76 protein-coding genes and 1 tRNA gene are annotated in these 82,248 nt (G+C 57.0%); 38 read left to right on the forward strand and 39 right to left on the reverse strand.

Annotation, left to right across the window (positions count from 1 at the left end):
- Positions 1-397: 397 nt before the first annotated feature.
- Positions 398-2,599, reverse strand: a complete 2,202-nt coding sequence (gene katG, locus AC2FGB_RS17955) for a catalase/peroxidase HPI (RefSeq protein ID WP_281973959.1) — start codon at positions 2,597-2,599, stop codon at positions 398-400.
- A gap of 428 nt (positions 2,600-3,027) precedes the next feature.
- Here katG and AC2FGB_RS17960 point away from each other — a divergent pair, with 428 nt between their 5' ends.
- The gene (locus tag AC2FGB_RS17960; protein ID WP_496694589.1) at positions 3,028-4,647 is read left to right on the forward strand and encodes a GMC family oxidoreductase; all 1,620 of its coding nucleotides are present in this window, start codon (positions 3,028-3,030) and stop codon (positions 4,645-4,647) included.
- Between the two features lie 4 nt (positions 4,648-4,651).
- On the opposite strand, the gene AC2FGB_RS17965 is transcribed toward AC2FGB_RS17960, so the two are convergent.
- A complete protein-coding gene (locus tag AC2FGB_RS17965; RefSeq protein WP_496694588.1) occupies positions 4,652-5,497 on the reverse strand; it encodes an SDR family oxidoreductase in 846 nt (281 codons plus the stop codon).
- A gap of 89 nt (positions 5,498-5,586) precedes the next feature.
- Between AC2FGB_RS17965 and AC2FGB_RS17970 the strand changes: the two genes are divergently transcribed.
- A complete protein-coding gene (locus tag AC2FGB_RS17970) occupies positions 5,587-6,219 on the forward strand; it encodes a class I SAM-dependent DNA methyltransferase (protein ID WP_281996129.1) in 633 nt (210 codons plus the stop codon).
- Positions 6,220-6,225: 6 nt separating this feature from the next.
- Here AC2FGB_RS17970 and AC2FGB_RS17975 read toward each other — a convergent pair whose 3' ends face one another.
- From AC2FGB_RS17975 to AC2FGB_RS17985, 3 genes are read right to left on the reverse strand one after another with little or no spacing between them, the layout of a single operon-like run.
- Positions 6,226-7,005 (reverse strand): carnitinyl-CoA dehydratase, encoded by a 780-nt coding sequence (locus AC2FGB_RS17975; RefSeq protein WP_281973956.1) that lies wholly within the window; start codon positions 7,003-7,005, stop codon positions 6,226-6,228.
- Complete coding sequence (locus AC2FGB_RS17980; protein ID WP_496694587.1) at positions 7,002-9,020, reverse strand: acetate--CoA ligase family protein; 2,019 nt, start codon at positions 9,018-9,020, stop codon at positions 7,002-7,004. Before AC2FGB_RS17980 ends, AC2FGB_RS17975 begins: the two co-directional genes overlap by 4 nt.
- The gene (locus AC2FGB_RS17985; RefSeq protein ID WP_496690501.1) at positions 9,017-10,177 is read right to left on the reverse strand and encodes an acyl-CoA dehydrogenase family protein; all 1,161 of its coding nucleotides are present in this window, start codon (positions 10,175-10,177) and stop codon (positions 9,017-9,019) included. The genes AC2FGB_RS17980 and AC2FGB_RS17985 overlap by 4 nt, the downstream gene beginning before the upstream one ends.
- A gap of 77 nt (positions 10,178-10,254) precedes the next feature.
- On the opposite strand from AC2FGB_RS17985, the gene AC2FGB_RS17990 reads away from it, so the two are divergent.
- Positions 10,255-11,196, forward strand: coding sequence for a GlxA family transcriptional regulator (locus AC2FGB_RS17990; protein ID WP_496690502.1), 942 nt, complete (start codon positions 10,255-10,257; stop codon positions 11,194-11,196).
- Here AC2FGB_RS17990 and AC2FGB_RS17995 read toward each other — a convergent pair.
- The gene (locus AC2FGB_RS17995; protein ID WP_271952593.1) at positions 11,193-12,182 is read right to left on the reverse strand and encodes a sterol desaturase family protein; all 990 of its coding nucleotides are present in this window, start codon (positions 12,180-12,182) and stop codon (positions 11,193-11,195) included. The genes AC2FGB_RS17990 and AC2FGB_RS17995 overlap by 4 nt on opposite strands.
- A 12-nt stretch (positions 12,183-12,194) precedes the next feature.
- On the reverse strand, positions 12,195-12,950 hold the full coding sequence (locus tag AC2FGB_RS18000) for a class II aldolase and adducin N-terminal domain-containing protein (protein ID WP_271952596.1): 756 nt from the start codon (positions 12,948-12,950) through the stop codon (positions 12,195-12,197).
- 116 nt (positions 12,951-13,066) lie between these two features.
- Between AC2FGB_RS18000 and AC2FGB_RS18005 the strand changes: the two genes are divergently transcribed.
- The 4 genes from AC2FGB_RS18005 to AC2FGB_RS18020 all read left to right on the forward strand — a co-directional run bounded on the left by AC2FGB_RS18005 (position 13,067) and on the right by AC2FGB_RS18020 (position 17,766).
- Positions 13,067-13,942, forward strand: a complete 876-nt coding sequence (locus AC2FGB_RS18005) for a LysR family transcriptional regulator (RefSeq protein WP_271952598.1) — start codon at positions 13,067-13,069, stop codon at positions 13,940-13,942.
- 143 nt (positions 13,943-14,085) lie between these two features.
- The gene (gene ade / locus AC2FGB_RS18010; protein WP_496694586.1) at positions 14,086-15,888 is read left to right on the forward strand and encodes an adenine deaminase; all 1,803 of its coding nucleotides are present in this window, start codon (positions 14,086-14,088) and stop codon (positions 15,886-15,888) included.
- Positions 15,885-17,348, forward strand: coding sequence for an AMP nucleosidase (locus AC2FGB_RS18015; protein WP_496679274.1), 1,464 nt, complete (start codon positions 15,885-15,887; stop codon positions 17,346-17,348). Before ade ends, AC2FGB_RS18015 begins: the two co-directional genes overlap by 4 nt.
- Before the next feature lie 130 nt (positions 17,349-17,478).
- The gene (locus AC2FGB_RS18020) at positions 17,479-17,766 is read left to right on the forward strand and encodes an HU family DNA-binding protein (RefSeq protein ID WP_142637567.1); all 288 of its coding nucleotides are present in this window, start codon (positions 17,479-17,481) and stop codon (positions 17,764-17,766) included.
- Positions 17,767-18,258: 492 nt separating this feature from the next.
- On the opposite strand, the gene AC2FGB_RS18025 is transcribed toward AC2FGB_RS18020, so the two are convergent.
- The gene (locus tag AC2FGB_RS18025; protein ID WP_496694585.1) at positions 18,259-19,353 is read right to left on the reverse strand and encodes a tyrosine-type recombinase/integrase; all 1,095 of its coding nucleotides are present in this window, start codon (positions 19,351-19,353) and stop codon (positions 18,259-18,261) included.
- A 365-nt stretch (positions 19,354-19,718) separates the two neighbouring features.
- Between AC2FGB_RS18025 and AC2FGB_RS18030 the strand changes: the two genes are divergently transcribed.
- From AC2FGB_RS18030 to AC2FGB_RS18045, 4 genes are all read left to right on the forward strand, one after another.
- Positions 19,719-20,141, forward strand: a complete 423-nt coding sequence (locus AC2FGB_RS18030; RefSeq protein ID WP_191287347.1) for a helix-turn-helix domain-containing protein — start codon at positions 19,719-19,721, stop codon at positions 20,139-20,141.
- A 4-nt stretch (positions 20,142-20,145) separates the two neighbouring features.
- A complete protein-coding gene (locus AC2FGB_RS18035; RefSeq protein WP_496694584.1) occupies positions 20,146-20,442 on the forward strand; it encodes a hypothetical protein in 297 nt (98 codons plus the stop codon).
- Complete coding sequence (locus AC2FGB_RS18040; protein WP_496694583.1) at positions 20,402-21,346, forward strand: HNH endonuclease; 945 nt, start codon at positions 20,402-20,404, stop codon at positions 21,344-21,346. The genes AC2FGB_RS18035 and AC2FGB_RS18040 overlap by 41 nt, the downstream gene beginning before the upstream one ends.
- Positions 21,347-21,435: 89 nt before the next feature.
- The gene (locus AC2FGB_RS18045; protein WP_496694582.1) at positions 21,436-22,326 is read left to right on the forward strand and encodes a serine hydrolase domain-containing protein; all 891 of its coding nucleotides are present in this window, start codon (positions 21,436-21,438) and stop codon (positions 22,324-22,326) included.
- Positions 22,327-22,489: 163 nt separating this feature from the next.
- Here the strand turns inward: AC2FGB_RS18045 and AC2FGB_RS18050 are convergent, their stop codons facing one another.
- The 5 genes from AC2FGB_RS18050 to AC2FGB_RS18070 form a co-directional block, all read right to left on the reverse strand.
- Positions 22,490-24,043: a relaxase family protein gene (locus AC2FGB_RS18050; RefSeq protein ID WP_496694581.1), complete on the reverse strand. Its 1,554-nt coding sequence runs from the start codon at positions 24,041-24,043 to the stop codon at positions 22,490-22,492.
- On the reverse strand, positions 24,040-24,513 hold the full coding sequence (locus AC2FGB_RS18055; RefSeq protein ID WP_496694580.1) for a plasmid mobilization protein: 474 nt from the start codon (positions 24,511-24,513) through the stop codon (positions 24,040-24,042). The genes AC2FGB_RS18050 and AC2FGB_RS18055 overlap by 4 nt, the downstream gene beginning before the upstream one ends.
- The gene (locus tag AC2FGB_RS18060; RefSeq protein WP_496694579.1) at positions 24,510-25,052 is read right to left on the reverse strand and encodes a hypothetical protein; all 543 of its coding nucleotides are present in this window, start codon (positions 25,050-25,052) and stop codon (positions 24,510-24,512) included. The genes AC2FGB_RS18055 and AC2FGB_RS18060 overlap by 4 nt, the downstream gene beginning before the upstream one ends.
- Before the next feature lie 51 nt (positions 25,053-25,103).
- Positions 25,104-25,367: a hypothetical protein gene (locus tag AC2FGB_RS18065; protein ID WP_496694578.1), complete on the reverse strand. Its 264-nt coding sequence runs from the start codon at positions 25,365-25,367 to the stop codon at positions 25,104-25,106.
- Positions 25,368-25,522: 155 nt separating this feature from the next.
- A tRNA-Arg gene (locus tag AC2FGB_RS18070) sits at positions 25,523-25,599 on the reverse strand.
- A 115-nt stretch (positions 25,600-25,714) separates the two neighbouring features.
- Between AC2FGB_RS18070 and AC2FGB_RS18075 the strand changes: the two genes are divergently transcribed.
- Both AC2FGB_RS18075 and AC2FGB_RS18080 read left to right on the forward strand, forming a co-directional pair.
- The gene (locus AC2FGB_RS18075; RefSeq protein ID WP_496690504.1) at positions 25,715-26,740 is read left to right on the forward strand and encodes a LacI family DNA-binding transcriptional regulator; all 1,026 of its coding nucleotides are present in this window, start codon (positions 25,715-25,717) and stop codon (positions 26,738-26,740) included.
- Between the two features lie 3 nt (positions 26,741-26,743).
- The gene (locus tag AC2FGB_RS18080; RefSeq protein WP_496694577.1) at positions 26,744-27,958 is read left to right on the forward strand and encodes a winged helix-turn-helix domain-containing protein; all 1,215 of its coding nucleotides are present in this window, start codon (positions 26,744-26,746) and stop codon (positions 27,956-27,958) included.
- Here the strand turns inward: AC2FGB_RS18080 and AC2FGB_RS18085 are convergent.
- Complete coding sequence (locus tag AC2FGB_RS18085) at positions 27,951-28,649, reverse strand: fumarylacetoacetate hydrolase family protein (protein ID WP_496693083.1); 699 nt, start codon at positions 28,647-28,649, stop codon at positions 27,951-27,953. The genes AC2FGB_RS18080 and AC2FGB_RS18085 overlap by 8 nt on opposite strands.
- Before the next feature lie 616 nt (positions 28,650-29,265).
- Positions 29,266-29,718: a homoprotocatechuate degradation operon regulator HpaR gene (gene hpaR, locus AC2FGB_RS18090; protein ID WP_281973862.1), complete on the reverse strand. Its 453-nt coding sequence runs from the start codon at positions 29,716-29,718 to the stop codon at positions 29,266-29,268.
- A 228-nt stretch (positions 29,719-29,946) separates the two neighbouring features.
- Here hpaR and AC2FGB_RS18095 point away from each other — a divergent pair, with 228 nt between their 5' ends.
- Together AC2FGB_RS18095 and AC2FGB_RS18100 are read left to right on the forward strand one after the other, a co-directional pair.
- Positions 29,947-31,359 (forward strand): pyridoxal phosphate-dependent decarboxylase family protein, encoded by a 1,413-nt coding sequence (locus tag AC2FGB_RS18095; RefSeq protein WP_496694576.1) that lies wholly within the window; start codon positions 29,947-29,949, stop codon positions 31,357-31,359.
- 9 nt (positions 31,360-31,368) lie between these two features.
- On the forward strand, positions 31,369-32,136 hold the full coding sequence (locus AC2FGB_RS18100) for an HpcH/HpaI aldolase family protein (protein WP_281973863.1): 768 nt from the start codon (positions 31,369-31,371) through the stop codon (positions 32,134-32,136).
- Here the strand turns inward: AC2FGB_RS18100 and AC2FGB_RS18105 are convergent.
- Positions 32,133-33,275 (reverse strand): DUF3095 domain-containing protein, encoded by a 1,143-nt coding sequence (locus AC2FGB_RS18105; RefSeq protein ID WP_496694575.1) that lies wholly within the window; start codon positions 33,273-33,275, stop codon positions 32,133-32,135. The two genes, AC2FGB_RS18100 and AC2FGB_RS18105, sit on opposite strands and share 4 nt — an antisense overlap.
- A gap of 141 nt (positions 33,276-33,416) precedes the next feature.
- On the opposite strand from AC2FGB_RS18105, the gene AC2FGB_RS18110 reads away from it, so the two are divergent.
- From AC2FGB_RS18110 to AC2FGB_RS18120, 3 genes are all read left to right on the forward strand, one after another.
- A complete protein-coding gene (locus AC2FGB_RS18110; RefSeq protein ID WP_496694574.1) occupies positions 33,417-34,589 on the forward strand; it encodes an MFS transporter in 1,173 nt (390 codons plus the stop codon).
- Between the two features lie 23 nt (positions 34,590-34,612).
- Positions 34,613-35,647: a glycosyltransferase family 4 protein gene (locus AC2FGB_RS18115; protein ID WP_496694573.1), complete on the forward strand. Its 1,035-nt coding sequence runs from the start codon at positions 34,613-34,615 to the stop codon at positions 35,645-35,647.
- A gap of 111 nt (positions 35,648-35,758) precedes the next feature.
- Positions 35,759-36,781, forward strand: a complete 1,023-nt coding sequence (locus AC2FGB_RS18120; RefSeq protein WP_496694572.1) for an aspartate-semialdehyde dehydrogenase — start codon at positions 35,759-35,761, stop codon at positions 36,779-36,781.
- A 400-nt stretch (positions 36,782-37,181) separates the two neighbouring features.
- Here AC2FGB_RS18120 and cls read toward each other — a convergent pair whose 3' ends face one another.
- Entirely contained in the window at positions 37,182-38,591 is a 1,410-nt protein-coding gene (cls, locus tag AC2FGB_RS18125; protein WP_496694571.1) for a cardiolipin synthase, read from the reverse strand.
- 356 nt (positions 38,592-38,947) lie between these two features.
- Between cls and AC2FGB_RS18130 the strand changes: the two genes are divergently transcribed.
- On the forward strand, positions 38,948-39,778 hold the full coding sequence (locus tag AC2FGB_RS18130; protein WP_496694570.1) for a YihY/virulence factor BrkB family protein: 831 nt from the start codon (positions 38,948-38,950) through the stop codon (positions 39,776-39,778).
- Positions 39,779-39,878: 100 nt separating this feature from the next.
- On the opposite strand, the gene AC2FGB_RS18135 is transcribed toward AC2FGB_RS18130, so the two are convergent.
- Positions 39,879-40,877, reverse strand: a complete 999-nt coding sequence (locus AC2FGB_RS18135; RefSeq protein WP_496694569.1) for an AraC family transcriptional regulator — start codon at positions 40,875-40,877, stop codon at positions 39,879-39,881.
- A 303-nt stretch (positions 40,878-41,180) separates the two neighbouring features.
- On the opposite strand from AC2FGB_RS18135, the gene AC2FGB_RS18140 reads away from it, so the two are divergent.
- From AC2FGB_RS18140 to AC2FGB_RS18180, 9 genes are all read left to right on the forward strand, one after another.
- Positions 41,181-42,770, forward strand: coding sequence for an arylsulfatase (locus AC2FGB_RS18140; protein WP_496694568.1), 1,590 nt, complete (start codon positions 41,181-41,183; stop codon positions 42,768-42,770).
- 134 nt (positions 42,771-42,904) lie between these two features.
- Positions 42,905-43,408, forward strand: coding sequence for a DUF1269 domain-containing protein (locus AC2FGB_RS18145; protein WP_413845006.1), 504 nt, complete (start codon positions 42,905-42,907; stop codon positions 43,406-43,408).
- A 90-nt stretch (positions 43,409-43,498) separates the two neighbouring features.
- The gene (locus tag AC2FGB_RS18150; protein WP_496694567.1) at positions 43,499-43,909 is read left to right on the forward strand and encodes a PRC-barrel domain-containing protein; all 411 of its coding nucleotides are present in this window, start codon (positions 43,499-43,501) and stop codon (positions 43,907-43,909) included.
- Between the two features lie 158 nt (positions 43,910-44,067).
- Positions 44,068-44,634: an HdeD family acid-resistance protein gene (locus tag AC2FGB_RS18155; RefSeq protein WP_496791794.1), complete on the forward strand. Its 567-nt coding sequence runs from the start codon at positions 44,068-44,070 to the stop codon at positions 44,632-44,634.
- 173 nt (positions 44,635-44,807) lie between these two features.
- Complete coding sequence (locus tag AC2FGB_RS18160) at positions 44,808-46,409, forward strand: alkaline phosphatase family protein (protein WP_496694565.1); 1,602 nt, start codon at positions 44,808-44,810, stop codon at positions 46,407-46,409.
- 49 nt (positions 46,410-46,458) lie between these two features.
- Positions 46,459-47,259 (forward strand): hypothetical protein, encoded by an 801-nt coding sequence (locus AC2FGB_RS18165; RefSeq protein WP_496694564.1) that lies wholly within the window; start codon positions 46,459-46,461, stop codon positions 47,257-47,259.
- A gap of 39 nt (positions 47,260-47,298) precedes the next feature.
- Entirely contained in the window at positions 47,299-48,159 is an 861-nt protein-coding gene (locus tag AC2FGB_RS18170; RefSeq protein WP_348297273.1) for a DUF1269 domain-containing protein, read from the forward strand.
- A 269-nt stretch (positions 48,160-48,428) separates the two neighbouring features.
- A complete protein-coding gene (locus AC2FGB_RS18175) occupies positions 48,429-48,728 on the forward strand; it encodes a hypothetical protein (RefSeq protein ID WP_496694563.1) in 300 nt (99 codons plus the stop codon).
- A gap of 10 nt (positions 48,729-48,738) precedes the next feature.
- The gene (locus AC2FGB_RS18180) at positions 48,739-49,194 is read left to right on the forward strand and encodes a hypothetical protein (RefSeq protein WP_159089327.1); all 456 of its coding nucleotides are present in this window, start codon (positions 48,739-48,741) and stop codon (positions 49,192-49,194) included.
- A 60-nt stretch (positions 49,195-49,254) separates the two neighbouring features.
- Here the strand turns inward: AC2FGB_RS18180 and AC2FGB_RS18185 are convergent, their stop codons facing one another.
- The gene (locus AC2FGB_RS18185; protein ID WP_496694562.1) at positions 49,255-50,541 is read right to left on the reverse strand and encodes an AI-2E family transporter; all 1,287 of its coding nucleotides are present in this window, start codon (positions 50,539-50,541) and stop codon (positions 49,255-49,257) included.
- Between the two features lie 362 nt (positions 50,542-50,903).
- On the opposite strand from AC2FGB_RS18185, the gene AC2FGB_RS18190 reads away from it, so the two are divergent.
- Positions 50,904-51,137: a hypothetical protein gene (locus AC2FGB_RS18190; protein WP_496694561.1), complete on the forward strand. Its 234-nt coding sequence runs from the start codon at positions 50,904-50,906 to the stop codon at positions 51,135-51,137.
- Between the two features lie 55 nt (positions 51,138-51,192).
- On the opposite strand, the gene AC2FGB_RS18195 is transcribed toward AC2FGB_RS18190, so the two are convergent.
- The 3 genes from AC2FGB_RS18195 to AC2FGB_RS18205 form a co-directional block, all read right to left on the reverse strand.
- Positions 51,193-52,341, reverse strand: a complete 1,149-nt coding sequence (locus AC2FGB_RS18195; protein ID WP_496694560.1) for a mechanosensitive ion channel family protein — start codon at positions 52,339-52,341, stop codon at positions 51,193-51,195.
- Positions 52,342-52,638: 297 nt separating this feature from the next.
- On the reverse strand, positions 52,639-53,175 hold the full coding sequence (locus AC2FGB_RS18200) for an SRPBCC family protein (RefSeq protein WP_496690513.1): 537 nt from the start codon (positions 53,173-53,175) through the stop codon (positions 52,639-52,641).
- Between the two features lie 104 nt (positions 53,176-53,279).
- Positions 53,280-53,930: a carbonic anhydrase gene (locus AC2FGB_RS18205; protein WP_142637545.1), complete on the reverse strand. Its 651-nt coding sequence runs from the start codon at positions 53,928-53,930 to the stop codon at positions 53,280-53,282.
- A gap of 144 nt (positions 53,931-54,074) precedes the next feature.
- Between AC2FGB_RS18205 and AC2FGB_RS18210 the strand changes: the two genes are divergently transcribed.
- The 3 genes from AC2FGB_RS18210 (at position 54,075) to AC2FGB_RS18220 (ending at position 56,644) form a co-directional block, all read left to right on the forward strand.
- Entirely contained in the window at positions 54,075-54,464 is a 390-nt protein-coding gene (locus AC2FGB_RS18210; protein ID WP_496690522.1) for a hypothetical protein, read from the forward strand.
- A gap of 63 nt (positions 54,465-54,527) precedes the next feature.
- Positions 54,528-55,910: a leucyl aminopeptidase family protein gene (locus AC2FGB_RS18215; protein ID WP_496694559.1), complete on the forward strand. Its 1,383-nt coding sequence runs from the start codon at positions 54,528-54,530 to the stop codon at positions 55,908-55,910.
- Entirely contained in the window at positions 55,907-56,644 is a 738-nt protein-coding gene (locus AC2FGB_RS18220; protein ID WP_281996106.1) for a C40 family peptidase, read from the forward strand. Before AC2FGB_RS18215 ends, AC2FGB_RS18220 begins: the two co-directional genes overlap by 4 nt.
- On the opposite strand, the gene AC2FGB_RS18225 is transcribed toward AC2FGB_RS18220, so the two are convergent.
- The 10 genes from AC2FGB_RS18225 to AC2FGB_RS18270 form a co-directional block, all read right to left on the reverse strand.
- Complete coding sequence (locus AC2FGB_RS18225) at positions 56,641-56,991, reverse strand: DUF2794 domain-containing protein (protein WP_271950694.1); 351 nt, start codon at positions 56,989-56,991, stop codon at positions 56,641-56,643. The two genes, AC2FGB_RS18220 and AC2FGB_RS18225, sit on opposite strands and share 4 nt — an antisense overlap.
- 71 nt (positions 56,992-57,062) lie before the next feature.
- The gene (locus AC2FGB_RS18230; protein ID WP_281996107.1) at positions 57,063-58,730 is read right to left on the reverse strand and encodes an ABC transporter permease; all 1,668 of its coding nucleotides are present in this window, start codon (positions 58,728-58,730) and stop codon (positions 57,063-57,065) included.
- Between the two features lie 119 nt (positions 58,731-58,849).
- Entirely contained in the window at positions 58,850-60,070 is a 1,221-nt protein-coding gene (locus tag AC2FGB_RS18235) for a phenylacetate--CoA ligase family protein (protein WP_496690515.1), read from the reverse strand.
- Positions 60,071-60,089: 19 nt separating this feature from the next.
- A complete protein-coding gene (locus AC2FGB_RS18240; RefSeq protein ID WP_496690516.1) occupies positions 60,090-60,923 on the reverse strand; it encodes an ABC transporter ATP-binding protein in 834 nt (277 codons plus the stop codon).
- 108 nt (positions 60,924-61,031) lie between these two features.
- Positions 61,032-62,315, reverse strand: a complete 1,284-nt coding sequence (locus AC2FGB_RS18245) for an ABC transporter substrate-binding protein (protein WP_496694558.1) — start codon at positions 62,313-62,315, stop codon at positions 61,032-61,034.
- A gap of 73 nt (positions 62,316-62,388) precedes the next feature.
- The gene (locus tag AC2FGB_RS18250) at positions 62,389-63,465 is read right to left on the reverse strand and encodes a branched-chain amino acid ABC transporter permease (protein WP_142637529.1); all 1,077 of its coding nucleotides are present in this window, start codon (positions 63,463-63,465) and stop codon (positions 62,389-62,391) included.
- Between the two features lie 3 nt (positions 63,466-63,468).
- Entirely contained in the window at positions 63,469-63,726 is a 258-nt protein-coding gene (locus AC2FGB_RS18255; protein WP_271950685.1) for a hypothetical protein, read from the reverse strand.
- A 2-nt stretch (positions 63,727-63,728) separates the two neighbouring features.
- Positions 63,729-64,715, reverse strand: a complete 987-nt coding sequence (locus AC2FGB_RS18260) for a branched-chain amino acid ABC transporter permease (RefSeq protein WP_142637525.1) — start codon at positions 64,713-64,715, stop codon at positions 63,729-63,731.
- A 77-nt stretch (positions 64,716-64,792) separates the two neighbouring features.
- Positions 64,793-65,611, reverse strand: coding sequence for an ABC transporter ATP-binding protein (locus AC2FGB_RS18265; RefSeq protein ID WP_496690517.1), 819 nt, complete (start codon positions 65,609-65,611; stop codon positions 64,793-64,795).
- Between the two features lie 78 nt (positions 65,612-65,689).
- Positions 65,690-67,633: an AMP-binding protein gene (locus tag AC2FGB_RS18270; RefSeq protein ID WP_496679343.1), complete on the reverse strand. Its 1,944-nt coding sequence runs from the start codon at positions 67,631-67,633 to the stop codon at positions 65,690-65,692.
- Positions 67,634-68,208: 575 nt separating this feature from the next.
- Here AC2FGB_RS18270 and nadA point away from each other — a divergent pair.
- From nadA to nadC, 3 genes are read left to right on the forward strand one after another with little or no spacing between them, the layout of a single operon-like run.
- Positions 68,209-69,261: a quinolinate synthase NadA gene (gene nadA, locus AC2FGB_RS18275; protein WP_496690518.1), complete on the forward strand. Its 1,053-nt coding sequence runs from the start codon at positions 68,209-68,211 to the stop codon at positions 69,259-69,261.
- 6 nt (positions 69,262-69,267) lie between these two features.
- Positions 69,268-70,836, forward strand: a complete 1,569-nt coding sequence (locus AC2FGB_RS18280; RefSeq protein WP_142637517.1) for an L-aspartate oxidase — start codon at positions 69,268-69,270, stop codon at positions 70,834-70,836.
- A complete protein-coding gene (gene nadC, locus AC2FGB_RS18285) occupies positions 70,833-71,687 on the forward strand; it encodes a carboxylating nicotinate-nucleotide diphosphorylase (protein WP_142637514.1) in 855 nt (284 codons plus the stop codon). The genes AC2FGB_RS18280 and nadC overlap by 4 nt, the downstream gene beginning before the upstream one ends.
- A 41-nt stretch (positions 71,688-71,728) precedes the next feature.
- On the opposite strand, the gene AC2FGB_RS18290 is transcribed toward nadC, so the two are convergent.
- From AC2FGB_RS18290 to AC2FGB_RS18310, 5 genes are all read right to left on the reverse strand, one after another.
- A complete protein-coding gene (locus AC2FGB_RS18290; protein WP_496694557.1) occupies positions 71,729-72,703 on the reverse strand; it encodes a hypothetical protein in 975 nt (324 codons plus the stop codon).
- A 91-nt stretch (positions 72,704-72,794) separates the two neighbouring features.
- The gene (locus AC2FGB_RS18295) at positions 72,795-73,247 is read right to left on the reverse strand and encodes an SRPBCC family protein (RefSeq protein ID WP_496694556.1); all 453 of its coding nucleotides are present in this window, start codon (positions 73,245-73,247) and stop codon (positions 72,795-72,797) included.
- A gap of 144 nt (positions 73,248-73,391) precedes the next feature.
- Complete coding sequence (locus AC2FGB_RS18300; RefSeq protein ID WP_142637508.1) at positions 73,392-74,930, reverse strand: tripartite tricarboxylate transporter permease; 1,539 nt, start codon at positions 74,928-74,930, stop codon at positions 73,392-73,394.
- A 10-nt stretch (positions 74,931-74,940) separates the two neighbouring features.
- Entirely contained in the window at positions 74,941-75,372 is a 432-nt protein-coding gene (locus tag AC2FGB_RS18305) for a tripartite tricarboxylate transporter TctB family protein (RefSeq protein ID WP_142637505.1), read from the reverse strand.
- A gap of 86 nt (positions 75,373-75,458) precedes the next feature.
- Positions 75,459-76,427 carry a Bug family tripartite tricarboxylate transporter substrate binding protein gene (locus AC2FGB_RS18310; RefSeq protein WP_142637503.1) on the reverse strand — a complete coding sequence of 323 codons (969 nt, stop codon included), beginning with the start codon at positions 76,425-76,427 and terminating at the stop codon, positions 75,459-75,461.
- A 147-nt stretch (positions 76,428-76,574) separates the two neighbouring features.
- On the opposite strand from AC2FGB_RS18310, the gene AC2FGB_RS18315 reads away from it, so the two are divergent.
- The 3 genes from AC2FGB_RS18315 to AC2FGB_RS18325 are packed head-to-tail and all read left to right on the forward strand — an operon-like array spanning position 76,575 to position 79,667.
- Entirely contained in the window at positions 76,575-77,246 is a 672-nt protein-coding gene (locus tag AC2FGB_RS18315; protein ID WP_282022417.1) for a response regulator transcription factor, read from the forward strand.
- Positions 77,239-78,636 (forward strand): sensor histidine kinase, encoded by a 1,398-nt coding sequence (locus AC2FGB_RS18320; protein ID WP_496694555.1) that lies wholly within the window; start codon positions 77,239-77,241, stop codon positions 78,634-78,636. The genes AC2FGB_RS18315 and AC2FGB_RS18320 overlap by 8 nt, the downstream gene beginning before the upstream one ends.
- Positions 78,633-79,667, forward strand: coding sequence for an ABC transporter substrate-binding protein (locus AC2FGB_RS18325; protein WP_281973878.1), 1,035 nt, complete (start codon positions 78,633-78,635; stop codon positions 79,665-79,667). The genes AC2FGB_RS18320 and AC2FGB_RS18325 overlap by 4 nt, the downstream gene beginning before the upstream one ends.
- On the opposite strand, the gene AC2FGB_RS18330 is transcribed toward AC2FGB_RS18325, so the two are convergent.
- Together AC2FGB_RS18330 and AC2FGB_RS18335 are read right to left on the reverse strand one after the other, a co-directional pair.
- The gene (locus AC2FGB_RS18330) at positions 79,664-81,160 is read right to left on the reverse strand and encodes a heme biosynthesis protein HemY (protein WP_496694554.1); all 1,497 of its coding nucleotides are present in this window, start codon (positions 81,158-81,160) and stop codon (positions 79,664-79,666) included. The genes AC2FGB_RS18325 and AC2FGB_RS18330 overlap by 4 nt on opposite strands.
- A gap of 10 nt (positions 81,161-81,170) precedes the next feature.
- The coding region (locus AC2FGB_RS18335) for a COG4223 family protein (RefSeq protein WP_496690521.1) at positions 81,171-82,248 on the reverse strand (1,078 nt) is incomplete at its 5' end.

Consider the following 82,248-nt stretch of genomic DNA (forward strand, 5'->3'; position numbering starts at 1 on the left):
CAATAACATCAGCGCGCCCGCCTAAATCATTCCCTAAGATGCCCACCGTCTCTCCGATGCGTCCGGCCGTCTCTCCAACCCGTCCCACCGTCTCTCCAGTGTGTCACAAGCGCCTCAGCAGCGCCGGTGAAGGGGTATTTACGGATTAGGTCTGGGACCTGCAACCCCCAATCTGAAAAAACTTTGCATTTCTTAACAGAAACTTCTCTATGTTAATAAAAACAAAATGTTAGCTTAATAATTCTCTCTTCCGAGTCGGTAACGGACCGCATGTAACAACGGAAAGAACAGCCCCTGGGCGGAATCGTACCCATTGCTGGGTATGCGCCCGGAACCGGGGCAAGGAAACGCCGCCCGAGTCTCCTCGGACGGCGCAAATTCTGCGAAGGTCACAGGCTTACTTCAGATCGAACCTGTCTGCATTCATGACCTTGTTCCAGGCCGAGACGAAGTCGCAGACAAATTTGCCTTCTGCGCCTGCCTGACCGTAGACCTCGACCAGAGCCCGCAGCTGCGAGTTGGAGCCGAAGACCAGATCGATGCGGGTACCGGTCCACTTGACCTCACCGCTGGCGCGGTCCCGACCTTCATAGACGCCTTTGCCCGCGGGTTTCCATTCGGTGCCCATGTCCAGCAGGTTGGTGAAGAAGTCGGTGCTGAGCGTGCCGACGCGGTCGGTCAACACACCATGCTTGGTGTCACCAAAATTGGCGCCGATCACGCGCAGACCGCCAACCAGCGCGGTCATTTCAGGCGCCGACAGCGTCAGCAGCTGGGCTTTGTCGACCAGAAGCTCTTCGGGCGAAACCGAATAATCCGTCTTCTGATAGTTGCGGAAGCCGTCGGCCTCGGGCTCGAGCACGGCAAAGCTGTCCACATCGGTTTGATCTTGCGTCGCATCGGTACGGCCCGGGGTGAACGGAACCTCAACCTCCTGACCGCCGGCCTTGGCGGCCTGTTCGACACCCACATTACCGGCCAGAACGATCACGTCGGCCAGAGACACTTTCTTGCCCCCGGATTGTGCGCCGTTGAACACCGCCTGAACGCCCTCAAGCGCGGTCAGTGCCTTGGCCAGCTTCATCGGTTCGTTCGCGTCCCAGTCTTTCTGCGGAGCAAGACGGATACGTGCGCCATTGGCACCGCCGCGCTTGTCCGAGCCGCGGAAGGTCGAGGCCGAAGCCCATGCGGTCGAAACCAGCTCGGACACCGAGAGGCCAGTGGCCGCGATCTTAGCCTTCAGCTCGGCCACATCCGCGTCACCGATCAGCTCGTGATCCACGGCGGGGACATTGTCTTGCCACAGCAGTTCCTCGGCCGGAGATTCCTCGCCGATGTAATTCGAACGCGGGCCCATGTCGCGGTGGGTCAGTTTGAACCATGCACGGGCGAAAGCGTCAGCGAATTCTTCCGGGTTCTCGTGAAAACGCTTTGAGATCGGACCATAGATCGGGTCCATGCGCATCGCCATGTCGGCGGTGGTCATCATGGTTTTGACCTTCTTCGACGCGTCATGCGCCGCCGGGGCCATGTCTTCTTCTTTGACATTCACCGGTTCCCAAATCCACGCGCCCGAGGGGCTTTTGGTCAGGTTCCAGTCATATCCGAACAGCAGGTCGAAATAGCCGTTATCCCATTGGATCGGATTTGCGGTCCAGGCGCCTTCGATCCCTGATGTCGTGGTATCGTCACCCTTGCCGGACCCAAACTTGTTGATCCAACCAAAGCCCATCTCTTCGATCGGGGCGGCTTCGGGTTCGGGGCCGACCAGATCGGGATCGCCCGCGCCATGCGCCTTGCCGAAGGTGTGACCACCAGCAACCAGAGCAACGGTTTCCTCGTCATTCATCGCCATCCGGCCAAAGGTGTCGCGGATGTCACGACCCGAAGCCAGAACGTTGGGCTCTCCGTCCGGACCTTCAGGGTTTACATAGATCAGGCCCATCTGCACTGCGGCCAGAGGGTTTTCCAGATCGCGCTCACCGGAATACCGGCTCTGCGGATTGTCGGTCGGGGCCAGCCATTCTGTCTCGGTTCCCCAATAGATGTCTTCTTCGGGGGCCCAGATATCGGCACGGCCGCCGGCAAAACCAAAGGTTTTGCCACCCATGGATTCGATGGCACAGTTACCTGCCAGGATCATCAGGTCAGCCCAGGAAATCTGGTTTCCGTATTTTTGCTTGATCGGCCACAGCAGACGACGCGCCTTGTCGAGGTTACCGTTGTCCGGCCAACTGTTGAGCGGCGCAAAACGCTGGTTCCCGGTCGAGGCCCCGCCACGGCCATCTGCCGTCCGGTAGGTGCCTGCACTATGCCAGGCCATCCGAATGAACAGACCACCATAATGGCCATAATCCGCCGGCCACCACTCCTGTGAATCGGTCATCAGCGCATATAGGTCTTCTTTCAGCGCCTTCATATCCAGCTTTTTGAACTCTTCAGCATAGTCGAAATCCGAACCCAGAGGATTCGAAGCTGCTCCGTGCTGGTGCAGGATCGACAGGTTTAGCTGGTTCGGCCACCAATCCCGGTTGGAACGGGTTCCAGCGCCGTGCATCACAGGGCATCCGCCTGCTTTGGGGTTATCACTTCCGTCCATATCGGTCTCCAATCCTAGCTAATATCCGGCGATCTTGCGCAGTGAAATTCGTGGTAATCAAGAACACAGATTCAAGACACGTCTTCCCCATCCAAATACGCTGAGCATCTGGCAAGGGTATCGGTATTCCTGAAGTCCTGACCTAGTCAGAAATAGCAAATTGCATTCATGCATAAAAGTTTTGTTTAATGATGAAAACCATAGGAAATAATTATGAAGAGAACATCCCCGGATCCCGCGCAATCGGAGCAATTTTCAAATCCCTGAATAACCTTGGGTCACATATAGACCACAGCCCTTGTTTTTCATCCGTATGCGACCACTGTCTTTATGAACGACACGAGCGCGGGTTCTTTTGTTCGGATCCGCGCCTAATACAGATTGACCGGCGTATTTGACTGCCGGTTCCGAAAATTTTTGGAGTCTGAATGCAATTTGATTATGTAATTGTCGGCGCAGGATCCGCCGGTTCGGTTCTTGCCGGTCGTCTGAGCGAAGATCCCGGAATACGTGTCTGCCTTCTTGAAGCCGGAAACGGCGGCAACGGCATGCTTACCAGATTGCCCGCGGCAACAGTGGCCTCGCTGCCGGGGCGACCGAAAATCAACAACTGGGCATTTGAAACCGTGGCCCAACCGGGGCTGAACGGCCGCAAAGGATATCAGCCGCGCGGCAAAACGGTGGGCGGGTCCAGCGCGATTAACGCAATGTTGTACGTCCGGGGTCAGCGTCAGGACTATGATGGCTGGGCTGAACTGGGCTGTGCCGGTTGGGACTGGGACAGCGTCCTTCCCTATTTCAAGATGTCCGAACATAACGAAGATGGTGCCGACGACCATCACGGCGACAGCGGCCCTCTGCACGTGTCAAACCAGAAACAGCCGCGCCCGATCACGCTTGCCTTTATCGAGGCCGCCGAACAGATGCAGCACCGCCGAAGCCAGGACTTCAACCGGGGCGATAACGAGGGCGTTGGTCTGTATCAGGTCACACAGTTTCACGACCCGTCGAAGAATGGCGAGCGATGCTCGGCAGCGGCGGCCTATGTCTTTCCGGTCATGGACCGCCCGAACCTGACGGTCATTACCGACGCCCATGCCAAAAAGCTGACCTTTGAAGGAAAGCGGGCCACCGGCGTGGTGTACAGGAAAAAGGCCAAAGGTGCGGATATCACTGTCTCCGCCAGGCGCGAGGTTCTGGTTTGCGCCGGTGCACTTCAAACTCCGCAGTTGTTGCAGCTATCCGGGATTGGTGCCGCTGATGATCTGGTCAAACATGGGATCGAGGTGCGGCACGACCTGCCGGGCGTTGGCAAGAACCTGCAGGACCATCTGGATTTCACGCTGCTCTATAAAACCCGGGACACCAACACATTCGGCATCGGTGTCGCTGCCGCATTGAATTTGGCAGGGCATATTTGGCGCTGGCGTAAGACCGGTAAGTCGATGGCGGCCACGCCATTTGCCGAGGGCGCCGCGTTTCTGAAAACCTCCCCGGCTTTGGATCGCCCCGACATCCAGCTGCACTTTGTCATTTCCTTGGCCGATGATCATGCAAGGAAGCTGCATTATGGCTATGGGTTCGGCTGCCATGTGTGCAAATTGCGCCCCGAAAGCCGTGGCACGGTCGGGCTGCACAGCGCCGATCCCTTTGCCGCTCCGGCCATTGATCCGGCTTACCTGTCCGATGACCGCGATCTGGACACGCTGATCAAGGGCGCGCGTATAACCAAAGACATTCTGCACGCGCCGGCCTTCAGTAGATTCCGGCACAAAGCGATGTACGGCATAGATGACGCTCAAACCGATGCGGATTGGGAGCACCATATTCGCGCTCGCGCAGATACGATCTATCACCCGGTCGGAACCTGCAAAATGGGTGTGGATGCGATGGCCGTGGTTGACCCCGAACTGCGTGTGCGCGGGATCGAGGGGCTGCGCGTGGTCGATGCATCGGTCATGCCTACTCTGGTTTCGGGAAACACCAACGCCCCAACCATCATGATCGCCGAGAAAGCCGCGGACCTGATCAAAGCCACCGCCCGATAAGGGCTCAGCCGTCCTTCATCAGGGCCTGCAGTCCAGCGCGGTAATCCGGATACAAAAGCCGGATACCCAGTTCATCCTTGATCCGGTCATTCCTGACCCGCTTGTTTTCATTATAGAAACTTCGGGCCATCGGGGACATATCGGCCTGGTCGAACGGAACCGCAGCGGGCAGAGGCAGGCCTTGCAGTTCAGCCGCATAGGCGATGACATCCTGTGGCGGCACCGGCTCATCGTCACAGACATTGTAAATCGCACCTGGGTTCGGCGATGCCATCGACGCCGCAAGCACCTGCGCGATGTCCGCCACATGGATGCGCGAGAACACCTGCCCCGGTTTGATTATGCGGCGCATTCCCACCCGTTTAAGTTTGGAAAATGGGCCGCGCCCGGGGCCATATATCCCGGCAAGGCGAAAGATGTGGACGGGCAGGCCCGGAATGTCTTGCCATTGTGTCTCGGCCCGGACGCGCCACCTGCCGCGCTCGGCCATTGGTGAAGGAAGGGTCGCCTCGTCCACCCAACCGCCTTTGTGGTCCCCATAGACTGCGGTTGTGGAAAGGTATCCGACCCAATCGAACTGACCTGCGCGTTCAGCGATTTCGTCGCCAAGCGCCGCCAGCACCGGATCTCCGCCCGCATTCGGCGCGGTCGAAATCAACAGATGTGTTACCCCGTCCAAATCAACCGTCTGACCGGGCCAGATCACCGGTTCGGCACCGGATGCGCGGACCGCACCCGATTGCGCCGGATCGCGCGTAGTTCCGAATACGCGCCAACCCGCCGGTTCAAGATGCCGCGACAGGGCCTGCGCCGAATATCCGTGACCGAATGAAAAGAGTGTCTTAACCATATCCTTCTTGATGATCGCCAATGGTCCAAGATGCAAGCACCCGCCACTGGATACTTGATTCGAATCCCCACATACGCCTTTCATGAGTCATGCGTACAAAATCGCCCGACCTGCATGCAGCTTATGCGCTAGACAGCCCCGAGGACCACAAACGGCTTTATGCCGAATGGGCTGGCGACTATGATGACGGTTTTGCGGCGCGCGAGGACTATCAGTTGCATATCCACACCGCCCGCGCCTTTGTCAGCGCCGGGGGACAGGGTCCGGTTTTGGATGTCGGTGCAGGCACCGGGCTTTGCGGTGCGGTACTGGCCGGGTTGGGCGTTGGCCCAATCGACGCCACCGATATCAGCGCCGAGATGCTGGATCAGGCCCTGCGCAAAGACATCTACCGCGACGCGATTGAGGCTGACCTGAACCAGGGCATCCCGGTGCCGCGCGACAGCTATTCGGGCATTGTGTCCTCGGGCACATTTACCCATGGCCATCTCGGCCCCGAGGCCCTGCCCGCGCTGTTGAACGTGGCCCGGACAGGCGCGCAATTCGCTCTGTCGATTAACGCGAAACACTACGAATCTCTGGGATTTGCTGACGCACTGCACCAGCTTGCCCATGGGCAGATACAAAACCTGTCCCTGCCCGAAGTTCGAATCTACGGCGACCTGGCTGCCGGGCCCAACCGGGACGATACCGCCCTTATCGCAATGTTCGAGAAGATCTGAACCCGCTCAGCGCCCTTTCCAGACCGGGTCGCGTTTCTCGGCAAAGGCGCGCGCGCCTTCGAGGTTGTCTTCAGAACCATATAGAATGTCCACCGTCGGCAACTGCCGCCCGGTGATCCGGTTCATGGCATCCTGAAACTTGGAATCTTCGGCGTCGCGCACGATCTCTTTGATCGCCGCGTAAACCAGCGGGGGGCCGCTGGCCAGTAAACGGGCCAGTTCCCATGCCCGGTCTAAAAGCTGATCACCTGGGACGATCTCGTTGATCAGGCCCCACCCTTTTGCCTCAACCGGATCGAACCAGCGGCCAGTCAGCAGCAGTTCCATCGCGATATGGTAGGGGATGCGTTTTGGCAGCTTTACACTGGCCGCATCGGCCACGGTGCCCGACCGGATTTCGGGCAGGGCAAAGCTGGCATGCTCTGCAGCGATGATCATATCCGCACTCAGCGCCAGTTCCAGCCCGCCACCACAGGCAATCCCGTTCACCGCGGCGATGACAGGCTTGTTCATATCCCGTAATTCCTGCAGCCCGCCAAAACCGCCGACTCCATAATCTCCGTCCACGGCGTCTCCGTCCGCGGCGGCCTTCAGGTCCCACCCCGGGCAAAAGAACTTTTCGCCACCACCGGTCAGGATGGCCACGCGCAACTCAGGATCATCGCGGAATTCGCGGAACACTTCACCCATGATCCGGCTGGTGGCCAGATCAATGGCATTTGCCTTGGGTCGGTCCAGAGTGACCTGCAGAATCGCGCCATCGCGCTTGGTTTTAACCGGGTTCATATACGTGCCTTTCGGATCAGAGCATCCACGGCCACAGCGCCATCGGGATTGCAGATGAGTGGATTGATTTCAACTTCGCTGACATGGGCTGCATTGGCAATAACATAGGCTTGCACAGCCTCGGCTGCATTCAGGATCGCCTCTGTATCCGCCGCCGGTTTACCGCGATACCCCGCAAGCAACGGCGCACAGTTCAGCTTGCCCAGCGCCTGACGGACCACGTCCCGGGATGACGGGATCAGCACTGAAACACTGTCGCGCAGAATTTCGGTCAGCACGCCTCCAGCCCCTAGCGTCAGAACATAGCCATGGGCCGGATCACGGGTGACGCCGATCAATAACTCGGCAACACCGCCTTGGGCCATCTCTTCGATCAGAACTTCGTCGGTTCCAAGCTCGGTCGCAACCGCGCTCAGATCGTCCAAGCCGACGCCAAGGCGCACCGCACCGTGTTCGGATTTATGCGCAAGCCCGACGCCCTTGACCGCGAATGGAGCGGTCAGATTCGATGCAGCATGCGCAGCCTTGTCCGGACGCGTCACTACGGATCGAGGAATCCGCAGACCATGATCTGCCAGCGCCCGTTTGGCCTCTGCTTCGGTCAAGACATGGTCTGCCTCAGCCTGCGAGGGCAACAGTACCGGATCAGCCGGTGCCGCAACGGGCCGCGCGGCGGCCTCAACCGCAGCCAAGGCTTCATGCAGACCGGCAAAGGGCACCACACCGCCGTCCAGCAGGCGCTGCGCCACTTCCTCTTGCAAAAGTTCTGGTAGGGTCGCGGCAACGGCAAAAGGTCGCCCGGTTTGGGCGGCGCAGTTCAACGCCGCTTGGGTGGCACATTCCCAATCCGATGCGTCGGTGTGAGGATAGTCGACAATCGCAATGGTAATGGCCTGTTCCGGCCCGGTCATCGCCGACCACGCGCGGGTCATCGCTTCGGTATCGCGCCATATATAGGTGTGGTAGTCCAGCGGGTTCGCCAACGCCACCATGGGCCCCAAAGCTGCGCGCAGGTCAGCTTGCTGTACCTTGGTCAATGGCGGGAAATGCAGATCGCGTCCCTCGGACATATCTGCGGCTAGGCTGGCCTCGCCGCCCGAGCAGCTGATGGTACCCAACCCGCTGCCGCGCAATCGCCCCGTAACATGCAACAGCTTGAGACATTCCAAAAAGCTGGGAATGTCGTCCAACCGTGCGATTCCCAACCGGTCCAAAAAAGCCTGCGCGCCCGCATCACCACCTGCCAAAGACGCCGTATGGGATATCGTTGCCGCCTGCGCATGGGACGAGCGGCCCATTTTCAAAGCAACGACCGATACGCCCCGTCTGCGTGCCTTGTCGGCCAAAGCCTCCCATTTTCGCAGATCGCCAAACCCTTCGATATGAACACCGATAGCAGTGATCCGGTCGTCGTCCAGAAGTGTTGAGGCAACGTCAGCCTGATGTGTCTGCGCCTGATTCCCGCAGGTCAGCATGAACGCCAGGGGCAGGGCCCGGCGTTGCATGGTCATGTTGATTGCAATATTCGAACTTTGCGTCAGGATCGCTACGCCTCGTTCCACCGGTTGCATCCCATGCTGATCCGGCCAGACTGCGACTTGATCCAGCCCGTTGACGAAACCATAGCAGTTGGGACCCAGAACAGGCATTTCGCCGGCGGCCGCAATCAACTGGTCCTGCAGATCGGCGCCCAGATCATCCTCGGCTCGCGCCTCGGTGAACCCCGACGCGAAACAAACCGCGCCCCCTGCCCCGATCGCTGCCAGCGCCTGAACCGCCTCGATTGTTGCATGACGATTGATGCCCACAAAGGCCACATCCGGGGCCGAGGGCAGATCTTCGAGCCGTGCAAACACCCTCTCTCCGGCGACCTCGGCGGCTTTGGGATGGACCGGCCAGATATCGCCCTGAAACCCGAACTTGCGCGCCTGTTGAATGACTGACGCGCACCAAGCCCCACCACCGATCACGGCAATGGAGCTGGGGTTCAACGCCCGTGCCAGCGCCGTTGTCATGCGCCAAGTGCCCGCAACAGCTCACGACTGATGATGTGACGCTGAATCTCGCTAGTACCGTCCCAGATGCGTTCGACGCGCGCATCGCGCCAGAACCGTTCCAGCGGGTAATCGTCCATCAGCCCCATGCCACCATGCACCTGAATCGCGGCGTCAGTCACCCGTGCCAGCATTTCGGACGCATAGAGCTTGGCCGAGGCAATCTCGCGGTTTGCAGGCAGCCCTTTGTCCAGCCGGTCGGCCGCTGCCAGCGTCAACAGGTCAGCGGCATCGATTTCGGTGATCATATCGGCGATCTGGAATGACACGCCCTGGAACTTGCCGATTTTCTGACCGAATTGTTCACGCGTGGCTGCATAGTCCAGCGCATAGTCAAAGGCGCGACGTGCGCGTCCGACCGACATGGTCGCCACGGTGATGCGGGTGGCATATAGCCAGGTATTCATCACCTCGAACCCGCCATCGACCTCGCCCAACACCTGACTGTCGGGCAGGCGACAATCGTCAAAATCCAGGACCATGTTCTTATAGCCCCGGTGGCTGACCGATTTATACCCGTCCCGGATGGTGAATCCCGGCGTGCCGCGATCCACAAGAAAGGCTGTGATCCGTTTCTTTGGACCTTTTGGCGTCTGATCTTCACCCGTCGCGATGAAAACGATGATGAAATCGGCATGCTCCGCGCCCGAGATGAAATGTTTGGTCCCGTTGACGACCCAATCTCCGCCGTCTCGAACTGCGGCACATTTCATACCACGCACATCCGAACCTGCACCTGGTTCGGTCATCGCCAGTGCATCCATCCTTTCGCCCCGAACTGCGGGCATCAGATAGCGTTCGACTTGCTCGCCCTCGCAGGCCATCAGGATGTTTTGCGGACGGCCAAAGAAGTGGTTCAAGGCCATCGATCCCCGGCCCAGTTCGCGCTCGACCAGTGCAAATTCCCGATGGTTCAGCCCGGCACATCCGACGCTTTCGGGAAAATTGCAGGCATAGAAACCCAATTCAATTGTCTTGCGCTTGATCTCATCCGCTATTTCCTGCGGAACCTCGCCGGTACGTTCAACCAGCTCTTCATGTGGATAGATCTCTTTCTCGACGAAACTGCGAACAGTCGCGGCGATCATCTCTTGCTCGTCGGTCAGGCCATATTGCATCTGCGGTCTCCACATCTGGGGCTTGCGATATCGTGGCCCGGGTTGCAAAGTTCATCGTGCAGAAATAGACGTTAACCATGCGAAGATGGACAAAATCGCCTGCCGCGATGCAGCAATTCGGGGTTCTGCTTTTTGATGGGTTTTCAAACCATTGCCTTGCCAACACGGTCGAACCCCTGCGCGCGGCCAATTCGCTGGCTGGAAGAAAACTGTATGACTGGGAATTCCTGTCGCTGACAGAAGGGCCGGTCACATCATCCTCGGGGTTGCAGGTTACGCCGCACGCAAGACTGCAATCTGCCCGCGGCGGTACATTGATGGTGATGCCATCATATGGGTTTCGCGCGCATGGCGGCTGGCCGACGCTGACCGGATTGCGATCCGCCGCAAATCGCTATGACGTTCTGGCTGGGCTGGACACCGGAAGCTGGCTGCTGGCGCTGGCCGGACTGCTGGACGGGTATCGCGCCACCATCCATTGGGAAGAGCTGACCGGCTTTACCGAGCGGTTCCCCGAGATCGACGCCCGGCGCGAGCGGTATGTCTTAGACCGGAATCGCATTACCTGTTCCGGCGCCATGGCAGCTTTCGATCTTGTGTTGCATCTGATCGGTCATGACCACGGGCAGGCACTGGCACTGGAAGTCGCGCAGTTGTTCATGACCCGTGATTCCGCTCGGTCGCATTCCGGAGGGGCTGGGGCGACTACCGGCTATGTAAACAAGGCTCTGGCGCTGATGCAGGAGAATCTTGAAACTCCGCTGCCCATTACGGATATCGCCCGACAGGTCGGACGCTCGCACAAGGCATTGTCCACAAGGATGCAATCCGAACTGGGTGCGGGTCCGGCCCAGGTCTATCGCCGCTTGCGCCTGAATTTAGCGCGGAAGCTGGTGGCAGAAACCGACCTGACTGTCAGCGAGATCGCCCTGCGGGCCGGATACGATGATCCCAGCGCCCTGACCCGCGCCTTCCGAGCCGAATTCGGGATCACCCCCCGTGCCCTACGGGTCGGCTAAGTATACATCTGCTTTTTATAAGCCCGCGTGCGCGTCGTCGCCTCGGCTGAGCCGTCATGATAGGTGCCAAACCACTTGTCGAACGGGATCTCTGAGGTGCCATAGTTGCACTCGAAATACCGGTGATGCAGCTGGTGGAAAAAATCGCCTGCGCGGGCGGCCTCGGTCTCCCCGGCTTTCAGCTTTTCGAACCCGGAATGGGACAGAACCGGGCTGACCTGCTGGAAATAGGCGTGGAATAACAAATGTATCGGGTGCGACGGCACGATCAGGTGGATGAAATAGGTGGTGAAGTACAACAGGTTCTCAAACCAGTGATTTGATATCCCCGACCACGGCCCGATATTGACGTTGCGGTGATGCACCGCGTGGACATGTTTATACAGCTTGGGGTGATGTTCCAGCCGATGCACCCAATAGAAATGCAGCCCCGACCACATGGGGATTAGCGACATCCAGATCACAAACCAGACCGGTGCGGCGGACCATGTGACCGTGGGGACATAGCCATTTGCCATCGCCCAATAGATCCCCCATTGGTAAATCGTGGCGACACTCATGGCGCTGCCCAGGGTCCACCAGATATTGTCCCAGACCTGATTGCGAAAGGTGAAGGTCCCGTTGTCCCGGGTCAGATCCCGGCGGTCGAACTTCTTGTACATGCCCTGCCCTTTGCGCATGTACAGCCACCAATGCAGCCCGCCCGCGACCAGAATCTGAGGCACCATGTTCAGCAACCAGATTCGGAACATCCAGCCGGGCTGGAAGGTCTTCATCGTCTCTAAACCCGGGAAAAACAGCACATAGGCCACCACCGCAAGCCCCAGGCACAGGGTCAGGGCAGTGACCTGAAGCCATGCACCACCATACCATTTCAACACTGCAGACAGGCGGGGCGGCCAGTTAAACAGCGGGTTCAAAGCCACAGGCCCATCGGGGTGGTAATTCCAGCGGGCGGCCTCGGGATTTTGGTCAGTGTCCGGCATCACGGTCTCTCGTCAGCTTGCGTAATCTGAGCCTTCGGCATCCAACAGGGCCTTAATCTCACGCAAATGTGCCTCGGCCTGATCGGGATATTCTTCCAGTTCCTGAGCTGTCTTTTCCGCAATCTCGTCTGACAAAACGCGCAGGGGTTGGCCCGTCTGTAAGGCACGGATATACGTTTCAGCAGCGCGTTCGAAATAGTAGAGTCTATTAAAGGCATCTGCCGGGTTACTGCCCAAAATCAAAACCCCATGATTACCCATGATCATGACTTTCTTTTTTGGGTCTGCCAGCATGGTCGCGCAACGTTCCCCCTCGCTTTCGAAAGCAAGTCCACCAAATTCGTGATCGACCACATAACGGTTGTAGAACGTAGTGGTGTTCTGATCGATCGGCGGCAATGTGCTGTCGGCCAACGAGGCCAGAACCGTGGCAAAGATGGAATGCACATGCATTACACAGCGGGCATGAGGACAGTGCCGGTGAATCGAACCATGCAGGCCCCAGGCAGTTGGGTCCGGTGCGCCGGGTTGGGTCATGACATCAGCGTCTTTGGCATCCAGAAAAAGCAGGTTCGATGCTTTGACTCGTGCAAAATGCATCTGATTGGCGTTCATCAAGAATTGCGTGCCGTCCTGATTCACCGCCAAGCTAAAATGGTTTGCAACCCCTTCGTGCATATTCAGACGTTCAGCCCATCGAAATGTGGCCGCCAGATCCACACGCTCAGGCCAATGGTCAATATTGGGGCGCAAGCTGGCAACGCTCATTTCCGTCTCCTGTCAGCGGATTGCTTGATTGGAAAATCGTGCCCGCAGTAGAAAAAATTGACCAACGAAAAAATCGCGCCTATTTCATAAGCTGAACTAATGGCCAGGTTATGCCCATGCAAAAACAGCTGCCCCCGTTGGGTTGGCTTCGGACTTTCGAGGCCGCGGCCCGCCACCTGTCCTTTACCGCTGCAGCGCGCGACCTGAACATGACACAAAGTGCAGTCAGCCAGCAAATCAAGTCGCTTGAGGCCTATCTTGGCCAACCGCTTTTCCTGCGCCGTCCCCGCGCACTTGAACTGACCGGGGCCGGGATCAGCTATCTCCCTGTCGTGCGTGAGGCATTTCGCACATTACTGCGCGGAACGCGGGCCGTGACCGGGGCCCAGCAGAACGCGGTGCAGGTACAATGCAACATCACTTTTGCGGTCAACTGGCTGGCCCCCCGCCTTCCAATGTTTCAGGCCGAACACCCGTCTGTACAGCTGAACATATTCACCGAGTTGTGGGAGCCCCGGGAAATGGCGGAGGGGGCTGCGGTAGAAATTCGATTTTCGCTCAGACCTTCGGACACGGTGCGAACCGAACTGCTGCGATCCGATCATTATTATCCGGTTTGCGCGCCGGGCTATGAGGTGTCACTGGATACACTACAGCGAACCCCTTTGTATGACTGCTCAAACCTGCTGTCGAATTGGCAGAATTGGATCGAAGATCAGGGTCTAATTTGGGAAAATCCTCCAATCACATATTCCACCACCTATCTGGTCAGCCTGTCGGTTGCGATGGCCGGGGGTGGCTTGTGCCTGACACATGACACAATCGCGCGCGACTTGATTGATGAAGGTCGATTGGTTGCACCATTCGAATATCGCGCAGTTGTGCCAGAGGCCTATTACCTGTTGCTGTCGCCTCAGGCAGAAGAGTCACCTGGAGCGATTGCCTTTGCCGAATGGGTCCGGCGCGAGATTGCGAAAACGTTCTCTGGCTAGGCTGTGGCTCTCCTGCCTAACATAGCGGCTCTTACGGGACCTTCACGGAGCTAGGCACAACAGCGCTGACGCGCTGCATGACGGAATCATGATAACTGCCGAGCAGGGGTTGCACCTTTCCGTGCGTTCGGGAAAGTTGGGCCATGGAATTCACACCTTTCCCAAGCTGGCCCGATACCGCCCCCCGTCTGATCGCTGTCGCCGCAGGGCGTCAAGCCGCTGACCTTGTTGTCCGTAGCGGGATCTGGGTTAACGTGCACAGCCGCGAAGCCCTGCCCGATCATGACATCGCGATTGTCGATGGACGTATCGCCTATGTTGGCCCTGATGCTTCGCACTGCGTCGGCCCGAACACCCGGATCATCGAGGCAGAGGGGCGGTATATGCTGCCCGGCCTGTGCGACGGGCATATGCATATCGAATCAGGAATGCTGACCCCGGCCGAATTTGCGGGGGCCGTTATCCCTCATGGCACGACAAGCATGTTCACTGACCCGCACGAAATAGCCAACGTCCTGGGGCTGGACGGCGTTCGTATGATGCATGACGAGGCGCTGATGCAGCCCGTTAACATTTTCACCCAGATGCCCTCTTGCGCGCCATCGGCGCCGGGGCTTGAGACCACCGGTTATGAGATCACCGCCGAGGACGTTGCCGAAGCAATGAGCTGGCCGGGCATCATCGGGCTGGGTGAGATGATGAATTTCCCTGGGGTGATCAATGGTGATCCCGTGATGCTGGCCGAGATTGCCGCGACCCAACGGGCAGGGAAAACCGTTGGCGGGCACTATGCTTCGCCTGATTTAGGGCCTGATTTCGCAGCTTATGTCGCAGGCGGCCCTGCCGACGACCACGAAGGCACCTGCGAGGCCGATGCCATCGCGCGGGTGCGTCAAGGGATGCGGTCGATGATGCGATTGGGATCGGCCTGGTATGACGTGGAAACTCAGATCACCGCCATCACCGAGAAAGGGCTGGATCCGCGCAACTTCATCCTGTGCACGGATGATTGCCATTCTGGTACCCTGGTCAATGAAGGGCATATGAACCGCGTGGTGCGCCATGCGATTGCCTGCGGCTGTGATCCGTTGATCGCGTTGCAGATGGCGACCATCAACACAGCCACGCATTTCGGGTTGGAGCGCGATATCGGCTCGATCACGCCCGGGCGCCGGGCGGATATCATCCTCAGCTCGGACCTGAAGGACCTGCCCATCGAGCTTGTCATAGCGCGCGGCCAAATCGTGGCAGAGGACGGCAAGATAACTGTGGACTGCCCGCATCTGAATTGGCCTGCAGCCGCTCGAAACACCGTGCATCTGGGCCATGCCCTGACCAGCGCGGATTTTCAGATCGAGGCCCCCAAGGGGGCGAACCGCGTTCAGGCCAATGTGATTGGTGTGGTCGAAAACCAAGCCCCGACCAAAGCGTTAAAGGCCGAACTGCCTATCATTGGCGGCCTGGTTGAAGCCGAGGGTGAGGTCTGCCAGATTGCGCTTGTCGAACGCCACCGCGCAACGGGCGGGGTCACAAATGCCTTTGTCTCGGGGTTTGGATATCAGGGGCGCATGGCAATGGCTTCGACCGTGGCCCATGACAGTCACCATATGATTGTTGTTGGGACCGACCGCGAACAGATGGCCCTTGCCGCAAATCGGCTGGCCGAGATCGGCGGTGGCATCACCATTTTCCGAGACGGTGAGGAACTGGCGCTGGTGGAACTGCCCATCGCTGGACTGATGTCTGATAGCCCGGCAGCCGAAGTAGCCGCCAAGGCCGAACAAATGGTTCGGGCCATGCAGGCCTGTGGCTGTAAACTGAACAACGCCTATATGCAGCACTCATTGCTGGCTCTGGTGGTGATCCCTGAATTGCGGATCTCGGATGTCGGGCTGGTGGATGTGCGCAAATTTGAAAAGATCGATCTTTTGGAACCCCTTGCATGACAATAATACGAGCACCTAAGGCCCCCGCGCCCGAGAACTTCACCGATCCCGCAGCCGCGGTCGCAAGGTTGGAAGAACTGTACGAGCAAGCCACCAGCTTCCTGTGCGAGAACTTTGCCAATGTGATCGAGCACGGAGCACCAACTGAACGCTTCAGAGCCTATTACCCGGAAATTCGCATCAAAACCTCCTCCTATGCGCGGGTCGACAGCCGGCTAAGTTTTGGTCACGTCTCGGAACCGGGCATCCACTCGACCACTGTAACGCGGCCAGATCTGTTCCGGTCCTATTTGACCCAACAGATTGCCCTATTGATCAGAAACCATGACCAGCCGGTCACGATCGGGGCTTCGGACACACCCATTCCGGTTCATTTCGCCGTGGCCAACAATCCTGATCTGATCGTTCCGCATCAGGGCGCCGCCGGATTTACCCTGCGCGATGTATTCGACGTACCAGACCTGACAACCACCCATGACGACATCGTCAATGGCGTCCATGACCACGAGGAAGAAGATGGCCCGCTGTCTTTGTTTACTGCGCAAAGGGTCGACTATTCACTGGCCCGGCTGGCGCATTACACTGCGACTGATCCCAGTCATTTCCAGAACCATGTGCTGTTCACCAACTATCAGTTCTACGTCTCGGAATTCGAAAACTATGCACGCGCGCAGCTGGCCGAACCAGACAGTGGCTATACCAGCTTTGTCTCGACCGGAAATGTCGAGATCACCACCGAAGGCGGAGTGCTGGAACAACCCCTGAAGCTGCCGCAGATGCCGACCTATCACCTAAAGCGGGCGGATGGATCGGGTATCACGCTGGTCAATATCGGCGTCGGTCCGTCGAACGCCAAAACCGCGACCGATCATATCGCCGTGCTACGCCCGCATGCCTGGCTGATGGTTGGCCACTGCGCCGGGCTGCGCAACACACAGGCATTGGGCGATTTTGTTCTGGCCCATGCCTATCTGCGCGAAGACAAGGTTCTGGATGATGACCTGCCGGTCTGGGTGCCGATTCCGCCTTTGGCCGAGGTTCAGGTTGCGCTGGAACAGGCTGTAGCCGAGGTCACCGAGCTGGAAGGTTATGAGCTGAAACGGGTCATGCGCACAGGCACCGTTGCTTCGGTCGATAACCGCAACTGGGAACTGCGCGACCAGTCCGGCCCGGTACAGCGGCTCAGCCAATCACGGGCAATCGCGCTGGATATGGAAAGCGCGACCATTGCCGCCAACGGCTATCGGTTCCGTGTTCCCTATGGCACGTTGCTCTGTGTTTCAGACAAGCCGCTGCACGGCGAATTAAAGCTTCCTGGCATGGCCTCTGCCTTCTATACCACACAGGTTAGCCGCCATCTCGCGATCGGAATTCGTGCGATGGAGCACCTGAGGGGCATGCCGCTAGAGCGCCTGCACAGCCGGAAATTGCGTTCCTTTGATGAAACGGCCTTTCTCTGAAGCAAAAAAGCAACGAATTCCCCCTATTTTTAGGGTTTTCGACGCTACTATTCGTTGTGTTCACCTACAATATCCCGTTACAGTTACGCGGTGAGGCCCTATTTATCGGGCACGTTAAGGAGACCAAGAAATGGCAAAGCCTATGACAAAGACTCAGCTGGTTGCTGCTCTCGCTGAGGAAATGGGAACCGACAAGAAAGCTGCGAACACTGCGCTGGAGGCCATGACCGGCCTTATCACCCGCGAAGTGTCGGCGGGCGGCGCGGTGACCCTGCCTGGTGTCGGCAAAATCTACTGTCGCGAGCGCCCCGAGCGCATGGTGCGTAACCCTGCCACCGGCGAGCAGTTCAAGAAAGAAGCCGACAAAGTGGTCAAAATGACCATTGCGAAGGCGCTGAAGGACAGCGTGAACGGCTGATCCAGCTTTCACTGCAAAACGATCAAGGGCCGCCGCTTGGGGGCCCTTTTTCTTTTACCCCCCTATTGAAGCCAGTTTTTTGTAAGGCTTTGGGAGGCCGGCCGTGGTCAGCCTGGTGTTATGCAATCTGAGATCAGCGAAGAATAAATCTAGCGCCGCGCTCATTAGCTGGGTGCGCAACAGGACCGGTGGCCTAAGCTGGCGAATGCCACAAATTCGCGAGGCTGGCCCCGTCACAGAACAAGAACGGACAATATCCGGTCGACTTTCGGACCAGTAATTTGTTTTGCCGCACTCGCCCCAAAAAGAAATTCATTCTCGGCGATGGATATTTTGATTGGCTCATCCGAACCAATTTTTAGTCATGTGTCACCTTTCGAAGCGAGTGAACTGTCTAAAGTATTGAAAATAAATGATTTCATTAGATATCTTGGCGACCCCGGCAGGATTCGAACCTGCAACCTGCCCCTTAGGAGGGATGCGTTCATAGCGCTATTCCTTTTGTAATTTCTTGCTGTTGGGTGTTTGTACGGTGCCATCTTGTACGTGGTTTGTACGAAAACGGGCTCTGATGTCGGCCTCATCGGTCTCCGCGTGGGCATAGATCCGCATGGGCAAATTGGGGTCTGACCAACGACCAGCCTTGGCTGCGGTGACCGGGTCGACGCCTTGACGAACGACTAACTCAGTGAAGAACCCATGCCGCCCAGCAGGGTGCGCTGACAGGTAAGGAATACCCGCGCGTTTGCAGATCGTCTTCCAGCGCGTGTTGTAGCCTGTCGAGCTGCCGTAGCCGAAAACACGGGCTTTCATCAGCTTGCCGGTCTTGCGGTTCTTGGGCCGTTTGGCTGGCAGTGCGAGAAGCTCGTCCATCATCTGAGGCGAGACGGTGATCCAACTTTCCGGATGTCCCTTCTGCGCCTTTACCCGAACTTTGTTTTCGTGCGGTCGAAGGTCATCCGGCTCCAGTGATACAGCCTGATCAATCCGCGCAGCCGTTTCAAACATGAAACGGACCAGAGCGGCGTTATACGGATCAGCTGCACGGCAAAATGCCTCGATCCATTCCTTGTCAGCCGGGGTGCGCTCGACACGACTAAGCTTCCCGCGTCGCTTGTCCTGAGCGATGCGTTCGAACTTGTCGTACGGCTTCACGCGGATCAGAGGAGTGCCCTCTAGCTCATGCGCGTTGTTGATCACAGCACTCGCGGGCGTCACGATTTCGCGCCACCAGGTATCAGTCGACGCTTTGGGCTTCAGCTTCGGCCCCAGGCTCTTCAATAGCGCGCCAGAAATCGCGCCTAGCGACAGGTCACCGATCGCTTCGACAATCGGGATCAACTGCTTCGCCGCTTTTGGGGACGCATTGTAGAGCATGATTGCATCAGAGAACGTCTTGCTCGGTTCGTCGCCCACGACATAGCGACGGATCTGACGTTCGGTCTCATGGTTTATCCAGTCCCGTGCGCCCTCTTCTGTAGATGCCTTAGTGCTTCGCCGGTATGGGCCGGCGATTGGCCTGCCGTTGTATTCAATCCACCCCTTGGCCCAGTAGACACGGCCCCTCTTGTAAATTTGGAGCGGCATGACTGGCCTCCTTCAAAAATCGTATCAATCTGCGCGGGCGTGATCAGCATGGTCCGCCCAAGGCGATAAAATGCGCCGGTCTCATTGGCGCGTTCGCGCAGAGTGCGTTCTGAAATATCGATCCCCATCCCGGCCATGACTTCGACCCATTGCGCGGGCGTTTTCCCAAGCCCCAGGATCTGAGAGCTGTCTGAATAGTTGGTCTCTGCCATTTCAGTTGTCCTTGTCCGCTTAAGTGGAATCGGCGACACGTATGGAATCGCTTGTTCTGCACCTTCTGACGTGGTCAGATGGGATTAACTGGAATTTTATGTCATTTTGTGCAGTTTCGCGCAATTTGACATTCACGTCAATGGGAACCTTGCATGGCGCGGGATTTGAAGGCTGTCTTCTCGGCAATGGGTGCGCGACTTGCGATCGCGCGCAACGAAGTCGGCTTGACGCAAACCGCCATGGCGGACGCGATCGGCGTCTCACACCGCGCCTATCACAGCTACGAAAAAGGCCAGCGCGGCCTTCCCGTTGAGGCCTTGGTCGCGATTGCCGACAAGTTCGATGTAGACGCAGCATGGATCCTATTGGGCACAAAGTCTGTAAGAGCGGCTCATGACTTTGAGGCGCTAAAGAGGATCGAGATTTCGCTCGATCAACACCTCACTGACGAAAACATCAAAATTAAGAGCGAAAAACGCGGAGCAATCGTGGCTCGCTGGTATCAGTCACACGTCGAAGGCCGTGAAGTCAGTGACGACGACGTTCACACGTGGATTGAATTGGTAAGGGAGTAATCTGGTGAACAAGGCAAGCAAACGCTGGGACATGTTGCGACATTCAGTCTTGGAGCGCACTCGCCGTGAGGTGATCGAACCCTTTGGGCCACTTTACCTGATCTTCCTTGGAACCAGTGTGTTCTACCTGATTGGCTTGGGTCGATTATCACTGGCACAACAGACCGCCGAATATTCAGTTTTGGCCACCATCATGATTTTCGCAATCGCTGCGGCTGGTTTGGCGCTTCCATTTTTGACAGGCGCGGTGCTGACCCTACGTGCGGCCGATCGAAAACTGGAACACCTTCAACGCGGCTGATCGGATGGCCTTTGGTATTTTCATCCATCGCAGCGACTCGATTTACGACGACATTCCGTCGGAGCGGTATCAGTTCCCCAAGCAATACCTTTCACGCGCCCAACAGTGCGAAGGGGATTGGATCGTCTACCTGGAGCCAAGCAAGGTCAAAGAGACCAAAGGTTACTTCGCGGTCGCCAAGGTCCAAGAGATCATTCCGGATCCTAGGAAGCAGGACATGTTCTTGGCGGTGATCGAGCCTGGAACGTATCTTGATTTCGGCGACCCTGTTTCATTCCGGGACGAGAATTCAATCATCGAAAAAGGGTTGTTGAACGATCAAGGCAAGATATCCGGACGCGCGCAAGCCGCAGTAAGAACCCTTTCAGCTGAAGACTTTGCCCGAATAGTCGAACGTGGCCTTGGACGAGATGAGGACATCCTGCCTCGCGTGGGCGACACGATGCAGATGCCAGGGTTTCAAGATGCTCAAACACATTTCCAGCACATGCCCGCTCGAGAACGCGTCAGCCAGCTGACCAATCGCGCGGTTCGCGACCGCAATTTTAGAAAGAACGTCCTGCGCGCCTACGGCGAACGGTGTGCCATTACGGGCTTGCGTCTCATCAATGGCGGTGGCCGCGCCGAGGTGGAAGCCGCTCATATCAGACCGGTCGAACACGACGGCCCTGACATCGTGAGCAATGGGCTCGCCCTGTCCGGAACCGCGCATTGGATGTTTGATCGCGGCCTCGTTGGGTTAGCAGACGACCTAACTATTCTGGTTTCCCGTCAAAGTAACGATATCGAAGCCGTGACATCGATGATCAACTTGTCCGGCAAGATCTTGGTGCCGGACCGCCTCGCCAACCGGCCGAGGACTGAGTTTGTAGCCTGGCACAGAGAGAATTGTTTCAAGCATTAATACTCAGTGCGGACATTGGCGTAGAACGCAGCGTACTGCCGGAAAGAGCCCAAATTGACACCGGCAAAGCAATGCCAGACATATGCAAAATGACCGTTCAAACAGTTCACTCTTATTGGATAACAGCGTCTGGCCGAGAAGGATTCTCTGGTTCGGTTGAGGCTTGCTTTCCCTATTGGAGCTTCACCAAAACTGTAATTTCAATCTGTGCTTTGAAACTAGTTGAACGCGGGAAACTCGACCTGGACGCCACGCTGAAGGGCGAACGTTACACCCTTCGCCAACTTCTAAAGCACACCTCTGGTCTCCCAGATTACGGGCAGTTTTCTGAATATCACTCAGCCGTTGCGGCCAAGGAAACACCTTGGACACGCAACAAACTACTTGATGTGGCGCTTGCAAAAGGAATGTTGTTTGAGCCGGTACAAGGTTGGTCTTATTCCAACATAGGCTACATGTTTGTAGTCGAGCTAATCGAAGCGACGCTGGATACGCCGCTTCGTGAGGTTATTGCCGATATGGTGTGCAAGCCGTTGGGCCTGAACAGTATTGAGCTTGCAGAAACATGCGGGCAATTTCGGAGGGTACATTGGGAGGCCGCGACTGACTACGACCCAAAGTGGGTCTACCATGGGTGTTTGATCGGAAACGCGCCAGATGCCGCGCGGCTGCTGCACGCGCTTATGACTGGTCATCTGTTGCAGCCAGCGACCATGCGCCAAATGTTAGATGCAAAAATCCTTGGCGGCGCTATTCCCAACCGTCCATGGACAGAATGTGGATATGCTCTTGGCCTGATGTATGGTGCTTTGAAAAGTGTGGGTAGAGCGGTTGGGCATTCCGGTGGTGGACCGTTTTGCGTAAACGCAGTCTATCATTTTTCTGACGTTAATGATCCAATCACTGTGGCCTCGTTTACAGATGGGACCGCTGAGGGTGTTGCCGAGTTTGCAGCGGAGAGGCTAGCCGAAGTTCAATGACTGCTTCGTCCGCAACACGGTCGTACAACCCCGAGGGCCTGAATGGCTGGTTTTCCCGCATGTGCATCCATGGAGTACATTGCAGGCATGTCGCTGAATGCTGCAGAACGCGTTTAGGAATGCCGCTACAGATCTCCTAAACGCGCTAACACTTGCAGTAAGATTAAAGCGAGTGACCGCTACGGTGATTAATGCGGGCATCTAGCTCTCGTTCAGCCGCTTCTCGGCGTCTTTCGCTAGTTTCCAGCTGGTCTGTAATCCCACCTGAAGCGTGTCGTAATTCTGCTCCTCGCGCAGCAAGTCGGCCAATGTGGTGACGGACGTGAGATGTGATTTCATCAATAGCGCCACGCAATGCGCCAATCCATTCACCTTGCTTTCGATCCTGCTGGTCGAGCGTTTCTCCAAGGCGTGCAATTCCTTGGCTGAGCTCTCGCAGGCCGTCACCAACCGTTCGACGGATGTGAGCAATTCGCGTTCCAATGCTGTCAGGGTCTTTGTCATCTAAGGTTCCTTGATCTTGATGCAGATGATCGGCGTCCCCGCGATCGTGCAGGTTTTTAAATCGGTCCGGCTCTGGTCCAGCGCCACCCATGTCTGCCCGGCCTGCTCGATCCGTGTCAGGCCAAGTTCCGTCATCTCCGAATGCGAGATCAAACCCGTCCAAAACCAACTCGTGATCAGTACCGTCACGATCCAGACTGAGGCCATCGCCACGATCACCCAGGGGGAGATCGTCAACCAGCGGCGGATCGTCTCGCTCCGCCTCTCCAACTCGCTCTTGCTGTCGCTGAGAAAGAACCTGATATCGGTCTCGATTGTATGCAGCGCGCTGGTCGCAATGCTGCTGAAATCGCTCCTGAAGCTCTCCAGCTGAGACTCCATCAAGGCGGCGTGGTCGCGCCGGATCGTCTCCAGGTCCGCGTTCAATTTCTCGGCGAGGCGATTCGGCTTGCCAGTCGTCATGGAAAATCTCTCCTTTCAAACGCCAGCGCTCACCGGTGTCGGGGTCTTTGGCGGTGATGTAGTTTTTGCTGGTGCGGGGGATCTCGAAGCCCGCATCGGCCAAAGCATCGATCATGCTGGCGCGATCCGTGATAATGCCGACGCTGATCTGATCGAGGATCCAATCGTGCAGCGCTTCGCGACCCTGCGCGCGCGTCGGTGCTTCACTCGTTGCCCTCACTTCGCGGGCGCGTTCTGGGTCCAAAGGGTCTGCCCAACCGAGCCTCTTGTTCAAAAGATCGCGCAGGCTGGAAAATGCGTTCTCATGCCCTGGCGGCGCGATGTTCAGTGCCTTGCCGGTGCTGAGCTCAAGGCGTGGCGTGCAGAAGTGCAGCTCGATGTTGCCTTCATGCGAGTGGCGCACCCAAAGGCAATCATATTGATCCCTGTCCAGTCCAGCAAAGGCCAGAGCCTCAAATAGCTCAATGGCCTCTTGCTGGGCGTCGGGACTGGGATCATCGCTATCGGCAAAGCTGATCACGCCTGCCGTGTAGCTCCACCTGTTGGGGCTCGCGTCGATCAGGTCGCGGGTTTGGTCGGGGTTGCCGTGCAGCACCTCGGGCAGCGGGTCGCGGAGCTTGGTTTGCGGCTGGCCGTTGTCGTCGCGGATCAGATTGCGGTTCTCGTCATAGGCCAGAACTTCACGCGCTGTCAGGTAGTCTACGGGGGCCGCACCGCCGCCTGTGCCGGTAGAGAAGAATGAGATGATCATACGCAGTTACCGCCTGTGTGTGCCGCCACGATCTGCGCCAACTGCCGTTCGATGGCCACCAGCTGCGTCGCGACCTTAAGCGTGTCGATCTGGCTCGCGCGACCAGATTTGACCGCGCCGTTGATCCAGCGTGACAGTTGATTGAGGTTGCCGCCGACACGGGCAATCGCAAAGGTCAACTTCGGATCAACGCGAGGGACGAGCTTGCGACGACGTGCCTCGACCAGCCCCAAGGCCTCTCGCATCAGCGTGGCATTGGGCAGGCCAGCGGCGCGCGATTTGGCCACAAGCGCTGCCTTTTCCGACGGGGTGCATCGAAAGATCACGCTCTCGGAAAGGCCCTCTTTGACGTTGCTTGCGCGCGTCTGGTTGGGGTTTGAAGGGGAGGCTTGCCGCCCCTCACAAGTCCCGCCGATGTAATCGGTGGGTAACCTTGCTCTCTGCTCTTTGTGGGGATCGGTCGCACTCATGCTCTGAGCCCCGCCGCTTCGATTTCAGCAGGGCTGACAAGCTTTGCAGCCAGCAAGGCTGTCACTTGGCCGGGTGTGATGTGGCGGCACAGTGGATGGCGGTCCGTGACCCAGTCGGCCAAGCCTTTCAGCAATTCCACCTCTTTTGCCTTGCCCGCTTCCCGCGCCTCCTCAACGTCGTGAAGGTATTTCAACCAACGGCCAGTGCTGAACCAATTGTCGGAGAAGCACACCTTGGATCGAGTGAATCCTTCGCTCTCGCTCGCATATGCCCGCACGGCGTCCTCGAGGTCTTTCGCGTCCACACCGTCGGCCAGGGCTTGGCGGATCTGCGAAAGGCAAACCGCTTTGCCGCGAATGCGATCCTCCGGATAGGCCGACAAAATCCTTTCAGAAACCTCATCCTCAACCGCCGCCTTCGCGTGCGAAGGATTTGGTTTTTGATATGGTTTATATCTGTTCTCATAGGATTTGCCCTCTGGGGCAGATGGCTTGCCCTCAGGGGCAAATGCATCAATTTCCCTTTCGGTCGGATCCATTTGCCCATTTGGGAAAATGGAGTTGCCTAGGGCATACCAGCAGGTCCGATCTTAACGATCATCGCTGAAATTGCCCTTGATTAGCAGCTCTGCGCTGACCAGCTTTTCGAGCGCTGTTCGGATCTGCTTTTCGCTCAGATAGGGGAACAACTCACCAAAGGCCGAGATCGAATTGTAAGTCCAATACCGCCCGTCTCGAAGGTTGCGGCGATTGGCTTGGTTCTTCTCGATCCAGAAGGTGATGTTTTGGAAAATCACCGCTGCATTGAGACCCACACGCCCGGCGATTTCGGGATCAAAGCTATGGCGGCTCATGATTGGCCACCGAAATACGCACAAACGCGCGAATTTTGTACAGGTTTTGTACGAGATTTCGGTCGTTTTCGGAGAATTCGGCAGAAAACGAAACGGGCGTTTCTGCAAGCTTCTGCAGAACCCCTTGCAAATAAGCCATATTTTTCAGGTGTTTTTGGCGACCCCGGCAGGATTCGAACCTGCAACCTGCCCCTTAGGAGGGGGCTGCTCTATCCAGTTGAGCCACGGGGCCACGCAAAACTCTCTGTAGCGTGGTTTTTTCGGGTTGTCATCGGCTTTGAAGGGCAGTTGTAAAATGCGTCCTGTTCACGCTACCATCGGACAAAACAACAACGCAGGTGCACCCCGTGACCACAGAAAACAAACGCCCACTCACCCTTCGTGATGTTTCTGAAGCGTCCGGAGTGTCTGAGATGACGGTCAGCCGGGTTCTGCGCAATCGGGGTGACGTGTCGGATGCGACCCGCACACGCGTTCTGGCCGCAGCAAAAGAACTGGGATACGTGCCGAACAAAATCGCTGGTGCGCTTGCCTCAAGCCGGGTGAACCTTGTGGCGGTGATCATCCCGTCGCTGTCGAACATGGTGTTCCCCGAGGTGCTGACCGGGATCAATCAGATTCTTGAGGATACCGAGCTACAGCCAGTGGTCGGCGTCACCGATTATTTGCCCGAAAAAGAGGAAAAAGTCCTGTACGAGATGCTCTCGTGGCGGCCCTCGGGCGTGATCATCGCCGGATTGGAACATACCGATGCCGCACGCGCCATGCTGGATTCGGCGGGGATTCCGGTGGTCGAGATCATGGACACCGATGGTAAGCCGGTGGACGCGATGGTCGGGATTTCCCATCGCCGCGCTGGGCGTGAGATGGCACAGGCGATCCTGAAAGCGGGCTATGAACATATCGGCTTTATGGGCACCAAAATGCCCCTGGATCACCGCGCCCGGAAACGGTTCGAAGGCTTTACCGAAGTGCTGGGCAAGCATGGGATCGAGATCGAAGACCGCGAGTTTTATTCCGGGGGCTCGGCCTTGGCCAAAGGCCGCGAGATGACTCAAGCCATGTTGGAACGCTCACCGGATCTGGATTTCCTGTATTATTCCAACGACATGATTGGTGCTGGCGGGTTGCTGTATCTGTTGGACCAGGGGATAGACATTCCAGGCCAGATCGGTTTGGCAGGGTTCAACAATGTCGAACTGTTACAGGGTCTGCCGCGCAAGCTGGCCACAATGGATGCATGTCGACACGAGATTGGGCGCAAGGCAGCCGAGATAATCGCCGTTCAGCTTTCCGATCCCGCTTCCGAGGTCGAAAACCGCATAACTCTGACCCCCAAGATCAGTTATGGCGATACGCTGAAACGCCGCTGACCCATGGCGATGCAAAGGCTGAACAATCGGGCGGCCCGCGCCCTGTTCATGGACCGGCACGCGCTGGCAGAACAGCCGTCCGGGGCTGCGAAAGGGCCTGACCTGCTTGAATTGATCAGGCGTCTGGGATTTGTTCAGCTGGACAGTATCAACACGGTCGCCCGCGCCCATGACATGATCCTGTTTTCGCGCAGGCCCGCCTATCGCGCCAAAAACCTCAAGCATGTCTACGAACGTGACCGTGGGCTGTTCGAACATTGGACCCATGATGCCGCAGTCATTCCGATGGAGTTCTACCCCCATTGGCATCTACGGTTTCAGCGCGACGCTGACCTGCTGAAATCGCGCTGGAAAAACTGGCGTCGCGATGGGTTCGAGCAGCAATTTGAAACCGTATTGCAGCATATACGCAATCATGGGCCAGTTTCCTCGTCGGATGTGGGAAAAGACGAAAAGAAAGGCTCCGGTGGCTGGTGGGATTGGCACCCGTCGAAAACCGCGCTTGAATTCCTCTGGCGCTCGGGCGCGCTGACCGTGATCGGCAGGCAGGGGTTCCAGAAACGCTATGACCTGACCGAGCGGGTGATCGAGACGCATCTTTGCCTCGGCAACATGCAGTGTGACGCCGAACAGACCGTGGATTGGTTGTGCCATGCGGCACTTGACCGGCTGGGGTTTGCGACCTCGGGCGAATTGGCGGCGTTTTGGGATACGGTCAGCAGCGCAGAAGCCCGAGACTGGTGCAAAACCGCCTTGACCGAAGGCCATGTCGAAGAAATCGAGATCGAATGTGCCAATGGTCAGGTCAGGAAACTGTTTGCACGCCCGGGTGTTGCTGAACAAGCCGCGCAGATCCCCCCAGCACCGGGTCGGATCAGAGTGCTCAGTCCGTTTGACCCGATGCTGCGGGACCGTGACCGCGCGCAGCGGCTGTTTGGGTTTCACTACCGGATCGAGGTTTTTGTTCCTGCCCCTAAACGCACCTATGGCTATTATGTTTTCCCGCTTCTCGAAGGCGACCGGCTGATTGGCCGGATCGACATGAAGGCCCATCGCGATCAGTCGGTGCTGCGGGTCAGCGCCCTGTGGCCAGAACGTACAGTACGGTGGTCAGATGCCCGCATGCGCCGCCTACAGGCCGAACTGGACCGGGTTCGTCGCTTTGCCGGGTTGGATGACATAGAATTTGCCGAGAATTGGCAAAAAGACCCTATTTAGGGTCTGATATACTCAATTTGACCGGCTGCAACCCGTCAATCTCACCCTCGAGTGAATCTCCGGGCTGAACCGGTCCTACACCAGCCGGCGTTCCGGTCAGGATCAAATCCCCTGGTCGCAGATGATAATAGCCGGACAAGTGACTTATGATCTCGTCAATCGACCAGATCAGCTCATCCAAGGTTGCGTCCTGCCGGGTTTCGCCATTAACGCGCAAAATGATGCGTTTTTGCGGGTCGGGTTGCCAATCGCTCACGCGGGTCAGAGGGGCAAATACGGCTGCATTCTCGAAATCTTTTCCAAGATCCCAAGGGCGCTGTTTGTTGCGCTCGCGAATTTGCAGATCACGTCGGGTCATGTCCAAGGCGCAGCCAAAGCCAAACACCGCTTCCTGCACCTGAGAAGTATCAGCCTGAAAAACCGGCTTTCCGATTGCAACAGCCAGCTCCATCTCATGGTGGAAATTTTCGGTCCCCGGAGGATAAGCCGTCGTCACCCCAGACAGGACCGCGTTTGCAGCGGCCTTGGTGAAATAGAAAGGGGCCTCACGGTCGACCTCATGTCCCATTTCAGCCGCATGTGCGGCATAGTTCCTGCCCACACAAAAGATTCGCCCAACCGGGTATGTGTCGTCCTCGCCGGTAACCGGCAAAGCGATCGGATCAGGAATAGAGAACAGGCTACCCATCATCATGCCGCCATAACACAGGTTAGTTAAAGTGGATATTAAAGGGCATAAACCAGAGCAAGTCGCAATCCTTGGAAACCCGCACGCCGGTTTTTGCCGACAATTCGGGGATGATTCGGCACAGGCTTGCCCAAATCGAACCGGTAAGCCTGCGCGTGTTTCAAAATTCGCAGACATGGCTACTTATGGCGCTGGGCTTACTTTCAACATGCGACTGAAAACACTGCGACAGCTCATTCAGATTTTAGCCGTCAAACCTTGGAAAACTGCTGTATCGCGCTAGCTTATTGCTAACAGAAAGCGTTCAGCACTGAGACGTCACCACTCACAAAGGCGGCGGACCACCAATCCTCCGCCTTCTTGCGAAGACACCCGCGTGGACGGCAGAAATCGCTGAAATCCGGGTGCGAGTATTCAGAGGACCACGGCCAAACACCCATCCCCCTGGGTAAGTTTGCGCCTGAGAAACCCCGATTTTCGGGGTCTGATGTTCTCTGAAACGTTGCCGGATCGTTTGAACACCCCTCGTATCCGGCTGTAGGCCAGGCACATGGTCCACTCGGGCCTGGCCACTCCGCCAGAGAGGTCACAAAGGCCCTCTGGCGGGGCCCACACACTGTTAGTCCCGAGAATCTGATTGTAATTTCAACTCGTGCAGATCGTTGAGAAGATCCAGCAACGCCTCATGCCGCTCTGGTCCCAGCGTGTTGCGGATTTCTTCAGCCAAAAGCAACGTATAGTCGATGTTATCCCGGATAATCCCTGCCCCTTTGACCGTGATCTCAACAATCTGCCTGCGCTTGTCGACCGGATGGCTTTTCCGCACGACAAGGCCCTTGGCCTCAAGCTTTTGCAGAATGCGGGTCAGGCTGGGCAAAAGCAGACAGGCACGGTCAGCAATATGCGTGGGCTCTTGAGGGCCTTCCTCTTCCAGCACCCGCAGAACTCGCCATTGCTGTTCGGTTACGCCCGCTTCGACAAGCATTCTACGGATAGGCCCCATAACCCGTTCCCTCGCGCGCAGCAGCGCAATAGGCAAAGACCGGGACGTCAATGGAATTTCATGAGCCATGTTAAATTCTGGCCGAATTCGGTTCATTCTTCAACTGACCTTTCCGTGTTTGGAATTCTAGGCATTTATCGCTTATTAGAGCCTAAATTATTCCATTTCTCTCTGCGGAAACATGTTCAGATAAATCTCAGACCACTGGATTCCTGCAAAGGGCGTTGACGTTTCAACCCGGATATTCATCACTGGCACAGGATCGAAAGCGGTGTTCAGAGAAGATTGGAAGATAAAATGAACTGGGATGAATTCTCGGATTGGGGCGCCAAGATTGCTGAGTGGGCACAGGATTACCATCTGACTGTCGGCGACAATCCGGTTCGGGCCAGAACGGAACCCGGTGATATTCTTAACGCCTTACCCGCGCGCCCTCCCGAGCGCTCCCAGGCGATGGAGGAAATCTTTCACGATTTCGAACAGATCGTGATGCCTGGGATTACCCATTGGCAACATCCTCGCTTTTTTGCCTATTTTAATGCAAACGCCTCGGCCCCGTCGGTTCTGGCCGAGTTTCTAACCAGCGCCATCGCTCCGCAATGCATGTTGTGGCAGACATCCCCCGCCGCGACCGAGATGGAGACGCGGATGATGGATTGGTTGCGGCAGGCCCTGGATCTGCCCACGGGCTTTGCAGGTGTCATTCAGGATTCCGCCTCGTCCGCGACCCTGGCCGCTGTGCTGACCATGCGGGAAAAGGCGCTGAATTGGCAGGGCAACCAACATGGGTTGTTCGGACAGAAACCGCTGCGCGTATATTGCTCGGCCGAAGTCCATACCTCTGTTGATCGCGCCATATGGGTTGCGGGGATCGGGCAGGAAAATCTGGTGCGGGTGCCCATACAAGGCGACTGGCGCGGGATGGACCCACAGGCGCTGGAAGCAGCAATTCAAGCCGATTTAGACTCTGGTTATCAGCCAACCGGCGTGATCCTCTGCGTCGGCGGCACCGGAACCGGCGCGGCCGATCCGGTAGAGGAATGTCTGAAGATTGCGCAAAAATACGGGCTATATTCGCATGTCGATGCAGCTTGGGCTGGCTCGGCCATGATATGCCCCGAATACCGCCATTACTGGGAAGGAATCGAGCATGCCGACAGCATCGTGTTCAACCCGCATAAATGGCTGGGCGTTCAGTTCGATTGCTGCGCCCATTTTCTGAAGGACCCCGATGATCTGGTACGGACACTCGCGATCAGCCCGGAATTCCTGAAGACCCACGGCAAGGACGGGATCATAAATTATTCTGAATGGTCGGTACCGCTGGGCCGCAGGTTCCGAGCCCTGAAACTGTGGTTCGTCATCCGCGCCTATGGTCTGGAAGGGCTACGTGAAAGGTTGCGCAATCATATAACATGGTCAGTGGCTCTGCATGACCGGCTGAAAGCGGAATCCGATTTCGAAATCACCACTAACCCTATGTGGTCATTGTGGACATTCCGCTATGCCCCCCCTGGATCAACCGATCTGGACGATCTGAACCTACGGCTGGTCAATGCGATCAATGATGATGGTCGCATTTACTTGACTCAAACCCGCGTTGATGGCGACTTGGTGATCCGCTTTCAGGCCGGTCAGTTTGAAACCACGCAGGCAGACGTCCAAATGGCATTTGACGTGATCACTGAAATCGCCCGCTCGCTAAACTAGAGGTTCCACATGTCCGCACCCGTCAACACGTTCAAACAAGCCCTGAAAAACGGCGACCATCTGATTGGGTGTTGGTCCAGCTTTGCTGAGGCGGTAACAGCCGAGATCATGGGCACTGCCGGATTCGACTGGCTGGTGATCGACGGTGAGCACGCGCCGAATGATATCCGGTCCATCCGGGATCAGCTGATCGCGCTGGCCGCCAGTCCGACACATCCCGTCGTGCGAATCCCGGTGGGCGACACCGCATTGATCAAGATGGTGCTGGACGCAGGTGCTCAGACAATCCTGGTACCGATGGTGGAAAGTGCTGAACAGGCGCGCGATCTGGTACGTGCCTGCCACTATCCACCCCAAGGTGTGCGAGGCGTCGGCGCGATGGCCTCACGCGCAACGCAATACGGAACGGTTCAGGACTACATTCAGACCGCAGACGATCAGATATGTCTGCTGTTACAGGTGGAAAACCGCGCCGGTATCGCCGCATTGGATGCCATTGCACAGGTAGAAGGCGTGGATGGCGTGTTTATCGGTCCGTCTGACCTGTCCACTGACATGGGTTTTCAGGGAAACAGCGCCGCGCCCGAGGTCCAGGCGGTGATCGCCGACGCGATGAAGCGCATCGTTGCAGCAGGCAAAGCCCCGGGCATTCTTGGTGTCACGGATGAGGCATCGCAGGCCTATAAGGACATGGGCGCCCAGTTCCAGGCGGTGGGGATCGACGTGATGCTGCTGACACAGGCGGCGCGTGCCCTGGCCGCAAGGTGGAAGGCCTAAGCCCGCATCGCCGAGGCCGCCTGAGCATACCCGCCCGAGGCACCATCGACGAAATGTACGTGATCGTCACGGGTGGCCGAGGGGACAAAGCAGGTCATCATCGCCTCGTCCTGTGCATGCAAGCCATAGTGGATGCTGCCCTGTTTCCGAGCCTGTTCAAGAACGGTCTGAATTTGCTTCAAGGTTGCCGGGTCACAATCCAGCGTCATTTTAAGACCGTCATCGAATTTGCGGAAATCCGCATTGCGACTGACCGTGCGCTTGTAGTGATCAGGCTCGAAATTACCCAATCGCTTTCCAGATTTGAACAGCAGTGCGATCATCAAATTCTGCGCCAACAGCTTGAGTTTCTGTACCAACAGATTGCGACCCGCACGGGAAACATGGGCGTCCAGCGCCAAACCAGGCGGAGGCCAGCGGATCGGAGGGCCGCTTTCCGGCATCGGGTGGCCGGACCGGTCCAATCCTTCAGCGGCCACTAGAACAGCCCGTGACAGGTCGGCGAAATCGGTCTCGGTTGCGCGGGCAGTTGGCTGCACCACCACCGAGACAATCTGACCATTCTGCGCCTTGCTGTTGGACCAGCGGCAGGACAGCCCGGTCAAATCCGGCAGCGCACCGGGGGCTGCGTACGGAACCTCAAACCGGCCTGCTTTCATCTCGGCCTCGGCCCAGGCCAGACCACCGCCCGAGAACATCGCATAATCCACCCCCTCGGATGGCGCGTAACGCGCAACCCGAAGATCCTTGCCCGCCTGCCGGATTTCGGCGACGGGCACAACGGCCCCGCGCAACGCGATCGAAAACTCTTCTTCTGCCCAGCGCCGCAAATCGGCCAGAACGCTACGTGCTGCCTCTGCCGCGCTTGCCGGTACGGCGAATCCAGCACCATCACCCCCAAAGACATAGGGAAATTCTTGCCCGCGAAGCGCATTGATCATGGCCGAGATCACCGCGGCCCCAACCATGTTCACGGCCTTGTATCGTCCCCGCTCTATCTGACCGGTGGAATCCACGACATCTGCGACACCAAGAACCCATTCCGTCGGCACCGCGGTAAAGCGTTCAGGATCGGTCAGATTGTTAAAGTCCCGCAACAGCGGAAGGCTGTCATAAAATGCGGCCTGTGCATCTTTCATTGGTTCCTCGACAATATGAATAGACCTTCAGATAGCCCAAATTTGTTCGATGTCCGCTGAAAACATCATAGCACACGCGCTTGTACATATCACGGGGACATGCCAAGCATTTGCTGGCGGGTTGGGCGAAAGAGGCGTCTCATGAAAACCGGACTGGTGGTTCTGTGTCTGGGCTATGTGCTCAGCCAATTTTTTCGTGCCTTTCTTGCCGTGCTCAGCGTCGATCTGGGGCGTGACATCGGGGCAAGGCCCGAAGATCTGGCCTTTGCTTCGGGGCTTTGGTTTCTGGTCTTTGCCGCCATGCAACTGCCAGTGGGTTGGGCGCTGGACCGGATCGGGCCGCGTTTGACGGCTGCGGTTTTGTTGCTGGCAGGCGGCGCGGGCGGCGCTACGTTGTTTGCAGTGGCCAGCACCCCGTTTCATATCGCTATCGCGATGGGGCTGATCGGAGTCGGGTGCTCGCCCGTTCTGATGGCATCCTATTACATCTTTGCCCGCGAATACCCGCCCGCCCGCTTTGCCACGCTAGCAGCCATCATGCTGGGCGTTGGGTCGGTCGGCAATCTTGTGGCCTCCTACCCCACAGCACTTGCGGTCGAACTGATGGGCTGGCGCGCCACAATGGCCACACTGGCCATCGTTTCGGCCATTATCGCAGCGGGCATCTGGATCAGCGTTCACGACCCCAAACCGGTTGAGACCGAGCATCGCGGGTCAGTGCTGGACCTGCTGAAAGAACCTGCCCTGTGGGCCATCCTGCCGCTGATGCTGGTGGCCTACGCCCCCGCGGCTGCGACACGAGGCCTGTGGGCAGGTCCATATCTGAACGACGTTTTCGCCCTCAGCACTACGCAGATCGGAACCGCGACGCTGGTCATGGGGGCGGCTATGATTGCCGGCACCTTTGCCTATGGGCCACTGGACCGGCTGCTGGGAACACGGAAATGGGTGATCTTTGGCGGCAATGCCTTGGGCGCGGCGGCGCTGGGGCTGTTGTGCCTGTGGATCGACATGGCGGTCTGGGTGTCAGTAAGTCTGATGGCGGTGATCGGTTTCATGGGCGCCAGCTTTCCGGTCATCATGGCCCATGGCCGCGCCTTCGTGCCGCCGCATCTGGTCGGGCGTGGCATGACCCTGTTGAATCTGTTCGGCATCGGCGGAGTGGGACTGGCGCAATTTGTCACCGGCCGCGTCCATGCCGCGACAGTGGACATCAGTCCAACCGCGCCCTACACAGCGATATTCGGCTTTTTTGCAGTCACGCTTGCCATTGGATGCGTGATTTACCTATTCAGCCGCGACAGCGTTGACTGACGCTGGAACCATCGGGAGAGCCCATGTCCGACCCTGTTGTCATCGCACCCAACCTCAAACGCAGGCTGTCCGGCGTGACCGCGACGATTGCGCGGCTGGTGCCTTTGCAGGTGCAATGGATCGACATCGCCGCCACCGGACCGGGCCTTCCAGCCGACCTGCCCCATATCTCGCTGGGCCGCCTGCCCTTTCTGTCGCGCAAGACCACGCGCGTCTGGCATGCGCGCCGCAATACCGAGATGCTGTTGGGCCTGTTCCTGCGCAATGTCTTTCGTCTGCGCCTGAAACTGCTATTCACCAGCGCCTCGCAGCGGTCGCATACGGGCTATACCAAATGGCTGATCGACCAGATGGACGCGGTGGTTGCCACCTCGCGCAAAACCGCCGGATATCTTGAGCGGGACGCGCAGGTCATCATGCATGGCATCAACCTGCAGAATTTCACCCCGCCCGCGGACAAAGCCGCCCTGCGGGGCAAACTTGGCCTGCCCGGTGGTCTGCTGCTTGGGTGTTATGGCCGTATCCGGCACCAGAAAGGCACCGATGCTTTCGTCGATGCGATGATCGACCTTTGTGGCCGTTTCGAAGACGTCCATGGCATCGTCATGGGCCGCGCGACCGAAAAACACACCGGCTTTCTGGCCGAGTTGAAAGACAAGGTCGCCAAGGCGGGCCTGTCTGACCGCATCCTATTCAAACCCGAGGTCACTGTGGATCAGATCGCCGAGTGGTACCAGGTGCTGGACTTGTTCATCGCGCCGCAACGCTGGGAAGGCTTTGGCCTGACCCCGCTCGAGGCGATGGCCTGCGGCGTGCCTGTGGTGGCAACCGATGTCGGTGCCTTTGCAGAGATCGTGACCGACCCCTCACTGGGCCATGTGGTCGAACCGGGGAACATTCCCGCCCTGGCTGGTGCCGCCGCTGAAATGCTGTCGAACCCCGAGTCGCTGGCGCTATCCGGCAGCGCCGCCCGCGTCCATGTGGAACAGAATTTCGACATCTACGGCGAGGCAAAGACCTTGGTGGCGCTCTATGAACGGCTTCTAACCGACGCCTGAGGCGATGCACCGCGTCAAATCGGTGTCATTGGGGGAAATATCCCGCGAAACCTCTTTTTTCTTTGCTGCAACGCGGCTATGAACGCGCGTCCTTAACTTTGGAGACATGAAATGGGCTATCGCGTCGTAGTCGTCGGCGCCACAGGTAATGTGGGCCGCGAAATGCTGAACATTCTGGCAGAACGCCAGTTCCCCAACGATGAACTTGCCGTGCTGGCAAGCCGTCGGTCGCTGGGAACCGAAGTAAGCTTTGGCGACAAGACACTCACGACCAAAGACCTGGACACGTTTGATTTCACCGGCTGGGACATGGCGCTGTTTGCCGTGGGATCCGAGGCGACCAAGGTCTACGCCCCCAAGGCGGCGGCGGCTGGCTGCGTGGTGATCGACAACTCGTCCCTGTATCGCTATGACCCTGCAATTCCGCTGATCGTGCCGGAATGTAACCCCGAGGCGATCCACGACTATAAGAACAAGAACATCATCGCCAACCCCAACTGCTCGACCGCGCAGATGGTTGTCGCGCTGAAACCGCTGCATGATCGCGCCAAGATCAAGCGCGTCGTCGTTTCGACCTATCAGTCGGTTTCCGGCGCGGGCAAAGAAGGGATGGATGAGCTGTGGGATCAGACCAAAGCCATCTACAACCCCACCACCGAAGTTCCGCCGAACAAGTTCCAGAAGCAGATCGCCTTCAACGTCATTCCGCAGATCGACGTCTTCATGGAAGACGGCTCGACTAAAGAAGAGTGGAAGATGGTTGTCGAAACCAAGAAGATCGTCGATCCCTCGATCAAGGTTACAGCCACTTGCGTCCGCGTTCCGGTCTTTGTCGGCCATTCAGAGGCCGTGAATATCGAGTTCGAGGAATTCTTGGACGAAGACGAAGCCCGTGACATCCTGCGCGAAGCACCAGGTATCATGGTGATCGATAAGCGCGAACCGGGCGGCTACGTCTCGCCGATCGAATGCGCAGGTGATTTCGCCACCTTCATCAGCCGCATCCGTCAGGATTCAACCATCGAGAATGGCCTGAACCTGTGGTGCGTCAGTGACAACCTGCGCAAGGGCGCAGCGCTGAACGCGGTACAAATCGCCGAATTGCTGGGCCGTGAGGTCCTGAAGAAGGGGTGAGCGATACGCACAACCCTTAGCATTGATTAAGTAAACCCCGCTGCATGGTCAGCGGGGGGTTTTTTTATTGAACGTCGGCAAGGCGGACAAAGCCGTCGATAACGGCACCACAGCATTGGACCTCCAATCGCGTGACCAATTTGGGAACAGAGCGAACATCGTTTTAATCGCTGAAGCGGTTTTCAACCATTGGATCAATCTAGCTGTGTCATTGGTGTTCGCATATGGGGTGCGAACTTGCTCTTTAAGCAGAGTGCAATTGGGTTGCCTGCAAAACAATTCCTCCACGTCCAACCCGAAATTGGCGGGCTAGATAGGGCCCCACTGAAAGTTTGATCCCAGGTGCTCCAAGTGAAAATGCTTGGCCCGAAGCCTCGACCTCAAGAATAGATCGCCAAAGCTACAGAACAGGCGCGAAAAGCCGGGCAATCGGGGCGCCAACACGGATGCCCAGGGGCTGTTCGGGAAGGGTCTTGTCCAACATCCAAGCTCGATGAAAGTCATTCTCGAGCATAGCAGCAGTTGCGGCTGCAGGACGGGCATCAAAGAAAGTCGCCATTGCCTCAAAATTCAATCGAAACGACCTATTGTCGAGGTTTGTCGTGCCAATTGCGGCAAAGCTGTCATCCACCAAAACCACTTTCTGATGCATGAACCCTGGTTTGTAACGCCAGACCTGTACTCCCGCCTCACGTATCTCATCAAAATAGGCAAACGCCGCGAGCCAGGGGATCTTGTGGTCTATTACCTCGGGCACAAGAATGCGCACATCAACGCCGCGCAGTGCCGCATGCTTCAATGCCGTCAGAACGTCTGTGTCCGGCACGAAGTATGGAGATGCAATCCACACTCTCTTCCTCGCCGCAGCGACGGCTGAGAAGAAGAAGAGTGCACCAGTTTCCATTTCGTCACCCGGGCCCGTTGCAACGATCATTGCCGTCATATCTTCGGGTGCATGTGGGGCTTCCCAATTGAGATCGCCAATAAGCACCTCATTGGTAGCCCAGTGCCAGTCTTCGCCAAAGACCAGTTGAAGTTGAGACACGATCGGGCCTTCCAACTGGGCGTGAGTATCGCGCCAATCGCCAAATTTTGGGTTAAGCCCCATGTATTCGTCGCCGACATTCAGGCCGCCGGTGAATCCGATTTTCCCATCAACAATAACGGTCTTTCGATGATTGCGCAGATTGATATGAAACCGGTTCTTTGGGCCTCGTGTTTCTTTCGGATCCACGACTTGGACACCAGCTTCAAGCAGGCTTTGATAGTAAGCTTTGGGCAGTTTGGCGCTGCCGACAGCATCAAACATAAGCCGGACGGTGACGCCACGCGCCGCAGCAGCAATCAAGTGTTCTTGTAGGGCCTGTCCCAGTGCGTCATCATTAATGATATAGAACTGAACGAGGACATAGGTTTCAGCAGCGTCAATGGCAGAGAATATTGCGTCAAACGTGGCTTTTCCATCAATAAGCAATGTCATGTTGTTGCCGCGGGCTGCGGGCATTTCTGATATTTTTTCAAAGGGTTGAACTGAAATTTCAGGCGCAACCACGGGCGCATTGGCCACTTGGTAAGTCCTGAGACCTTCTATGACTTCTTCGCTATCGCGCCGGGCTATCAGATAGTTTTTGAATTTGTGGTGTCCCAAAAACAGGTACAACGGCACGCCCAGATATGGCGCAGTGATCAAGAACACGACCCATCCAACAGCGCCTTGGGACGTTCGGGCGGAAGAAACGGCGCGCCAAGCGAACCAGAAGGCAACAATTTCCAGGGAAATCAGCGCCAGTATTAAGATATTTGAGCCCATCGAGATCCCCAATTGTCGGTCATTCTAGCGGTTTTTGCTAACGGTTCCGGTTGGATCTTCGACCATTTGCACGGACTAATTGACAACAGATGATGTCCATCTGCAAGGTAATCCCCTGAATATGGCAGTGCCGTAGCCCGATGGTAATGCAATCATTCTTTGATCTTTGGCGGCAGACCCGCCCTTGGTGCACTGTGTTGTAGGGTCATTGGTTCAACATGAAATTGGACTCCTGAGCAGCTTTTAAAATCCGAATACTGGCCAGGCGCGGAGAGACGCGAGGAAGGCGCCTGTTTCAAACTGGACTTTCGGCGTACTAGTCGAAGCCCAAAGTTTAAATTGAGAGGACCCGTGACATGACGGTACGGCAAGCGGCAAGGGCACTCTGGGCGGCTTTGGTCCGGTTCGATGCAAAGAACGGCTGGTCCAGAAGCAGTCACATTGCCATGTCCATGATGCTGGCCCTCTTTCCGTTTACAATCTTTGCACTGTCGTTGACTCAAGCCGTGTCGGCAGAGTTTTCGACGCTGGATATCGTTGAGTTCATCTATGGGACATGGCCCGACAGCATCGCTGAGCCCATCGTCAAAGAGGTGCGGGCCGTTTTGCAAGACAGTAGCGTCAAAGCGATGACCATCGGCGGCTTGTTGGCGGTTTTCTTTGCGTCCAATGGCGTTGATGCGGTGCGCCAAGCCCTCACGGATGCGTATCGCGACCACGATCCGCGTCCCCTTTGGAAATCGCGTGCGTTGAGTGTCGTATTCGTTCTGAGCGGCTCGGCGATTTTGACCGTGGCCGCGGTTTTGACCTTTGCGGTGCCGTTGTATGTCGACACCGTTTACAGAGGCGACGAAGGCGAAGGGGCCTACGATATTTTGCGGCTAGGTGTCTCTTTTGGCTTGCTGATTTTTTCGGTCGTTGCCTGCCATTTGTGGCTTCCAGGCCGCCATCACACATTGTCGCAGGTTTATCCTGGCGTTGTCTTGACGGTTGCGCTCTGGATTTCTGCCGGAAAGATATTTGCGATGTATGTCACCAATTTTTCGTCGTACAGCATCACGTATGCCGGCTTGGCCGGGGTAATGTCAGCCCTTGTATTTATGAATCTAATGGCGGTGATCTTTGTGATCGGAGCCGAGTTTAATGGCCGACTTATTGCAATTAAACAGTCCGACGCAGAGGCGTGAGAGGGCGAGGAAAACGTAGTGGGTTTCGGCGGATGGATCCTGTTCATCATGAACTGACATCGCAGGTGCGAACGAACGTCGAAGCTTGGGGAGCGCTGTTTTAGGAAAGAACTTTGCTTTTTGCATATGTCGAAGGCGCACAGCCTTCCCAGCCAACGAACGCTTCCGAAAAACTCTGTCGATGCTCGAAACCAATTGCATATGCCGTATCATCAATGCTGGCCCCAGAGGTGAGCAGGCGACAGGCTTCTTTGTGGCGTTCGATCTTTTGGATATCCCTAAACGCGGTACCTTCATCTTTTAATTGAATCTGAAGAGTCCGAGGGCCTACTCCAAGTACCTGTGCGGTGTCAGACAGCGACCATGGCGCAATGCCAAATGACGCCTTGATCAAACCGGCGACTAGGTCTGCCCTGTTCACTTGAGGTGCTTGCATAAGTTTCTTGCCACGCAGATAGCGCGAAAGGATATCCGCTCGAACGCTGTCTGAACGGTGCATTTTCGCCCGAAGCAAGTCTTGGTGGAATTCGATATAGCCCTGATTTGAGTCTCTGACTGACTCAACTGCTGAATTATTCTGAAAATGCTCCGAAGAGGCGCCGGGATAAGCCACGGTGATCTGCGGATCGACTTCGCCGAGGGCCATCAGGACAACTTTTGTAAGCAGCCCTATTGTATACTGGATGTCCTGCTTGCCATCATGAGAATTCAACAACGTAAAGTACCAGATACGGCATTTCCCACGATACGTTCTGATCACGAGTTCGGAGTTGTTTTGAAAATAGCGAAGCGCCGTCGTAGCGGTTTGCAAGGCCTCCCAAAGCGTATCCGACGAGACGATTGCTCTGCCAAAAACGCCCAGTTCGCCCACATCCTGTTCAAGGCTGACGTGGAGAAAAAAGTCATTGTCTTCCGCCGAGCGAATAACGTCACTGATGCCTTTCAGATATTCATCCGCTCCGATGATCTGTTCCGCATCCGTAGGCAAACCGAGTGATCGAAGTGTCCGTTCGAAGCGTCGCGGGTCTCCGGCAAGAATTGCTGCTGGCCCGTGAAACGCACCTGCTCTGATGGCAAAATCGTTGGTTTCTTCTGACATGCAAAGCCTCATTCAGCTGTTTGGTTCACACCTTGCTCTTAGAATGCTCCAATTTGTCAAGGTCTTGGCAATGGTGTCTCGAAACCGACGGTTCGTTCGTCAGCCCTCACTCAAGGCATGAACAAAGCGACGCAAATGTTTCAAGAGGCAGTGTTCGAATATTTGTTTGTTAGATTCGCATTTGCCGACAAAGCGAAGTTTTCCATCACTTAAGTTCCACATGGTTCTTGGAGCAGATCAACTCAAATGTCGCGAAGTTTGGGTGTGAATGGCGCGGAACATCGAGACCATTTTGGAGGAAACATGCGACCTATTCTTTATTCGACAAAGACGGCGGTGACGGCGGTAATGTCAGCTGTCGCGCTCTTTGCTGCGGGCCCAGCGTTCGCTCAAGACAAGCCAAACATCCTAGTAATCTGGGGTGATGACATCGGTGTCCACAATATCAGCGCCTACAACCATGGGATCATGGGCTACAAGACTCCGAACATCGACCGCATAGCAAATGAAGGCGCGATGTTCACAGATGCGTATGCTCAACAGTCTTGCACCGCCGGGCGCGCCGCCTTCATGACCGGCCAACATCCATTTCGCACTGGGCTATTGACGATCGGCATGCCCGGATCCGAGCACGGGATTCCAGATTGGACACCCACAATTGGCGATGTGATGAAAGAGCATGGCTACATGACCGCTCAGCATGGCAAGAACCACTTTGGTGATCAGGATCGTCACTTGCCAACAAATCACGGTTTCGACGAGTTCTTTGGCAATCTGTACCACCTGAACGCCGAGGAAGAGCCGGAAAGCTATTACTATCCCAAGGACCCGGCCTTCAGAGAGACATTTGGTCCACGTGGTGTAATCAGGTCGTCTGCTGACGGTCAGATCGAAGACACAGGCCCGATGACGCGCAAGCGCATGGAGACCGCCGATGACGAGTTCCTCGCGGCTTCTGTTGACTTCATTAAGCGTGCAAATGATCAGGAAAAGCCGTTTTTCCTGTGGCATAACTCGACACGGATGCATGTCTGGACTCATTTGAGAGATGAAGCCGTTGGGCGCACGGGCATTGGCCTCTACCCAGATGGCATGGCTGAGCATGACGATCAGGTGGGTGTGCTGCTCGACCTGCTTGATGAGCTTGGTATCGCGGACAACACGATAATCATGTACTCGACCGACAACGGGGCCGAGACGATTTCTTGGCCCGATGGCGGTACGACCCCATTCCACGGTGAAAAGGGAACAACTTGGGAAGGTGGATTCCGCGTCCCGCTTATCGTGAAGTGGCCCGGCCTGATCGAGCCCGGAGAGAAGTTTAACGAGATTGTCAGCCATGAAGACTGGATGCCGACCTTTGCCACAGCGATTGGAGAGACCACGCTGGTTGAGGACCTCAAAGAGGGAAAAACGTTCAACGGCAAAGACTTCCGCGTCCATTTGGATGGACATGATCTGACCGAATACCTGTCCGGCGAAACAGACGAGAGCCCACGTGACTCGATCTTCTATTTTGATCAGGGCGCAAATCTGAACGCCGTCCGTGTTCAGGACTTCAAGGCGCACTTTGCAACACTTGAAGGCGGAATCAACACCGCTGTTCGGCAGGTCCCTGCTTGGCCTCTCGTGGTTAATCTCAAGGCCGACCCGTACGAAAAGGCCGTTCATGAATCCGAGATGTATCTGCGTTGGTATGCCGAGAACACGATGTGGATCTTCGTCCCAATTCAAGCGAAAATCAAAGAGTTCCTACTTTCGCTCAAGGGCTACCCATTCCAGCAAGGTTCAAGCTTGTCGGCAGCCGGGATCAACTATGACTTCCTGACCAAAGTGCAGGCACTTCAACGTCTGGAAAACCTGGAAACCATCATGCCCGGTGCTCGGCAATAACGCGGTCAAACATTGAGCCGCTGGGAGCTTTGCTCGTGAAGATGAACTTTTCCCAGCGCTCACACAACTTGGAGCCGCGTGCCTGGCATGCGGCTTCGGGAAGCGAAACTTAACTCAATCTGAGGAATGAACTTATGAGCGATTTAGTAGTCATCGTATTTGAAGGTCGTCACACAGCAGACGAAGCGCTTTTGCGCCTTCAAAAAATGAGCATGAACTGGGAAGTTGACCTAGACGAAGTGGTCGTGATGACCCGTGACAAAAATGGGGTAGTACGGACCCGCAACTCCGATACTCTGACAGCGGCAGGCTTTCTAGGCGGCACATCGCTAGGGGCTTTGACCGGGACTTTGATCGGCGCAATGGCCGGGAACCCGGCAGCAGGTTTTGTTGCGGGGTCAGCCGTGGGTGCCGGTTCTGGAGCACTGGCGGGAATGCTGGATCAGGCAGACGAAGAAGACGCGCTAGCGGCCCGGGTTGGTGCAAAGATGGGGCCAGACTCTTCGGCACTGGCTGTGATCGGCTGGTCCAACCGTCCCACGAAGTTGTTGAGCGAACTGGAAGGCATGAAGGGCGAGGTCATCGAGACGTCCCTGTCCATCAGCGATGAAAAAGAGCTTCGCGCAGCCCTGTCTTGAAACTGACCAAGTTGATTTGAGCGGCCGGCGGCCTCAGCATCTGGCCGCCGGAAAATCAAAGTTCAACAAGTCGAGAACGGAAAAAATGAAATGAAAGAGCTTCTGACAACCGCGGCGATCGTGTGTGCATTCGCATTTGGAACGCCAATGCCTGCATCCGCACAGTCCGCACCCCATGTGGCTGGCGGAGTAGTTGTTGAGTACAACAATCTGGATATCGCTGTGGTGGCTTCCGGCTGGAGTGTGGTCGAGCTTTTGCGCGGCAATGTTTACAATACTGGCGGTGATTTTGTGGGCTACGTTCATGATGCGCTTGTTTTGCCGGACGGTGATACGACCTTTGTGATCGTCAATGTCGCCGGCTTCCTCAACATTGGTGAAAAGTTGATTGCTTTGCCTGCGGGCGCTTTCGAGATCAACGCTGATGGCGATCTGCTGTTGCCCAACGCGACCAAAGATAATCTGAAAAGCCTACCACGATTTTACTACGCACGAAACTAGGGCCTCAGACCGCTGTTGCTTTTACAGCATTGACGCCCGGCATGTCTGACCATGCTGGGCGATTGGTTGGAAATTGGGCCCAAATCGCCTTCGGACCAAGAAAAAAACTCCGCTTATTGTTCAAAACCAAACGCACGGAAATCAAAGGGACCAAGAGAATGAGTGATATAAAGGCTAGCGCATCCGGAGATGTACAAAAAAACTGGGGTTGGTTTCTTGCTTTGGGCATTCTGATGATAATCGGTGGGGTAAGTGCAGTCTTCGCTCCTTTCCTAGTCTCTGTGATTGTTGAACAGATCGTAGGCATCTCTTTTGTTGCAGGTGGAGGCTTGATGCTGGTCCAAGTGTTTAGCACTAAAGACGGATGGAATGCCCGGTTGATCTATCTGATACTGGGGCTGTTCACTACAATGGCAGGTGCATTGCTTTTGTTCCGACCGCTTGAAGGCCTTGTGGCTTTGACGTTGATTTTGATTGCTGGCGTTTTCGTCAGCGGATTGATCCGTATCGCAATGGGTATCGCGGCACGCCCGGAAACTGGATCTAGTTGGGTGATATTCGGCGGTATACTGTCTGTTATAGTTTCTGGCTATCTCATGATGAACTATCCCGAAATCAGTGTTGCTCTGATTGGATTAATGGCCGGATTTTCATTGATTGGTGAGGGCGCCGGATACGTCCGATTTGCCTACGGTCTCAAGAATAATACGACGATCGCAACGTAAGCGCTGGTGCGGCAGCTCAAACTCTTTTGAATCGCGCTCAAAAGCGCGGCTGTTTTATCTTGGGGGGAAGTATGATCGGCATCTTTTCGAAACTAGCTGTAAGCAGCACGATCGCCGTTGGAATTGTGTTCTCGTTTGCGGTGGCGGCAACTGCGAGAGAAAAACCCCAATTGGTGCTCCAAATAACGGTGGACCAGTTGCGCGGTGATCTGATTGACAGATATCGGACACATGTTGGCGAAGGCGGGTTTCGATATCTGATGCAAAACGGGGTCATTTTTTCAAATGCCCATCATCGCCATGCTAACACCGAAACCATTGTCGGTCATACAACATTGTCCACTGGTACGGACCCTGCAATCCACGGCATGGTTGCCAACCTGTGGTTCGATCGAAAAACAGGCACCCCGTTCTACAATGTTCAAGACATCGAGTATCCACTTGTAGGGGCAGCAGGGATCGATCCATCTAATGAGATTGACCCGACGCAACGCGCTGCGACAACTGACGGGCGGTCTCCGCGCAATATCATCAGTTCAACGATATCAGACGAAATTGCCATTCATTTTGGTCCGGCTTCTAAAATCTTTGGCGTCTCGGTCAAGGATCGCGGTTCCATTGCAATGGCGGGCCACGCGGGGCAGGCTTATTGGTTTTCGAAAGCCGAAGGCAGATTTGTCACCAGCACGTTTTATCGCGACGACTATCCGGCTTGGATCGCGGACTGGGAGGCGCAAGGCAAAGTGGCGTCCTACGCAAATCAGGACTGGACCCTGTTGCGGGATCGTGAGCTTTACGCTTTTGCAGATCGCGACGATCAAGCATGGGAAACCGAATTGCCGGGCTTTGGTCGCACATTTCCCCACAACTGGGGCCCTGACGATAACAAGTATTTCACTACATTCCTAACTCTCAGCCCAGCAGGGGACGAGATCACGGTCAACTTCGCAAAAACGCTGATGGATGCCGAACAGATCGGAACAGACAGTGTGACGGACTATTTGTCGATCAGTCTTTCCTCGACGGACTATGTTGGTCATGTTTTTGGTCCTTCCAGTCTGGAAGCGGAGGACAACTTTGCCCGTCTGGACCGAAGCATTTCCGATCTGTTGGCGCATGTGGATAGCACAATTGGGCTGGACAAAACTCTGATTGTCTTGTCGGCGGATCACGGCGCACCCGAACACCCAGAATATCTCGCGACCGTCGGTATCGAGGCCGGGTTGTTTGACTTTCAGCGTGTGGACACCGAGCCGGGGTTTGTACGCTTGCAGCTGGATTTCGGAGCTTCCCGCGATCTCATCCAGAATTTTTCAAATCCCTATCTTTATCTGAATCAGGAATTGATTGGCCAAAGGGGGCTTGATCCAACTGCCGTTGAACTGGCGATTGCCGAGGAGCTTCAGAAGTTACCCGGAATTGCCTATGCGGTCGGCAGCTCCGCTTTGCGCAGCGGATCCGTCCCACGCGCCAAGATCACAGAAGCTGTTTTGGCGAACTTTCACCCTGACAGGTCCGGTGACATCTATGTAGTGTTTGAACCACATTGGTTTGTCGCCGATTTCGACGGATTAACGGTTGCGTCGGCACATGGCTCACCTTGGGCCTATGACACCCACGTCCCCCTGATATTTTCCGGCCCAGGCATTACGCCGGGGACAATTGTACGCCGCGTCGAGACGGTTGATGTCGCGCCAACGCTGGCGGCTTATCTAGGCACCAAACCGCCTTCGGGGACCACCGGCGTGCCACTGCCCGAGGTGATGCCACAATGATTGGAATACTCGGATGACAATAGATTCTCGTTCCCTTTGGAGACTGACCATGAAGATGTTCCATATTTTGACCTTGGTTTGTGCAGTGTCTGTATGCCTGTTCGACACGCGGGCCCAAGCACAATCAGATGCCGCTTCAGATGCAGCTCAGGCGAACAACCCACTGGCCGACATAACGGCTTTCAACATTCAGAACTACTACATCCACGAATTGACCGGACCTGGCGATTTTGATGCAAACCAGTTTGTCCTGAGATACGCCAAGCCAGTCCAAATTGGTAACAGCAACTGGCTGATCCGAGCGTCGCTCCCCTTCAATAGTTTCCCGGTTGGTGATGCAGGTTCGACGGAAAGCGGGATCGGTGACTTTGATATATTTGCAGCATATCAGATCGACACCGGCGACCCGGCTGTTAGCTTTGCCATCGGTCCTCAGATCGTTGCTCCTACCGCGACCGATGATCGCCTTGGGTCCGATCAGTGGCAGCTCGGTTTCGCCAATGTGTACTTCAACGCCCGTTCGGCAAAGACGCAATATGGCTACCTTTTGACATGGCGTGGAGGTGTCGGCGACACAAACGGTCGGGAGCGCGTGAGCCTTGGCGCATTTCAGCCCTTCGTTTTTTACCAGCTTGGCGGCGGCTGGTACACGGGCGGAGCGCCTATCTGGACCTACAACTTCAGGAATAATGACTATTCAGTCCCACTGGGCATTCGCCTGGGCAAAGTCTTCAAGAAGAAAAAGACAGTATACAATGTGTTCGTCGAACCACAGTGGTCGGTTCACGATAGCGGTACTGGGCTGCCGAAACAGCAAATCTACTTTGCCGTCAACATGCAGTTCAAATGACACCTAACCCTCAATCAGAAATCTAAATGGAGTACCAAGATGGATAAGTTTGTAGCGGTTGTTTTTGACACCGAAGAAGCCGCGTTTAAAGGCGCACAAGCGATGCGAGATCTTCATCAAAACGGAGAGCTGGCTGTGTTTGCTGCTGGTGTGATTACAAAAGATGCGGACGGTGAAGTTGAGCTGAAATCTAGCGTCGACGAAGGCCCAATCGGGACAGCATTTGGATTGTTGTTGGGAGCGATGGTCGGAGTTTTGGCTGGTCCGGTTGCAGTTGCATCGGGCGCCGCATTGGCCGGTTCTGCGGCCGCAGCATCAGCCGCTGCGAGTGGCATGGCTGTTGGCAGCGTGACAGGTGGACTCTTTGGTGCCTACCGAGACCTTTGGGTTTCTGGGATGGACTCCGTCATGCTGGACAATATCAGCACAGAGCTTCTGCCCGGAAAGTCCTGCGTTGTCGCTTCAGTCGACGAAGTTTGGACAACGCCGATGGACACAAAGATGGGCGACCTTGGCGGAACTGTTTTCCGGAAACTACGGGCTGATGCAGTGGACGACGAAATGACCGCCGAAATGGATGCACTGGATCGCGAATGGGACGCGATGGAGGAAGAGTGGCAGGCCGCAAGTGACGAAAGAAAAGCTGCTTTCAAAGAAAAGATGGACGGCATTAAGTCTAAAATGAAAGAAAGTGGTGAAAAGATCGACACTCGCATGGAAGAGCTCGATCAGGAGTTTGAAGCCCGGCTTGAAGCCATAGAAGAGCAGATTGAACGAGCCTCTGATACAACGAAGGCCAAGTTTGAAAAACGCAAAGCTGAGATCAAGGCAGATTGGCAAGAGCGCAAAAACAAACTCGCAGCCTCTTTGCGCAAGGCAGCGGCCAAGATTGAGGCCTGATTGCTCGAATGAACACAGCTTGTACGGGCGAACGCTGTCGCCTGTACAAGCTGCATTTTGGATTCTGGCCCAGTCCACCAATCCACCAGAACACAGCATCTAAGCCGGGCCTCGGTTTTGGATGCTTGACGTAGCGCAGTGTGCCTCGGATTGTGGTTACTAGGTGCTGACAGCCAGTGTTGTCGCAACTGGCGATTTGATCTTCAAGTTTGGTCGGCGCCGATAAGAAACGCAGAAAAGTTTGAAATTCATCGTGGGAGTTCTTCGTCATGGCAACCAAAGTGGAGTTGGAAGCGGAGCTTGAGCGCCTGCGCGCACAAAACGAAACGTTACGTTCGGAGACCAGCGAGTCACCCACGATAGATGTGGCGGATGATCCTCCAGGCGAAACAGATGCGATGAACGGTCTGAAACAGCTTCTGGACGAGCACGGCATCGATGGTGAAAATATAGATGCCTTGCGCACGCAGTTGACGGATGAATTCACAAAGCTTCAAAAGGAGTATCCAATAGCGGTCCTCCTGAGCATCTTCGTCCTTGGGTTTGTTGCTGGCCGGACGTTTAAGTAGGATAGAATGCATGAATAGAATTAGCCGAAACCTAACCACAATCTATCGCACAGAACGGCTGATAACACGCCGTCGTATCGCCGTGGTCCAACAACAAACAGTTTTGATGGCGCTTGCTGGATTGGCGGCACTGGCTGGACTTATCTTATTGAATATCACGTTCTACTTTGTCCTTACCAAGTGGCTTTCCCCAGCAGTTGCTGCTGGCACGCTTGCTTTCGTCAATCTTGCACTCGCCGGGTTGCTTGCATCAGTGGCCGGACGCATGAGTGTGGATGACGAGATCGCGCCAGCGGTCGAAGTGCGGGATATGGCGATAACCGATCTCGAAGCAGAACTCGAAGGAATGACACTGGAAGCACGCCAGACGGTCAACGCGATCAAGGGACTGGGCGCCAACCCGCTTGGTTCTGTTGCAACGCTTTTGGTGCCAGTTTTGACAGCTGCCCTAAAGAAGAAGGGCTGACACTGGAAAGCTGTTAAACTGCCGAATGTCCGAAATCGGTCTTCTCATCCCAAGACCAAATTAGCGCGTATCTGGTTTGGGATTTGCGCTGCTTGTCGGTTCAGGTTTGCGTTGTCTGGCCTCTTTTCGCTCGAGCAACTCTTGCTTCATCAACGCAAGTTCTTCCTCTGTTTCAGAGTGAGGCTGTTTCGGAGCAGATACAGTTTTGTCGCTTTTGCGACTGGACGGTTTTGCCGCAAAACGTGGATCCTCATCGACGTCGACAACTTGTTCCTTTGGCAACACACCGTCGCTTGAAAGTAGTCTCGCAAAGGGCTGCAGTCCCGGAATTTCGGAACAGACAATCATAATAACGACTGTCAGTGGTACGGCAATGAATGCTCCAATTCCGCCCCACATCAGGCTCCAGAAGGTAAGCGCGACCATGACTACAAAAGTGCTCAAGTTAAGGGATTTACCCTGCAGCTTTGGCTGCACAATGTTTCCAATGATGGCGTCACCGCCACCATATACCGCGACAACGGTTAAAGCCGGTACGATAGACTCAAACTGAAGAAGAGCCACAGCCGTTGGGAATAGTACGGCGAGGAATGAACCGATGCTGGGAATAAAGTTCAGGAAGAAAACCAAAAGAGCCAATGGAAGCGCGAAATCGACTCCCAAAACCGTCATTACGATGAAGGCCAGTGTGCCGCTCATTGCGCTGGTGGTTGCATTGATCCACATATACTGCCGGACGCCGGTTGAAATCGACCTGAGGATATTTTCAACCTGTCTGGCACTCTCCGGCGTCGCACACAGCCTTGGCAGTTTTTTAGCGAATGCGCCTCGTTCACCCAACATGAACGCGACGTAGAGCAGGATCAGCCCAATATTCCCGATTACGCCAGCAGTTGACGCGGCAAATCCCGCCAGCCAACTTTCGATGTCGATTGACAGAATGGATTTTTCGATGGCAGCGGCTCGTTCCGCTCCGACGAAGGCGTCGAATTGCGTCTCCAGTGCCCCCAGGCGCTCAGTATATCTGGGCCCGGCATCCGCAACTGCTGCGGCTTGGTTTGACAGAACGTACCCAAAACCAACGAGTAAAATGAACAACCCCGCCGTCACGCCGATATACGCCGCCCAACGTGGAATATCCTGCCCGAGGATTTTTGCAGAATTCAAACGTTCGATCAGTGCGATGTTGAGGATAAAAAGCAATGTGGCCAAAGCGAGTGGGATCAGGAAATCACGGCCAAACCAAAGCAATCCAACTATGATGGGAAGTGAGACGATGGTCAAAAACCATGTAGGAACAACCGAAGTGATTGCAGCATCTTTGGTGGTATTTTTTTCGTTGGTCATCCGATATGCCTCGCCGTCTTCTGAAGTCGTTGCCGTATCGTTTGATCGGTAATTACGCCTGATCACACTGTACAACTCATGGCTCAAGGGACCAACGAAAAAGCCCACCTCTGCCCCTCATTCCGCCAATAAGGGGGCGTATCGTTTGAATTTGGTCGTCGCTCACATGGTCGCCGATGCGAGGTCGAACATAATGCAGTGAAAACAGTGGAGGTCGGTTGCCGCGGCGAAGCCAAAATTACCCGAAGTGATGCATGCAACTGCAAGCTTACATTGCCGCAAGGAGAGGCCCCAGTCGTTTGACTTCAATAGGTTTTGCAGACACCGTCGCACATTGATTTGAAAAATGCAGGGACAGACCAATGATCGACGTAACCGAGATTATGAAAGAGCTTAAACAACGCCGCGATGAGCTCAAATTGCAGCTTCACCTCGCTTCGAAAGAAGCCGAAGACGAATGGGAGGAGCTTCAGGTCGAATGGGACAAATTTCTATCCCGGCCAGAGTTTGATAAGTCAGCAGAAGAAGTGGGTGAATCTGCCCGCCAGTTGGGGTTAAAAATGAAAGCAGCATACGACAAAATGAAAACAACCTAGGTTAAAGCCTGCTTTTCTGATTGGTTTTGCAAATCGTCAACGAAAGGCGCCAGCGCTAGGAATTGGGACTAAATGCGTTGTCCTGCAGCCCTTGGCTTTCCGTGCTGGCGTCTATTTTCAATGTTTGCGTTGGATACGCCAGCGTCGTGCCTGCGTTGCGCGTAATGCTTAGGATCGCCAAAGTTAAGCGTTCGGTGATTTGAAGATACTCTTGATAGTCAGGTCCCCGGGTCCACACGTAAATTAGGATATCGACAGAACTCGCCCCGAAATCGCTGACATAAATATGCTTGGGTGCAGCATCCCCAAGTTCAAAGTCCCCGGATGTCTGGTGATGATGTCGTATCCCATCCCGCACGGCCTCGATCTGCGATTGGGTCGCAGACAGCATAAGAGGCACTTTCAGCATGATGCGTCTGTGTTTGCGAGCTGAATAGTTCAGAACGACTGAGTTCGACAAATCAGAATTGGGAATGTGCCGCGGGATTTGGTCGAAGCCAACAACCATTGTCGAGCGCAAATCAATCCTTTTGACAGTGCCGACAAACTGCCCCTCTACCTGAATTGCATCGCCGGTCTCAAAACGTTTCTCGCTGATATTCGTCATGCCCGCGACAAGGTTTCGGAGCAAATCCTGCGTTGCAATCGCAAGCCCGGCGCCCAGAACGCCGACCCCGGTCAGGGCTCCGGTGATATCTATTTGCCAGACCTTCAAAAGCGAAGTCAGACCAAACAATAGAACAGAAAACTGCGTTACTCTTTCGATCCAATCCGTTTCGCTGCTAACCAGGCTGGACGTATCGTTGCGCAAGAGTGAGGCAAAAGGGCCGCTGAGGCGGTACCAAGCGCCAAATATTGCAACAATGGCAACTGAACTCAAAACTCGGCTCAAAAAGAGCCCCGATCCATCATCGGGGAGCAAAAAGCTGACGGCGACATAGATCGCCAGAGTGACGAACAATATCTCGGTGGCCGTTTTTAAGTGCGCCTCGACTTCTGCTGAAAGATCTACGGCAAACCTAGCCAAAAGCGCTCTAAAACACATCAGACCAAACGCAGACAACTGTTTGCGTATCAGGAACACCAGCACAATGCCGATTAGCGCCCAAACCACTGAATTCGTGTCTACATCTCCCAGAGACTGCTGAGCAGAAACGATCGTCTTCTGAACGTACGATAGAACAGGACCTGCTTCCGTCTCCACTCCTCAACTCTCCCGATTTGGAATTCGAACGAAGAATGCTCTTTTTTATGACCGGTGGCTAGAGTTCTGAGCTGAATACATCGCAAAAGGTGAAATTATATAAGGACTTGGCGGAGCACCGACGCCTCTGGCAAAGGTCACGTACGATACGTTGTCGTGACCAAAGATGCAAAAGTCTGCATGACGAACTACGTCACTTTCGAAGCCGAAACATGACGTATTTTGTTTGAAGTCACCGACCAAATTTCCGCTTTGGGCTCAAAGCCGCCATCCGAATACACCTCGGGGTCCTCTAAATCACCCCTGCCCCTCGACCAGCGTTTTCAGATTATCCAACCCGCGCTGGTAATCTCCGCCAACCCATTTATCCATCATCAGCCCCATCCAGCGGGACATGGGATTCATACCCAATTCGGATTCAAACCCCCAGGTCACTTTGGTGCCGCTGCCCTCCGGCTGCAGTTCAAACATGGCAATGGCAGTGCCCATTGGACCAAAATCCAAGGCGGTTCTGACCATCTGGTTTTCAACGCTTTCGGTGATCTCTTGCGAACCGGTGCCGACCTGCCGGTGATCCGACGACCAGTTCAGCACATTCCCGACCCCAGAATCAGGCCCGCCATAGGTCAGCTTCGTCTCGGCATCACGAGATAACCATGGCGACCATTTCTCGGTCTCCTGCATGGAGTTGACATAAGGAAAGATGACCTCGGGCGGCGCATCAATCGTGATGCTACGCGAAACTTCTGCTTTGCCTGGCAATATAAAGGACACCCCTACCAGAACCAGAATCAAGACTAGCAAAGTGACAAGAACACGTTTGATCAATCGCATGGAATGCTCCGAATCCCTAAAATGACATCCCAAACTTATCAAAAAAACAGCGCGGAATCAGTAGTCTGATCCGCGCTGCCTGAAATCGTCGAAAATCCGCCGGGTCAGACGACCACGAATTTCTTTTCGCCGGGATCATAACACTGAAGGCCACCTTCACCGATATCTGTCCACAAACCGTGCAGGCTGAGCGAGCCGCTCTCTACCGCCGCGGAGATGAAGGGGAAGGTCATCAGGTTTTCGAGCGAAGCAACAACCGCCTGCCGTTCGAACTGGCGTGCTTGGTCGGTGCTGTCTTCGATATCGGCAACCAGATCATATTTTGGTTTGAGGATATCCATCCAGCGACCAACAAAGCTTTCTTTGGCTTCCAGTAGTGGTGCCTGGCCCTTGCACATGTCGATACAGCCCTGCACACCACCGCATTGGGAATGGCCCAGCACGATCAGATGCGCCACTTTCAGCGCGGTCACCGCGTATTCGATGGCAGCACTGGTGCCGTGATGATCACCGTCGGGCGCATAAGGCGGAACCAGGTTTGCAATGTTGCGGTGAATAAAGAACTCACCCTGATCCGCCCCAAAAATCGAGGTGACATGAACCCGGCTGTCGCAACAGGAAATCACCATGGCCCGCGGACGCTGTCCTTCGGTGGCCAGGCGGCGATACCAGACCTGGTTTTCCGAATATGTGGTGGCTTTCCAGCCATGATACCGATTGACCAGATAGTTTGGCAAAGGTTTGGCGAATTCCATTCTTGTGTCCCTGTTCATGTCTCGGTGGACTGCTGTAACCTGAATTCGAAGAAAATTCGAGCCATTATCCTGCCCCATGGCAAGGTTTTGCAAAGGAATTGCGCACCACATTCGGGCTATGCCGTGGGGGCGTATAGGATTGGGGTGAATGTGGTGGAAAAGATCGTCACGCTTGAACACAAAGAAACAGTGCGGCTGGATTCGGATCGTCTGAATGGGCTGTATCGACAACTGGGTGAGAAAAACGCGTTGGACGTGCTGTGTCGCACGGTCGAGGAATTGGCGGTGCGCCTGTCGAATTGCGAGCGGTTCTGGAGACAGCGTGACTGGGCCGGGCTGCGCAAATGTGCGCGATCCATTGTGGCCATTGCCGAACAGATCGGAATGATGGCGCTGGCCTGTGTGGCGAATGATGTGGCGCAGAATGTGGACGCGGGCGACTCGGTCGCCGCCGGGGCCACCCTGTCGCGGTTGATCAGAGTGGGTGAGAAATCGCTGACTGTGATCTGGGATCAGCAAGATCTTTCGGTCTGACAGGGCTTGCGGACGGTCCATGGACGGCTAGGTTGGGCATAAGCCGCAACAGTCGAGATTTTCATGACCCTGTCCTTCGCATCACCATCGGATCCATCTGTTCCCCTTCACGTCATTGCGCAGCCAGATCTGGACGACTGGCTGGAGGGCCAGCCCGAAGCCGTGACGACCTGGGCCAAGATCAGTGGATTTACCGGTGCACTGGGTCAGGTTTTGCTGATTCCGGGCGCTGACGGTGCGGTACAGTCTGCTTTGGCGGGGTATGGCACAACCACAGGCCGGGCCCGCAAGCGGTTTCCGCTGGCCGCCGCCGCCGAGGCCCTGCCCGAAGGCACATATCACATCGCATCGGGCATAGACCAAGCGGATCTCGAAACCGAATGCCTGGGGTGGTTGCTGACCGGCTATGCCTTTGACCGCTATGCCAGCCAATCCCCGGCCAAGGCCCGATTGGTTGCACCCGATGGTATCGACGCAGCCCGGCTTGAAATTCTGGCCGGGGCCGAGGCCTTGACCCGCGATCTGGTCAATACACCGGCCTCTGATATGGGGCCGGAACAGCTTCATAGCGCAGCCGAAGCCCTGGCACAGGAATTCGGCGCCTCTTTCGAGGTTGTTCTGGGCGACGCCCTGCTAGAGCAGAACTTCCCCATGATCCACACGGTTGGCCGCGCCGCCGCACAAGCGCCCCGTCTGATCGAGATGAACTGGGGCGTGACAGGCCCAAAGCTGACCCTTGTCGGTAAGGGCGTCTGCTTTGACACTGGAGGGCTAAACCTGAAACCCGGCGCCTCGATGGGGCTGATGAAGAAAGATATGGGCGGGGCCGCAAATGTATTGGGGCTGGCCCGGATGATCATGGCCCTAGAGCTGCCCGTGCAGCTGCGCGTGCTGATCCCGGCAGTAGAGAATTCCGTTGCGGGCAACGCCTTCCGGCCCGGCGACATCCTGACCTCGCGCAAGGGGCTGACCGTTGAGATCAACAATACCGATGCCGAAGGGCGCTTGGTTCTGGCCGATGCATTGGCGCTGGCGGATGAGGGCGAACCGGATCTGGTGATCTCGATGGCGACGCTGACCGGGGCGGCACGTGTGGCAGTGGGCGCCGATCTGGCGCCGTTCTATACCGACAACGATGCCGCGGCTGATGCCTTGACCCACGCTGCAGGCAGAGCAGCCGATCCTGTTTGGCGTATGCCATTCCATAACCCCTATGAGGGTCTGATTGAACCCGGCATTGCCGACCTGGATAACGCACCAGCGGGTGGTTTTGCAGGCTCGATTACTGCCGCCTTGTTCTTGCGCAGATTTGTTGGTGACAGTCCCTATATGCATTTCGACATCTTCTCTTGGCAACGCAGCAAAGAACCCGGACGCGGCAAGGGCGGATTCGGTCAGGGGCCCCGCGCCCTGCTGACTGCCCTGCCTGAAATTTTGGGCCTTTGACCCGGCACCGCATCATACAACCGGTCATCGACCTGTTGCGCGCCCCGGACGGGCCGCGAGATCGCCAGCTTTTGTATGGGGATGGTGTTTGCACGCATGAAGAGAACAAGGGCTGGAGCCGGATCACCTCGGACAAGGACGGCTATGCGGGCTGGGTCCGGTCAGACTGTCTGGCTCCCGAATTGCCTGCCACCCATTGGATCACCGCGCCCTCAACCCATGCTTATGAGCAGCCCGCGATGAAATCCCGGGACCGAACCTCGTTAAGCTTTGGCAGCAAGGTTCAGGCCCTGTCCGAACAGAATGGATTTCTTGAGACGGAACTAGGCTTTATCCCGGCCATACACGCCAAACAGATCAACGTCACCCTGACCGATCCGGTCGCCGTGGCCGAGCTGTTTCTGGGAACGCCCTATCTTTGGGGCGGCAACAGCCGGTTCGGACTTGATTGTTCAGGTCTGGTTCAGGCCGGAATGCTGGCTTGTGGGCTGCCCTGCCCCGGTGATAGTGGCGACCAGGAGCGTGATCTGGGTCAGGCGCTGACCCCTGGCACACCCGCTCAGCGCGGTGATCTGCTGTTCTGGAAAGGGCATGTGGCCTGGGTCTACGGCGACAATATGCTGCTGCACGCAAATGCGTTCCACATGGACGTGACCTTTGAGCCGATGGATGTTGCAATCACGCGCATTCTGGAACAGGGCGATGGGCCCGTGACCGCCCATAAAAGGCTCTAATCCAAGTCGACCGACCGTATCAGCTTGCGTTCCAATACCCGCAGAACCGTGCGCAGATCATGACCGCGTTTCAGGATGCGACCATCCATACCGACCACCGAATACATCCCTTGTCGTGCCCGCAGACGCGGGTCCTTTTCAACCCGATAGATCGGATGTTCTGCTGTGCGCCTGAAAATGGAAAACACCGCCATATCACACAGGTTCGAAATCCCGTAGTCGCGCCATTCTCCGGCGGCGACCATCCGGCCATAGACAGAAAGGATTTGGGACATCTCGTGCCGATCGAACGCGACGGGCATCTGGGTCGAGTTTGCAGAATACCGGCTGGGAGGCTGCATGTTCATGGTTCAAGCCTTGCCGGAAAACGCGTTCGAATCAAGCCCATCCGCAAATAGGTGTGGTTTTTTGGTCAAGTCTAACGCTGTCGCCCGACTTGCCGACAGATCAGGATCACCGGCAGCAACCCCACTGCCAATATGACCAGCGAGGGCACAGCAGCGCCCTCTAACCGCTCGTCTGATGCCAGCCTATAGGCCTGCACCGCCAGCGTATCGAAATTGAAAGGCCGCATGATCAGGGTCGCGGGAAGCTCTTTCATCACGTCCACAAAGACGATCAACAAAGCTGTCAGCAAGGAGGGTGTCAGAATCGGCAAATGCACCCGGCGCAACGTCCCTAGCGGCGTCTGCCCCAAAGACCGCGAGGCCGCATCCATATTGGCATGCACCGTGCTCTGCCCTCCCTCATATGCGCTGAGCGCGGCGGCCAGAAACCGCACCATATAAGCGGCTACCAACAGCCAGATCGAACCGGTAACAAGCAACCCGGTCGACAGGTCGAAATTCTGCCGCATCCATGCATCCAGTGCGTTATCGAAACTGGCAAAAGGCACCATCAGCCCGACGGCGATCACACCGCCTGGAACCGCATAGCCCAGCCGCGCCATGTACCCGGCACCAGAGGACACCCTCCCCGGCCGCAATCGCTGGAAGAACCCAACGCTGATGGCCGCAAAGACCGTAACAAACGCCGCCACACCGGCCAGCGTCAGCGAATTCTGAATGAACCCGAGATAGCGCCGTGACAGAAGGTTCTGTTCGGACTCCATCCCCATCTGAACCAGAATGAACACCGGCAACAGAAATCCGAACAGCACCGGTATGGCACACAGGGCAAAAGCCGCGCCCGCTTGCCAGCCCTTCAGCCGGGCGGATGGTAGCGAGGCGTGGCTTTTGCCTGCCTGATAGTATTTGGCCTTCCCGCGCTGCATCCGTTCTGCCACGGCCATGACCAGCGCAAAGCCCAGAAGGCAGAGCGCCAGCTGCGCCGCACCCACCCGATCACCGATCGAAAACCAACTGGTATAGATACCCGTGGCAAATGTCTGCACCCCGAAATAGGCCACGGTGCCGAAATCGGCGATGGTTTCCATGATGGCAAGCAGCACGCCACCCGCAATCGCGGGACGCGCCATTGGCAGCGACACGTGCCAAAAGGCCAGCCACGGACTTTTGCCCAACGCGCGCGCTGCCAGAAAGGCCGTTGCACTCTGCTGCAGAAAAGCGGCCCGGGCCAACAGGTAGACGTAAGGATACAAGACCAAGATCAACATCACCGCCGCACCCTCGGTCGACCGAATCTCGGGGAACCAATAGTCGCGCGGGCCCCAGCCCGTTACCTGACGCAGGGTGGTCTGGACAATTCCCGGGTGATCAAGAATGAATGTATAGGCATAGGCCAGCACATAGGCCGGAAAGGCCAGCGGCAGCACCAACGCAATTTCCAGAATGCGCACGCCAGGGAACCGCGTCATCGTCACGAGCCAAGCTGCGCCCACGCCGATGGAAAACGTGCCCGTGGCCACCAGCACGACCAGTATCAGCGTCGTCATAGCATAGCCGGGCAGAACAGTTTCCAGGAGATGCGAAACCGTATCCGTGCCGCCTGTCGTAGCGGCCAGAACAACCGCAAGCATCGGCAACAGACAGGCTGCCGCCACAAGGCAGGCCACTACGCCGACGAGGCGTGTACCTACAGCGCCGCGGTTGCGCCGTCCGTGCTCAGAGATTTCGATATCGGCCATGATCCCGGCTTTAACTGGCTAAGGCGCAGAGTCCGTCTTTAATCGACCAAAACGCTCGGAAACACCAGTGGGCAGCGAAACAAATCTGCGACACATACTGCCGCAGAGTTGCACAGCCTTCATTCGTAGACGCGCTGATCCTCGATCACCAAACCATCTTTCGGCAGCGATCCCGGCGCCACGACTTCGATCGCGCCTTTCAGCTTCAGCACCTCGACGACGGATTTCGCATAAACCAAGTCATTTCCGCCGGCGCTTTCGATCTGAACCGTCATCGTGTCCATCTCACCCTGGCGGGCGGCAATGACGCGCGCCTTGACGATTTCATCATGCTTGTCGACCAGCGCCGCGACCTGTTCAGGGCGCACGAACATACCCTTGATCTTGGTTGTCTGATCCGCGCGTCCCATCCAGCCCTTGATGCGCATGTTGGTACGACCGCAAGGTGACTGACCAGGTTGAACCGCCGACAGGTCACCGGTGGCAAACCGGATCAGCGGATAATCGGGGTTCAGTGAGGTCACGACAACCTCACCCACTTCACCCGGCGCGACCGGGTTTCCGGTTCCGGGGGTGACGATCTCGACGATGACATGCTCATCAATGATCATCCCGTCCATCGCCGGGCTTTCATAAGCGATGCTGCCCAGATCGGCAGTGGCATAGCATTGCAGACAGGCGATACCGCGATTGGCGTACTCCTGACGCAAAGACGGGAACAAAGCACCGCCGCCAACAACGGCAGTCACGAAATCCAGTGCCACGCCCATCTCATCGGCCTTGTCCAAAATGACCTTGAGGTAATCCGGTGTGCCCGCATAAGCAGTGCAGCCGACATCGCGCGCGGCGGTTACCTGCAGTTCGGTTTGGCCGGTGCCGGCAGGCAGCACAGCAGCCCCCACCGCCCGCGCGCCACTTTCAAAGATCATGCCCGCCGGGGTCAGGTGATAGCCAAAGCAGTTCTGAACGATGTCTCCGGGCCCGACACCTGCTGCGTGCAGGAACCGCCCCATCCGCCACCAGTCGTGATCGGTGCTGCCGGGCTCATAGATCGGGCCGGGCGACTGGAAAACATGATGGAAATGCCGGGCCGGTTTGACGGTAAACCCGCCAAAGGGCGGGCGCGACGCCTGCGCCTTAGCCATATCGGACTTGCGCAGAACTGGCAGCTTCACAAGGTCGTCCAGCGACTTTACAGCTGCCGTATCAACATCCGCCATATGCGCTGCAAACCCCGGAGCCGAGTTCGCGCGCGCGATCTGTACCTGCAACGCCTCAGACTGTTCAGAGGCGCGCTGGTCGGCCGAGCGGGTTTCTAGCGCATCGTAGAATTTCGTCATCGCCAAACCCTCCATCCGCCTACAGCCACCTCTTGCGGCGGCGGTATGAGCGCACATCGCGGAAGCTTTTGCGGCCGTCATCCGACATGCCCAGATAGAATTCCTTAACATCGGGGTTTTCGCGCAGCTCGGCAGCTGGACCATCCATCACCACGCGGCCGGATTCAAGAATATAGCCGTAATGTGCGAACCTGAGCGCCACATTGGTGTTCTGCTCGGCCAGCAGAAACGAGACACCCTCTTTTTCGTTCAGATCTTGGACGATGCTGAAAATCTCTTCGACAAGCTGCGGGGCCAGTCCCATGGACGGCTCATCCAGCAGGATCGTCTCGGGCCGCGACATCAGCGCCCGACCCATCGCAACCATCTGTTGCTCTCCGCCCGACGTGTAACCCGCCTGGCTGCGGCGGCGTTCCTTCAGACGTGGGAAATAGGTGTAAACAAGGTCCAGATCCTGTTGGATCGCGGCCTTACCATCTTTGCGGGTATAGGCGCCGGTCAGCAGGTTTTCCTCGACCGTCAAATGTTCGAAACAATGGCGACCCTCCATCACCTGGATGACGCCTTTTTGCACCAGATCGGCAGGCTCACTTTCATGCACGCTGGTCCCGCGATACTTGATTGATCCCTTGGTGACTTCGCCCCGTTCCGAATGCAGCAGGTTCGACACAGCCTTGAGTGTGGTGGTCTTGCCTGCCCCGTTGCCGCCCAGCAGGGCCGTAATGCCCCCTTTGGGCACCGTTAGGCTGACGCCTTTCAGCACAAGGATCACATGATTGTAGATCACCTCGATATTGTTGACCTCAAGCAGGGTTTCCTCCTGCACGTCAGTGGTTTGTGCCGCATCCAGCATCAGCGCGTGTCCTCATGCCTGTCCCGAGAGGGACCGTTGGGATAGAGCGGCGGCTACCCGCCGCTCTGGTCAGTTTCGCGGCCCCGGATCAAGACCGGGGCCAGCCACTTATTCACACCCAGGTGTGATGTTGTTTTCCGCTGCATAGGCTGCAGAATCTTCTTCGATCAACGTGTTGATCACATCTGCATCGGTCGGCTGGAAGTCCTGAACCGGGTTCCAGGTTCCGGCCGCAGCATCCCACTGCACAACGCCGACAAGGCCGGGTCCGCCGTGATTTTCGCACGAGACCGAGAATTCAGGCCCGAAACCGGTCATGCCCAGCGCTTCCATCTTGGCGTTGGTCATTTCCAGCGCCTCCATACCATCGCGCATCATGGATGCATCGATATCAGCGGTATTGTGGATTCCCTGTGCAGTCTTCACAGCTTCAGCGGCCAGCATGGCGGCATAGAGACCGCGGTTATACTGAACCGAGCCAAGCTGATCGCCCGCACCCGCCGCTTTGCCTGCATCCACCACGTATTTCTGCAGATCTTCATAGACCGGATAGTCCATGCCCAGCCCGGTAAAGGTCAGTGCCTTATAGCCGTTTGCCTTGTCGCCCGCGGGCTGCACGTCAAATTCAGCGCCAGACCACCAGACACCGATGAAGTTTTCCATCGGGAAGCGGATGTTCGCAGCTTCCTGCACCGCGACCTGGTTCATCACGCCCCAGCCCCACATGATTACATAATCAGGCTTTTCGCGGCGAATTTGCAGCCACTGCGATTTCTGTTCCTGACCGGGGTGGTCAACAGGCAGCAGCGTCAGGACGTACCCGTGCTTTTCAGCCAGGGTCTCCAGCGTGCGGATCGGTTCCTTGCCATAGGCCGAGTTGTGATAGACCAGTGCGATTTTCTTACCGTTCAGGTCACCATCGTTTTCGCTCAGCAGATAGTTGATCGCGCCCGACGCTCCGTTCCAGTAGTTGGCCGGATAGTTGAACACGTGGCTGAATACCTTGCCGTTCGCAGCAGAGGTCCGGCCATAGCCCATCGTGTGCAGCGGAATGCCATCTGCGGTCACTTTTGGGATCAGCTGGTATGTAATGCCGGTCGACAATGGCTGATATACCAAGGCGCCTTCGCCCTTTGTGGATTCATAGCATTCCACGCCTTTTTCGGTGTTATAGCCGGTTTCGCATTCGATCACATTGGCTGAAACACCTCCGATGCCGCCATCACGCTCGTTGAGCAGTGTGAAATAATCGGCATAGCCGTCAGCAAACGGGATACCGCCTGCCGCATATGGTCCCGTCCGATAGCTGAGCGACGGGAACACAAGGTCGGCCATGGCCGGACCTGCGGCCATCATGGCGCCCAGCGCCAGGGTTGCCAGTTTCGTCTTCATCGGGTGTCTCCTCCCTTGATTGGTCCGATGTTGAATTCGGGCTTTGCACCCGTCTTGTCTTTGGGCCTGCCCGTCAGTGCGGAAACGGCCAGAGTCTGAGTTTCTCTTTCGCCACACGCCAAAGCTGCGCCAGTCCATGCGGTTCCAGAATCAAGAACATGATGATGAGTGCGCCGACGATCACCAGATTGAGATGCGCAACGATATCAGTGGGCCAGCCCAGTAGATCGACACCGACCACCTTCAAAACAACCGGCAGCAATACCAAGAATGCTGCCCCGGCGAAGGAGCCGAAGATAGACCCTAATCCGCCGATAATGACCATGAATAGGACCAGGAACGATTTCTGGATGCCAAAGACTTCGCCAACCTCAACCGCGCCCAGATAGACCGCAAAGAATAGCGCCCCCGCGATACCCACAAAAAATGAGCTGACAGCAAAGGCGGTCAGTTTTGCCTTGAGCGGGTTTACCCCGATGATCTCGGCCGCGATATCCATGTCGCGGATTGCCATCCATGTCCTGCCAGTCGTTCCCCGAGTCAGGTTCCGTGCAATGATGGCGCAGAAGGTCAGGAAGATCAGGCAGAACAGATAGGTTGCCCAGGCCGGAGCATTCGGGCCTGTGATGATGATGCCGAACACATCCCGCTCGGGCGCGTTGATCTGCCCAGATGCCGAGTAGTTGTAGAACCACGGCACACGGTTGAACAGCCACACCAGAAAGAACTGCGCCGCAAGCGTGGCCACGGCCAAATAGAACCCTTTGATCCGAAGCGAAGGCAATCCGAACAGAACACCGACAATGGCGGTGATCCCGCCCGCAAGGATGACATGGATGAACATGCTGACTTCGGGAAAGGCCGTCATCAGCTTGTAGCAGGCATAGGCCCCCACAGCCATGAACCCACCGGTACCCAGCGACACCTGCCCGCAATAGCCAACCAATACATTCAAACCGATGGCGGCGATCGCATAGATCAGAAACGGAAGCAGCAGCGCGTTCGCCCAGTAGTCATTGATGATGAATGGAATGATCCCAAATGCCACTGCCAGCACCACATAGTACCGATACCGGTCAAATTTGATCGGAAAGGTCTGGCTGTCTTCCACGTAAGAGGTTTTGAAATCTCCGGCTTCGCGATAAAACATGTCTTACTTTCCCCATTCTTCCTGCGCCCGGTCGCGGGCAGCAGTGTTCAGTTGGCTGGAGCCTTTGGCATATCCGCTCGCCTCTGAGGCGCGCACAAGTTTCATGTAGGCCATGACACCCGTGACCAACCCGGCAAAAGCCAGGATCGCGGCGATCGTCAGTTGGCTGTCGGTCAGATCGTCCGAGGTCAGGGCGATATACCCAAACGCCCAGAACCCGGCCCATGCGATCACGTTGAGAATGGCGATGAGCTTGGTCATGACTACACCCTTTCGATGATCTTCTCGCCGAACAGGCCCTGCGGCCGGAACACAAGGAAGATCAGCGCAAGCACGTAGGCAAACCAGTTCTCGGTCGCACCGCCAACCATCGGGCCAATGGCGAACTCGAACAGTTTCTCACCCACACCGATGATCAACCCTCCGACGATGGCTCCGGGGATCGAGGTAAACCCGCCCAGCATCAGCACCGGCAACGCTTTGAGCGCGATCAGCGACAGTGAGAACTGCACGCCAGACTTGGTGCCCCACATGATGCCCGCGACCAGCGCTACAAACCCGGCCACAGACCAGACCATGATCCAGATGAAGTTCAACGAAATCCCCACCGACAGCGCCGCCTGATGGTCATCCGCCACAGCGCGCATCGCCCGGCCCTGCTTGGTATATTGGCTGAACACAACCAGCGCCGCCACCAGCAGCGCCGCAATTACCGTTGCCACAATGTCCAGATTGTCGATGAAGAACCCATAGCCGAAGACGTTAAAGGTCGCCTCATCGAGCCAGAGGTTGATGCCCTGCGGCAGGCCTACATCCAGCGTCTTGATCTCGGACCCCCACATCAGGTCGGCCACGCCCTCAAGGAAATAGGCCAGCCCGATGGTGGCCATGAACAGGATGATCGGCTCTTGGCCAACCAGATGGCGCATCACGAACCGCTGCACCGCCCAAGCCAGCAGAACCATCACCGCCATAGTCAGAATAATCGCCAGCAGCGCAGGGACACTCCAGCCAAAGTAATGGATATGCGTCCCGAAAGTCGCATTGATCAGATGTGCAAACGGCACCTGCCCGTTCATGATCCCGACCAGAGTCATCGCGGCAAACAGGGCCATAACCCCTTGCGCATAATTGAAAATCCCTGACGCCTTGTAGATCAGCACAAAGCCCAGCGCGACCAGCGCATAGAGCACCCCGGCCATAAGACCGTTGAGGATGACTTCCATCGCAAATACGAGTTGTTCAGGCATCCTATGTCCTCCGAACAGATTTCATCTGGCGCGTCATCCCGGAAAATTCGTCGAATTTTCTCAGCCCGTTCCGTAGATCAGTCATGGCTCACCCCCAGATAGGCATCGATGACTTCCTGATTGTTGCGCACCTCATCAGGCGTGCCGTCGCCGATCTTCTTGCCGTAATCCATCACGACCACCCGATCGCTCAGATCCATCACCACGCCCATGTCATGTTCGATCAGGGCGATGGTGGTGCCGAATTCATCATTCACGTCGAGGATAAAGCGGCTCATGTCTTCTTTCTCTTCAACATTCATCCCGGCCATCGGCTCATCCAGCAGCAACAGCTTGGGTTCAGCGGCCAGCGCCCGGGCCAGTTCGACCCGCTTTTTCAAGCCGTAGGGCAGGCGTGAAACGGGCGTCTTGCGGATATGCTGGATTTCGAGAAAGTCGATGATCCGTTCGACTGCCTCTCGGTTTTCGGTCTCTTCGGCCTCGGCCTTACCCTTCCACCAAGCCTGCTGCAGGATATTTGTCTTCATATAGTTCAGGCGCCCGGTCATGACGTTGTCTAAAACGCTCATCCCTTCGAACAGGGCGATGTTCTGGAATGTTCGCGCAATCCCCTGCCGCGCAACCTCATAGGGCCGCATTGGAGGGCGCTTGGCCCCGTGAAACCAGACCTCGCCCTCTTGTGGGATATAGAACCCCGAGATTACGTTCAGCATCGAGGACTTACCCGCCCCGTTCGGACCGATAATGGCGCGAATCTCACCCTCACGGATGTCGAACGAGATATCCTTGATCGCCACCACACCGCCAAAGCGCAGAGTGATGTTCTTCATCTCCATCACGACGCCGCCGATCTTGCGGCCGTCTTCGGTGACATATCCTTCGGAACTATCCAACATCAGCCCCTCCTTGACTTACGCAATACACGGAATGGCGGGCGGGCGATGACCATAGATCGAGCGGCGCAGGACCGGACTTCATTCCGCCGCTACCTTGTGTTGCGCGACCGTTACAACCGGCGCATCCACGATCTCAAGTGTGGCACTGATCGAACCCTTGCGGCCGTCCTCATAGGTCACCTCGGTCGTGGTCGAAACGCTTGAAGACCCGTCGTAAAGGGCGGTGATGATGTCGTGGAATTTCTCTTCGACAAAGCCCCGGCGCACTTTGCGGGTTCGGGTCATCTCACCGTCATCCGCATCCAGTTCCTTGTGCAGCACCACAAAGCGATGCACCTGACAGCCCGACAGCATTTCATCGGCGGCGACCGATTTGTTGACCGCTTCCACATGGGACTTGATTGTCTCTAACACTTGCGGATGTGCCGTCAGTTCCTGATAGGACCCATAGGCGACGTTGTTGCGTTCGGCCCAGTTCCCCACGGCGGTAAGGTCGATATTTATGAACGCCACGCAGCGATCCTTGCCATTGCCGAACAGCACGACCTCAAGAATATCGGGATAGAACTTCAGCTTGTTCTCAACATATTTCGGCGCAAACATCGAGCCATCGACCATTTTTCCGACGTCCTTGGCGCGGTCGATGATCCGCAGATGACCGCTGCTTTCCTCAATGAACCCGGCATCACCCGTGGCCACCCAACCCTCGGCATCCTTAGTCGAGGCGGTCGAGTCCGGGTTGTTGTAATATTCGACAAACACACCTGGCGAGCGATAGTAGATCTCGCCCGTTTCGGCGATCTTCAGCTCGACATCTGGCGCGGGCACACCAACCGTATCGGCGCGCACCTCGCCATCGGGCTGCACGGTGATGAAGACCGTCGCCTCGGTCTGCCCATAAAGCTGCTTCAGGTTAATCCCCAGCGAGCGGTAGAAATCGAAAATCTCAGGCCCGATCGCCTCGCCTGCCGTATAACCGACCCGGAACCGGCCATACCCCAGCGTATCCTTCAGCGGCCCATAGACCAGCAGATTGCCCAGCGCGTATTTGATCCGATCACCAAACCCAACCGCTTTGCCATCCAGCAGTAACCCACCCACCTTTTTGGCATGGGCCATAAAATGGTGGAACATACGCTGCTTCAGCTTGCCCGCATCTTCCATCCGGATCATGACGTTGGTCAGCTGCGTTTCAAATACCCGCGGCGGGGCAAAGAAATAGGTCGGACCGATCTCGCGCAGGTCGGTTATCATCGTGTCAGCGCTTTCGGGGCAGTTTACACAGAACCCGCACCAATAGGCCTGACCGATGGAAAAGATGAAATCACCTACCCAAGCCATTGGCAGATAGGACAGGATGTCCTCATTCCGGGTCAGGTGGTCAAACTCTGCAGAATTCTTGGCGCTTTCGATTACATTGCGGTTCGACAGCACCACGCCTTTCGGCTTGCCTGTGGTGCCCGAGGTATACAGCATCACACAAGTGTCGTCATAGGTGATCGCAGCGATACGCGCATCCAGCTCGGCATCAAAGCGCGCATGACCTGCGCTGCCTTCGGCCTTGATGTCGTCCAGCGCGTTCATCTGGGAATGATCATATTTCCGCATCCCACGCTTGTCAGTGTAGAGGATGTGTTTGATCTGGTGAACTTTTTCCTGAATCTCGATGACCTTATCGACCTGTTCCTGGTCACCGCAGACGACATATTTCGCACCGCAATGTTCCATCACATATGTCATCTCTTCGGCGACCGCGTCCTGATAGAGCGGCACCGGAATCGCACCCACCATTTGGGCCGCAACCATCGACCAGTAATGCGCCGGGCGGTTCCGGCCTATGACGGCGATATGGTCGCCCTTCTCAACGCCAATCTCAAGAAACCCCAGCGCAATGGCGCGGATTTCCTTGGCCGCCTCGGCCCAGGTCCAGCATTGCCAGATCCCGAATTCCTTTTCGCGATAGGCCGGGGCATCCCCGAACTGAATCACATTGCGGTGTAGCAGCGCCGGAAGAGACTGCATCCCTTCAGCGCCTGACTGCGTCTGAGTCAATCTTTTTCTCCTCCCCACCCGGCCCCTCCCCGGGCCGGAAATGGCGGGTCCGGGTCTGGCCCGGACGCCAACGCCCCGATTAAGGGACGTCGACACGATCAGCGTCAAGTTTTGCCTGATGTTTTCTCAATTCTTACGAAATGTAACAAGTTGGGCCGTGCCGCCCGGACCATACACCTCGTCAGAGACCCGACCCGAGATGACCACAAACTGTTCCGCGAACTGCAAATTTGCAGCAGGTAAGCGCATTCATCCACGCATACCGGTATTGGCTAAGGGTTTTGTATGTTTACCGCGCCTGGAATTCACCGTATGCATCCAGCAACTGAGTAGGATATTCAGAGCGGTTTTTCATGCCCATTTGCTATGCATGTGTATCGACCGAAGGCATCGGTTATGCGGAATGATCCAGATCGCATGACCAAAACCGCTCGAATTGTGCGATCAGAGGCGTGCGCCTTTGAAATCAAACGTTTTCTTGGACGGTCGGGCAGCACGAATTCCGACCCCTTTCCCACCCCAATACGCAAGGCAGGACTGCCGAGATGAATGTCACTCACCAGAGCATCACCAATGTGCTTTCTCAGCATTATGACCTGACACCTTCGACCGAATTGGTTGAGGAAATGCAGGAGACCTATGCCCGGATGGACCGAGTGGTGACGCTGCCGGATTTCGCGATCTATGCGCCCTATATCAAGGCGATCAATGCGCTTAAAAAAGAGCGGAACGCGGTCATTCTGGGCCATAACTACATGACGCCTGAAATTTTCCATGGCGTGTCAGATTTTGTGGGTGACAGTCTTCAACTGGCGATGAAGGCCAGCGACGTCGAAGCCGATGTGATCGTACAGGCGGGCGTGCACTTCATGGCCGAAACCTCGAAAATCCTGAGCCCCGAGAAAACCGTGCTGATGCCGGACATGGCCGCGGGCTGTTCGCTGGCCGAAAGCATCACCGCCGAGGGGATTGACGAGATGCGCGCCAAATACCCCGGCGCGCCGGTCGTCTCTTATGTGAACACCACCGCCGAGGTGAAGGCGGCATCCGATATCTGCTGCACATCGTCCAATGCCGTTCAGATCGTCGATGCGATGGAATCCGACACCGTCATCATGACGCCGGATCAATATCTGGCGCAGAACGTGGCAAATGAAAGCCGCAAGAACATCGTGTACTGGCCGGGCTCGTGCATCGTGCATGAACAATACACCGCGCAAGACCTGCGCGATTTTCGCAAATGGAATCCGGGCACGCGGTTGATTGCCCACCCGGAATGCCCGCCCGAAGTGGTGGCCGAGGCCGATTTCTCTGGCTCGACCAGCGGGATCATCAAGTATGTCAGCACCGAAAAGCCCGAAAAGGCGATGCTGATCACCGAATGCTCGATGGCGTCCAACATCGCCGATGAATTGCCCGAGGTCGACTTTGTCGGCCCCTGCAACATGTGCCCCTACATGAAGAAGATCACGCTGGAAAAGATCCTCTATGTGCTGCACACGATGGAAAGTCAGGTCGAGGTCGACGCCACGGTCGCGGAAAAAGCGCGTCATTCGGTGCAGGCGATGATCGACCTGTCGCGAAAGCTGGGTCTCTGATCCGAGATGGAAACCCTCACCACCGACCGCGTTATCATCGTGGGCGCCGGGCTGGGCGCGCTCTATGCTGCGCTGAAACTGGCCCCGCATCCGGTGGTGATGATCTCTCCTGAAGCGTTGGGCGAGGGTGCTAGTTCTGCCTGGGCGCAGGGGGGAGTGGCTGCGGCGATGGACGCCGATGACAGCCCGGAAAGCCACGCGGACGACACCGTGAATGCCGGTGCGGGCACCGTTGATCCGCAGGTGGCTGAATTGGTGACGCGTCAGGCGCGCGACTATATTCTGGACCTGACCACGCTGGGCACGCCTTTCGACCGGACCGCGGGCGGCGATTACGTGCTGTCACGCGAGGCCGCGCACAGCTTTGCCCGTGTCGTCCGGGTCAAGGGCGATCAGGCAGGCGCGCAGATCATGGCCGCCCTGATCGAACAGGTGCACGAAACCCCGTCGATCCAGGTTCTGGAGGGCACCATGGCCCTTGGGCTGGACGTCGAAGACGGGCGCGTTACCGGCGTCAGCATTCAGCGTGCGGATAATGGCGGGTCAGCCCCGGTGATGCTGCGCGGGGCTGCGGTTTTGCTGGCCGGGGGCGGGTCAGGCGGGCTCTATGCGCTGACAACCAACCCGCCGCGTATTCGCGGGCAGGTGATTGGCATGGCGGCACGCGCGGGGGCGCTGATTGCGGATGCCGAATTTGTCCAGTTCCACCCCACCGCGATGGATGTAGGTGAAGACCCCGCGCCGCTGGCGACCGAAGCGCTGCGCGGTGAAGGGGCCATTTTGATCAACCGTCATGGCGCGCGGTTCATGCAGGCCATCCACCCGGATGCCGAGCTTGCCCCGCGCGACGTCGTCGCCCGCGCCATCTATGCGCAGGTTCAGGCGGGCAACCGTCCCATGCTGGACACGCGCGAGGTTCTGGGCGAGGCGATCAAGGCACAGTTCCCCTCGGTCGCCGAATATTGCGCCCGCAATGGCATCGACCCGGCGCAGGAACCCATCCCCGTTGCCCCCGCTGCGCATTACCACATGGGTGGCATCGCGACCGAAACCAGCGGATGCGCCAGTATCGACGGCTTATGGGTCTGCGGTGAGGCATCCTCGACCGGGTTGCACGGTGCCAACCGTCTGGCCTCGAACGGTCTGCTTGAGGCGCTGGTCTACGCCCGCATCTGCGCGGAAGGCATCGCCCGGACCCTGCCAACACCTAGCGCGACGCCGCCGCTGGAAATCACCTTTCAGGACGGCGGCACCCCATCTGACCCTGCCGCCGTGACAGAGCTGCGCCAGACCATGACCCGCTATGTTGGCGTTATCCGTGATCGCAAGGGCCTGATCAAAGCGCTTGGCATCATCGCGCGGCTAGAGGCAGCAAACAGCGACAACCCGTCTTTCCTGAACATGTGCGCCACCGCCACTTTAATCGCGGCGGGCGCTTTGGCGCGCGAAGAAAGCCGCGGCGCGCATGAACGATCCGATTTCCCCGACCCCTCGGCCGGACCCGGCAAACGATCCGAAATGTACCTTTCCCAAGCACTCGCCATCCGCGCGCAGGCCTGCAAGGAGCAATCATGAGCTTCTCTACCGTTCCCGATCTTGTCCTTGAACCGATGATCCGCATTGCCCTGATGGAAGATCTTGGCAGCTATGGCGACGTCACCACCCGCGCGGTGATCCCGGCGGATACCACCTATGATGCTTGCCTGAACGCGCGCGAGGATGCGGTCGTGTCCGGCATGCAAGTCGCGGCGCTGGCGTTTCGCCTGATCGACCCCTCATTGGACATCACCACGCATATTGCCGATGGCCAACCCTGTAAGGCAGGCGATACGCTGATGACCATCAAGGGATCGGCCGCCTCAATCCTGTCGGGCGAACGGGTGGCCCTGAACTTTGCCGGTCGCCTGACCGGGATCGCCACAAAGACCGCCGGCTTCGTGGCTGAAACTAAAGGCACAAATGCCCGCGTCACCTGCACCCGCAAAACAACCCCCGGCCTGCGTCTGGTTGAAAAACTGGCCGTGCTGCATGGCGGCGGGTTCAACCACCGATACTCTCTGTCAGATGCGATCCTGATCAAGGACAACCACATCGCAGCCGCTGGCGGGGTGCGTCAGGTGCTGGAGGCCACCAAGGCCCATGCCAGCCACATGATGGCCGTCGAGATCGAGGTCGACCGTCTGGACCAACTGGCCCAAGTGCTTGAGGTCGGAGGCGCCTCGGTCGTCCTGTTAGACAATATGGACAATGACATGCTGCGCGAGGCGGTGGCGATGGTGGATGGCAGGCTCAAGACCGAAGCCTCGGGCAATGTGAAGCTGGATCGCATCGCCTCAATCGCGGCAACGGGTGTTGACTATATCTCTTCAGGTGCATTGACCCATTCGGCGCGCACCGTGGATTTGGGATTGGACTTTCCGGTCTAGACCACGGTCGCGCGTCAGCACTGGCACATGGGCTACAGCTGCTAACCCTGTGCAGAAAGCTCCACCATTTCCCTGTGCCGGTCCCGCGCCTGCCCCTGTACACGCTTGACGAAGGGCTGAGGCAGCTCCGGGCCAAGGCGCGTCCCATATTTTTCGCAGGATTTATCACCGATCAGCTCAGCGAACCTGACCCATGTCCGAAAGGCAAAAACGTCCCGCAAGCTGAGGATCGGTTTGGAATTGCTTGGTCTTTCCGGGGCAGGCATCGGAATGTCCGTGAAATACGCCTCTTCGATCCCGCTCCAATCGGATGGTGTTTCAAAGTCGTCCCCCGCACCCTCGGAATACTTAAACGCGGGGTATTCCATACTGTATTCAGAACATCCGTGGGATATTTTTGAGTGAACCCCAGTGATCTCAAATTCCGCCTGTGCGGCACGGAAAATCGCAAGACACTCTTTCGCCTCTGCGATCGACTCACAATAGATATACGCCTTATAGGGAAACTTGACCGCTTCGCGCAGCTCGATCATGCTTTTTCTGGCATTGTCCCTGGGCAGCTGCAGGCTGAGCAGCAAGAAATAGACCTGAAACATCCCCTCAAGGTTCTCAGGCAGGATCTGCACCTTGTAGCACTCGTGGCACAGTCCGCAAATCACCTTGGTTTCTTCAAAGAAATTCAGGCGTTGGCCGCAATTCCCATGCTCGCCATTGATGGTGATGGTTTGACCCACATAGATCTGGGCGATGGGCACGGCCAACTGGATTTTCTGTGTGTCCAGGGCTTTCATCCAACCAGAATAGGCGGCGGTCTGCCGTCCGGTGTCGACCAGGGCTGCCTGCCAGCCCTTTTTCAACCCGCCCGTCACCTCAAGCTGCGCTTTGCTGTAGGCGCCCAGATGCTGTTTCGGTAGGTTGGAGTATTCCAGCATCGTCACAAGCTGCCGGATGGCCTGTCGGTCATTGGGCTTGAGTGAAACCCGCTCCTCAAGACGTTCCAGCTGCGCGTAATCCATCACTCTGGCCTCCTGCTTCGGGTTTGGCCCGCCAGTTTTTCTTGTGATTGCGCCGAATGAGGTCGCCGTCAACTGAAATGCGCGAAACTGGCTAGCTGCCGGATTGTTCTGAGACGATCTCTCCGAGCCGGGTAAAGAATTTCCCCGACAGTTTCTTGGCAGTCCCGGCAATCAAACGGCTGCCAAGCTGGGCGATCTTGCCGCCGACGTCCACCTTAGCAGTATAGGCAAGAACCGTCTCGGACCCGTCTTCGGTCAGGGTCACATCGGCACCGCCCTTGGCAAACCCCGCAGCCCCGCCCTTGCCCTCGCCCTGCAGCGAAAATCCGTCCGGTGCCTTGGATTTATCCAGCGTGACCTGACCCGCGAACCGCGCTTTCACCGGACCGATTTTCAGAACCACCTTTGCCTCAAGGTCTTGCGGCGAAGATTGGGTCAGCTCTTCGCAGCCGGGGATACATTCCTGCAGGATATCGGGGTTGTTCAGCGCCTCATACACCACGTCCCGCGGGGCAGCGATGCGGATTTCGTCACTGAGTTTCATTCTGGCATCCTTCGCACAACAGCTTTGTGCCTATCAATAACGCGGTTTTTGCCAAATGTTTCAATTTTTTGTTTCAGATCAGGATACGCGACCCCAAATCTTACCTAATCGGGCGCCACCGGTTTGCGGTGACGCCCAATGCGGTCAGTCGCTGATCGCGCCCTCTTCGTCGCGGCGCTGATGCATCTTGGCTTTGACACGCGCGCCTACAATCAGAGGCAGAACAAATCCGATCAGGGCAATGGACCACAAGCCGATGGCCAGCGGGCTGTCAACCAGCGTCCACCAGTTGCCATTGTCGATGGTGACCGCACGGCGCAGGTTATTCTCCATCGAGTTGCCCAGCAGCGTGCCCAGAATGATCGGCACCAGCGGCACGTCCAGCTTGCGCAGAACCCAGCCCATGACACCGAACCCGATCATCACCAGCAGATCAAAGCTGGACCCCGAGATGCCGTAAATACCCACAAAGCTGACCATCGCCACGACGGGCATCAGGATACGCGAGGGCACCATCAGGACGCGGGTGAACAGGCCCACCATCGGGATATTCATCGCGAGCAACATAAAGTTGGCAATGAACAGTGCCGCAATCAGGCCCCAGACCACATCCGGGTTCTGGGTGAACAGCAGCGGTCCGGGCGTGATATTCAGCGCCAACAGAACCGCCAGCAGCACGGCGGTGGTCCCTGACCCCGGCACGCCCAGCGCCAGCATCGGCACCAAGGCCCCCCCGGCGGCGGCGTTGTTGCCGGCCTCGGGCGCGGCGACACCACGCGGATCACCGGTGCCAAATGTGTTGTCCTTGTCGACCAACCGTTTCTCCATCGAATAGGAAATAAACGAGCCCAAAGACGCCCCGGCCCCCGGCAGAACCCCCGCCAGAAAGCCCAGGAATGAGGTGCGCAGCATGGTCGGCATGCATTGCTTGATCATCGACATCGGCGGGTAAAGCCGCCCGATATTCAACTTGCGCCCAGCGGCATCCGATCCGCCATGACGGTTTTCCAGAAAGATGAACACTTCGGACAGTGCAAACAGGCCGACAATGGCGACAAGGAAATCCAGCCCATCATACAGGTGCACTTCGCCAAAGGTGAACCGAGGCACGCCGGTCTGGGTATCGACACCAATGGTCGCCAACCCAAGGCCCAGCGCAGCGGCAAAAGCCGATTTCGCCTGATTGGTCGAGGACACGCCGCCCAGCGTCATGAAGGCCAGCGCGAACAGGGCGAAATACTCAGCCGGTCCAAACAGCAGCGCGATCTTGACCAGCTGCGGCGCCAGAAAGATCAGGCCCCATGTGGCCAGAAACGCACCAATGAATGAGGCGATACCGGACAGCGAGAGCGCCTCGCCCGCAAGGCCTTTTTTGGCCATCGGATGCCCGTCCAAGCAGGTCATCATCGCAGGCTCGTCCCCAGGGATGTTCAGCAGGATCGATGAGATTCTCCCGCCATACATTGCCCCATAATAAACACTGGTCAGCAGGATCAGAGACGGCGTCGCGCCCAGCCCCAGCGTGAACGCAAGAGGGATCAAAATGGCCACGCCGTTCGACGGGCCCAGACCGGGCAACGCGCCCATGATCGTGCCCAGAAAACAACCCAACAGGGCCAGCAACAGGTTTTGCCATGTCAGCGCGATAGCGAATCCATCGCCAAGGGATGCAAGAGTTTCCATGACGTTCCCCTTAGAAACCCAATGGTCCGCGAGCCAGTGACAGGCCCAGAACCAGATGGAAGATGACGTAGATACCGACAGAAGTACCGATTCCGACCACTACGCTTTCGATCGGACCAGATCCCAGCCGCCAAGCCAGGTAAGCCGCAGCAAAGGCGGTAGAGATTACAAATCCCAGAACCGGCAACAGCTCGGCATAGAAGATCATCACGACTACAGCGGCGCCGACTTCGACCAGCCGGCCCAGCGCGGGCCACTCGGGCTCGGCATCCGGGCGCAACGCGATGACCGCGCTGGAAAGGCCAAGGATGGCGGCGACAATCAGTGGAAAGGCCTTGGGGCCAACCGCGTCTGACAGAAAGCTCTCTTCAATCGCCAGCGCTGACAGGGCAAAGCCGATGGCAAGAAGAATGCCGAAGACCCCGAATATGCGATCACTCATGGGTATCTCCTATGTAAGGGAAGTATGGGTCTGGTCGGGGTGCCGCGCGCCCGGCGCGACACCCCGCTCTCAGGTGAGTGCTGGTCTTATTTGATGATCCCGATCTCTTTCGAGATGGTCTGGATCTGACCCACGGATTGTGCAACAAAATCCTGGAAAGCTGCGCCTTGCAGGTCCAGCGGGGCCAGACCATTGGCGGCCATGACCTCTTTCCATTCATCCGAGGCGTAAAGATCACCGATCTTACCAACCCAATCGCCATAGGCCTCATCGCTCATTCCGCCAGGGGCGTAAAACCCGCGCCAGTTTGCGCCGATGGCATCAATGCCCTGTTCCTTGGCCGTCGGGAAATCGGCGAATTCGCCGGGAAGACGTTCAGGCGCCAAAACGGCGATGACTTTGATATCGCCCGAGTCGACAAAACCCTTGGCTTCCGAGATGTCACCGGTAAAGGCTTGAACCGAACCGGCCAACAGCTGGGTCACAGCTTCGCCGCCGCCATCAAAGGCGATGTATTTGACCGACCGTACGTCCTCGATGCCATAGGCATTGGCCGCGATCAGAACCTTCAGGTGATCCCAACCGCCCACGGCGGAACCGCCCGCCACGGACACAGACGTCGGATCGGATTTGATCTGATCCAACAGGTCGGGCAGCGTGTTAACCGCGCTATCGGCAGCAACGGCGATCACGCCATAATCCGCACCGATGGCCGCTAGCCAACGCACCTGATCCATGGTGTTGCCTGGATAGGCGCCCTGCGCCAGGCGGGTTGCCGTGGCCGCACTGGCCGCTACGATCAGCTCATTATCCTCGCCGCGCTTGTTGACGACCTCGGCAAAGGCAACACCGCCACCGCCGCCGGCCAGGTTCACAACCTGCATGGTCTGGTCGATCAGACCCAGATCCTGCAGAGATTTACCGACCTGACGGCAGGTGAAATCCCAACCGCCGCCGGGGTTGGCCGGGGCAATACATTCCTGTGCGCTGGCGCTCACGCCGGACAGGGCAAAAACAGCAGCCGCAATCGCGCCGCTTGTTCCAAACAGTTTCATTCGTGTCTCCTCCTCTGGTCTTTTTGGGCTGCGTCCTGCAACCGAAACCTGTTCCCGCAAGGGACTGTCCTTGCGGGCTGGTACTGTTTACAGAATAATGCTGTCACGAACCTGTCACAGAAATTCAGGGCAGGGCGCGGGGGGACAATGCGCGTATTGATGATCGAGGATGCCGTAGATCTGGCCGAAGGCGTAATAGCTCATCTGGCGCGGTCGGGCGTTGTCTGTGATCTGGCGACCACTGTCGAATCCGCACGTGATTTCCGCGCAGTTCAAACCTATGACGCGATGCTTCTGGATATAAACCTGCCTGACGGGTCCGGCCTGAACTTTCTGGGCAAAATCCGAGACAGCGGCGACCGCACCCCAGTGCTAATGCTGACGGCACTGACTTCGGTCGAAGATCGTGTCGCGGCTTTGGACAAAGGTGCCGACGATTATTTGGGCAAGCCTTTTGACCAGCGCGAGCTTGAGGCGCGGTTGCGCGCCCTTGTCCGGCGCGATGCCGATCGCAAAAGCGAACAGATCACGCTGGGTCCGCTGATCTATGCCGCCAAGGATCGCAGCGCCACGCTGAACGGTAAACGCCTGAACCTAACCGCGCGCGAGGCGGCAGTCCTGGACGCCCTGATCCGGCACGAAGGTCAGTATCTGTCGAAATCACGGCTGTATAACTCGCTTTACGGGTTCGAAGACGCCGATGTGGGGGAAAACGCGATCGAGCTGTATATCGCGCGGCTACGCAAGAGATTCACCGGCAGCGCCATCAGCATAACCACCCAGCGCGGGGTGGGGTATCGGATCGGTCTGAATGACTAGGCTGCGCCTGCCCCACAGCCTGACGGCCCGCGTTCTGAGTGCGGTGGTTCTGATCCTGGTTCTGGGCGGGTTTCTGGTTGGCCTGTCGATCTGGGCCAATGGTCGGCTGGCGGCGCGGCAGGCCTATGACCGGCTGCTGCTGGGCGCGGCCAGTGACATCGCCGAATCCGTTCGCATTCAGGACGGCCAACCCTTTGTCGACCTTCCGGTTTCAGCTTTTCAGCTGTTGGCGCAGGCGCCGGATGACCGGATTTTCTATGCGGTACAGGTGCCTGATGGCCCGTTCATAACCGGGCTGGACCGGGACACCGTGATCAAGGTGCCGCCACAGACTGGCACTGCGCCGGTCTATTTCGCCTCTGATCTGAACGGGGAACCCGCCCGTTTCGTCCGCGTTACCCGCCTGTTTGCCGAGCGCGATTTCTCGGGCGAGGTGGAAATTCTGGTCGGCCAAACCCTGCGCGCGCGCCAATCCATGACCGTGGGCCTGATGCGCGATGCCTTGCTGCCCATGGCGATGGCCGGGATGTTGCTGCTGATCATGTCGTGGTTTGTCACCCGCTCGGCCCTGCGCCCGCTTGAGGCGCTGTCCGATGACCTGACCCGTCGCGATCCTTATGACCTGACACCGATGGCCAGCGACGGGTTGCCACGCGAATTGCAGGTGATGCTAAGCGCAATGAACCGGTTCATGGGGCGGCTGGATCGGCAAGTGGACACGATGCGAAACCTGATTGCCGACACCGCCCATCAACTGCGCACACCCGTGGCCGCCATCCGGGTCCAGGCCGAGATTGCGCAGGACGATCCCGACCTTCCAGCCCGCACGCGCGCGCTGGATCGGCTGTTGGGGCGCACCCGGTCACTGGGCACGCTGCTGGATCAGTTGCTGTCGCGCGCCATGGTGATCCACCGTATTGACAGTGCGCCGCGGCTGCCCGTTGACCTACGCGAAGTGGCGCTGGACGTGCTGGAACACAGCGATCATGAATTGATGGCCCCCACCATCGAGGTGCGTCTGGAAATCGGCGATACGCCAGTTCTTGTGAATGGCGATGCCTTTTCGATCGGCGAAGCCGCCAAGAACCTGCTTGGCAACGCTCTGCGTCATGGTCTGCCACCCGTCCGTATTGGCGCCGCGCAAGAGGGCGCGCGCGCTGTTCTGTGGGTACGCGATCAGGGGCCCGGGCCTGCGACCATAATCGCCGATCAGCTGGGGGACCGGTTCAATCGCAGCACAGGTTCGGGCGAGGACAGCACCGGCCTGGGCCTGTCCATCGTGAAATCCACCGCTGAGGCCTTTGACGGCCGAGTCGAGATGGGGCGGGATGAAACCGGGTTTCGCGCAGCGCTGAGTTTCCCGGCCAGAACAGATGAGAGCAGCACATGATCCGAGCCCTAGCCCTTGTCGTGCTGAGTTTGATTCCTTCGCTTTCGCGCGCCCAAGAAGCCATCGCAGAATTCGGCGCAGGTCAGGATCCGATGTTGATCCGGTCAACCACCGACATTGCGATCATCGCCCCCGTGCTCGAACGATTTACGGCGCTGAACCCCAATCTGCAGGTCACTTATGAACAATGGGGATCTAACGCTCTGTTCCAACACAGCCGCACGGTCTGTAAATCAGGTGAAAATCCTGCAGACATCGTGTTCTCATCCGCGATTCAACAGATGGTCTGGCTGGTGAATTCGGCCTGCGGACACCGGTTTCAATCCGACCTTACCAATGCCCTGCCCGCCGCGCGACGCTGGCGGGATGAGCTGTGGGGGATCACAACCGAACCCGCCGTCATCGTCTATAACAAGACCTTGTTACAGGATCAGAACGTCCCACGCAGCCGGTTCGCCCTGCTGGACATGATGCGAACCCAGCCGGATCTACTGCGTGGGCGCGTGGCAACCTATGACATCGCGGCCTCGGGTCTGGGTTATCTGTTTGCCTATGGAGACAGCCTTGAGGCCACGACTTTCGGCTCTTTGATCGAAGGTTTTGCACGTATCGACGCGGTGGCCACTTGCTGTTCTGCGGAAATCATCCGCGATGTGGCCAACGGGCGCTTTTTGATCGCCTATAACGTTTTGGGGTCTTATGTGGCCAATGCCAAGGCCCCGGGCATTGGGGTGATCCTGCCAGAAGACTATACTCTGGTCCTGTCACGTGCCCTGATGATCCCGCGCCAGGCGCGGAACAAACAAGCCGCCACGGAATTCTTGGATTTTCTCCTGTCGCCACAGGCGCAAACCCTGCTGGCAACTTCGGGTCTCGTCGCCCAGATGGACACCGCCGATACGGGTTTAACGCCCAGCGCCCGAAGGTTCATCGCCCTATCGCCGGCTCTATTGGTGGCCAGAGATCAGAACCGACGGGCCGAGCTGTTCAAGCTGTGGAACGACGCCTTCGACGTGGAAAGTGCGCGCTAGGTCTTTTCGTCGATGGCCGGTTCGATATCAGGCCGAACCGGTTCGATCTCTGCCTCGATAACCTCAGGCTCATCGGCCTCGTCGACCTCATCCATATCGGTGTCGGCCTTGTCCTCAAGCGCGCCAACGATCAGCGGCAGCATGTGAACACCGGTGGCCGAGGCGATCTCTGGCGTTTGCGGCGTTTGCCAGCTGAGCGTGTCAAAGCTGTGGCAGTTCTGACAGACCGGACCCCATTCCGGCTGAATGTCATGGCAGTTGTCGCAGACCCATTGCGGCCCGCGCGGCGCGTTCAGCGCCTTTGCCAGCCAGCCCTGCACAACCACATCCGAGGCCCCTTCGCCACGTTCAATCGCTGCCATCAGCGTATAGGCGCGGGCATCAGCCTGTTTTTCGACCACATCCCCCAGCGCGCGGCGCGCTTCGGGGAAATCTTCGGCGACGATGTTCAACTCGGCCAGAATCAGACAGGTTTCCGGATTCTGCGCGTGTATGCGGGTCAACGTCGCAAAGCGTTTGATGCGCTCGGCCGGTGATTCATCCGGTGCAATATCGGCAAAGGCATGGGCCAGATCGGGATGTGGCTGTGCCTCCCATGCCTTTTTCAGAATCTTCGTTGCGGCACGCGGCTTGCCTTTTTCGATATAGGCACGGGCAGCCATCGCTGCGGCAGGCACCAAATCAGGGGAAAGGCGGTTGGCCTCGATTGCCTGTTCCTGCTGTTCTACGGTCGAGCTTTCGTCCAGAATGCCCTTTGCCTCGGACAAGGCGAGCACCGCATCGCGGCGCTTGAACACATCGCGGGGCAAATGCCCGGATTTCAGCTTGGCGGTCAGCGTTGATCGGGCCCCAGCCCAATCCTGCGACTTGGTCTGCAGGCCCAGCAGGATATCTTGCGTTTCCTGATGGCGTGGCTTGATGGCCAATGCCTTTTCGGCCAGCTTCCGGGCGGTGTCATCATCGCCTTCGGCCAGCTTCTGCTTCATGATTCCGCGCACCCCCACAAAACGCGTGGCATTATTCGTTACCAGTTTCTTATAGGTTTCAGATGCCTTTTGGGTATCGCCATTCATCTCGGCGGCCTGGGCCACCAGCAGGTTGGTCAGCTCGGGTTTGTTCAGCAGCTTTTCGGCCTTGGCGGCCTTGTTCATCGCGATCCGCCCCTCACCCGAGGCAAGCGCCATGATCCCATCGGTTAATGCCTGATATCCGCGCTGTTCCCGGCTGCGGTCGAAATAACGCGATAGGGCTGTTTCATCCCCATTGAGGAATTTCAGCGTGGCGATCAGCAGGGTCAGCAGCTTGAAGAACAGCCAGATCGCAATGATCATCACGCCCAGCACAATGACCGATTGAAGCGGACCAAGCGTGTATTCCGTGCCACCCGCTGTGATCTGCACCCCGCCTTTGGTTTCCATAAGGAACCCGGCGCCAAGAGCCAGCAAGCCGACAATCGCAACAAAAACAAGGATCTTAAACAGTGACCACAGCATAGCAGGCCCCTCAGTTCGAGTTCGCGCTTGAGGCAAGCGCATTTGCAGAATCCACAGCAGAAACCCGCGTCTGGGCCGCCTGTTCCCACCCTTCAAATGCAGCTTTGGCTGCATCGGGCAGGGATTTCAGCTCATCCAGGGCAGCAGAGACATCTCCGCCCGACAAAGCGGCTTGAGCCCGCGACAGGACCGCATCGGGGCTGTCACCTTCTTGCGGGGTAACCGAACGTGCACCTGTCTGGCGCTGCAAAAACGCGACAATTCCGGTGCCCTTGTCCGCGTCCCGCGCATCGGCCAGCGCCGTGCGCGCAGCGGGCGCAAAGCTGTCCTGAAGTGCTGCAATCGTCGCGACACCTTCGGTTGCCGGTGCTGCCAGCGCCTCGGGAACGGTTACGCCTGCGGCCTTCAGTTCTGCAATCAGGTCGCCATAAGGTTGACCCGTATTCAACTGTTCATGCACCCGTGACAGAAGGGCTGCATTGGTCGCCGCCAGCGATTTTGCTGCAGCCTCGGCCTCGAGCGTCTGAGCGTCGGACACCATCTTTTCCACCTCGGCCCGTTGCGCGGCCAAAGAGTCCTGGAGTTTTTTCAGCTCGGCTTCGATGGCCGCGCCGGTTTCAGGTGAAGCGCCCTGCGTCAGCGCGCCACTTTCCAACTCGGCCAAACGGCTGGCAAGCGGATCAACCTTGTTGGTCAGATCGGATATGCTGGACTTCACCCCATCCAGATCAGCGGTGATTGGCGCGATTTGGCTGGTCAGCGCGTCAATCTTCTGGGACAGGTCCGATCCGTCGGTCAGAGACTTCGACAGTGTTGATATCTGATCGGATTGTGCGATCAGCTTCGCCTCAAGCGCAGCGATTGCGTCGGACTCACCCGAGGAGAACGCGCCGCTTTGACCCAGAGCGAACCCGGCCGCCGCAGCAATCGCACCGCCAATCAGCGCCGGGATAAAGCCGCCGCGTTTTTCGACCGGCGGTTCTGCGACGGTCTGATCAGGCGACGTAAGAGCGGCTTCGGCTTCGGCTTCGGCTTCGGCTTCGGCTTCGGCTTCGGCTTCGGCTTCGGCTTCGGCTTCGGCTTCGGCT

Source organism: Ruegeria sp. CDSC021 (assembly GCF_059610845.1).

Bases quoted from the DNA above. Each gene is read 5' to 3' on its own strand.
- katG (WP_281973959.1), bottom strand. From the start codon at position 2,599: ATGGACGGAAGTGATAACCCCAAAGCAGGCGGATGCCCTGTGATGCAC.
- AC2FGB_RS17960 (WP_496694589.1), top strand. From the start codon at position 3,028: ATGCAATTTGATTATGTAATTGTCGGCGCAGGATCCGCCGGTTCGGTT.
- AC2FGB_RS17965 (WP_496694588.1), bottom strand. From the start codon at position 5,497: ATGGTTAAGACACTCTTTTCATTCGGTCACGGATATTCGGCGCAGGCC.
- AC2FGB_RS17970 (WP_281996129.1), top strand. From the start codon at position 5,587: ATGCGTACAAAATCGCCCGACCTGCATGCAGCTTATGCGCTAGACAGC.
- AC2FGB_RS17975 (WP_281973956.1), bottom strand. From the start codon at position 7,005: ATGAACCCGGTTAAAACCAAGCGCGATGGCGCGATTCTGCAGGTCACT.
- AC2FGB_RS17980 (WP_496694587.1), bottom strand. From the start codon at position 9,020: ATGACAACGGCGCTGGCACGGGCGTTGAACCCCAGCTCCATTGCCGTG.
- AC2FGB_RS17985 (WP_496690501.1), bottom strand. From the start codon at position 10,177: ATGCAATATGGCCTGACCGACGAGCAAGAGATGATCGCCGCGACTGTT.
- AC2FGB_RS17990 (WP_496690502.1), top strand. From the start codon at position 10,255: ATGCGAAGATGGACAAAATCGCCTGCCGCGATGCAGCAATTCGGGGTT.
- AC2FGB_RS17995 (WP_271952593.1), bottom strand. From the start codon at position 12,182: ATGCCGGACACTGACCAAAATCCCGAGGCCGCCCGCTGGAATTACCAC.
- AC2FGB_RS18000 (WP_271952596.1), bottom strand. From the start codon at position 12,950: ATGAGCGTTGCCAGCTTGCGCCCCAATATTGACCATTGGCCTGAGCGT.
- AC2FGB_RS18005 (WP_271952598.1), top strand. From the start codon at position 13,067: ATGCAAAAACAGCTGCCCCCGTTGGGTTGGCTTCGGACTTTCGAGGCC.
- ade (WP_496694586.1), top strand. From the start codon at position 14,086: ATGGAATTCACACCTTTCCCAAGCTGGCCCGATACCGCCCCCCGTCTG.
- AC2FGB_RS18015 (WP_496679274.1), top strand. From the start codon at position 15,885: ATGACAATAATACGAGCACCTAAGGCCCCCGCGCCCGAGAACTTCACC.
- AC2FGB_RS18020 (WP_142637567.1), top strand. From the start codon at position 17,479: ATGGCAAAGCCTATGACAAAGACTCAGCTGGTTGCTGCTCTCGCTGAG.
- AC2FGB_RS18025 (WP_496694585.1), bottom strand. From the start codon at position 19,353: ATGCCGCTCCAAATTTACAAGAGGGGCCGTGTCTACTGGGCCAAGGGG.
- AC2FGB_RS18030 (WP_191287347.1), top strand. From the start codon at position 19,719: ATGGCGCGGGATTTGAAGGCTGTCTTCTCGGCAATGGGTGCGCGACTT.
- AC2FGB_RS18045 (WP_496694582.1), top strand. From the start codon at position 21,436: ATGACCGTTCAAACAGTTCACTCTTATTGGATAACAGCGTCTGGCCGA.
- AC2FGB_RS18050 (WP_496694581.1), bottom strand. From the start codon at position 24,043: ATGATCATCTCATTCTTCTCTACCGGCACAGGCGGCGGTGCGGCCCCC.
- AC2FGB_RS18055 (WP_496694580.1), bottom strand. From the start codon at position 24,513: ATGAGTGCGACCGATCCCCACAAAGAGCAGAGAGCAAGGTTACCCACC.
- AC2FGB_RS18060 (WP_496694579.1), bottom strand. From the start codon at position 25,052: ATGGATCCGACCGAAAGGGAAATTGATGCATTTGCCCCTGAGGGCAAG.
- AC2FGB_RS18065 (WP_496694578.1), bottom strand. From the start codon at position 25,367: ATGAGCCGCCATAGCTTTGATCCCGAAATCGCCGGGCGTGTGGGTCTC.
- AC2FGB_RS18080 (WP_496694577.1), top strand. From the start codon at position 26,744: ATGGCGATGCAAAGGCTGAACAATCGGGCGGCCCGCGCCCTGTTCATG.
- AC2FGB_RS18085 (WP_496693083.1), bottom strand. From the start codon at position 28,649: ATGATGGGTAGCCTGTTCTCTATTCCTGATCCGATCGCTTTGCCGGTT.
- hpaR (WP_281973862.1), bottom strand. From the start codon at position 29,718: ATGGCTCATGAAATTCCATTGACGTCCCGGTCTTTGCCTATTGCGCTG.
- AC2FGB_RS18095 (WP_496694576.1), top strand. From the start codon at position 29,947: ATGAACTGGGATGAATTCTCGGATTGGGGCGCCAAGATTGCTGAGTGG.
- AC2FGB_RS18100 (WP_281973863.1), top strand. From the start codon at position 31,369: ATGTCCGCACCCGTCAACACGTTCAAACAAGCCCTGAAAAACGGCGAC.
- AC2FGB_RS18105 (WP_496694575.1), bottom strand. From the start codon at position 33,275: ATGAAAGATGCACAGGCCGCATTTTATGACAGCCTTCCGCTGTTGCGG.
- AC2FGB_RS18110 (WP_496694574.1), top strand. From the start codon at position 33,417: ATGAAAACCGGACTGGTGGTTCTGTGTCTGGGCTATGTGCTCAGCCAA.
- AC2FGB_RS18115 (WP_496694573.1), top strand. From the start codon at position 34,613: ATGTCCGACCCTGTTGTCATCGCACCCAACCTCAAACGCAGGCTGTCC.
- AC2FGB_RS18120 (WP_496694572.1), top strand. From the start codon at position 35,759: ATGGGCTATCGCGTCGTAGTCGTCGGCGCCACAGGTAATGTGGGCCGC.
- cls (WP_496694571.1), bottom strand. From the start codon at position 38,591: ATGGGCTCAAATATCTTAATACTGGCGCTGATTTCCCTGGAAATTGTT.
- AC2FGB_RS18130 (WP_496694570.1), top strand. From the start codon at position 38,948: ATGACGGTACGGCAAGCGGCAAGGGCACTCTGGGCGGCTTTGGTCCGG.
- AC2FGB_RS18135 (WP_496694569.1), bottom strand. From the start codon at position 40,877: ATGTCAGAAGAAACCAACGATTTTGCCATCAGAGCAGGTGCGTTTCAC.
- AC2FGB_RS18140 (WP_496694568.1), top strand. From the start codon at position 41,181: ATGCGACCTATTCTTTATTCGACAAAGACGGCGGTGACGGCGGTAATG.
- AC2FGB_RS18145 (WP_413845006.1), top strand. From the start codon at position 42,905: ATGAGCGATTTAGTAGTCATCGTATTTGAAGGTCGTCACACAGCAGAC.
- AC2FGB_RS18150 (WP_496694567.1), top strand. From the start codon at position 43,499: ATGAAAGAGCTTCTGACAACCGCGGCGATCGTGTGTGCATTCGCATTT.
- AC2FGB_RS18155 (WP_496791794.1), top strand. From the start codon at position 44,068: ATGAGTGATATAAAGGCTAGCGCATCCGGAGATGTACAAAAAAACTGG.
- AC2FGB_RS18165 (WP_496694564.1), top strand. From the start codon at position 46,459: ATGAAGATGTTCCATATTTTGACCTTGGTTTGTGCAGTGTCTGTATGC.
- AC2FGB_RS18170 (WP_348297273.1), top strand. From the start codon at position 47,299: ATGGATAAGTTTGTAGCGGTTGTTTTTGACACCGAAGAAGCCGCGTTT.
- AC2FGB_RS18175 (WP_496694563.1), top strand. From the start codon at position 48,429: ATGGCAACCAAAGTGGAGTTGGAAGCGGAGCTTGAGCGCCTGCGCGCA.
- AC2FGB_RS18180 (WP_159089327.1), top strand. From the start codon at position 48,739: ATGAATAGAATTAGCCGAAACCTAACCACAATCTATCGCACAGAACGG.
- AC2FGB_RS18185 (WP_496694562.1), bottom strand. From the start codon at position 50,541: ATGACCAACGAAAAAAATACCACCAAAGATGCTGCAATCACTTCGGTT.
- AC2FGB_RS18190 (WP_496694561.1), top strand. From the start codon at position 50,904: ATGATCGACGTAACCGAGATTATGAAAGAGCTTAAACAACGCCGCGAT.
- AC2FGB_RS18200 (WP_496690513.1), bottom strand. From the start codon at position 53,175: ATGCGATTGATCAAACGTGTTCTTGTCACTTTGCTAGTCTTGATTCTG.
- AC2FGB_RS18205 (WP_142637545.1), bottom strand. From the start codon at position 53,930: ATGGAATTCGCCAAACCTTTGCCAAACTATCTGGTCAATCGGTATCAT.
- AC2FGB_RS18215 (WP_496694559.1), top strand. From the start codon at position 54,528: ATGACCCTGTCCTTCGCATCACCATCGGATCCATCTGTTCCCCTTCAC.
- AC2FGB_RS18225 (WP_271950694.1), bottom strand. From the start codon at position 56,991: ATGAACATGCAGCCTCCCAGCCGGTATTCTGCAAACTCGACCCAGATG.
- AC2FGB_RS18230 (WP_281996107.1), bottom strand. From the start codon at position 58,730: ATGGCCGATATCGAAATCTCTGAGCACGGACGGCGCAACCGCGGCGCT.
- AC2FGB_RS18235 (WP_496690515.1), bottom strand. From the start codon at position 60,070: ATGACGAAATTCTACGATGCGCTAGAAACCCGCTCGGCCGACCAGCGC.
- AC2FGB_RS18240 (WP_496690516.1), bottom strand. From the start codon at position 60,923: ATGCTGGATGCGGCACAAACCACTGACGTGCAGGAGGAAACCCTGCTT.
- AC2FGB_RS18245 (WP_496694558.1), bottom strand. From the start codon at position 62,315: ATGAAGACGAAACTGGCAACCCTGGCGCTGGGCGCCATGATGGCCGCA.
- AC2FGB_RS18250 (WP_142637529.1), bottom strand. From the start codon at position 63,465: ATGTTTTATCGCGAAGCCGGAGATTTCAAAACCTCTTACGTGGAAGAC.
- AC2FGB_RS18255 (WP_271950685.1), bottom strand. From the start codon at position 63,726: ATGACCAAGCTCATCGCCATTCTCAACGTGATCGCATGGGCCGGGTTC.
- AC2FGB_RS18260 (WP_142637525.1), bottom strand. From the start codon at position 64,715: ATGCCTGAACAACTCGTATTTGCGATGGAAGTCATCCTCAACGGTCTT.
- AC2FGB_RS18265 (WP_496690517.1), bottom strand. From the start codon at position 65,611: ATGTTGGATAGTTCCGAAGGATATGTCACCGAAGACGGCCGCAAGATC.
- AC2FGB_RS18270 (WP_496679343.1), bottom strand. From the start codon at position 67,633: ATGCAGTCTCTTCCGGCGCTGCTACACCGCAATGTGATTCAGTTCGGG.
- nadA (WP_496690518.1), top strand. From the start codon at position 68,209: ATGAATGTCACTCACCAGAGCATCACCAATGTGCTTTCTCAGCATTAT.
- AC2FGB_RS18280 (WP_142637517.1), top strand. From the start codon at position 69,268: ATGGAAACCCTCACCACCGACCGCGTTATCATCGTGGGCGCCGGGCTG.
- nadC (WP_142637514.1), top strand. From the start codon at position 70,833: ATGAGCTTCTCTACCGTTCCCGATCTTGTCCTTGAACCGATGATCCGC.
- AC2FGB_RS18290 (WP_496694557.1), bottom strand. From the start codon at position 72,703: ATGGATTACGCGCAGCTGGAACGTCTTGAGGAGCGGGTTTCACTCAAG.
- AC2FGB_RS18295 (WP_496694556.1), bottom strand. From the start codon at position 73,247: ATGAAACTCAGTGACGAAATCCGCATCGCTGCCCCGCGGGACGTGGTG.
- AC2FGB_RS18300 (WP_142637508.1), bottom strand. From the start codon at position 74,930: ATGGAAACTCTTGCATCCCTTGGCGATGGATTCGCTATCGCGCTGACA.
- AC2FGB_RS18305 (WP_142637505.1), bottom strand. From the start codon at position 75,372: ATGAGTGATCGCATATTCGGGGTCTTCGGCATTCTTCTTGCCATCGGC.
- AC2FGB_RS18310 (WP_142637503.1), bottom strand. From the start codon at position 76,427: ATGAAACTGTTTGGAACAAGCGGCGCGATTGCGGCTGCTGTTTTTGCC.
- AC2FGB_RS18315 (WP_282022417.1), top strand. From the start codon at position 76,575: ATGCGCGTATTGATGATCGAGGATGCCGTAGATCTGGCCGAAGGCGTA.
- AC2FGB_RS18320 (WP_496694555.1), top strand. From the start codon at position 77,239: ATGACTAGGCTGCGCCTGCCCCACAGCCTGACGGCCCGCGTTCTGAGT.
- AC2FGB_RS18325 (WP_281973878.1), top strand. From the start codon at position 78,633: ATGATCCGAGCCCTAGCCCTTGTCGTGCTGAGTTTGATTCCTTCGCTT.
- AC2FGB_RS18330 (WP_496694554.1), bottom strand. From the start codon at position 81,160: ATGCTGTGGTCACTGTTTAAGATCCTTGTTTTTGTTGCGATTGTCGGC.